This window comes from Ruegeria sp. CDSB117, assembly GCF_059611005.1.
This window is the reverse complement of sequence record NZ_JBXWOS010000014.1, coordinates 57,672-152,736: the sequence shown is the minus strand read 5'-3', so window position 1 is coordinate 152,736 and position 95,065 is coordinate 57,672. Positions and strand designations below refer to the sequence as shown.

91 protein-coding genes and 1 riboswitch (1 of these 92 running past the window's edge) are annotated in these 95,065 nt (G+C 58.2%); of the genes, 28 read left to right on the top strand and 63 right to left on the bottom strand.

The features are described from left to right. Positions 1-223 precede the first annotated feature (223 nt). The 10 genes from AC2FJC_RS15750 to ybgC all read right to left on the bottom strand — a co-directional run bounded on the left by AC2FJC_RS15750 (position 224) and on the right by ybgC (position 9,700). Complete coding sequence (locus AC2FJC_RS15750) at positions 224-799, bottom strand: MOSC domain-containing protein (RefSeq protein ID WP_496740212.1); 576 nt, start codon at positions 797-799, stop codon at positions 224-226. Between the two features lie 108 nt (positions 800-907). Beyond that, positions 908-2,824: an ATP-dependent zinc metalloprotease FtsH gene (ftsH, locus tag AC2FJC_RS15745; RefSeq protein ID WP_058279522.1), complete on the bottom strand. Its 1,917-nt coding sequence runs from the start codon at positions 2,822-2,824 to the stop codon at positions 908-910. A 76-nt stretch (positions 2,825-2,900) separates the two neighbouring features. Next, positions 2,901-4,154, bottom strand: a complete 1,254-nt coding sequence (tilS, locus tag AC2FJC_RS15740; protein ID WP_496740211.1) for a tRNA lysidine(34) synthetase TilS — start codon at positions 4,152-4,154, stop codon at positions 2,901-2,903. Beyond that, on the bottom strand, positions 4,151-4,984 hold the full coding sequence (ybgF, locus tag AC2FJC_RS15735) for a tol-pal system protein YbgF (protein WP_496740210.1): 834 nt from the start codon (positions 4,982-4,984) through the stop codon (positions 4,151-4,153). Before ybgF ends, tilS begins: the two co-directional genes overlap by 4 nt. A gap of 4 nt (positions 4,985-4,988) precedes the next feature. Then, positions 4,989-5,492: a peptidoglycan-associated lipoprotein Pal gene (gene pal / locus AC2FJC_RS15730; protein WP_496699671.1), complete on the bottom strand. Its 504-nt coding sequence runs from the start codon at positions 5,490-5,492 to the stop codon at positions 4,989-4,991. 89 nt (positions 5,493-5,581) lie between these two features. Next, positions 5,582-6,901, bottom strand: coding sequence for a Tol-Pal system beta propeller repeat protein TolB (gene tolB / locus AC2FJC_RS15725; RefSeq protein WP_282120665.1), 1,320 nt, complete (start codon positions 6,899-6,901; stop codon positions 5,582-5,584). Next, positions 6,898-7,998, bottom strand: coding sequence for a cell envelope integrity protein TolA (gene tolA / locus AC2FJC_RS15720; protein WP_496740209.1), 1,101 nt, complete (start codon positions 7,996-7,998; stop codon positions 6,898-6,900). The genes tolB and tolA overlap by 4 nt, the downstream gene beginning before the upstream one ends. Before the next feature lie 9 nt (positions 7,999-8,007). Continuing rightward, positions 8,008-8,484: a protein TolR gene (gene tolR / locus AC2FJC_RS15715; RefSeq protein WP_496740208.1), complete on the bottom strand. Its 477-nt coding sequence runs from the start codon at positions 8,482-8,484 to the stop codon at positions 8,008-8,010. 1 nt (position 8,485) lies between these two features. Beyond that, positions 8,486-9,181, bottom strand: a complete 696-nt coding sequence (gene tolQ, locus AC2FJC_RS15710; protein ID WP_058273221.1) for a protein TolQ — start codon at positions 9,179-9,181, stop codon at positions 8,486-8,488. 111 nt (positions 9,182-9,292) lie between these two features. Then, positions 9,293-9,700: a tol-pal system-associated acyl-CoA thioesterase gene (gene ybgC, locus AC2FJC_RS15705; protein ID WP_058273220.1), complete on the bottom strand. Its 408-nt coding sequence runs from the start codon at positions 9,698-9,700 to the stop codon at positions 9,293-9,295. 190 nt (positions 9,701-9,890) lie between these two features. Between ybgC and AC2FJC_RS15700 the strand changes: the two genes are divergently transcribed. Continuing rightward, positions 9,891-11,597: a SulP family inorganic anion transporter gene (locus AC2FJC_RS15700; RefSeq protein WP_496740207.1), complete on the top strand. Its 1,707-nt coding sequence runs from the start codon at positions 9,891-9,893 to the stop codon at positions 11,595-11,597. 16 nt (positions 11,598-11,613) lie between these two features. Here the strand turns inward: AC2FJC_RS15700 and AC2FJC_RS15695 are convergent, their stop codons facing one another. The 4 genes from AC2FJC_RS15695 to ruvC all read right to left on the bottom strand — a co-directional run bounded on the left by AC2FJC_RS15695 (position 11,614) and on the right by ruvC (position 14,496). Further along, positions 11,614-12,237, bottom strand: coding sequence for a hypothetical protein (locus AC2FJC_RS15695; protein ID WP_496740206.1), 624 nt, complete (start codon positions 12,235-12,237; stop codon positions 11,614-11,616). A gap of 63 nt (positions 12,238-12,300) precedes the next feature. Further along, positions 12,301-13,320: a Holliday junction branch migration DNA helicase RuvB gene (ruvB, locus tag AC2FJC_RS15690; protein WP_109312604.1), complete on the bottom strand. Its 1,020-nt coding sequence runs from the start codon at positions 13,318-13,320 to the stop codon at positions 12,301-12,303. Between the two features lie 4 nt (positions 13,321-13,324). Further along, entirely contained in the window at positions 13,325-14,002 is a 678-nt protein-coding gene (gene ruvA, locus AC2FJC_RS15685; RefSeq protein ID WP_496740205.1) for a Holliday junction branch migration protein RuvA, read from the bottom strand. Next, the gene (gene ruvC, locus AC2FJC_RS15680; protein ID WP_058273216.1) at positions 13,999-14,496 is read right to left on the bottom strand and encodes a crossover junction endodeoxyribonuclease RuvC; all 498 of its coding nucleotides are present in this window, start codon (positions 14,494-14,496) and stop codon (positions 13,999-14,001) included. The genes ruvA and ruvC overlap by 4 nt, the downstream gene beginning before the upstream one ends. A 334-nt stretch (positions 14,497-14,830) precedes the next feature. On the opposite strand from ruvC, the gene AC2FJC_RS15675 reads away from it, so the two are divergent. Further along, positions 14,831-15,043, top strand: a complete 213-nt coding sequence (locus AC2FJC_RS15675) for a DUF1127 domain-containing protein (protein WP_108861009.1) — start codon at positions 14,831-14,833, stop codon at positions 15,041-15,043. A gap of 103 nt (positions 15,044-15,146) precedes the next feature. Here AC2FJC_RS15675 and AC2FJC_RS15670 read toward each other — a convergent pair whose 3' ends face one another. From AC2FJC_RS15670 to AC2FJC_RS15655, 4 genes are all read right to left on the bottom strand, one after another. Further along, complete coding sequence (locus tag AC2FJC_RS15670) at positions 15,147-15,491, bottom strand: hypothetical protein (RefSeq protein ID WP_496740204.1); 345 nt, start codon at positions 15,489-15,491, stop codon at positions 15,147-15,149. A gap of 103 nt (positions 15,492-15,594) precedes the next feature. Continuing rightward, positions 15,595-16,467, bottom strand: coding sequence for a 50S ribosomal protein L11 methyltransferase (locus tag AC2FJC_RS15665; protein ID WP_496740203.1), 873 nt, complete (start codon positions 16,465-16,467; stop codon positions 15,595-15,597). Positions 16,468-16,533: 66 nt separating this feature from the next. Further along, positions 16,534-17,766: an MFS transporter gene (locus tag AC2FJC_RS15660; RefSeq protein ID WP_496740202.1), complete on the bottom strand. Its 1,233-nt coding sequence runs from the start codon at positions 17,764-17,766 to the stop codon at positions 16,534-16,536. Between the two features lie 79 nt (positions 17,767-17,845). After that, positions 17,846-20,041, bottom strand: coding sequence for a primosomal protein N' (locus tag AC2FJC_RS15655; RefSeq protein WP_496740201.1), 2,196 nt, complete (start codon positions 20,039-20,041; stop codon positions 17,846-17,848). Positions 20,042-20,131: 90 nt separating this feature from the next. On the opposite strand from AC2FJC_RS15655, the gene fsa reads away from it, so the two are divergent. The 4 genes from fsa to AC2FJC_RS15635 all read left to right on the top strand — a co-directional run bounded on the left by fsa (position 20,132) and on the right by AC2FJC_RS15635 (position 23,385). Next, on the top strand, positions 20,132-20,785 hold the full coding sequence (gene fsa / locus AC2FJC_RS15650) for a fructose-6-phosphate aldolase (protein WP_050603155.1): 654 nt from the start codon (positions 20,132-20,134) through the stop codon (positions 20,783-20,785). Between the two features lie 194 nt (positions 20,786-20,979). After that, positions 20,980-21,687, top strand: coding sequence for a DUF484 family protein (locus tag AC2FJC_RS15645; protein ID WP_058273210.1), 708 nt, complete (start codon positions 20,980-20,982; stop codon positions 21,685-21,687). After that, entirely contained in the window at positions 21,684-22,604 is a 921-nt protein-coding gene (locus tag AC2FJC_RS15640; protein WP_496740200.1) for a tyrosine recombinase XerC, read from the top strand. Before AC2FJC_RS15645 ends, AC2FJC_RS15640 begins: the two co-directional genes overlap by 4 nt. Positions 22,605-22,689: 85 nt before the next feature. After that, complete coding sequence (locus AC2FJC_RS15635; RefSeq protein WP_496740199.1) at positions 22,690-23,385, top strand: CDP-alcohol phosphatidyltransferase family protein; 696 nt, start codon at positions 22,690-22,692, stop codon at positions 23,383-23,385. A 3-nt stretch (positions 23,386-23,388) separates the two neighbouring features. Here the strand turns inward: AC2FJC_RS15635 and AC2FJC_RS15630 are convergent, their stop codons facing one another. The 9 genes from AC2FJC_RS15630 to AC2FJC_RS15590 all read right to left on the bottom strand — a co-directional run bounded on the left by AC2FJC_RS15630 (position 23,389) and on the right by AC2FJC_RS15590 (position 34,143). Then, positions 23,389-23,856 (bottom strand): hypothetical protein, encoded by a 468-nt coding sequence (locus AC2FJC_RS15630; protein ID WP_058273207.1) that lies wholly within the window; start codon positions 23,854-23,856, stop codon positions 23,389-23,391. A 76-nt stretch (positions 23,857-23,932) separates the two neighbouring features. Then, positions 23,933-24,388: a methylated-DNA--[protein]-cysteine S-methyltransferase gene (locus tag AC2FJC_RS15625; RefSeq protein ID WP_496740198.1), complete on the bottom strand. Its 456-nt coding sequence runs from the start codon at positions 24,386-24,388 to the stop codon at positions 23,933-23,935. 82 nt (positions 24,389-24,470) lie between these two features. Continuing rightward, positions 24,471-27,383, bottom strand: a complete 2,913-nt coding sequence (ileS, locus tag AC2FJC_RS15620) for an isoleucine--tRNA ligase (protein WP_496740197.1) — start codon at positions 27,381-27,383, stop codon at positions 24,471-24,473. A gap of 163 nt (positions 27,384-27,546) precedes the next feature. Further along, positions 27,547-30,246, bottom strand: a complete 2,700-nt coding sequence (locus AC2FJC_RS15615) for a DUF2339 domain-containing protein (protein WP_496740196.1) — start codon at positions 30,244-30,246, stop codon at positions 27,547-27,549. A 100-nt stretch (positions 30,247-30,346) separates the two neighbouring features. Next, complete coding sequence (locus tag AC2FJC_RS15610) at positions 30,347-30,472, bottom strand: hypothetical protein (protein WP_282120678.1); 126 nt, start codon at positions 30,470-30,472, stop codon at positions 30,347-30,349. A 56-nt stretch (positions 30,473-30,528) separates the two neighbouring features. Next, positions 30,529-31,239, bottom strand: a complete 711-nt coding sequence (locus tag AC2FJC_RS15605) for a VIT1/CCC1 transporter family protein (RefSeq protein ID WP_472724252.1) — start codon at positions 31,237-31,239, stop codon at positions 30,529-30,531. 54 nt (positions 31,240-31,293) lie between these two features. Then, positions 31,294-32,283 (bottom strand): YcjF family protein, encoded by a 990-nt coding sequence (locus AC2FJC_RS15600; RefSeq protein ID WP_496740195.1) that lies wholly within the window; start codon positions 32,281-32,283, stop codon positions 31,294-31,296. Beyond that, a complete protein-coding gene (locus AC2FJC_RS15595) occupies positions 32,276-32,731 on the bottom strand; it encodes a GNAT family N-acetyltransferase (RefSeq protein WP_496740194.1) in 456 nt (151 codons plus the stop codon). The genes AC2FJC_RS15600 and AC2FJC_RS15595 overlap by 8 nt, the downstream gene beginning before the upstream one ends. Continuing rightward, positions 32,728-34,143 carry a YcjX family GTP-binding protein gene (locus AC2FJC_RS15590; RefSeq protein ID WP_496740215.1) on the bottom strand — a complete coding sequence of 472 codons (1,416 nt, stop codon included), beginning with the start codon at positions 34,141-34,143 and terminating at the stop codon, positions 32,728-32,730. The genes AC2FJC_RS15595 and AC2FJC_RS15590 overlap by 4 nt, the downstream gene beginning before the upstream one ends. A 107-nt stretch (positions 34,144-34,250) precedes the next feature. On the opposite strand from AC2FJC_RS15590, the gene truA reads away from it, so the two are divergent. Beyond that, entirely contained in the window at positions 34,251-35,018 is a 768-nt protein-coding gene (gene truA, locus AC2FJC_RS15585; RefSeq protein WP_496740193.1) for a tRNA pseudouridine(38-40) synthase TruA, read from the top strand. Here truA and AC2FJC_RS15580 read toward each other — a convergent pair. Genes AC2FJC_RS15580 through AC2FJC_RS15565 form a run of 4 tightly spaced genes read right to left on the bottom strand, consistent with a single transcriptional unit; the run spans position 35,015 to position 38,725 of the window. Next, the gene (locus AC2FJC_RS15580) at positions 35,015-35,968 is read right to left on the bottom strand and encodes a nickel/cobalt transporter (protein WP_496740192.1); all 954 of its coding nucleotides are present in this window, start codon (positions 35,966-35,968) and stop codon (positions 35,015-35,017) included. The two genes, truA and AC2FJC_RS15580, sit on opposite strands and share 4 nt — an antisense overlap. Further along, positions 35,953-36,669 (bottom strand): DUF1007 family protein, encoded by a 717-nt coding sequence (locus tag AC2FJC_RS15575; RefSeq protein WP_496740191.1) that lies wholly within the window; start codon positions 36,667-36,669, stop codon positions 35,953-35,955. The genes AC2FJC_RS15580 and AC2FJC_RS15575 overlap by 16 nt, the downstream gene beginning before the upstream one ends. 5 nt (positions 36,670-36,674) lie before the next feature. Next, complete coding sequence (locus tag AC2FJC_RS15570) at positions 36,675-37,481, bottom strand: thioesterase family protein (protein WP_496740190.1); 807 nt, start codon at positions 37,479-37,481, stop codon at positions 36,675-36,677. Between the two features lie 8 nt (positions 37,482-37,489). Further along, positions 37,490-38,725, bottom strand: a complete 1,236-nt coding sequence (locus AC2FJC_RS15565; protein ID WP_496740189.1) for an acyl-CoA dehydrogenase family protein — start codon at positions 38,723-38,725, stop codon at positions 37,490-37,492. Positions 38,726-38,852: 127 nt separating this feature from the next. Here AC2FJC_RS15565 and AC2FJC_RS15560 point away from each other — a divergent pair, with 127 nt between their 5' ends. Next, the gene (locus tag AC2FJC_RS15560) at positions 38,853-39,788 is read left to right on the top strand and encodes a 2-hydroxyacid dehydrogenase (RefSeq protein ID WP_496740188.1); all 936 of its coding nucleotides are present in this window, start codon (positions 38,853-38,855) and stop codon (positions 39,786-39,788) included. 7 nt (positions 39,789-39,795) lie between these two features. Here AC2FJC_RS15560 and AC2FJC_RS15555 read toward each other — a convergent pair whose 3' ends face one another. Further along, positions 39,796-40,152, bottom strand: coding sequence for a hypothetical protein (locus AC2FJC_RS15555; RefSeq protein ID WP_496740187.1), 357 nt, complete (start codon positions 40,150-40,152; stop codon positions 39,796-39,798). A 175-nt stretch (positions 40,153-40,327) separates the two neighbouring features. Between AC2FJC_RS15555 and AC2FJC_RS15550 the strand changes: the two genes are divergently transcribed. The 3 genes from AC2FJC_RS15550 (at position 40,328) to AC2FJC_RS15540 (ending at position 42,614) form a co-directional block, all read left to right on the top strand. Further along, entirely contained in the window at positions 40,328-41,161 is an 834-nt protein-coding gene (locus AC2FJC_RS15550) for a bifunctional allantoicase/(S)-ureidoglycine aminohydrolase (RefSeq protein WP_496740186.1), read from the top strand. Between the two features lie 88 nt (positions 41,162-41,249). After that, positions 41,250-41,573, top strand: a complete 324-nt coding sequence (locus AC2FJC_RS15545; protein ID WP_058273193.1) for a hypothetical protein — start codon at positions 41,250-41,252, stop codon at positions 41,571-41,573. A gap of 54 nt (positions 41,574-41,627) precedes the next feature. Further along, complete coding sequence (locus tag AC2FJC_RS15540; protein ID WP_496740185.1) at positions 41,628-42,614, top strand: type I glyceraldehyde-3-phosphate dehydrogenase; 987 nt, start codon at positions 41,628-41,630, stop codon at positions 42,612-42,614. A 94-nt stretch (positions 42,615-42,708) separates the two neighbouring features. On the opposite strand, the gene AC2FJC_RS15535 is transcribed toward AC2FJC_RS15540, so the two are convergent. Beyond that, entirely contained in the window at positions 42,709-43,197 is a 489-nt protein-coding gene (locus tag AC2FJC_RS15535) for an ureidoglycolate lyase (protein WP_496740184.1), read from the bottom strand. Beyond that, the gene (puuE, locus tag AC2FJC_RS15530; RefSeq protein ID WP_496740183.1) at positions 43,194-44,612 is read right to left on the bottom strand and encodes an allantoinase PuuE; all 1,419 of its coding nucleotides are present in this window, start codon (positions 44,610-44,612) and stop codon (positions 43,194-43,196) included. Before puuE ends, AC2FJC_RS15535 begins: the two co-directional genes overlap by 4 nt. A 161-nt stretch (positions 44,613-44,773) precedes the next feature. Between puuE and uraH the strand changes: the two genes are divergently transcribed. Next, positions 44,774-45,130, top strand: a complete 357-nt coding sequence (gene uraH, locus AC2FJC_RS15525; RefSeq protein WP_496726840.1) for a hydroxyisourate hydrolase — start codon at positions 44,774-44,776, stop codon at positions 45,128-45,130. 33 nt (positions 45,131-45,163) lie between these two features. On the opposite strand, the gene AC2FJC_RS15520 is transcribed toward uraH, so the two are convergent. After that, on the bottom strand, positions 45,164-46,087 hold the full coding sequence (locus tag AC2FJC_RS15520) for a LysR family transcriptional regulator (RefSeq protein ID WP_496740182.1): 924 nt from the start codon (positions 46,085-46,087) through the stop codon (positions 45,164-45,166). Between the two features lie 96 nt (positions 46,088-46,183). Between AC2FJC_RS15520 and AC2FJC_RS15515 the strand changes: the two genes are divergently transcribed. The 3 genes from AC2FJC_RS15515 (at position 46,184) to AC2FJC_RS15505 (ending at position 53,447) form a co-directional block, all read left to right on the top strand. Beyond that, positions 46,184-47,407, top strand: coding sequence for a urate hydroxylase PuuD (locus AC2FJC_RS15515; RefSeq protein WP_113791601.1), 1,224 nt, complete (start codon positions 46,184-46,186; stop codon positions 47,405-47,407). A gap of 215 nt (positions 47,408-47,622) precedes the next feature. Then, the gene (locus tag AC2FJC_RS15510; protein ID WP_496740181.1) at positions 47,623-49,371 is read left to right on the top strand and encodes an autotransporter assembly complex protein TamA; all 1,749 of its coding nucleotides are present in this window, start codon (positions 47,623-47,625) and stop codon (positions 49,369-49,371) included. Between the two features lie 86 nt (positions 49,372-49,457). Continuing rightward, positions 49,458-53,447 (top strand): translocation/assembly module TamB domain-containing protein, encoded by a 3,990-nt coding sequence (locus AC2FJC_RS15505; protein ID WP_496740180.1) that lies wholly within the window; start codon positions 49,458-49,460, stop codon positions 53,445-53,447. A gap of 12 nt (positions 53,448-53,459) precedes the next feature. Here AC2FJC_RS15505 and AC2FJC_RS15500 read toward each other — a convergent pair whose 3' ends face one another. The 7 genes from AC2FJC_RS15500 to ychF form a co-directional block, all read right to left on the bottom strand. Further along, positions 53,460-53,981: a thioesterase family protein gene (locus AC2FJC_RS15500; RefSeq protein WP_496740179.1), complete on the bottom strand. Its 522-nt coding sequence runs from the start codon at positions 53,979-53,981 to the stop codon at positions 53,460-53,462. Then, on the bottom strand, positions 53,965-54,771 hold the full coding sequence (locus AC2FJC_RS15495; protein ID WP_496740178.1) for a cyclase family protein: 807 nt from the start codon (positions 54,769-54,771) through the stop codon (positions 53,965-53,967). The genes AC2FJC_RS15500 and AC2FJC_RS15495 overlap by 17 nt, the downstream gene beginning before the upstream one ends. 111 nt (positions 54,772-54,882) lie before the next feature. Then, a complete protein-coding gene (fdhF, locus tag AC2FJC_RS15490; RefSeq protein ID WP_496740177.1) occupies positions 54,883-57,666 on the bottom strand; it encodes a formate dehydrogenase subunit alpha in 2,784 nt (927 codons plus the stop codon). Between the two features lie 13 nt (positions 57,667-57,679). Continuing rightward, the gene (locus tag AC2FJC_RS15485; protein WP_496740176.1) at positions 57,680-59,383 is read right to left on the bottom strand and encodes an NAD(P)H-dependent oxidoreductase subunit E; all 1,704 of its coding nucleotides are present in this window, start codon (positions 59,381-59,383) and stop codon (positions 57,680-57,682) included. 85 nt (positions 59,384-59,468) lie between these two features. Next, positions 59,469-60,350 carry a LysR family transcriptional regulator gene (locus tag AC2FJC_RS15480; protein WP_496740175.1) on the bottom strand — a complete coding sequence of 294 codons (882 nt, stop codon included), beginning with the start codon at positions 60,348-60,350 and terminating at the stop codon, positions 59,469-59,471. A gap of 69 nt (positions 60,351-60,419) precedes the next feature. After that, positions 60,420-60,929: a GNAT family N-acetyltransferase gene (locus tag AC2FJC_RS15475; RefSeq protein WP_496740174.1), complete on the bottom strand. Its 510-nt coding sequence runs from the start codon at positions 60,927-60,929 to the stop codon at positions 60,420-60,422. A 7-nt stretch (positions 60,930-60,936) separates the two neighbouring features. Next, complete coding sequence (gene ychF, locus AC2FJC_RS15470) at positions 60,937-62,034, bottom strand: redox-regulated ATPase YchF (RefSeq protein ID WP_108860977.1); 1,098 nt, start codon at positions 62,032-62,034, stop codon at positions 60,937-60,939. A gap of 198 nt (positions 62,035-62,232) precedes the next feature. Here ychF and AC2FJC_RS15465 point away from each other — a divergent pair, with 198 nt between their 5' ends. The 9 genes from AC2FJC_RS15465 (at position 62,233) to hmuQ (ending at position 70,727) form a co-directional block, all read left to right on the top strand. Continuing rightward, a complete protein-coding gene (locus AC2FJC_RS15465; RefSeq protein ID WP_058273182.1) occupies positions 62,233-62,718 on the top strand; it encodes an acyloxyacyl hydrolase in 486 nt (161 codons plus the stop codon). Between the two features lie 79 nt (positions 62,719-62,797). Continuing rightward, positions 62,798-63,589, top strand: a complete 792-nt coding sequence (gene trpA, locus AC2FJC_RS15460) for a tryptophan synthase subunit alpha (protein WP_496740173.1) — start codon at positions 62,798-62,800, stop codon at positions 63,587-63,589. A gap of 154 nt (positions 63,590-63,743) precedes the next feature. Beyond that, the gene (locus AC2FJC_RS15455; RefSeq protein ID WP_496740172.1) at positions 63,744-64,910 is read left to right on the top strand and encodes an alpha-hydroxy acid oxidase; all 1,167 of its coding nucleotides are present in this window, start codon (positions 63,744-63,746) and stop codon (positions 64,908-64,910) included. Positions 64,911-65,176: 266 nt separating this feature from the next. After that, a complete protein-coding gene (locus tag AC2FJC_RS15450) occupies positions 65,177-65,833 on the top strand; it encodes a 50S ribosomal protein L25/general stress protein Ctc (RefSeq protein WP_496740171.1) in 657 nt (218 codons plus the stop codon). 164 nt (positions 65,834-65,997) lie between these two features. Beyond that, on the top strand, positions 65,998-67,917 hold the full coding sequence (locus AC2FJC_RS15445; protein ID WP_496740170.1) for a DUF3604 domain-containing protein: 1,920 nt from the start codon (positions 65,998-66,000) through the stop codon (positions 67,915-67,917). A gap of 90 nt (positions 67,918-68,007) precedes the next feature. Continuing rightward, positions 68,008-68,688, top strand: a complete 681-nt coding sequence (pth, locus tag AC2FJC_RS15440; RefSeq protein WP_496740169.1) for an aminoacyl-tRNA hydrolase — start codon at positions 68,008-68,010, stop codon at positions 68,686-68,688. Between the two features lie 82 nt (positions 68,689-68,770). Next, complete coding sequence (locus AC2FJC_RS15435; RefSeq protein ID WP_496740168.1) at positions 68,771-69,934, top strand: serine hydrolase domain-containing protein; 1,164 nt, start codon at positions 68,771-68,773, stop codon at positions 69,932-69,934. Between the two features lie 9 nt (positions 69,935-69,943). Then, complete coding sequence (locus AC2FJC_RS15430; protein WP_058279476.1) at positions 69,944-70,321, top strand: DUF2237 family protein; 378 nt, start codon at positions 69,944-69,946, stop codon at positions 70,319-70,321. A gap of 85 nt (positions 70,322-70,406) precedes the next feature. Continuing rightward, positions 70,407-70,727: a heme-degrading protein HmuQ gene (gene hmuQ, locus AC2FJC_RS15425; protein WP_496740167.1), complete on the top strand. Its 321-nt coding sequence runs from the start codon at positions 70,407-70,409 to the stop codon at positions 70,725-70,727. Between the two features lie 31 nt (positions 70,728-70,758). On the opposite strand, the gene AC2FJC_RS15420 is transcribed toward hmuQ, so the two are convergent. The 8 genes from AC2FJC_RS15420 to AC2FJC_RS15385 form a co-directional block, all read right to left on the bottom strand. Beyond that, positions 70,759-71,382: a class I SAM-dependent methyltransferase gene (locus AC2FJC_RS15420; protein ID WP_282170756.1), complete on the bottom strand. Its 624-nt coding sequence runs from the start codon at positions 71,380-71,382 to the stop codon at positions 70,759-70,761. A 50-nt stretch (positions 71,383-71,432) separates the two neighbouring features. Then, positions 71,433-72,680 carry a tryptophan synthase subunit beta gene (trpB, locus tag AC2FJC_RS15415; protein ID WP_058273173.1) on the bottom strand — a complete coding sequence of 416 codons (1,248 nt, stop codon included), beginning with the start codon at positions 72,678-72,680 and terminating at the stop codon, positions 71,433-71,435. 67 nt (positions 72,681-72,747) lie between these two features. Further along, complete coding sequence (locus AC2FJC_RS15410; protein ID WP_496740166.1) at positions 72,748-73,083, bottom strand: hypothetical protein; 336 nt, start codon at positions 73,081-73,083, stop codon at positions 72,748-72,750. A gap of 46 nt (positions 73,084-73,129) precedes the next feature. Further along, a complete protein-coding gene (locus AC2FJC_RS15405; RefSeq protein WP_496740165.1) occupies positions 73,130-73,771 on the bottom strand; it encodes a phosphoribosylanthranilate isomerase in 642 nt (213 codons plus the stop codon). Between the two features lie 11 nt (positions 73,772-73,782). Then, positions 73,783-74,133, bottom strand: coding sequence for a lipopolysaccharide assembly protein LapA domain-containing protein (locus tag AC2FJC_RS15400; protein ID WP_496735491.1), 351 nt, complete (start codon positions 74,131-74,133; stop codon positions 73,783-73,785). Between the two features lie 7 nt (positions 74,134-74,140). Then, the gene (ihfB, locus tag AC2FJC_RS15395) at positions 74,141-74,425 is read right to left on the bottom strand and encodes an integration host factor subunit beta (protein ID WP_037310872.1); all 285 of its coding nucleotides are present in this window, start codon (positions 74,423-74,425) and stop codon (positions 74,141-74,143) included. Between the two features lie 271 nt (positions 74,426-74,696). Further along, complete coding sequence (gene rpsA / locus AC2FJC_RS15390) at positions 74,697-76,373, bottom strand: 30S ribosomal protein S1 (RefSeq protein WP_058279471.1); 1,677 nt, start codon at positions 76,371-76,373, stop codon at positions 74,697-74,699. Between the two features lie 248 nt (positions 76,374-76,621). Next, positions 76,622-76,897: a DUF6525 family protein gene (locus AC2FJC_RS15385; RefSeq protein WP_496740164.1), complete on the bottom strand. Its 276-nt coding sequence runs from the start codon at positions 76,895-76,897 to the stop codon at positions 76,622-76,624. A 215-nt stretch (positions 76,898-77,112) separates the two neighbouring features. Here AC2FJC_RS15385 and AC2FJC_RS15380 point away from each other — a divergent pair, with 215 nt between their 5' ends. After that, entirely contained in the window at positions 77,113-78,588 is a 1,476-nt protein-coding gene (locus AC2FJC_RS15380) for a sulfatase family protein (protein WP_496740163.1), read from the top strand. A gap of 95 nt (positions 78,589-78,683) precedes the next feature. Here the strand turns inward: AC2FJC_RS15380 and AC2FJC_RS15375 are convergent, their stop codons facing one another. Further along, positions 78,684-80,372 (bottom strand): tryptophan halogenase family protein, encoded by a 1,689-nt coding sequence (locus AC2FJC_RS15375; protein WP_496740162.1) that lies wholly within the window; start codon positions 80,370-80,372, stop codon positions 78,684-78,686. A 305-nt stretch (positions 80,373-80,677) separates the two neighbouring features. Further along, positions 80,678-81,202: a hypothetical protein gene (locus AC2FJC_RS15370; protein ID WP_496740161.1), complete on the bottom strand. Its 525-nt coding sequence runs from the start codon at positions 81,200-81,202 to the stop codon at positions 80,678-80,680. A gap of 218 nt (positions 81,203-81,420) precedes the next feature. On the opposite strand from AC2FJC_RS15370, the gene AC2FJC_RS15365 reads away from it, so the two are divergent. Continuing rightward, the gene (locus tag AC2FJC_RS15365; protein ID WP_058273166.1) at positions 81,421-81,900 is read left to right on the top strand and encodes a YHS domain-containing (seleno)protein; all 480 of its coding nucleotides are present in this window, start codon (positions 81,421-81,423) and stop codon (positions 81,898-81,900) included. A 30-nt stretch (positions 81,901-81,930) separates the two neighbouring features. On the opposite strand, the gene cmk is transcribed toward AC2FJC_RS15365, so the two are convergent. The 10 genes from cmk to miaB form a co-directional block, all read right to left on the bottom strand. Beyond that, positions 81,931-82,557, bottom strand: coding sequence for a (d)CMP kinase (gene cmk, locus AC2FJC_RS15360; RefSeq protein WP_496740160.1), 627 nt, complete (start codon positions 82,555-82,557; stop codon positions 81,931-81,933). Between the two features lie 5 nt (positions 82,558-82,562). Further along, complete coding sequence (gene aroA / locus AC2FJC_RS15355; RefSeq protein WP_496740159.1) at positions 82,563-83,915, bottom strand: 3-phosphoshikimate 1-carboxyvinyltransferase; 1,353 nt, start codon at positions 83,913-83,915, stop codon at positions 82,563-82,565. A 68-nt stretch (positions 83,916-83,983) separates the two neighbouring features. After that, on the bottom strand, positions 83,984-84,694 hold the full coding sequence (gene trmB / locus AC2FJC_RS15350; RefSeq protein WP_496740158.1) for a tRNA (guanine(46)-N(7))-methyltransferase TrmB: 711 nt from the start codon (positions 84,692-84,694) through the stop codon (positions 83,984-83,986). 92 nt (positions 84,695-84,786) lie between these two features. Beyond that, on the bottom strand, positions 84,787-85,968 hold the full coding sequence (gene metK, locus AC2FJC_RS15345) for a methionine adenosyltransferase (protein ID WP_496740157.1): 1,182 nt from the start codon (positions 85,966-85,968) through the stop codon (positions 84,787-84,789). Positions 85,969-85,973: 5 nt separating this feature from the next. After that, positions 85,974-86,021, bottom strand: a riboswitch (SAM-SAH riboswitch). A 45-nt stretch (positions 86,022-86,066) separates the two neighbouring features. Further along, positions 86,067-87,560 (bottom strand): apolipoprotein N-acyltransferase, encoded by a 1,494-nt coding sequence (lnt, locus tag AC2FJC_RS15340; RefSeq protein ID WP_496740156.1) that lies wholly within the window; start codon positions 87,558-87,560, stop codon positions 86,067-86,069. Further along, the gene (locus AC2FJC_RS15335) at positions 87,557-88,444 is read right to left on the bottom strand and encodes a hemolysin family protein (RefSeq protein WP_496726806.1); all 888 of its coding nucleotides are present in this window, start codon (positions 88,442-88,444) and stop codon (positions 87,557-87,559) included. Before AC2FJC_RS15335 ends, lnt begins: the two co-directional genes overlap by 4 nt. A 36-nt stretch (positions 88,445-88,480) precedes the next feature. After that, on the bottom strand, positions 88,481-88,975 hold the full coding sequence (ybeY, locus tag AC2FJC_RS15330) for an rRNA maturation RNase YbeY (protein WP_496740155.1): 495 nt from the start codon (positions 88,973-88,975) through the stop codon (positions 88,481-88,483). Positions 88,976-89,014: 39 nt separating this feature from the next. Then, positions 89,015-90,037, bottom strand: coding sequence for a PhoH family protein (locus tag AC2FJC_RS15325; RefSeq protein ID WP_496740154.1), 1,023 nt, complete (start codon positions 90,035-90,037; stop codon positions 89,015-89,017). Positions 90,038-90,191: 154 nt separating this feature from the next. Continuing rightward, positions 90,192-90,923 (bottom strand): outer membrane protein, encoded by a 732-nt coding sequence (locus tag AC2FJC_RS15320; protein ID WP_496740153.1) that lies wholly within the window; start codon positions 90,921-90,923, stop codon positions 90,192-90,194. A gap of 217 nt (positions 90,924-91,140) precedes the next feature. Next, positions 91,141-92,460: a tRNA (N6-isopentenyl adenosine(37)-C2)-methylthiotransferase MiaB gene (gene miaB, locus AC2FJC_RS15315; RefSeq protein WP_496740152.1), complete on the bottom strand. Its 1,320-nt coding sequence runs from the start codon at positions 92,458-92,460 to the stop codon at positions 91,141-91,143. Between the two features lie 120 nt (positions 92,461-92,580). Here miaB and AC2FJC_RS15310 point away from each other — a divergent pair, with 120 nt between their 5' ends. Next, positions 92,581-93,444: a hypothetical protein gene (locus AC2FJC_RS15310; RefSeq protein WP_496740151.1), complete on the top strand. Its 864-nt coding sequence runs from the start codon at positions 92,581-92,583 to the stop codon at positions 93,442-93,444. A gap of 29 nt (positions 93,445-93,473) precedes the next feature. Here the strand turns inward: AC2FJC_RS15310 and AC2FJC_RS15305 are convergent, their stop codons facing one another. Further along, on the bottom strand, positions 93,474-94,271 hold the full coding sequence (locus tag AC2FJC_RS15305; protein ID WP_496740150.1) for a phytanoyl-CoA dioxygenase family protein: 798 nt from the start codon (positions 94,269-94,271) through the stop codon (positions 93,474-93,476). Between the two features lie 86 nt (positions 94,272-94,357). Here AC2FJC_RS15305 and AC2FJC_RS15300 point away from each other — a divergent pair, with 86 nt between their 5' ends. After that, positions 94,358-95,065, top strand: partial view of a LysR family transcriptional regulator gene (locus tag AC2FJC_RS15300; protein ID WP_496740149.1) — the 5' portion only. 183 nt of this gene lie beyond the right edge of the window; 708 of the gene's 891 nt are visible here — the first part of the coding sequence; it begins with the start codon at positions 94,358-94,360; its stop codon lies off the right edge, out of view.

Below are 95,065 nucleotides of genomic sequence, written 5' to 3'. Positions count from 1 at the left end.
CCTGAATAGGCTTCTTCTGCGCCTCGCGCGCAATTTCAATGTCCGATTTATAGCTCATTGGGCAAAACCCCCGGTTGAATTCCCTGCAAACCGGCGCAGCTGGGCCGGTGCTGGCCAATCCATACCGTTGTGTACAATCCCGATGGATAGAGATTCCGACATATTCAAGCCATGAAACGGCGTAGCGTCATTTCACCGGTTTCAAATCGAAAACGCTTGACGCTTAGGGCACCCACGCCCGCTGATCTGGCACGAACAGTCTCATCTGGTCCCCCAACCGCAGCTGCCCGGGCCGTTCCACCCAAGCAGTCACACCCCTTCGGCCTTGAGCAGCCGGTTTGAAGGACGCCCCGTACCCGGGTTGATCGGCTTCGATCTCACGCCCGGGAATAACGCAGGGGCGGTTTTCCATATCCACGGTTATCGTGACACCGTCGCGGCCCTGCAAACGCGAGGATGGCGGAAGATGTGTAAAGTCTGGAATGCCGCGCAACAAGATGCTGACGCCCAGAAACGACGGGTCCAGCCGATCCAACCCCATCTCTTTAGCTGTGGCGTCCATTTCCTCGGCGGACAGAACCGACAATTGGCGCACGTTGCGGATTTCGGTGCCTTGCTGATACAGATTCTTGACCCTGACACATGAGGCCCGGTTGAGACCCTCGTGCCGCTCGCCTTTGTCCCCTGAGAAATCCAGATTCAAAGCATCGACCGCTTTGGCCCGGATCGAGCCACCCGCAGGCACGTGACCCAGCCAAACAACTTCACCTGTGAATTCTGTTTCTCGCAATACCGGCATTTGAAATTCCCTTCGGCTGCGGGCCGTCAAAATCGTACTAAAAGTCAAACCAGCCCATTTGAAAAGCTGAAAAGAAAAGACCCGGGACTTGGCCCGGGTCTGATTTCATTATGCCGAAGGTTCCGGCTCCATCCCACCGTCGGGCGGGGTCTTTTTGACCTTGGTCTTGGGAATGGCGGTAACGCTGGGCGCGCTGCCCTCATCCGGCTTGTCACCCTCGTCATCACCATCGGTCGGCGATTCGCCATTCATGACGCGCTTGATCTCGTCCCCGGTCAGGGTTTCGTATTCCAGCAGGCCTTGCGCCAGACGTTCCCATTCCTCGTTCTTGTCGGACAGGATCTTGTGCGCGCGCTCATAACCCTGCTGGATCAGGCGTTTAACCTCTTCCTCGATCAGCTCTTTGGTATGCGCTGAAACCGAGAAGCCAGCAGTGTTGCCCGAATAGCCGTCATGCGCCTCGGCATAATCAATGTTGCCGACCTTGTCAGACATACCCCAGCGCATCACCATGGCACGCGCCAACTGGCTGGCCTGCATGATGTCACCAGCGGGACCGTTCGAGACGTGATCTTCACCGTATTTGATCACCTCGGCGGCTTTGCCTGCCATGGTCATGGCCAGCTTTTGCTCACATTCGTCGCGGTGATAGTTCAGACGGTCCATTTCCGGCAACGACACCACCATACCCAACGCGCCACCGCGCGGAATGATTGTCGCCTTGTAGACCGGATCGCAAAGCGGCAGCGACAGACCAACGACCGCGTGACCAGATTCGTGATAGGCGGTCTTTTCCTTCTGGTCTTGCGTCAGCACCATCGAACGGCGCTCGGCCCCCATCATCACTTTGTCCTTGGCGTTCTCAAAGTCCTCCATGGTGACAAAGCGACGGCCAACGCGCGCCGCCATCAGTGCGGCCTCGTTCACGAGGTTCGCCAGATCAGCACCCGAGAAGCCCGGAGTACCACGCGCGATGATGCGCAGGTCGACATCGGGACCCAGAGGTGTCTTGCGCGCGTGCACGCCCAGGATCTTCTCACGGCCTTTGATGTCGGGGTTGCCGACAGTTACGTTGCGGTCAAAACGACCGGGGCGCAGGAGCGCAGGGTCCAGAACGTCTTTACGGTTGGTGGCCGCCAGAATGATCACACCCTCATTGGCTTCGAACCCGTCCATCTCAACCAGCAACTGGTTGAGCGTCTGCTCGCGTTCATCATTCCCGCCGCCGTAACCGGCACCACGATGGCGACCGACGGCGTCGATTTCGTCGATGAAGACAATACAGGGCGCATTCTTTTTAGCCTGTTCGAACATGTCACGCACACGGGATGCACCGACACCAACAAACATCTCAACAAAGTCAGAACCTGAGATGGTGAAGAACGGCACACCTGCCTCACCCGCAATCGCACGCGCCAGCAGCGTCTTACCGGTGCCCGGAGGGCCAACCAACAGCGCGCCTTTCGGGATCTTACCGCCAAGGCGGCTGAACTTCTGCGGGTTACGCAGGAATTCCACGATCTCTTCCAGCTCTTCCTTGGCTTCATCGATGCCTGCGACATCGTCAAATGTCACGCGGCCATGCTTTTCGGTCAGCATCTTGGCCTTGGACTTGCCAAAGCCCATCGCGCCGCCTTTTCCACCGCCTTGCATCCGGTTCATGAAATAGACCCAGACACCAATAAGCAGCAGGAACGGCAGCAGCGTGATCAGGAACGACTGGAAACCGGATTGCTGCTGTTTCTCGGCGCGAACCGGAATGTTCTCGTCGATCAGCAGTTTGGTGACCTCGGCATCGCCGGGTTTGATGGTGACATAGTTGGCACCGCTTTGCGTGGTATAGCGAATCTGTTCGCCATCCAAGGTCACATTCTTGACTTCGTCGGCTTGAACGGCGGTTACGAAATCAGAATAAGTTCTTTCATTGCTCTGAAGTGTCCCGCCTGGTCCGCTGAACAAATTGAACAGTGCAAGGATCAGCAAAAACAGAACGACCCAGAAGGCGATGTTACGAGCGTTGCCCAAGGAAAGTCTCCCAAAAGATTTCGGCAGATGGGGGTCTGCCGGGTTGCTCTATAAAATAGAGATGATTCAAGGAGGTTCAATGCGATAAAAAAGAAGAATGAAACTCGGGCGTTCCGGGGGCCAATTCAGCCGTCCATCCATTCAACAATCTGGCGGTTGGAGCTGACACCAGTTCATCCCCCAGCCAAACAGCGGGTGAAGCCAACAAGACCTGACGTGGTTTACCCAAGTCCCGCCAATCTGGAACCCTAGGCAGGCCTTGCTCGCCTAATGGTCGGATTTGTACACCAGCGGTCGAAGGTCCTGACAGAATCCAGCGTTTGTCCCACGGCTCGCCGGGGCGCGCGATTTCGCCCTGAACGGCGTTTAGCTCTCTGCAAATCCACGTTTTATTGACCTTTGGGACAAACAAACAGCCATTGACCGACGTAGCGATACCCTCTTTAACAGCCTTCACAGCCTGATCCACCGACGTTTGGCGTGGTGGATACCCCGCTCCGGCAATCCATGCGATGCAGCCGATCACAAGCCGGCGCTGGATTTCCTGAGGCAAAGACTGAAAGGCGGTGCGATCCAAGCAAACATCACCGGTTTCCACCACGGCGATTTTTCGGGCGGATTCCTGCGTAAAACGCTCCAACGCCTCACGCGCCTGCGCAAGGTTTTCTGCGACTCGGGTCAAAGAACTGGCCGTGATCCCCAAATCCTTGAGGTCAGACAAGGCCTGCCGTGCCTTGATCCGGTCAAACCGGAGGTCCTGATTCGAGGGATCTTCGATCCAGCCAACTCCCTCACCAGACAGATAGCCACGCAATGCTTGCCTTGTTATACCAAGCATCGGCCGCAACATCGTCACGCCATCCAATATCCGTTCAACCGGCATGCCCGACAGACCCGTAACACCAGCTGCGCGGGCCAGTCTCATCAGGAAGGTTTCGGCCTGATCATCCGCGGTGTGGCCTAACGCAATCGCGCTGATCGCATTGCGTGTTGCCCATTCGTTCAACAGCCGATAACGCGCCTGTCTGGCCTGATCCTGAAGGTTCCCCTGACCGGCCCACCCTGTCCATTTCAACGTTTGATGCGTGATACCCAAACGCGCGGCAAGCTCGTTTACTTTCTGTGCTTCGACTGCGGACTCGGGGCGCAAACCGTGGTCAACGGTCGCTACGAACAGCTTAACCTGCTCGTTTTTGGCAATATCATTCAGCAGCAAAAGCAGAGCGACAGAATCGCCCCCGCCAGAGACAGCCACACCCAGACGCGAAGGAAGGGTCTTGGGTAAACGCGCCCGAATCTCGGCGCGCAGTTCTTCAGCGTTTTCGGTCAAGAACAGCCCAGGCTTGCCATTTCCTGTGTGGCATTGGTGGCCGAGGTCGAAGACGGGAACCGCACGCCCACCTCGCCCAGAGTGATGCAAGCCTGATCGGTCTGACCCAGACGCCCCAGCGCCGAGCCCAACTCAAACAGCGCTTCGGGTGCGAATGCACCTTCGGAATCGCCGGTAAAGCTGGCCAGAAAGGCCCGCGCGGCCTCACGCGTGTCACCGATTCCAACAAGCGCGCGCCCCCGCTTCAGGTTGGCTTCGGGGGCCAGCGGACTGCCGGGATACGAAGTTTCGAATGTGGCGAACTGATCCGCTGCGGCCTGATAGTTGCCATCCGCCAGCGCCTGTGATGCCGCATCAAAGTCCGCGCGCTCACCAACTGCAAGTTCACCTTGATCGGTCGGTGCCGGTGCCGTCGGGTTTGCGGGTGTTGCGGGTGCCGCAGCGGTGATTTCGGTTTCGCCACCCAGGGTCGAGGTCTCGCCAAGCGTGCTGAGATCGCCACCTTCCAACTCAACTAAGCGGAATTCCAGATCGCCGATCCGGTTGGTCCCGTCAGTGACGATGTTTTGCACACGCTGGTTCAACTGCTCGGTCTGGCGGGTCAGGCGCTGCAATTCAGCCTCAATGGCGTCAACACGCTCCAGAACGGAACTGCCAGCCAGATTGGGTGCCGGAGATCCGGTGGTTGAAAACTCGCGCTTGAGGCGCTGAACCTCGACGTGCAGCACCGTTAGCTCCTGACGGATATCCGCCAGGGTTTGCTGATCCTGTGCACTTGCCACGCCCACAGTCGCCACGACCGCAGCCAGAACCCATCCTGCAATTCGCATCATCTTACCCCAAAGTTGAGCCGGTCAGGACCGTCACCGCACGGCGGTTTTTGGAATAGCATTCCTCGGTGCTGCAAATCTCGATCGGGCGTTCCTTGCCGAAACTAACCGTGGTCAAACGGTTGCCGGCAACCCCACGTGAAATCAGGTATTCACGCGCCGCATTCGCGCGACGCGCGCCTAGAGCGAGGTTATACTCGCGAGTCCCCTGTTCGTCCGCGTGACCCTCGATCGTGGCGACGAAATCCGTATTGGCCAGCAGCCAGTCTGCCTGTCCCTGCAATATCGTCTGCGCCTGCCCGGTCAGGGTCGATTGATCGACCTCAAACAGCACGCGGTCGCCAACAGTTTGTTGGAAATAGGCCGGTGACTGAGGGTCGCTGGGCGAACCCGGCAGGATCGAGCCGTTACCGCCCGCACCACCGCCCAGTGCCGAAGGATCGTTGTTGGTACAGGCGGCCATTACACTTAGCACGCCCAATGCTATGACTTTGCTCAATACATTCATTTCAGGTGCCTCGTCGTTTTATTGCTTTATTGCTGTCTCTGTTATCACAGTGCAGGAAATTTGTGAACTTTTCCAACCCCCTGCCCCGATCACTTCTGCAGTGGTCCCCAGGATGGATCGCTGCCGCCATCCGGTGTACGCACCGGGCGCAGATTCCGACCCGAGATATCCACCGAATACAGTGTCGCTCGACCGCTTGCACCCTGCGATTCACGGGTGAACATGATGACACGCCCGTTCGGCGACCATGTTGGCCCCTCATCCAGGAAGGACGAGGTCAGCAAGCGTTCCTCGCTGCCGTCTGTCCGCATGACGCCGATATGGAACCGACCCTTGTTCTGTTTGGTAAAGGCGATCAGGTCACCACGCGGCGACCAGACCGGTGTACCATACCGCCCCTGCTTAAAGCTGATGCGGGTCGCCTCTCCGCCATTTGCGGGCATGATGTACAGTTGAGGTGTGCCAGAGCGGTCGCTTTCGAACACGATCTGCGACCCGTCCGGGGAATAGCTGGGCGCGGTCTCAATGGCAGGTGTGTTCGTCAGCCGCACGCTTTGGCCCGAGGCCAGATCCATTTTCCAAAGGTCCGTGTTGCCGCCCTGAATCAGCGAATAGACGATGGAGCGGCCATCCGGCGAAAAGCGCGGCGAAAAGCTCATGGTGCCGTCTTGTGTCTTCAATTCGGTCCGTTTGACGCGATCAACGTCCAAAACATAAATGCGCGGCTGACCGGTTTCATAGCTGGTGTACAACAGCCGATCGCCCGAGGGCGAAAAGCGTGGTGCCAGAACAATCGCGGCGCTGTCGGTGAGGTACTGAACGTTCGCACCGTCGTAGTCCATGATTGCCAGACGCTTCAGACGCTGGTTCTTTGGGCCGCTTTCGGACACAAACGCGACGCGGCTGTCAAAGTAACCGCTCTCGCCGGTCACTCGGGTATAAACCTGATCGGCCACTTTGTGTGCCATGCGCCGCCAGCCATCTGTGGTGCCGGAAAACTGCAGACCATTGCCCAATTCCTGACCCGAGAATACGTCCCAAACGCGGAATCGCACAGTCAGGCGCTTGCCAGAGACGTTGACTGCACCTGTCACCAAGGCCTCGGCATTGATGGCCTTCCAATCGGCAAATTGCACAGGGGCTTCGAAACTGCTGACCCGGCTGATGAATGCGTCTGAAGAAATTTCACGGAACAGCCCAGTTCCGGTCAGATCCGCCGCTACGACGCGCGATAAGTCGTTTGCGTATTGTGTGGCTGCTGGCCCGTCGGGCACGAAATTTGGCACCGCAAAAGGCAAGGGTTCAATAATCCCCTGATCCAGCTCAAGACGCAGGGGTCCGCTTTGCGCATACACTGGCGCTGCCAAAACTGTCAGGCCAAGCAAAAGGCTGGTCAGAAATCTCATCATTTGATCCGCATCCTCTCGGGATTGAATGTAATCTCAATATCCCGCCATTGATCGTATTTGTCAGTAGGCAGGGTGTATCCTTTGGCCCCGCAGCGCAAAATCGCTCGCCGGGCGGCCTCGTAGGCTTGTCTTGCAGACGCGTCAGTCCCGCCGGAACTGTCGATCATTTGCAGTGTACCGCCGAGCACCTTGCCATCCGGTGTCAGCGAGAACCCGACCACAACGACCGTTTGCAGTGCGTCCGTGGACAGAGAACCAACGTTCCAGCACTTCGACACAGCCAGTCGCATCGCATCCTTCTCACCCGCAGTCAGGGGTGGGCCAGACGGTTCGCTGCTCTGCCCCAGCGCCTCGGCCAGTGCGTCGTTGATCGCGGTTTCATCACTTGGCGCGGGCTCTGGTTCGGTCGGTTCTTCGGTCTCAGCCACTTCGGGCTGCGCCGGCGGCGTCGGCCGGTTCGGTCGCACCAGCGGGCGCGGAGAGCTGCGCGGCGCGTATTCCTTGGCCTCTTCCGCCTCGGTCACGATTTCATCCGTGGCCTCTTCGGGTGCCGTTTGATCCTGCTGTTCTTGCTGAGTTTCAGCTCCCTCGTCCAGCGATACAGCCGGGGATTCAATATCATCTGGCGCGGCTTCAGGCGGCGGCGGTGCGACAGGTTCAGGCGCTACTTTATCCGCAGGCCGCGGCTGTGCCTCGGGCCCTGGCGGGGTGGGCAAAACGACGGCCTCGGGTTCTGGGGGGGCCAATTCGGGGGGCTGTTCGATCACGACCGGTTCGGGTGGGGGGGCCAGCGGTTCCGGTTCCAGCTCTGGCTCTGGTTCATTTGGCTCAGACACTTCAGGTGTCGGAGGTTCCTGCTCCACCGGTTCAGGGGTGGGGATTTCTTCTTCGGGCGCATCGGGCTGTTGCAGGGCAGTTGGTGTAGGCAGCTCAGGCGCCTCTCTCTGAGCCGTCATTGCTGCGAACTGTTCAGCCGAGATCACCGAGATATCCTGAACGGGCATAGGCAATGGTTCGGACCGGAAGGTGCCGCCAAACAGAGCCCACGAAATCAAACTGACATGGGCAATTGCCGAGATCTTGGTGCCGGTGTCCACCGCGCGGCCTCACTCTCCACCATCGTCCAGCGCAGGGCCGCCGGTGTCGGTCACCAGCCCCACATTGGAAAACCCACCTGCATTCAGCGCACCCATAACCTGCATAACCTGCGCATAAGGGATCGCACCATCCGCGCGCAGGAACACCCGGTCACTGCTGCGTTCTGCCGCAATGGCGCGCAGCATGCCAATCAACTCTTCGCGGGCAACATCGGTGGTTTGAATCTGAACGCGCCCTTCTGCAGTCATCGTGACTGTCAGCGGTTCTTCGTTATCGCCCGGCAATGCGCTTGCCGCCGTCTTGGGTAAGTCCACCGGCACGCCAACGGTTAGCAGCGGTGCCGCAACCATAAAGATAATCAGCAACACCAACATAACGTCTACAAAAGGCGTCACGTTGATCTCGGCCATCGGCTGCGCCCGCCCGCGACGACGGCCGCGTCTGCGCCCGTTCCCGCCTCCGTTCTGCTGAACCGCCGCACCCATCTTAGCTGTCCAACTGACGCGACAGGATGGTGGCGAACTCGTCGGCAAAAGCCTCGTAGCCACCCACGATCCGATCACTGTCTGAACTGAGCTTGTTGTAGAAAATTACCGCCGGGATCGCAGCCAACAGACCCAGGCCCGTGGCCAAAAGCGCCTCGGCAATGCCGGGTGCCACAACGGCCAGGTTGGTGTTTTGCTGCTCAGCAATTTCGATAAACGCGTTCATGATGCCCCAAACGGTCCCGAACAGGCCAATGAATGGCGCAGTCGAGCCGACCGTCGCCAAAATGGGCAAACCTTTTTGCAATGTCTCGGATTCTTTGGCGATCGCGACATCCATCGAACGGTCAATCCGCGCAGTGGCCCCCGCGATCAGCCCGCCATCCGTTCGGTGCGACCTGCGCCATTCGATCATGCCAGCGGCAAAAATCTTTTCTGAACTGCCGTCTGGCTGCGATCCGATATGTTCGAACAACTCATCCAGCGGGTTGCCGGACCAGAAGGCCTCGTCAAACACCTGCGCTTCGCGACGGGCGGCGCGGTAGTTAATCAATTTCTGAATGATAATCGCCCAAGACCAGATGGATGCAGCGATCAGCATCAACATCACCAGTTTGACGACAAAGGTCGCGCGGGCATACAGCCCCCACATGGAGAAATCGATCTCCTGCGCCAGCGCCAGCGTTTCAGCTTCCATGAACCTGCTCTTTGTTTTTTGCCTGACGGCCGTTCGTTTGGCCTTGTTTTGCCAAACGCTATCGCAGTTGGTTATGAAAAGCCAACATAACCACCCCTGACCGACAAATTGTTACATTAATGCGCGAATCTCTGCCGGAAGGCGGACTGGCTTACCTTGCGCGTTCATGCAAACAGCAGTCACCGAGGCGCGGAAGATCTCGGTCTCCCCCCTCTTGACCAACTGACCCATGGTCAGCCGCACACCAGAGATTGACGACAACCAAGTTTCAACGATCAACTCATCATCGAACTTCGCGGGCGCGACGTAATCGGCCTCGATCCGGCGCACGACCCAGACGATCCCACCATCGCGCATCGCGTTCTGATCGTTGCCCAGACGGCGCACATAGTCAGATCGCGCGCGTTCGATAAACTTGAGGTAATTCGCGTGGTATACGACCCCGCCCATATCGGTGTCTTCATAGTAGACCCGGATCGGAAAGATATGCTTGTGGGGCGCATCAGCTTCATTGGCCATGATATCAGGTCCGGTCTCTCAAATATGTAACGCGCGGGGCAAATCCTGCTCTGAAACAGATGCATGGTTGTCGCGGTTCCTGCAATCCCTTGCGGGGACAAAGTTCCCACCTTCCCAAGTCCGCTCTCGAAATTCGAAGATTTGCCCTCTAGGCTTTCATACATACCAAGTGAATCCGACAGGAGTTTCAATGGCTAAGGGGCAAAAAGAAGAGAGGATGTTCTTTCTTCATGTCCTTCAGGGCATCTTGCCGTTCAACCGCGCGACCTTGCCTGCGGAAGTTTTGGCAGGCCTGACCTTTGCCTGCCTCGCGATCCCCGAGGTCATGGGCTACACAAAGATCGCAGGCACGCCGGTCGTGACTGGGTTGTACACCATCCTTATCCCAATGGCGCTGTTCGCGCTGTTCGGTTCGTCCCGTCATCTTGTGGTGGGGGCGGATTCTGCCACGGCGGCGATTACGGCTTCGGCTCTGGCTGGCATGGCAGTGTCGGGTTCGTCCGAGTATCTGGCGTTGGCGTCCCTGTTGGCGCTGATGGCAGCTGTTCTTCTGATTGCCGCACGCCTCATCGGCTTGGGATTTCTGGCTGATTTCCTATCCCGAACAGTTCTTGTCGGGTTCTTGACAGGCGTGGGCATTCAGGTCGCAACCGGTGAAATCCCCGGACTGTTAGGGATCGAAAGCGACGGTCACGGGACCATCGCCAAGCTTCAGGCAACCATTCAGAACATCGACCAGACAAGCTGGCCCACATTGGCTGTAGCGGCGGCAGTTCTGCTGATCGTCGTCGGATGCCGGCAGCTGTCACCGAAACTACCCGGCCCGTTATTCGCCATACTTGGGGTAATCCTATGCAGTTGGGCGTTCCAATTCGCCGCATCCGGCATCGCGGTACTGGGCTCGGTCCCCAGCGGCTTGCCTGCGCTCTCTGTCCCGAACGTAGATTGGAGCTGGACCCTGTTCAAACAATTGCTGCCAACCGCGCTGTCCATCTTCGTTGTGATCTTGGCCCAAAGCGCCGCAACTTCGCGGGCTTATGCGGCGCGTTACGAAGAGAAGTTCAGCGAGAACACTGACCTTGTCGGGCTGGGTCTGGCCAATCTTGGGGCCGCCTTCACGGGCACATTCGTTGTAAATGGCAGCCCGACAAAAACCGAGATGGTGGCCAGCGCCGGTGGCCGCAGTCAGGTGGCACAACTGACGACCGTCTTGATCGTATTGTTGGTCATACTGTTCCTGACCGGCCCACTGGCCTACCTGCCGAATGCGGCACTGTCTGCAGTCGTGTTCCTGATCGGCCTGAAACTGATCGACCTGAAAGGCCTGATTGCAATTTACAGGCAAGCCCGATCAGAATTCTGGATTGCAGTCGCCACGGCTGCGGTTGTCGTCATCGTTGGGGTAGAACAAGGCATCATCTTTGCGATGGTGCTGTCATTGATCAACCATACCCGCCGCGGCTACCGCCCCAAAAATTCAGTGATCGTCAAAACCAAAGACGGTGGTTGGCATTCAAAACCCATTTCCGTGCCAAACCAATTCGAACCCGGGCTTGTCATCTATCGCTTCTCGCACAGCCTTTACTACGCGAATGCACAGCGGCTTTCGGATGAGATTGCGACAATCACCCAAGCCTCGGAAAGCGACGTACAATGGTTTTGCATCGAAGCTTCGGCCATTGATGACGTGGACTTCACCGCGGGTTACACGCTGCGCAATGTCCTCAAGCTCCTGCAGGCAAAGAACATCCGGCTGGTATTCCTCCTGATCGAACCGCATGTCCGGTCAGAGTTGGACAGGTACGGCGTGACCGATTTGGTGGGCGACGACGCATTTTTTGACACGGGAAGCGATCTATTGACCGCTTTCCAACACCGCAACACATCCAAATCGTAGATGATCTCAGCTTAAATCACTGCGACTGCTGCATCCGTGCAAACAATCGCAGGCCATGCGCCGGGTCCTGCGCTGCCCTCGGCAAAACCGGATCATAGGCTGCCCGGATCAGCCCGGCGATGTCGGGGCGCAGGACTGTCACCCCCTCGGCGACCGCCAGCGGCGATTGCGTTCTGAACGCAGTGTCCGACCACAGCAAAATGGTCTGCACCACCTGGCTGAGCGCTAAAGTCTCTGCCGGAATCTTGGACAGCTCTTTGTCCATGCGCAGGAAAACAAACGCGGCTCGAATCGCACCGTCCTCTTCAAAGCGGAACACCCGATACTGGTTTGCATCCGCCGCGATCAGCCGGTCCACCAGCGGGGCAAGATCGGGAACCAACCGATCCAGATCTGGAACTTCTAGCAGCTCCTTCCAGTCGCGGAAAAAGAACACCATGCAGTTCGCACCAAGTTCCGGATCCGTTTCGGCCATCTTATGATCGGCCAGGCTAACCACGGCCTCAAACGCGCCCTTGACGGTGTTCAGGGTTTCATCCTCGACCCCAAAGACGATAGGCACGATGGGCCGACCCCAACGCGCAAACAGGAACTCTCCGCTTTCACGGGTGAACAACGACTGAATGTCTTCGGGGGTCACGCCCAATCCTTCATCTTTTCGAAAGTACTCTTGCCGAAGGCATAAAATCTAAAGGCCTCAGCTTCAACCAAACAGATCGCTCTGGCCCTTTGGTGCCGCCATTCCCAGATGCGTCCAAGCCTTCTGCGCCAACATCCGACCGCGTGGCGTGCGCTGGATCAGCCCTTGCTGCAACAAATAGGGCTCGATCACGTCCTCCAGCGAATCGCGACTTTCCGACAACGCAGCCGACAGGGTCTCAATCCCGACCGGACCACCGGCATAGTTCTCAGCGATCAGTTTTAAGTATCGCCGGTCGGCACCATCCAAGCCCAGATTATCCACACCCAACCGCGTCAGCGCGCCATCCGCCAGATCCAGGGTGATACGTCCATCGCCCTCGACGATGGCGAAATCCACGACCCGTCGCAGCAATCGCCCCGCGATCCGCGGGGTCCCGCGTGATCGACGCGCAATCTCTCTGGCACCAGCATCATCGGCAGGCGCGCCCAGTTTGCGGGCGTTGCGCGTAACGATCTCGTGCAACTCGTCCACTGTGTAGAACTGCAACCGCGTCGGAATGCCAAATCGGTCGCGCAATGGGGTGGTCAGCAAGCCCATCCGCGTCGTTGCTCCAACCAAAGTAAACGGCTGCAATTCAATCCGCACAGTCCGCGCTGCCGGGCCTTCGCCGATTACCAGATCCAGCTCGAAATCCTCCATCGCCGGATACAGAACCTCTTCGACGGCCGGGTTCAGACGGTGGATTTCGTCAATGAACAGCACATCGCGGGATTCCAGATTGGTCAGGATTGCCGCCAGATCACCCGCCTTGGCCAGAACCGGCCCCGAGGTCATGCGGAAATTCACCCCCAACTCGCGCGCCATGATCTGTGCCAGCGTCGTTTTACCCAGACCCGGAGGGCCATGAAACAGCGTGTGATCCATTGCCTCGCTCCGCATACGCGCGGATTGGATGAAAATGCGCAGATTGGCCCGCGCCTCGGCCTGGCCTATGAACTCGTCCAGCCCCTGCGGACGCAGGGCGCGATCGTTATCTTCGGGCAAGGGATCGGGGCGCAATGTGGGATCGGCGTCTACCATTCAGTCACCCTTTCGGTGCCAGCAGCTTGAGCGCCGCCCGGATCAATTCAGCCTCGCCTGCTTCCGGCAGGCTGGCGGCCGCTTCAGCCACAGCGGAGGCCGCCTCAGACGGTCCGTACCCCAAATTGCCAAGAGCTGACAGTGCCCCCGCCGAAGCTGCGGCAGACCCCGAGGCGGGTTTTGCCACCTGCTTGGGCACTGGTGCTGGTTCAGACAACTCAACGACTTCCAATCCGGGGCCGTCCATCGCTTCGGTCACGGTCCCGCCCATCGCCATCACACCCGGCGCTTTGTCTTTTAGATCCAGCACGATCCGCTGTGCCGTCTTTGGGCCCACGCCTTTCGCCGCTTTGACGGCACCCCAATCCCCAAGCGCAATGGCCCGGCTGACCCCATCCGGACCCAACGCGGACAGAATGGCGAGCGAAACCTTGGCCCCAACGCCCTGAACCGAACACAGCAGGCGATGCCATTCCTTTTCGACAAGGGACAAAAACCCAAAAAGCTGCATCAGGTCCTCGCGCACCACCATATCGGTGTAAATCGAGACAGCCTCGCCAACGCCCGGCAGCGCGGCCATGGTCCGGTCCGAGCAGTAAACGAGGTATCCAACCCCACGCACGTCGATCAACACGTGATCCACTGCGCGATAGTCCAATCGTCCGGTCAGTTTCCCGATCATGCCCGCACCTCTTTCACGCGCGCCTGCGGCGCTGCGCCGTAATATGAATGACAGATGGCAATCGCCAGCGCATCCGCGGCATCCGCCCCTTTGGGCTTACAGCCCGGCAGTTGCAATTTGACCATATGAAGAACCTGCTCTTTCTCGGCATGCCCAACGCCCACAACCGTTTTCTTAACCCGATTGGGCGCGTATTCACCCACGGGCAGCCCTGCTTGCGCCAGCGTCAACAACGCCACACCACGCGCCTGGCCCAGCTTCAGCGTACCAGCCCCATCCTTATTGACGAAGGTCTGTTCGATGGCCGCCTGATCGGGCTGATGTTCTGCAATGACTTCGACGATTTGATTGTAGAGAGACAGCAAACGCTCGCCCAAATCGTCCCCGTCAGACTTGCACAGTCCGTTGGCGACGTGGCTCAGGCGGCTGCCATGCGATTCGATGACGCCCCATCCCAGGGTCCTAAGCCCCGGATCAATGCCCAAAATCCGCATGTTTCGCCTCGGCCTGCTCGAGTTTTTGTGATCTTTTTTACGGATTAGCACGAAGCGTGAACATTTTCCAAGCGAATTGACAGAGAGTACAAAAACGACAGACCTGCTTCACACGCGACAAAACGGCCAATTTGCGACAGGCAAAAGTCTGAAATCGACACGTTTCATGAAGCAAAAATGGCCAATAAATTAAGGGGTTCTAATGAATCTTGAGCTCTGCAAAAAACGCATAGGACAGTTGCAATTTCCGCACTTGCACAGCCGATTTGGCGGCACTAGATGCCGCTCAGAACGAACGATCAAAACGTAAACTCAAACCAGAAGGAAACAGGATATGGCTGCACTGGACACAACCCGCACCACCACTGGCTCATTCGGCCTCGTTGGCCGTATCGGCGCATATTTCGCATCGGTCGTGAACGCCGTTGTCGAATGGAATGACGCCCGTGTGACACGTAACACGCTGAGCGGTCTGACAGATCGCGAACTGGAAGATATCGGACTGTGCCGTGGCGATATTGACGTCGTGGCCGAAGGTCGTCGTTAAGATTTAACGCACCGCCCACTCATACGCCCCTTCCCTCCCTCGGGGGCAAAGCAGAACGCCGCGCATGCAGAATGCGCGGCGTTTCTGATTCATTGGCCTGATGTTAGGGCAGCAGCCGTGCCAACTGTTCCGAAAGCATCAGCGATACAGGATCGATTTGCATCACCCAGGCACCGGCTTGTTCAACCGAAGTGCCCTCGTTCAATGCATCAACCCTGTATTGATAGCCCGAAGGCCCAAGACTGGTCAGCAAGAACGTCTTGAATGCGAACAACCCAAGCAGGCACATGAGAAGAAACTTCAGGGGCAAAGCTGACTTCACCCTTTGTGGTTTCATCACAACCAGCCCGTCCTTGCGCATCGTCGCGCGATAGCCACGGCTTAGTTTAGCATGTTTCTTGTTCAGGCGATTAACGCGCTGATCGAATTCAAGTTGTTTTCCCGTCATGGCAGCCTCCAAAACCGCCCCCCGATTCCAGGTTAAGACGGTAAAAACAGAATGCGACAAAATCGAGGCGAAATTCCAGAAAGCTCCAGCAAATGGCCCAGATTTAGCCCTGTTTGCTTAATATTAGCGTCGTCCACTCACCAATTTGGTCATTTTTCTCTAAATTGAACCCGTTTTGTACATAAACAGAAACCACATCATCGGCTTGTTCGTTAAGGATTCCGGACAGAATTGCGTACCCACCGACGCGCAGATTCGCTGCGATTTCGGGGGCCAGAGCAACCAGTGGCCCCTTAAGGATATTTGCGAAAATCAGATCGTAGGGTGCGAATGCGCCCAAATCGGGATGATCAAAGCCCGCCGCTTCCACGCAGCGGACCTTGCCTGCCATGCCATTGGCCTTCAGGTTGGCTTCGGCGACATCAACAGCCACTTCGTCGATATCACTGGCGATGATCTCACCTTCCCAGACCCGCGCTGCCGCCATGGCCAGCACGGCAGTGCCGCAGCCGATATCGGCCACTTTGGTCGCCGTGAACCCTTGGCTCAGAAGATGGTCCAGCGCCTTTAGGCATCCCAACGTGGTGCCGTGGTGGCCGGTGCCAAAGGCCATTGCGGCCTCGATCAGTAGTGGGATACGTCCCTCGGGCAGCTTGTCAGCGTCATGGCTGCCATAGACAAAGAACCGTCCGGCCTCGACCGGAGCCAGTTCCCGGCGCACATGGGCCACCCAATCCGTATCGGGCAGTTCTGACACAACAAAAGGCTTGGCCTCAAACGCGGCGGCCAGAACAGCCAGAGCGGTTTCGTCCGGAGTTTCGGTGAAATACCCACCAACTTCCCAAAGGCCCGAGCCATCCTCGACCTCGAAAACACCAACGCCGGTTGGTTCCGGATCCAGACGCTCCATCGCTTCGCCCAGCCCTTCGGCAGCTTTTTTACCGGTCAGTGTAGTCAGCGCAGTGAATGTGGGCATGGGGGCCTCCTGTATCAATTGACACAGCGCCTATGGCGATGGCCCGCCAAGGTCAAGCATTGGCGCTTATTCGGCCGGTGCCGGCGCGTATTTCGACAAGATCGTTTCATTTCCCGGTTCCGGGTGCCGCGGGATCAGCAAGGACAAACCCAGCGAGATCATCGCCATCGCAGCGGCCAGTGCAAAGACTGCACCGGGCGAGATGACCCACAGCAGGCCCAGAAGCGCAGGAAGGAACACAGCAGCGATATGGTTGATCGTGAACGCAACGGCCGCAGTCGGTGCAATATCCGCAGGATCGGCGATTTTCTGAAAGTAGGTCTTCAGGGCAAGCGCCAAAGCGAACAGAACATGGTCGATCACATATAGGGTCGCAGCCAGCACCACGCCCCAACCGAACCAGTAGATACCGCCATAGGCCGCAAAAACGATCGCCAAGCCGGTGTATTCGAAGATCAGCGTGCGGCGCTCACCGAACATCGACACAGCCTTACCCAGCATCGGAGCCGCCGCCATGTTGATCACCAGATTGATCAGATAGAGGCTGGTCAGCTCGTGTACTTCAAACCCAAACTTCTCGACCATCATGAAGCCCGCGAAGACAACAAAGATCTGCCGCCGCGCGCCGGCCATGAACTGTAGTGCGTAATACAGCCAGTAGCGACGACGCAGGATCAGTTTTTTAGTCTGTGGAGTTGGCGAGTCAAACTGCGGAAAGGCGAAAAGACAGAACAGCGCCAGCAGGGCGGTCACACCACCAGCGGCCATGAATACAATGTTGTAGGACAGATCAAACCGGTCCCAGGTCAGAACGATCAGGCCATAGACTACTGCCGTCGCGGCTGACCCCATGGCAACAAGCCAGCCCAATACCTGTGGCGCGCGGTCCTTGGGCAGCCATTGCAACTGCAGCGACTGATTTACTGTTTCGTAATAGTGAAACCCGATCGAACTGAAGAGGGTGACAAACAGCAACCCACCAAGGCTGGGAAACCATGCTGTCAACGCAGTTGCCACGCCCAGCATCATCAGCGAGATCATCGCCAATACCTGCTCGCGCACGAAAATGATCACCGCGATCACGCCAACGGCAAGAAATCCAGGGATCTCCCGCACAGTGTGCAGTAACCCAATGTCGGCCCCGTCAAAATTCGCCACCTCAATGACGAAATTGTTCAACAGCGCGCTCCACGCGTTGAAGGCAATCGGCATCGTCAACGCCATGACGAACAAGAGCGTCACAGGGCGGCGCCAGAACGGAAGGCTCTGCGCCTCGGACAGGGGCATCGGTTTCAACATTGGACTCCTCTACGCCCATTTTCAGATTTTGGCGAGGCCGAAGCAGCGGGCGCACAATCGATCTGCGCTGATGCAGAGGTCAGTAGAAACTCTGCGGGTCGATATCCACGGTCAAACGCAGGTCGCCCTTAAGGCGCAAGGGCGCGATCCAGCGGGCAATCGCGTCCTGAATCGGGGCGCCCTTGGGTGCCTTGACCAGCAATCGCACGCGGTGTCTGCCGCGAATCCGCGCAATAGGCGCCGGAGCCGGGCCAAAGACTTGTGCCCCGATATCGCGCAGCGGCGCATCGTTGCGGGCCATTGCATTCCCGATATCAAAAACTGGTCCAACCTCAGGTCCGGACAGGACGATCCCTGCCATACGGCCGTATGGCGGCACACCCGCCGCCTGCCGTCCGGCGGCCTCGGCCTTCCAAAATCCTTCTTCGTCACCTGAAAGAATAGCACGGATTACGGGATGCTCGGGCTGGAATGTCTGCAACAGGGCCTGCCCTGGCTTGTCCGCCCGACCTGCCCGACCCGCGACTTGCCGCATCAACTGGAATGTCCGCTCAGCGGCGCGCAGGTCCGCCCCGTGCAGACTAAGGTCGGCATCGATTACCCCGACCAAAGTCAAATTGGGAAAGTTGTGCCCTTTGGCAACCAACTGCGTACCGATGACGATATCGGCATCGCCCTCGGCAATCTCTTCGATCTTAGCCTTCAGAGCGCGGGCCGAGCCAAACAAATCGGAACTCAGCATCGCGATCTTGGCATCGGGAAACGTCGCCTCAGCCTCTTCGGCCAGCCGCTCGATCCCCGGGCCGACCGGGGCCAGCTTGCCCTCAACCCCGCATGAGGGACATTCCTCAGGCATCGGCTTGGTCTCACCGCATTGGTGGCACATCAGCCGTTTCAGAAACCGGTGCTCGACCATCCGCGCGTCGCAATGATCGCAGGCAATCTGCTCCCCGCAAGCGCGGCACAGGGTCACCGGCGCATACCCACGGCGGTTGATGAACAGCAGCGATTGCTCACCCTTCTCGATCCGCTGCATCACCGCCTGCCGCAAAGACGGAGAAATCCACGTCCCCGGTTGCATCTGTTCGGCGCGCATGTCGACGGGCTTCATCTCCGGCAACACCGCCGCCCCGAACCGCGAGGTCAGATCGACCCGGTCGTATTTTCCCGCCTCAGCGTTGGCCCAGCTTTCCAGCGAAGGTGTTGCGCTGGCCAGAATCACCCGCCCGCCACAAATGGCAGACCGCAGCACCGCCATGTCCCGCGCGCTGTAATGCACGCCGTCCTCTTGTTTGTACGAGGTGTCGTGTTCCTCATCGACCACCACCAAGCCAAGGTTGCGAAACGGCAGGAACAAAGCTGACCGCGCGCCAATCACCATTTGCGCATCCCCCTGCCCGACCATCCGCCAGACCCGGCGGCGTTCCGTCATGGTCGCGCCGGAATGCCATTCGGCTGGGCGTGCACCGAATCGCGCCTCAACTCGTGTCAGGAATTCCGCTGTCAGAGCGATCTCGGGCAGCAGAACCAAGGCTTGTCGGCCCATCCGCAGCGCCTCGGCGACCGCCTCCAGATACACCTCGGTCTTGCCCGAACCCGTCACGCCCTTAAGCAGCGTGGTTCCATATTCCCCGGACCGCTGGCCCTTCTGCAACTTCTCAACCGCCGCCGCCTGATCGTCGGTCAAAGCTTTGCCCGGCAAATCCGGATCCAGATTCGGATAGGGCAAATCGCGCGGGCTGTCTTCTTCCCGTACGGCGCCCTGCTTGACCAACCCTTTGACGACCGAAGACGTCACGCCCGCCTGTTCGGCGAGTTCTTTCAGGGTGAATGCAAGCCCGCCATAGTCGCGCAGAACCTCCAGCACACGGGTGCGTGCGTCGGTCATCCGGTCCGGCGCGCCATTGCCCAGCCGGTAAACCTTACGCATCGACGGCGGATCACCAAGCCCCGGCGCGCGCGTTGCCAGACGCAACATTGCAGGCATCGGCGTCAGAGTGTAATCGGCAACCTTCCCCAGAAACAGCCGCATTTCTTCGCGCATCGGCGCGACCTCAAGCACCCGGATCACGGATCGCGCCTTGTTCAGGTCGAACCCGCCCTGTCCCGGGCCCCAGACGACACCCAGAACTTTACGAGGCCCCAGCGGGACCTCTACGAACGCCCCCAGAAAACAGCCCCCCTCGGGCGCCTTGTAATCCAGCGTCCGGTCCAGCGGCTGTGCGGTCAGAACCGCAACCAGCTCTCCGTGGTCGAAATACTCCTGAGTGCTCAACGCATATCCTTGGGCTCGGGGGTTCCAGCATGGGTCTCTTTGAGGTAAAGCCATCCGCGACCAAGGCCAACCCATCAAAGGACTGCCCGCATGAAATTCTTCGTAGACACAGCCGAAATCGACGCCATTGCCGAACTGAACGATCTGGGCATGGTGGACGGCGTGACCACCAACCCCTCGCTGATCCTGAAATCAGGTCGTGACATTCTGGAAGTGACCAAGGAAATCTGTGATCTGGTCGACGGCCCGGTTTCAGCCGAAGTTGTCGCAACCGAAGCTGACGACATGATCGCCGAGGGCCGCAAGCTGGCCAAGATCGCGCCGAATATCGCCGTGAAAGTTCCGCTGACATGGGCCGGTCTGAAAACCTGCAAGACGCTCAGCGACGAAGGCCAGATGGTCAACGTCACACTCTGCTTCTCGACCAACCAGGCGCTTTTGGCCGCAAAGGCGGGCGCAACCTTCATCTCGCCCTTCATCGGTCGCCTGGATGACATCAACCTGGATGGCATGGATCTGATCGCCGACATCCGTCAGGTCTATGACAATTACGGTTTTGAAACCGAAATTCTGGCCGCTTCAATCCGCACCGTGAACCACGTGACCGACAGCGCCCGCATCGGTGCTGACGTGATCACCGCACCGCCCGCTGTGATCAAGAAACTGGCCGATCACCCGTTGACGGACAAAGGTCTGGAAACCTTCCTGGCCGACTGGGCCAAGACAGGTCAGAAAATCCTCTGACTCTTTGCGCGACCGCGCGGCACCGTCAGGTGCCGCGCCCGGCCCAACTGCCAAGCCTTGATCTTTGATCAAGGTTTCGCAGGCGGGAGCCGCAGGTCACAGTGGGAATGAAATGCACCGCCAATGCATTTTTTCCAAGGAAACCGCCATAACTCATGTTATAAGCCCCTCAACAAAAAAAGACCGAGCGGGACATGAGCAGCAACACCAAACTCCAGGACAACTTGCGCGCCGCGATTCTGGCCAAACCAGACGCCGTGCTGGACGACAAGGACCTGATGCAGGCCCTTGTAACGGCCAACGAACAGGCGCGCGGGGACAACGTCATCGACCTGCGCGGCATCGCCATGCAACGGCTCGAGGAACGGCTGGACAGGCTGGAAGACACCCACCGGTCCGTCATCGCCGCAGCATATGAAAACCTTGCAGGCACAAATCAGGTGCATCGTGCCGTTATCCGCATGCTGGAACCGGCCGAGTTCGAAGATTTCCTGCGCACGCTCGGCTCGGATGTGGTCGAAATCCTGCGCGTTGATCGCATCAAGCTAATTCTGGAATCCACAGCCACACAGGAAGACCCCGCCATCGACACTTTGGGCGGTGTTCTGTCCGTAGTCGAACCCGGTTTCGTGGACAATTACCTGACCTTCGACCGCGGCGGCCCCGCCCGCGACGTGGTTCTGCGCGAGATCCTCCACCCGACACACAGAATTTTTGGACCCAACGCAGATCACCTGCGGTCCGAGGCTTGCCTGCGGTTGGATCTGGGTGAGGGTCGGTTGCCGGGCATGATCGTGATGAGCGCAAGGGACCGCAACCACTTCTCGCCGCAGCTGGGCACTGATCTTCTGTCGTTCTTCGCTGGCGTCTTCGAACGTTCGATGCGCCACTGGTTGTCGTGAGCCTGATCTCACCCGCCTGCCGCGACGCGTTACAGTACTGGCTGGACAGCCTGAGCGCGCTGGCGGGGCGATCGGAAAACACCCAAGCCGCCTATCGCGGTGACGTCACCGACTTCCTGTCTTTCATGACACTACACCACAGTGAACGGCAGGGATTGGCAGCGCTGGCCCGGATCAACGTGTCCGACATGCGCGCCTGGATGGCCGATCAGCGTAGCGCAGGTGTTGGCGCGCGATCCCTGGCGCGCAAGCTGTCGGCGGTCAAAAGCTTCTACCGATGGCTGGCTGAACGCGAAGGGTTCGAACCCACTGCCGTCCTGTCTACACGCGCGCCAAAGTTTACCCAAAAGCTCCCCCGCCCGCTGGCCGAAGACGCGGCCCGCGCGATGATCGACACGGTCGAACTTCAGTCGTCAAACGACTGGATCTCGGCGCGGGACGTTGCTGTCGTTACATTGCTCTATGGCTGCGGTTTGCGCATATCTGAGGCGCTGTCCCTGACAGGAAGCGACGCACCTTTGCCGGGTAGCTTGCGTATTGTGGGAAAGGGCGGAAAAGAACGCATCGTTCCGGTGATTCCGGCCGCCCGCACCGCCGTTGACCGCTACCTGCAGCTTTGCCCGCATCCACAATCCCAAGAAAAGGCTTTGTTCCGCGGGGTGCGTGGTGGTGCGCTCAATCCGCGCGCAATTCAGGGCGTGATGGCCAAGGCGCGCATGCAGCTTGGCCTGCCAGCAACCGCCACACCGCACGCTTTAAGGCACAGTTTTGCCACCCATCTGTTGTCCGCTGGGGGTGATCTGCGCGCCATTCAGGAATTGTTGGGCCATGCCTCGCTTTCCACCACGCAGGCCTATACGGCCGTAGATACGGCCCGACTGATGGAAGTCTACAACCGCGCCCACCCCAAGGCCTGATCCCGAGTCCCTCGATGTCGTCTGGACTGTATCCTTACCCGGCTTTTAGTTTGCATCTGCAGCGCGCATCGTCCAAGAGACACAAATGACAATAAAACTCAAAGCCCTTTCCGTACATCTGTTCACCGCGACCGGTGCCGTCTTTGCAATGCTGGCCATGCTGGCCGCGGTCGAGGAAAAGTGGAGCCTTATGTATCTGTGGCTAGTGATCTCGTTCATCGTGGACGGAATCGACGGCCCGCTTGCGCGCCACTACCATGTCAAAAAGAACGCACCGGAATTTGACGGCGTTCTTCTGGACCTGATCATCGACTATCTGACCTACGTGTTCATCCCGGCCTTTGCGCTGTTCAAATCAGGGCTGATGGACGGTTGGACCGGCTGGTTTGCGATCATCGTGATCACCTTTGCCAGCGCCATGTATTTCGCGGACACGCGGATGAAGACCAAGGACAACTCGTTCTCGGGGTTTCCGGGTTGCTGGAACATGTTCGTCATCGTGATCTTCGCGCTAGAGCCCAACTTCTGGGTGATCCTGCTGCTGGTTTCACTGTTGTCGCTGGCGATGTTCCTGCCGTTGAAGTTCATTCACCCTGTGCGGACGGAACGCTGGCGCAACGTGTCACTGCCCATCGCGTTCGCCTGGACGTTCTTCGCCGGTTGGGCTGCCTGGGTCGATTTCCATCCCGAAAGCTGGGCGCATTGGGGGTTGGTGATTACAAGCCTCTACCTGGTTTCAGCTGGTATTGCGCAGCAAATTATCCCGCTGCGCAACAACTGAACGTTACAGGATTTCCTCAACCTCGAACTCGGTGCCGTTATGGGTGAACACATCACCCTCTTGCAGACCGGTCATGGTCAGGTAGATCGGGCTCTGGGTTGAGATACCCATATAGGTCTTGCCGTCCACCTCGAACCGCGTGGTCGAAACACAGACGACGAACCGACGGTTGTTGAACTTGACAACAGCGCCTGGCTGAACCCGGTCCGTCAGGCTGAAATCCGTGTTCTCGATCACATCAATCTTGGCGTGATGCGCGTGAACGGGCGCATCGAACGCTGCCGCCAGATCCGCATTCTCGCGGGAGGCGGCGATGTCATCCTTGTCATGCCCTTCGCGGTCGTCCAGCTGCGAGTCCTTCAGAAAAGCGTCATAATGCGCTTGCGCAGTTGCCAGTTCCTGCTCTTCCAGCGACATCAGGCGGTCTATGATGGCCTTTTTGCGAGCGGCCGGGTCTGTATGGGCGGTCATGCAATACGGTCCTTCAAATTCAGTAACTGATATAGGTTGGGCCGCGAAGTCTGGGATTGCAACTGATTTTCGCGCCTCAGATCAGCAGGCCCGCCGCGCGTTCATGACGCAGCAAGGCCACTTTGGTTTCGACCCCACCATCGCCCGAGAACCCGCCCAGACCGTTGACAGACAGCACCCGATGGCAAGGTATGATCACCGGAATGGGGTTCGCACCGCAGGCTTGACCCACCGGTTGCGGAGGTTGCCCAAGCTCTTTGGCGATGTCCCCGTACGTTCGGGTCTCGCCCAGCGGAATGGCATACATCAGATCGCAGACCTTACGCTGAAAGTCTGACCCGACAACACGATACGGCAGATCGAACCGTTCAAGACGCCCCTCGTTATACGCGGTCAACTGCGCAGCGGCTTCCTGCAACAGGGGTGTGTCCGGCCCGTCGTCCTGCCCATCCCACACAAGGCGTGTGATGGCGCCATCTGTTTCTTCAATGCCAAGGCGGCCAAACTGCGTATCAACGGAAATCATCGGCATGAATACAGCGTTTCAGATCGCCGGGGCCAGCGCAAGCGGGGAAAGAAAAACCCCCGGCGGGTGACGCCGGGGGTTCGAATGTTTAGCCCAGCGCTTCGTCGCAGCGCCCACACACACCCGCGTGGGAATGCCGACCGACATCCGGCAGGATCTTCCAACAACGCTGACATTTCTCGCCATCTGCTTTTTCGAACACGACGCCAACGCCTTCGATTTCCGGCACACGGAACGCCTCGGCCGGGGCCGGATCGCCCGAAACGGTCAGGCCAGACGTGATGCACATGTCGTCCACGTCAAAGGTGGCCAGCAGATCGCGGGTGTCACTGTCTTCGACATGCACGATCGGTGCAGCCTCAAGGCTGGATCCGATGACCTTATCCTGACGCTGGATTTCCAGCGCTGCAGTCACCGCGCGGCGAACACGGCGAATCTTGGCCATAGCAGCCTCAAGTTCTGGGTTACGCCAGTCGGCAGGGGTTTCCGGGAAATCCACCAGATGGACCGAGCTGTCATCGCCCGGGAACCGCTCTAGCCAGACCTCTTCCATGGTGAAGACCAGAACCGGGGCCAGCCATGTGGTCAGTCGGTGGAACAGGATATCCAGCACGGTGCGCGCAGAACGGCGGCGTAGGTTGTCGCCATCGCAGTACAGTGCATCCTTGCGAACGTCGAAGTAGAACGACGACAGATCGACCGTGGCAAAGGTGAACACGGCACTGAATACGCCCTGAAAATCGAAGGAGGCATAGCCCTTGCGCACCTGCTCATCCAGATCGGCCAGACGGCTGAGCACCCAACGTTCCAGGCGCGGCATATCCTCAGGCGCGACGCGATCCGCTTCGGTGAAGTCGGCCAGCGAGCCCAGCATAAACCGCATGGTGTTGCGCAGGCGGCGATAGCTGTCGGCAGTGCCTTTCAGAATCTCCGGCCCGATCCGTTGGTCGGCGGTGTAGTCGGTCTGAGCCACCCACAAGCGCAGGATATCGGCACCGTATTGCTCGATCACCTTTTCCGGCACGATGGTATTGCCCAGAGATTTGGACATCTTGTTGCCCTTGGCATCCAGCGTGAAGCCATGAGTTACCACGTTGCGATACGGCGCACACCCCTTGGTGCCGCAAGCCTGCAGCATGGACGAATGGAACCATCCGCGGTGCTGGTCGGTGCCTTCCATGTAGACGTCCGCGATGCCGTCTTCAGTGCCATCCTCACGGTCGCGCAGAACGAAGGCATGGGTCGAACCAGAGTCGAACCACACGTCCAGAACGTCAAACACCTGATCGTAGTCATCCGGGTTGGCGATGCCGTCGAGGATCTGTTCTTTGAAGCCGTCAGTGTACCAGATATCCGCGCCGTCTTTCTCGAACGCCGCCTTGATGCGGGCGTTGAGTTCTTCATTACGCAGCAGGTAATCCGCGTCGGTGGGCAAAGCACCCTTCTTGGTAAAGCACGTCAGCGGTACGCCCCAAGCGCGCTGGCGGGACAGAACCCAGTCCGGGCGCGCTTCGATCATCGAGTACAGGCGGTTGCGACCGGTCTGCGGCGTCCATTTCACCAGCTCGTCGATCGAACGCAAAGCGCGTTCGCGGATGGTGTCGCCCATCTCACCCATGCCGTCATCCAGCTTACGGTCAACGGACGCGAACCACTGCGGCGTGTTGCGATAGATGATCGGAGCCTTTGAGCGCCACGAATGCGGATAGCTGTGCTTGATCTTGCCACGGGCCAGCAGCCCGCCGACCTCGACCAGCTTGTCGATGACCGCCTTGTTCGCGTCACCCTCGCCACCCTTGCGGGACAGGATGTACTTGCCGCCAAAGAACGGCAAATCAGCACGGAACGAGCCATCGTCCATCACGTTATAGGTGATGACTTGCTCGAGCATGCCCAGATCGCGGTACAACTCGAATTCTTCCATTCCGTGAGACGGCGCACAGTGGACGAAACCGGTGCCTTCGGTGTCGGTTACAAACTCAGCGGCGCGGAAGTCGCGGATGTCGTCCCATTCGCCATTGCCACCTTCGGCTCCGGCCAGCGGATGGGCCAGCTGGACGCCTGCCAATTCATCGGTGGTTACGTCACGCACGCGAGTCCACTGATCGTCGTTCAAGCGCGCGCGGCCCAGCACGTCAGCAGCCAGATTGTCTGCCAGCAGGAACTTATCTCCGACACTGGCCCAGCATTCCTCGGGTGCGCCGGTGACTTCGTAGAGGCCGTAAGAGATGTCCTTGCCGTACACTACCGCTTTGTTCGACGGCATGGTCCACGGAGTCGTCGTCCAGATCACGACAAAAGCGTCATCAAGATCGCCCGCATTTACGACTTTGAATTTCACCCAGATGGTGAAGCTTTCCTTGTCGTGATACTCGACCTCGGCCTCGGCCAGCGCTGTTTTCTCAATGGGCGACCACATCACGGGTTTTGAGCCCTGATAGAGCGTGCCGTTCATCAGGAACTTCATGAACTCATCTGCGATTACAGCCTCGGCGTGATAGTCCATCGTGATGTAGGGATCGGGCCAGTTGCCGGTGATACCAAGGCGCTTGAATTCTTCGCGCTGGACGTCGATCCAGCCTTCGGCGAATTTGCGGCATTCCTGACGGAAGTCGACGATGTTCACCTCGTCCTTGTTCTTGCCCTTCTTGCGGTACTGTTCCTCGATCTTCCATTCGATCGGCAGGCCGTGGCAGTCCCATCCCGGCACATAACGCGCGTCATGACCCATCATCTGATGGCTGCGTACAATCATGTCCTTGATGGTCTTGTTCAGCGCGTGGCCGATATGCAGGTGACCGTTGGCATAGGGCGGACCGTCATGCACGGTAAAGGGCGCTCGGCCCTCTTTCTCGCGCAGGCGGTCATACACGCCGATCTCTTCCCAGCGCTCCAGCCATACGGGTTCGCGCTTGGGCAGGCCTGCGCGCATGGGGAAATCGGTTTTGGGCAGGTTCAGCGTGTCTTTGTAGTCAGGTGTTTGGGTCGTGTCGGCGCACATTTGGGGCGTCCTCAGGATGATCTTGACGTGTGTGGATCGAAGCGGTCAGTGCGAATTCTCAAGCACCTTTGCCCGGCGTCTCGCGAAATCAGAGCGCCGGGGATATAATTCGAATAATGATGGCCATCCGGTCATACATGCCGGGCTTATAGGACGCCCGCGCCTAATGGTCCAGAGGTTCCGCCCCATGCGGCGAATGGCGCAGCGTGGCCCATCGGTTCAGCCACGCCAAGCCGGCCAGCGCAAGGCCAAGCGCCAGCAGTGAGAACACCCGGATCAGCCCCCCCAAACCAGCGATATCGACCAGGAACACCTTGGCCACGGCAAGCCCAATGACGACCAACCCCGCCTTGCGCATCATGTCCGATCGACGGGCGAGTGACTGATAGAACAGGCCCGCACCGACCAGCAGTAGGGCCATGGTGTAGGTGTATAGCTCGGGCTGCGAAACACCGTTGCCTTCGTACATACCGCTGGCCCCCTGCCAGACATGGCGAATGGTCAAGCCCAGCCAGACGGCACCCAAGGCTGTTGCCAGACCGAAGCACCCTTGTTTCCATCGCGGGTGCAGTGCAGGCAGCCAAGCAGCCGACAGGGCCAAAACAATGGCGGGCAACAGGTAAGCCACGGCGAGGGTATTCAGTATTGGCACCCCAAGAACCGGATCAGCTTGGGCATTCAGCAATGGGTTCGCCTCGGTCAGCGCCTGCGCCAAGCGAACAACACCATGTGCCGCAAAGAACAACGCCAGCCCGTAGCGCGCATAATTCAGTTTTCCGCCCAGTTCGAACCGCCGCACCTGCGCGCAGGCCAGCAGCAGCCAAATCAAGGACAAAAGCCCCAGCCCCCAGTGGCTGTCATGGGCACCGCCGTTGCCAAACCCTTCGAGCCAGCGCAGCAATAGCAAGGACAACAAGATGCCCGCCGTCGCCCAGGCCGCACTTTCCAGAAGCAGCGCAATGACCGGACGGTTCAATGGGCGCAGGATGGCCCAGGCCGCCAGAAATCCAACAGCAGCTGTGGCATAGACAAGCGCCATTTCCGCGATAGGTGCCGAATTTGCCCAATCCAGACCGGGGTTCAGTACAAGTCTGAGCGTGACAGTGAACACGCCAGCCCAGATGAACCAACCCATAGGTGGAAGATCAAAGCGCCGATCCAGCACCGCTGCGGCCACGATCAGGGCCACAAAAGCAATAGTCAGGGCAGCCGAGCTTAGGACAATCACGCAGGCAAAGGTCAGGCAGGACAAAGCCGACAAGGTCACCAAAGCCGCCCGCAGCCGGTTTTCGCCGTCGACGCGCGCGAAACGCCCGGCCAGAACGACCATCATCACCGCCAATGCAACCGCATGCAGCGCCCACGGATAGGCTCCGATGACCTCAGCGGGATGCCATCCAAGCTCCAGCGCGATTGCCAACACCGGTGCAAATACTGCAGCGCCGCCCGCCCAAACGGCCCGGTACTCGGTTGCGCGGAAGGACCGCCAGGCCGCGAGGCCTGAGATCAATGCACCCAAGGCCACCAACAGGGTAACCGCCCATGGGAAATCCGCCTCGGCGGTTTCGGCATAGGTTTCAGCGAACCGGCGCGCGACAGACCCGTTGTCCCACCCTTGGATCAGTACGAACCAAGTTAGACCAGCGGCTGGCAGTATGGTCAGGTCTTGCAGGGCCCGCGCCTGGCTTGCCCAGGTCAGCAAACCCAACGTCAGGCCCGCCAACAGCATGACACCCAGCCAGAATTCTGCCATCGAGTCCGGCCAATGTATCGCCAGGGTTACTGCGCTGACGCTCACCGCGCCAAAGGCAAGGCGTGTGGGAAACTCTGGCCACTGGAGGCCTTTCTGAATGGCAATGATCTCACTGATCATGCGCCCCTCGTGATCTGGCCAAATCCGCCGCACGGGGATCGCGATCGCGATAACCGCCAATGCGGTTACGCCGACGAGATACCCCGGCTCGGTCGCCGGTGCCGAAAGCACCAAAAGCAGGCACGCGGTATAAGCCCCGACTAGCGTCAGAACGGATATCCACCCCCAGCGCCGCACAGTGTCGATCCCCAACCCAAGGACGGCGATCACAAAGAAATAGCCGTACAACCAGCCGGGGTCGGTCGAGGTCCCGCCCACCACGAAGGGTGACGCAAACGCACCAATCAAACCGACGGCCGCCAGCAAGGGGCCGTGGAACCAGCCCAAAACAAGCCCCACAAGCGCAACAGCGATCATGGCAATCAAGGCCGCTTCGGGACCAATCAGATCGTACAACTGCCTTGCAGCCAGCAAGCCACCGAACAGCGTCACCAGCCCGGCGCCGGAAAAGACCGATGGCAGGTAAGCTGTGGCTGAAGACTCGTCATCGCCATACTTCCGTCGGATCACCTCACCCGCGCCGATCAGCGTCGCGCCGAACATCAGGGCCGCAATGACGCGCATCGTTGGCGACAACAGCCCGCTTTCGACCCCGTATTGGACCAGAAAAACACCCGCCAGCGCCAAAGACAGGGCCGATACCGCATAGAACCAGTTCTCGCGCAGCCAAGCGCTCAGTGCGGCGATTCGATCGTCCTTCGCCGTTTCGGGGAGGGGTATCTTTTGTGGCTCAGGTGCTGAGGTGCCCTCTTTCGTTTCGAGCTCTGGTGGGTCTGTTTTGATTGCCGGCCACGGAGAGCTCTTTTTGTCCCTCGCTTGCGTCGATTCAGGTACTGTTTCTGGCGCTGGCAGGTCGCCACCAAGTGTACGAATCTGCTGTTCAAGTTGCTCCACCCGGCGACGCAGTCGAACTTGGGATACCAACAGAACAAGGATGGCCACCGGGACGGCCAGAACGATCAATCCAACGAGTACGAGCAGCGATTCCAACAGAGGCCTCCGGGCAAATGTGCCGTCAACCTAGCCGGGTGTCGATTTGCGCAACAGTCCGAAAAACCGTGTTTTTGCGGGCTACGCAGTTCAGAACGCCTTATCCCCAGCCAAGGGACAGTCCGGCAACCATCAACCAGATGATGACCAACACAGCGGCAATCGAACCAGATGAGAAACAGGCGTCGACAGTATGTAGCCATCGCAGGATCAGATCCGGGTCCATCAACGACTTTGAAATACTGACAATCTACACCGCGCGCCCAGCGGTACTTCTTATCACTAGGGATGGAACAACGAGCCAACAAAATACGCCATCAGTGCGGCCGCGCCGCCGATCGCAAAAGTCTCTAGACCTGACCGCCACCACGGAGCCAGTGACCATCTGCTTTTTAAAGCTCCGATGACAAAAAAGACCGCCATGGTCATGATAATCGAGAGATGAAAGGCCCGATCGAACGACAGCAGAAACGGCAGCAGCGGGACCATGCCGGCCACAAGAAACGCCAAAAACGTTGCCATCGCGGCTTTGAACGGGTTCGGATCGACGCTGCCCAATCCGTATTCACCCTCGATCATCAGATTGATCCAATTGTCGCGGTTGGCTGTGATGGCGTCCGTGGCCTCATCCAGCACGCGCCCCGACAGGCCCTTTTGCGACAAGATCGCATGTACTTCATCTCGCTCGCCTTCCGGGTACAGCCTGATGTGACGTTCTTCGATGGACCGGATGCGGAGGATATTGTCCAGCTCAGCCTTGGTGCCCGAGTAATTACCCGCCGCCATGGAAAACCCGTCTGCCAGTACATTGGCCAGTCCCAATGCAACGATAATAAACGGTGACAGGCCCGCCCCAGCTACACCCGCCACAATGGCAAAGGTAGTTACGGACCCATCGATCCCACCATAGACCACATCCCGCAAAACACCGCGACCTGGTGGCGCGTTGATGCGTTCTGCAATCTCTTGCTGGCTGTGTCCGTGATCGGTCATGGCTGGCTCTGACACTGTTATGCACGATAGCCAGCTACTGTACCTTGCGTTAGGTCAAGTTTTGGAAAACAGGCCCGCCAGTGCGCGTTTGATGATGCTGCGGGTTGATGGCTTGTGCCGATCCGAGAAGGGCAGCGGACGGCAGACCTCCATCGCGGCGACCCCGACCCGCGCACTTAGCGCGCCGTTGACCAACCCCTCGCCAAACCGGCGCGACAGTTTGCTAAGGATAGATCCCCCAAGCACAGGTTCCAGCAGGTCGTCCCCAACGGCCACAGCGCCGGTGGCCACAAGGTGCACGAACACGGCCCGAGTCAGACGCCAACTGCCCAGAAACCCTGCGCGCCCGCCGTAGATTTCGGCAATGCGCCGGATCATCCGCAACGAAGCGGCCAGCGCAGTTGCAACATCCGCAAGTGCCAAGGGCACCAATGCAGTCACCGTTGCAACCTGCCGCGCGGCAGCCTCGACTTCGCGACTGGCAGCGACATCCAGCGGGGCCAGCAACTCACCCTCGGCCAAGGTCAGCAGACCAGTCGCGTCAAATTGTTCGTCGATCCGCTCCGACAGCCGATCGCGCCCCCAACGAGTTTCCTCGCGGCCTTTGTAAAACGAGATCAATCGGTTCGTGACTGCGCGCGCCTGCGCCAGATCGTCTTCGGCCAAGGCGGTATCTGCGGCGCGCCGCATCCCATCCACACGGGACAACCGCCCAATTGCGGCCAACTCGCGCACAGCGATGATCAAGGCGACCAACACCAGTGCTGCAAACAAACCCGTAATCACCCATCCTATGATCGGAGCACGCAAAAGCAGTGAATTCACAAAGTCCCAAGCCGCGACCGACACCACGGCCCCAAGCGCGGCAAGCGCCAAACCCCAGAACCAACGCGACAGAGTCGAAGGTTTGCGCGCCGCCAAACGCGCCGCGCCCTGCATCGCCTGACCCTGAGGCTGCGCGATATCCGGTACCGGAGGCGCTTGCGACACGTCGGCCGCGGGTTCATCAGCGTCTAGATCAATCAGAACCGGCCCCTTAGCCATTGGCTGCTCCTTCACTGTTCCAGACATACTTGATGTCCGGGAGGTTCTCGTCGTTGTCAGCGCCATCGCTGCGTGCGACCTCGACAAAGCCGTTGCGCTCATAAAACCGGCGTGCGGAATGGTTGGCCTGAAAGGCGAACAGAGACAATTCGGACTGGCGGGACTTGGCATATTCAATCAATTGCCGACCAGTCCCCCGCCCACGCGCGTCGGGTGACAGATAAAGTGAGTGAATCTCGGTGCCATTGAGCGCCAGGAACCCAATCACCCCGTTTTCGGTTTCGGCCACAGTCATCCATTCCAGATCAATCATTCGGCCGCAAAATGCGATGGTTTCCGCCCGCGAATGCAGTTTCGGCATCCACTCGTTTTCAATAGCGAAACCGTGCAAAATCTCTCCGGCTACACCGGCATCTGTGCTGCGGGCAGGACGCAGGATGACGGTCACAGCCGGTCTCCGATCAGAAACTGGGCGGCCCGGTCCAACCGGATATGAGGTGGGCCATCACCGGGCCGCAAGGTCAGGTGCGCTGGCGCAAAGGCCATGAACTCGTAATCCTCACCCAGCCAGCCGTCGGACCCGTTACGCGCCGGACCGAGCAGATGCGACGGGTCTTCGGGCAGGTCTCCGGGATAGAAAGCCGCCTGTTTGCCGCTGTCCAGCAACGTTCCCCGCACGCATGGCAGCTCGGCCCCATTATGAGTGCGAATTTCTTCGGTCGTTGCCCTTAAAGAGGCGAGGGATAGTGCCGCTGTCTCTGCGCCGGCGAAACTGGCGCGGTCGCGCGCCTCGCGGGTCAGGGCCTCCATGATGTTTGTCAGGCGGTGATGTTGCAAGTGATGCAAATGATCGGCCTTGGTGGCTGCAAACAAGATACGCTCGACCCGCTTACCCAGCAGCAACTGGCTGAGCCACGCATTTCGCCCCGGTCGGAATGCCGACAGGATATCGGCCATCGCGCGGCGCATATCTTCAACCGCCTGCGGACCGTTGTGGATTGCGCCCAGCGCATCTACCAGAACCACCTGCCGGTCGATCCGGGCGAAATGGTAACGGAAGAAAGGCTTTACGACCTTGGACTTGTACGCTTCGTACCGGCGGGCCATCTCACGATGCAGGCTGCGCCGTGGACTGTGACCTTCGACCGGCAAGGGCGCAAATGTCAGCACCGGGGACCCGGCCAAATCGCCCGGCAGCAGGAACCGCCCGGGCGTGCAGTCATAGAACCCGGCGTCGCGCGCAGCGTCCAGGTATAAAGCGAATTCTTGGGCCAGTGATTGTGCTTTGGGTTCATCATGACTTTCGGATGGATCAATGGCCTTTGCCAGCGACAAAAAGGTCGTAGCCTCTGCTCGATTGGCGATGCGCTCCAGCGTTTCCTGCGACCAGTCCTCGTAGGTTTTGTCCAGCAATGCCAAATCCAGCAGCCATTCGCCCGGATAGTCCACGATATCCAGATGGATGGTTCGCGGGCCCTGCAGCCCCGACAACAGACCGGCGGGGCGTGCCTTGAACGACAGGCGCAGTTCGGACACGGCGCGCGTACTGTCCGGCCAGTGCGGCTGAGGTCCGGTCAAGGCTGTCAGATGATTTTCATAGTCGAAACGCGGCACAGTGTCGTCCGGCTGGGGCTGCAGGTAAGCCGCGTTGATCCGCCCTTCCTGCTGCGCCACTAGGCCGGGCATCCGCCCGCGATCGAGCAGGTTCGCGACCAGCGATGTTATGAAAACCGTTTTCCCCGAACGGGCCAACCCGGTGACGCCCAGTCGGACCACCGGCTCAAACAATGCCTCAGACACGCGGTCGCCCACGGACTCGACGCCGCGCGCCAAACTGTCTGCCAAAGATGAGATGACCAATCTGTCGCCCCGCTTTTTTCGTTTCCCCCAAGATAGGTAGCGGCTGTCGGACATACCAGCGCTTTCCCGCTCTTGCCCGTTGCGACGCAGCGCGTTACCAGCAGCGCATGCCTAGATACGCACTGAAAGTCGAATACCAGGGGGAACCGTTTGCCGGGTGGCAGCGGCAAAAAGATCAGCCGTCTGTTCAGGGGGCAATCGAACAGGCTCTGTCGCGCATCGAGCCCGGCGATCACACCATTGCCGCCGCTGGTCGCACGGATGCAGGCGTACACGCGCTGGGACAGGTTGCGCATTGTGATCTGACCAAGGAATGGGACCCTTTTCGACTGTCCGAGGCGCTGAACTATCACCTTAAACCGCAACCCGTGGCCATCGTTAAAGCCGCACGTGTGGATGACGACTGGCACGCGCGTTTTTCAGCGCTCGAACGGCAATACCTGTTTCGCATCCTGATGCGCCGTGCCCCGGCAACCCACGACGCCGGGCAGGTCTGGCAGATCAACCATCAGTTGGACGTCGACGCGATGCAGGCGGGCGCGGATATGCTGATCGGGCGGCATGATTTCACCACGTTCCGGTCTTCAATTTGTCAGGCTGCAAGCCCTGTCAAAACCCTGGATGAGCTGAGCGTCGAGAAGATTGACGGTTTTTCAGGGCCAGAGATACATTTTCACGTTCGCGCCCGGTCTTTCCTTCATAACCAAGTGCGCAGCTTCGTCGGGACGCTTGAACGTGTCGGTGCCGGCACATGGACGCCCAAGGATGTGCGGGATGCGTTGGAAGCCACCGACCGTGCGGCCTGCGGGCCTGTGTGCCCGCCGCAAGGTTTGTATCTGGCGCGGGTCGGATATCCTGAACCGGTCTTCGATTAAATCGCGCGCAACAGCAGACCGCATGCAATCACAGCGATTAGCAGGCCTGCCACAAGCTCAATAGTCGGAGCCAGAACCGAGGCAAATCGCGTGGCCGAAGCCGAGGCCAGAAGCCCTCCGCGCAGTCCGAACGACGTCCAACCGACCAGAGTTGTGACGGTCGCCGTGCCCAGCGCCATTGCGAAAGCGCCAGCAATGCCGACCATCGCGATACCCATCTGCCACGTCAGGATTAGAACAAAGAGAGCTCCGGTACAGGGGCGCGCGGCAATTCCTGCGATCAACACCACCGCTTCGCGCAGGCTACCGACTTGGGCCACTTCGTCGGCAGTAGGACCATGGCGATGCCCACAATCAGAACAGACACCATGGTCATGGTCGTGATGTTCGTGACCATCCTCGTGCGAGTGTTCGTGCGAGTGGTCGTGGCCATGATGATGCACGTTTTGGCTGCGATGGCGTCGCGCAAAACTGCGAATGGACCGAAAAATCAACCACAAACCGATCGCTGCAATGGCACCATAGCTGATCGGGGCCATAACCTTTTCAGTCGTGTCGACAAGGCTTGCCCGAGACATTTGGAACACCAGTACCCCGGCATAGACCAGAACCACTGCCGTCACCGCCTGCCCCAAGCTGGACAACAAGCTGATCGCGGACAGGCGCAGAAAGGCCACGTTGCGACCCAATCCATAACCGCCGATCAGTACTTTGCCGTGGCCAGGACCGATGGCGTGAAAAAAGCCGTAAGCAAAACAGACTGTCAGCAGCGTTGCCACGGCCTCGGGTTGTTCCGCACGCGCGGCGCGCAAAGCGCGGGCGATCTGGTTCTGAAACTCCCGCTGCTCACCAGCGGCCCAAGCGGCCAAATGGTCAAAACCACCGCTGCCCCAAAACCACAGCAATAGACCAACGGCGATGGCTACAGGAACAATCAAGTACTTGGACATGAAAGACGGACCTCGGTCGCAAAGCTTTCCCCAACCAGGGGGATATCGTTTTCTTCAAGGTCATAGTCGGCGTCCAAGGTCTGTAGGAACGCCTGCATCTGCGCCAGTTGCCCGTCGATATCCGCGTCAATCCGGCTTATCTGACAAGCAGCGGGCCCGGACACCTTCACTGGGAGGGTCACTTCATAAGCCGTGTAATAGGATTCATCATATGCTTTGGCGACGACGGCGGTTGCCGGCACTCCGCCGCCTTCCACCGCACGCAGGTGGGTTGTCACGATACGTCCATCCTCGGTGGTCGCTTTGGCCTCCATCGGTCCCGACAAGACGACAGGCGCGCCATCGGCGAACACCACGAGATCGCCATTATATCCTTCGACCCACTGGGCATCAAAGCCGGACAGAAACTTTTCTTCGCTCTCGGTCAGAATGCCATCGGAATCCTGATCCAGCTTCATATCCTCAAGCTGAAACAGCGAGAAAAGCTCATCATACGCCCAAGTTACCCTGACATGGGTCAACTGGCCGCTATCATCCACAATAAATTCCAGCCCGGTGTCGATAAAGACATGCGGGTGGGCCAATGCCGGAACCGGCAGGCAACAGGAGACAAGGGTTATGAGCCATCGCATAGGCGAAAGATAGGGGCTTGGCCCGTGCCCGGCAACGTGTTTCGGCAGACCCGTGCGGGAACTGGCCAAACCAGTCACTTCGGCGGGAACAAAACCAGTGTCTGCAACGCTGTACCGACCGGGCCTTCGGTGTCGAACAGAACCGATTGCGACATCCCTATTCCTGAAGGTTGCCAATGAGATACGGACTGCGAGGCCAACCAGTCCGATTTGGGTTCACGATGAATCTGGACCGTCAGATCGGTGTTCATGAACCCCATCTCCGACGTCGGTGCATTCCACGAGATCCCGTTGCCACAATCCGCCAGCGGGCATAGCGCTTGAATCGGCGATTGCGCCTCGCCCTCCAACAGCTTCGGGGTGCGCATCCAGATTGTCTTTGGACCGGCTTTCTGGTTGCCACCCTTGGGGTAGAGAATGTCCGAATGGTTTGCGAACCCCGGCAGGTCATGACGCGTTTCGCCAATCGGAAACGGGCCGGTCACCGCATCGTCGAGTTCGGGCGCCGGCAACGTGATGTTCGGAACCGACCCCAAATCGCGGCGCACCATGTGCATCGTGGTGGCCGTAGCGCACAGCGTATCGTCCAGATCGTGCACCGTGACCCGGGTTGTGGCCAGCGTCTTTGTATGGCGCGTCGTCTCTGCGGCCACCCGCAATCCTGTCAGCGGCAGCGGGCGGAGCAAGTCCACAGTCAGCCGTGTCAGCATCTTTTCCGGCCCAACCTCTGTTTCGGCGGCACGAACGATCAGCCCTGCGACCGGGCCCGCATGACAATGATCCGCAGACCACGGCCCGCGTGCGGGATCATTGCCGGCAAAAGCGCCGTCAGCCCGAACGTGGAAATAGGCTTGTTCCTTCAGATCCGGTTTCAACACCACCTAAAACCTCAGACTTTTTCCTGCGTGTGCTTTTTCAACTCGGCCCGCGCCACCTGACGGCGGTGTACCGCATCAGGCCCATCGGCCAACCGTAATGTACGCACATGGGTCCAGGCCGTCGCCAGCGGCGTATCCTGACTGACCCCCTCCCCGCCGAACATCTGAACGGCCTCATCGATGACTTTGAGTGCGACACGCGGGGCCACGACCTTGATCTGGCTGATCCAGGGTGCTGCCGCACGGGCATCGCCCTGATCCATGTACCAAGCAGCCTTCAGGCACAGCAAGCGCGCCATTTCAATCTCCATCCGGCATTCGGCAATGATATCGAAATTGGCCCCGAGTTGCGCCAGTTTCTTGCCGAAGGCTTCGCGCTGCAGCGACCGTTTGCACATCTGTTCCAGCGCCGATTCAGCCTGCCCAATTGCGCGCATACAATGGTGGATACGACCGGGCCCGAGACGGCCTTGCGCGATCTCGAACCCGCGGCCTTCGCCCAACAGGATGCTCTCAGCTGGCACACGGACGTTGGTAAAGCGGATATGCATGTGGCCATGCGGGGCATCATCGTGGCCGTAAACCTGCATCGGGCGTAGAATTTCTATCCCTGGCGCGTCGGCAGGCACAACAATCATCGACTGCCGCTTGTGTTTGGGTTGCTCGTCGCCTGCCGTCTTGACCATGACGATATAGACCTTGCACCGTGGATCACCCGCCCCCGATGACCACCATTTTTCTCCGTTCAGAACAAAATCATCCCCATCCCGCACACAGGACATCGACACGTTCGTGGCATCCGATGACGCCACATCCGGCTCCGTCATCAAATACGCTGACCGGATATCGCCGTTCAGCAGGGGTTTCAGCCACTGCTCTTTCATCTGGTCCGTGCCGTAGCGCTCGAACACTTCCATATTACCGGTATCGGGGGCCGAACAGTTGAACACCTCGGCCCCAAGGGGCGTTTTGCCCATCTCCTCGGCGAAGTAAGCATACTCGACCGTGGTCAAACCAAAGCCCTTGTCGCTGTCGGTCAGCCAGAAGTTCCATAATCCGGCAGCCTTGGCCTTGGTTTTCAGCCCTTCCAGGATTTCAGCCTGACGTTCGGTGTATTGCCAGCGGTCGCCCTTATCGATTTCGGCCTGATATTCTTCTTCCAGCGGCATGATCTCATCCCGGATCATATCTGCCACACGTTGCAGCAGCGCGCGGTTTTCTTCGCGCAGACCGAATGACATGTTCATGAGCTTTCCTCCTCAGGCCCAAAGAGCGGGCTTTACCTTTGAACAGAGAATGACTTAGCTGCCGATAGAATGTCTAGCTGTGTGACGGAACGTCAACTCAATCAAAATGAAATTGCGAGGATGATTCATGGCGCTACTGATCGAAACCGGTCTGACCGACTGGATAAGCGATGATGACATCGCCAGAACGATCCGAAACATACACCCCGGTGCGGATGTGCGCACCCGGGAAACGATTGGAGATGCAAGCGAAATCACCATGGTCGCTGTTGTCGGCCTGAACAACGACCACCCCAAACGGCTGCCGAACCTGCAACTGGTTCAGAAACTGGGCGCAGGCGTCGAAACGATTGTTGGCAACCCGAACCTGCCCGATCACGTCCGTGTCGCACGGCTCAAGCCCGATGCACCGGCGCAAGGTATTGCCGAGTGGTTCGTCGCCTATGTCCTTCACCACCAACGGAACGTGGCCTTTCACGAAGCTGCCCAGCGCAAGGCAGAATGGGTGCCCAAAGCGCCGGTATTCACGCCGGACACCGTAGTGGGCGTTCTGGGCCTGGGCCATATCGGCGCCCGCAGCGCCAAGATGCTGCGCGCCATCGGATTTCAGGTCATGGGATGGAGCCGATCCCCGAAAGAGATCGAGGGTGTCACCTGCCTACATGGCGAGGATGCGCTGCCGACGTTGCTAGGCCAATGCGACCATGTTTGCGCAATTCTGCCGTCCACGCCGCAAACTGTCGGCTTGTTCGATGTGCAGATGCTGGCCGCCATGAAGCCCGGCAGTCAGCTGTTGAACGCAGGGCGTGGTGATCTGATTGACGAAAATGCGCTGATCGAAGCCTTGGACCGTGGAACGCCCGGCCACGCCGTTCTGGACGTAACCAGTACAGAACCCTTACCCTCAGACAGTCCGCTCTGGGCACACCCTGGCGTCACAATCACTCCGCATGTTTCTGGCTGGCACTTAGGTGAAGCATTGGCGGACGTTGCAGAGAATTTCCAACGGTTGTCGGCAGGAAAGCCCTTGCTGCACGAAGTCGACCGCACACGCGGCTACTGAGTCGAAATCAGGGTGTCAGAACCCAGTTCCCGCCGGCATCCCGGCAATTGCGGGTTCTGACTTCGCGTGATTGCTCGGCCCCGGCGGGCACAATGAAATGCTGAAGATGCACGCAATTGTCTCGGACCTCGCGCACCCGAACGGTGCCTTTTGATCCGGTATCATCGTTCGACCAAGTGCGTTCGGTTCCGACCTGAGGCATTTCATCTGTCAACATCGCGTTGGTCGTGGCGTTGACGACACTATAGTCCTCGGGGCTCAACCCCATTTCTGCGATGATTCTCGAAAGTGGCTTGGCCTGTGCCAGTGAAACCGCGCCGATCATAACGGCTGCTGCAAAAAAGGGTGAAATCCAGGCTTTCATGATCTTCTCGCCTTGCTGAAATAAGTTTGGTCACAAGACTATACCGCCGGGGAACGGGGGCCAAGCCCCGCTGGCCGACCTTCAAATAATACCGAACAAACCTATCGCGACTCGGGTGCTAGGACCTCCGGGCCAATCCCCGCATAGTACCCCAAACACGAACCAGAGGCATGAAATGGCACAGCCCACCTATTATGCGCCCACAGGCGGACACCCCGGACAAGACCAACTGTTGACCGACCGCGCCATGTTTACCGACGCCTATGCGGTAATCCCCAAAGGCACCATGCGCGACATTGTCACCAGCAACCTGCCGTTCTGGGAAGGCACCCGGCTTTGGGTCCTGTCCCGCCCCCTCAGCGGGTTTGCCGAGACGTTTTCGCAATACATCATGGAGGTCCAGCCCGGTGGCGGCAGCGACCACCCAGAAACAGACGCCAAGGCGCAGGGTGTTCTCTTTGTGGTCGAAGGCGAGGTGACCCTGACGTTAGGCGGCACTGAGCATGTCCTCGATACCGGCGGTTATGCCTATATCCCGTCCGGATCGGATTGGACCCTGCACAACCGCGCCGAAAAAACCGCTCGATTCCACTGGGTTCGCAAAGCCTATGAAGCCGTTCCGGGCCTGCCTGCACCAGATCCGATCATCACCAACGAACGTGATGTATCCCCCGTCGAGATGCCCGGCACCGAGGGGCGCTGGTCCACAACCCGCTTCACAGATCCGCAGGATCTGCGTCATGACATGCATGTCAATATCGTCAATTTCGAACCCGGCGGCGTGATTCCCTTTGCCGAAACCCATGTCATGGAACACGGTTTGTACGTGCTGGAAGGCAAGGCGGTCTATCGGCTCAATCAGGATTGGGTCGAGGTAGAGGCCGGCGATTACATGTGGTTGCGCGCCTTCTGCCCGCAGGCCTGCTATGCGGGCGGACCTGGTCGCTTTCGCTATCTGCTGTACAAGGATGTGAACCGGCACATGCCGTTGATGTTGTCCAAACGCTAGGCTTTTAAACGCTTTTTTCGGTCAGGGGTTCACAGAAGCGCGTGAATCTGGTGAAATGACAGCGGATTTTAGCACTGGAGATTGTTCAATGGTACTGCGTGTAACGATGCTGGCACTGGCTGCTGCGATTGGTTTGACGGCATTTGATGCAACGCCTGTCGCCGCAAAGGAAGAAACCAAGCAGGTTTCTGTCATGAGCCGTACCTGGGCGGTGACACAGGTTTCGGACGCTCCGGTCGTGTACCGTGCGACGCGCGACAACAACAACCTGAACCCCTTTGGCCCACCGCCGCGCTTGCGCACCATTCAGGCCATAGCCGCCTTTCAGCAAGCGACCGGGTGCAGACCGATCGTGGCCAGCATGTACCAGAACATTTCGGGTCAGTTCTTTTCGCAGGTCAGCTGCAACTGACCATAGGTCACAACGGGCATTGAGCTATTGGCAGCGCGCTGCCATAGCTTGCGCATGAAACTTGCAATCAACGGATTCGGCCGTATTGGCCGCACAATCCTGCGGCAGCTGCTGGCTTTGCCGCAGGATACAGATATTGAGCTGGTTCTGATCAACGACATCGCCCCGCTTGAGACCTGCGCCTACCTGTTCAAATATGACAGCACATTTGGCCCCTACGCCGGAGTAGTAGAACAGGGCGACGCGGCGATCGTCGTCGATGGGCACACAATCCCAATGACACACAGTCCCAATCTGGCACATGTCGATCTGTCCGGCGTCGACGTTCTGATGGATTGCACCGGCGTTGCCCGCACCTCGGATGTGGCCAGTCAGGGCCTGACCGCCGGGGCTCGCAAGGTGCTGATCTCTGGCCCCTCGCCCGCGACCGAAATCACAATCGTTCTGGGGGCCAACGAAGATCAGTTGGGCAACGCTCGCATCGTGTCCAACGCGTCTTGCACAACCAACGGGCTTGCGCCCTTGGTCAAAGTGTTGGACCAGATTGGCGGGATTGCGTCAGCCCATATGACAACAATTCACTGCTATACGAACAGCCAGCCTATGGTGGACGCGCCACGCGGCGATTTGGCCCGTTCGCGCGCGGGCGCGCTGTCTATGGTGCCGACCACGTCAAGCGCCACCCACCTGATCGACGACGTCATGCCGCATCTGGCCGGGCGCATCTCGGGCGCTGCTGTTCGGGTTCCGACGGCCAGTGTATCCGCCATTGATCTGGTGGTGACGCTGGATCGCGGAATGTCACCCGACTTGTTCGAAGCCGAACTGCGCGCAGCCGTCCAGACATCGCCAGTGCTGGGTTGGACAGATCACCCTCTGGTCTCGTCAGACCTGCGTACACGCCCAGAGTCGCTGGTTATAGCGGGACCCGAAACACGCATGGTCGGCGAACATCAGGTCCGTGTTTTCGGCTGGTATGACAATGAATGGGGATTTTCGGCACGCATGCTGAATGTTGCCCGTCTTATGACAGATAGCTGAATTTGCGCGGGCGCAGCGGGCGGGCTTACCCGCGCGCTGCTTGGCCAAACGGGTCACAAGCATCTTTGATGCGCATTGACCGGGCGGGAGCTCCCTATCCGCCTATGATCTCGAACGGAGTGTCAAACCAGAACTCCTCCAGATTAGTCCCCTCACCAATCCGATCAATCACAGCGAATAAGCCGGGCCCGTGCAATGGGGTCAGCACCCCATGCCATGTGCCGCGAAAATAGTTCACACCCTGTCCGGGCTTGGTCACAAATGCCCGCGGATGTCCGGGCCGCCCACCCTCATCCGGGGCCACGACAACCAGAAAGGGCTGGTGTGTCATCGGTATGAATGCCTGACTGCCCTCGGGGTGACGCTCAACCATATCCAGTTGATAGGGCAAGGATCGCGGATTGGCGTTGAACAGGCTGATACCGGCGCGCCCGTCTGTGAAATCCAGTCGCGCCAGATCATGGTAGCGACCACATTGCCCCTGATTGATGATCTTGTCCGGATCACCGGTCACTTCGATGACATCACCGAATGGGGCAAATGCCCTGGCCGTCAAAGGCGCAGTCCCGACTTGCGCGCTCATGAGGGTAAAATGTCCTGCAACCGGAATTCGGCGATCCGCTCGACCTGACGGCAAGCCTCTGCGAATTCGGTGTCTTTATCCTGATCGATCCGCCGTTGAAACGCCTGGAGGATGGACGCTTTGTCGTGATCACGCACGGCGATGATAAACGGAAAACCGAATTTCTCGGTGTATTTCTGGTTCAAGCCCGTGAACATCGCACGCTCATCATCTGTCAGAGCATCCAACCCGGCCGAAGCCTGCTCGGACGTGCTTTCCTGCGTCAGCCGCTTTGCCTGCGCCAGCTTTCCGGCCAGATCCGGGTGCGCGGTCAGGACACCCATCCTTTCGTCCGCAGAGGCGGATCGGAACATGCGGGTCAATGCACTGTGCAGCCCTCCGGCCTTGTCATGCGCCGGCCCCAATTCCAACTCATACGCCCGTTCGGCAATCCAGGCGGAATGCTCGAAGATGCCACCATACGCCGCCACGAACGCATCGCGATTCATCTGGGCAGGTTTCGGATGCGGCACCGCCGGATGGTGTTCGGCCCAGTGCTCGGCGATCTGCAACCGTGTTGCAAACCAGACATCGGAAAAGCCGCGCGCGTATTCCAGAAACCGTTTCAACGCCATCACCCGGCCCGGTCGTCCGATCAGGCGGCAGTGCAAGCCAATCGACAGCATCTTGGGCGCTCCGCCCTCGCCCTCGGCGTAAAGTGCGTCAAAGCTGTCCTTGAGGTAAGAATAGAACTGGTCACCCGCGTTGAAGCCTTGCGGCGTGGCAAAGCGCATGTCGTTGCAATCCAGTGTATAGGGCACGATCAACTGATCCCGCCCACCGGTCTGCATCCAGTACGGCAAGTCGTCCGCATATGTGTCGGCCACATAGGCAAAACCACCCTCTTCTGCCACCAGACGAGCGGTGTTTTCCGAACAGCGCCCCGTGTACCAACCGCGCGGACGTTCCCCGACAACTTCGGTATGTAGGCGGATCGCCTCGGCAATCTGTGCGCGCTCTTCGTCTTCGGGCATGTCTTTGTGTTCGACCCATTTCAGGCCGTGGCTGGCAATCTCCCAGCCCGCAGCCTTCATCGCGGCCACCTGATCCGGCGAGCGGGCCAGAGCAGTCGCGACACCGTAGACCGTGATCGGCAGATCCTGCATCAACCGGTGCAACCTCCAGAATCCGGCGCGCGCGCCGTACTCATAGATCGACTCCATGTTCCAATGGCGCTGGCCTGGCCATTGCGCGGCCCCCACGATTTCGGACAGAAACGCCTCGGACGCTGCATCGCCGTGCAGAACACAGTTCTCGCCGCCCTCTTCGTAGTTCAGCACGATCTGAACGGCCAGCTTTGCACCGCCTGGCCATTGGGCGTCTGGCGGGTTGGCACCGTAGCCAATCATGTCACGAGGATAGCGAGGGGGCTGCATGGCATCTTCCATTCTTGAACTTTTGAATAGCTTTACCTCAGAAACGCGCCGATGATTATCAAATCAATCCGAACGCTGTTTCCGGTTCTTTCGGCATTTCCACTGTTTCGGACTTTGCGCCACACTGTGACAAAGCAAAAGACAAATCAAAGGAGAGACCTGTGGCTGGCTATCTGACGACCCATGTTCTGGACACTGCACGCGGCTGCCCGGCTGAAGGGTTGAAAATCGCACTCTATCGGGTGTCGGGGAACTCCCATCGCAAAATCGCCGAGATGGAGACCAATTCGGATGGGCGCACAGACAGCCCGATCTTGCCACAAGACTCGTTCAAAACTGGCACTTACGAGCTGGTTTTCTTCGCAGGAGACTATCTGCGCGCCTCAGGTCAAGCTGCTGAGGACCCGCTGTTTCTTGATCAGGTGCCGCTCCGGTTTGGCATGTCTGATGCCGACGCACATTATCACGTGCCTCTGCTGCTTTCCCCTTACGGCTATTCGACCTACCGGGGCAGTTGAACCGCGGGATGGGGTTGCCGCTAAGCGGCAGCTTTATGTGTCAGCAGTTTCCGACCCACGCACGACCTTGCCGATCCGCGCAATCATGAAATCCATGAACAAACGCGCCTTGGGGTCCTGATGGCGGCGATGTGTGTATAGGCAGGCCATTTGAACAGACACCGGCGGCGTTTCGATCGCAACGGGGACCAGACGCCCCGAACTGAGGTGTTCGGCCACTTCAAAAACCGGTTTCATAGCGATCCCCTGCCCCGACAGCGCCCAGTCAGTCAGCACGTCACCGTCGTCACATTCGAACCGGCCAGAGACTGCGAACCGCTTGGGACCGTCGGGCGTTTCCAATTGCCACTGAAACTCGGTCGCGCCGGGAAACCTCAGGTTCAGGCATTCATGGCGCTGGGAAACGAGGTCCGCGCCCGTTGCAGGCATGCCCCTGCGTTCAACATAGGCCGGAGCGGCACAAAGCACGCGCTGGCAGTCGGCGATCTTTCGAATACGCAGAGTACTATCTTCAGGCTGGCCGATGAAAAATGCCAGGTCCAAACCTTCGGTCGTCAGGTCAACGGATCTGTCCGTCAACCGCAAGCGTACGTCGATCTCGGGATATTCCGCAAGGAAATCAGGTACGTGTGGCGCCAAAACCCTGCGCCCGACCCCTAGTGGAGCAGCCACAAACAACGATCCACGCGGCGCTTCGGTCAGGTGGACGACCTGCGCTTCGGCATCGTCAACCGCATCCAGAACAGCCACGGCACCGGGATAGAATGCCCGCCCCTGCTCTGTCGGGCTGAGGTTGCGCGTCGTTCTTTGAAACAGGCGCACGCCCAGATGATCTTCCAGCTGAGATATCCGCGCCGACGTCACCGCTGGCGAGATTCGCAAGTCTCGCCCTGCAGCGGACATGCTGCCAAGGTCGTAAACCCTGACAAAGGTGCGGATGTTGTCTAGATAGGACATCTTTTCGTTTTTTTTGATACAGTTTGACAATATCAGGGAATACCGAAGAAAGTGCCCTTTGCCTAGTGTGACGGCAACCAATCGGAGAGCTTTCTCATGTACGACTTCGCCGTGTTCTGGGACTGGATGGCTTTTGCCGTGCGCTGGCTGCACGTTATTACCGCCATTGCCTGGATCGGATCCTCATTTTATTTCATCGCACTGGACCTTGGTCTGAACCGCGACATCCCCGGCCCGGCGGATGGCGAGGAATGGCAAGTACATGGCGGCGGCTTTTACCACATTCAGAAATACCTAGTTGCGCCCGAACGGATGCCGGAACACCTGGTTTGGTTCAAATGGGAAAGCTACGCGACCTGGCTCAGCGGGGCCGGATTGCTGATGATCGTGTACTGGGTCGGTGGAGAATTGTATCTGATCGACGCGCAGAAAGCCGATCTTGCGTTGTGGCAAGGCATCCTGATCTCGGCCGCCTCGCTAACAGTTGGTTGGCTGATCTATGATTTCCTGTGCAAATCAGGTCTGGGTGAACGTCCGACCCTTCTGATGGTGCTTCTGTTCGTGCTGCTGGTTGTTATGGGCTGGGGTTACAATCAGGTTTTCACCGGTCGCGCCATGATGCTGCATCTGGGGGCATTCACTGCTACGATCATGACAGCCAATGTGTTCTTCATCATCATGCCGAACCAACGCATCGTGGTCGACGATCTGAAGAACGGCCGCACACCTGATCCAAAATACGGCAAAATCGCCAAGCTACGGTCGACGCATAACAACTATCTGACTTTGCCGGTCGTGTTCCTGATGCTGTCGAACCATTACCCGCTGGCCTTTGCGACGGAATACAACTGGATCATCGCGGCGCTGGTCTTCCTGATGGGCGTGACCATCCGGCACTATTTCAACACACGCCACGCACGGGCAGGCGATCCGACCTGGACGTGGCTGGTCACAGCACTGTTGTTCATCGCTATCATGTGGTTGTCTACCGCCCCTATGTACAAACCTCTGGAGGAGGCCGAAGCACAGCCGCTGACACCATTTGAACAGAAATATGCCGCCGCCGATGGATTTGAAGAGGCCCATGACGTCGTTCTTGGACGCTGTTCGATGTGCCACGCACGCGAACCGGTGTGGGAGGGCATTTTGTGGGCGCCAAAGGGCGTATTGCTGGAAACTGAAGGCGACATTGCCCGCAACGCCCAGCAAATCTATCTGCAGGCGGGGGTCAGCCATGCGATGCCCCCCGCAAACGTCACCTACATGGAGCCCGAGGACCGAGAAGCAATCATCCGCTGGTTTCGCAACGCAGGTTCCTGATCCCGAGACCGATCAATCACACAGGTCGCAAAATTCAGGCGACGCTGGATTTAGTCTTTTCCTGCAAGGACTCTGATGCTCTAACATGAATGTAATCAGCCGTTGCTTTGCAAAAAACGGCAAATGTGATTTCGAGTTGGGGCAGTTGGAGCTATCAGATGCCGGGGAGCAGGCCGCGCGCCTTTTTGAAGAGATGCCTTCTCGGCGCGATTGCAATGACCCTGCCGACCGCATTGGCCGCGCTGGAAACCACCTTAACAGCTCCGGGTGCTTCAAAAGAGCTTGTCGAGCGGATGGAGGAAACCTCCTCAGTTACGACGGCCGAATCTCGCGGGCTGGACACGCCGCTTGAGATCTTGTCGGCGGCGCTTTCGGATTATCGCACTCTCGTCCAAATTCTTTATGACGAAGGGTATTTCAGCCCAGTCGTAAGCATCAAACTGGACGGAAAAGAAGCAGCTGAGATCAGCTCGCTCAGCGTACCGACGCAGATCAATCGCGCGGTAATCACGGTCAACACCGGCCCCAAGTTCACCTTTGGCGAAGCCATCGTACAACCGATAACGCCCGAAACAGTTCTGCCCGAGGAGTTTGCGGTCGGCAAACTCGCGACCACCGGCGCGATCCAACAAGCCGCGTCCGCGGGTGTGCAGGGTTGGCGCAACGCGGGTCATGCCAAGGCCGAAGTCGAAGGCCAGAAAGTCATTGCCCGCCATGCCGAGGCCAAGCTGGATGCCGAGATCGACCTTACCCCCGGCCCGCGCCTGAGATTTGGCAAAATGATCATCAAGGGCGACACCGATGTGCGCCACCGGTCAATAGAAAAGATCGCCGGGTTTCCGGCAGGCGAAGTATATTCGCCCGAGAAAATCCAGAAGGTCGGCACTCGGTTGCGGCGGACCGGGACCTTCAACGTTGTTTCGATTGAAGAGAGGGACACTCCGAACCCGGACGGCACATTGGATTTCGACGCGACGTTTGAAGATTTACCCAAGCGCCGACTGACCTTTGGCGCCGAGATCGCGTCGCGCGACGGGGTAGACGTGACCGCGACCTGGACGCATCGCAACGTATTCCGGCGTGCCGAACGCCTGCGGTTCGAGGCGGCAGTCCGTAATATCGGCGGTGCCGAGGATATCGACGGCCGGATCGGCTTGCGTCTGGATCAGCCCGACCGACTTGGTCCCGATGACAACACTTTCTGGAACGCGCTTCTGGAACGGCGCAACACAGAAAACTACAATGTCACCGTTGCGTCGCTGGCCTACGGTGCCCGGCGCACGTTCTCTGATCGTCTATATGCCGAAGCCTCAGCCGGGTTTCAGTGGTCCAGCGCGGACGACGCCTATGGCGATGACCGCAGGTTCCGATATTTCATCCTTCCGTTGCGTTCGGAATGGGACGAGCGCGACAGTAAGGTCAGCGCAACGCGCGGCTTTTATCTGGACGCGCAGATCACGCCCTTTGCTGGTCTGTCCGAAACCGAAAGCGGCATACGCATGTTTTTTGACGGGCGCGGCTATACCAGCCTCGGAACCGGTGGACGGCTGGTTTTGGCCGGTCGCGTACAGCTTGGATCAGTGCTTGGGCCGTCGCCGGACGGTGTAACACCAGACTTCCTGTTTTTCTCGGGCGGTGCCGGAACGGTTCGGGGCCAACCCTACGAGAGTCTTGGCATCCCAGTCGGCACCGGGATCGCAGGCGGCAAATCTTTCCTTGGTCTTTCCGCAGAGGTGCGCGGCAAAGTCACCGAAGCCATATCTCTGGTCGGGTTTTATGACTACGGTACGGTGGACACATCCTCATTCATCGGCAGCGGTGCAGAATATCACGCAGGTGCCGGGCTTGGGGTTCGGTATGATCTGGGCGGATTTGGTCCGTTGCGGCTGGATCTGGCCGTTCCAGTGCAGGGTGACACCGGCGACGGCTTGCAGTTTTATATCGGGATCGGACAGGCATTTTGATTGGACGTCGCGCATATCCGTTATTGTTTTCGGGGCTGATGCTGTCTGCCCCTCTGCCACTTGCCGCGCAGGAGGGAGGCGGCAGCATGCTGGAGAACTTCCTGCAGGATACGCTCTCTGGCGACGACCAAAACGTGACCGTAAAGGGCCTGCAAGGCGCGTTGAGCGCGCGCGCGACGATTGAAGAGATCACAGTTGCCGATGATGAAGGTGTTTGGCTGACCATAAAGGACGCCGAACTTGACTGGAACCGTCTGGCACTGATCCGCGGCCGGTTTTCGGTCAACTCTCTGACCGCGCAGGAAATCGATATTGCCCGCGCACCGGGAACAACGACCAAGGAAGAACCGCCCGCTTCGGCGGAAACGCAACCGTTTCAACTGCCCGAACTGCCAGTTTCCGTCGAAATCGGTGAAATCCGGGTGGATGAGCTGTCTCTTGGTGAGCCGCTGATCGGTGTCGCTGCTGATCTGAGCGTGACAGGCAACCTGTCGCTGGCAGATGGGGCGCTGGACACCAATCTGGACGTGATCCGACTGGACCGCGCAGGGGATGAGATCAAGCTGGCGGCCGGGTTCCAGAACTCAACAAGTGAGATCAATCTGGATTTACAGGTGAACGAAGCCTCTGGTGGTCTGATTTCAACCGCGTTGAAAATCCCCGACAGCCCGCCGATCGGCCTGACAGCCAAGGGCGCGGGTCCTCTGACGGACTTTACCGCTGATATCGGGCTGAGCAGCGACAATCAGATGCGCGTCACCGGACAGGTTCAACTCCAGGCGGCCGAGGGCGGAGCAGCCGACGGCATCGCGTTCACCGCGGATCTGAATGGCGATCTGACCCCTTTCCTGGGACCGGATGTCGATCCCTTCTTTGGCCCAAAATCGCGGCTTTTTGTGAATGGCCAGACCAAGCCCGAAGGCGCTTTGGATATCTCGGATCTGGAGCTCACCACGCAGGCGCTGGACCTGAAGGGTGAGTTGCAGCTGGGCGAAGGCAGCACTTTGCAACTGGCCGCGCTGCAAGGGCGCATCACCCCGCCAGATGGGGAGGCCGTCGTACTGCCGGTGGCAGGAGGCGACACATCGCTCAAGGCGGCACAGATTTCGGCGCTGTTTGACCGCCAGAACGGCAACCTTTGGGATCTGAGCCTGACGGCTAACGAATTCGCGTCTCCGCAGGCAAAGCTGGGTGATGCCCGGATCACTGCGCAGGGCACTCTGGATCAGGGCGAGGTTCTGACTGTCGATGGTGACGTACAAATCGCGGTCGGCGGGATAGATATGGCCGATGACGCGCTGACCACGGCCTTGGGCGATCGCATCACACTTGATGGCCAGTTCGACTATAGCAGCGACCAGTCACTGAACCTGTCGGGGTTCGAGCTTGTGGGCTCTGACTACACTCTGGCACTGGACGCGCTGATTGCCGGTTTGACCAGCGGCTTGACGGTCGACGGAACGGCCAAGCTGGACGCGACCGACCTGTCGCGCTTTTCGGAACTCGCCAAGCTGGATCTTGGTGGGCAGGTCTCGGCCAGCGTGACCGGAAAAGGTTCACCGCTGGAACGCAGCTTTGACGGCAAAGTCATGGTTCAGGGCCGCGACTTGTCTACTGGCCGTGATGATATCGACCCCGTGATTGCCGGCGAGACCACAATCACGCTGGACGCCAGCCGCGGCACGGACGGCATAACTATCCGTGAATTCGATCTGGACAGTGAGGCCGCCAAAGCCGTGGCCAGCGGTGTTGTGACCACCCCGGATGGCAACCTGACAATTGAAGGGCAAGCGCGCGTCAACGCATCGGATTTGTCGGTCTTCTCTGGCTTGGCAAAACGCGACCTTGGCGGTTCCCTACAGGCGACCGTGAACGGTACAGGCACGGTACAAACGCTGGAATTTGACGGCACGGCCAGCGTGACAGGTCAGAACATCAAGACTGGTATGGCCGATATCGACCCTCTGCTGACCGGCAGAACCGAGATCGAATGGGACGGTGCCAGAACCGCAGACAGTATCGACATCCGCAGCGCCTCGGTGAATGGCCGCGCTCTTAGCGCACAGGTTCAGGCGACCGTAAACGACCCCGCCGGAGATCTGTCGGTAGATGGCCAAGCGCAGTTGAATGTGCCGAACCTGTCCCTGTTTTCCGGGTTGGTCGGGCGTGATCTCGCCGGTTCGATCGCGGCGAACGTGCAGGGCAATGGCACAGTATCCACCCGGGCATTCGATGTTCAGGGCAACCTTGATGCCAACGACATCCAAACCGGCATCGAGGCCGTGGACAAGCTGATCCAGGGCCAGACGACCTTGTCCATAGATGCCCAGAATGGGGAAGATGGCCTTAGCATTCAAACGTTCCGCCTGAACGGAACGGCCATAACCGCGACAGCTTCGGGTAAGCTGGACCGTCAAGCGGGCGGGCTGGATTTCTCGGTCAAATTGGACGATCTGGCGCGGGTGTTGAACACGATGTCCGGTCCTCTGACGTTGGATGGAAACGTTGCCCCGACATCCAAGGGCGTGGAAGGCACGGTCAACCTGAATGGCCCCGACAGCTCATACGCCAAGCTTGCCGGGACGGTGGACAGCGATGGGTCGGCGGATCTGGATTTTGACGCCAAGTTCAACCGGATCGAGCGTTTTTTGCCTGAATTTCCCGGTACCGTAGCCGCCAATGGCAGCGCCAAGCGCAACAAGGGTGTTTGGACTATCGACGCAACGGCCGACGGACCCGCAGATATCAAAAGCAACGTCTCGGGAACGTTTGACGAAAGCACCGGTGAAGCCGACATGAAGGCAGTCGGCGGCGTCAATCTTGGCATCGCCAACATCTTTATCACGCCCAACAAGATCGAAGGCAGCGCCCGTTATGACCTGACATTGTCGGGTAAACCCGCGCTGGAATCTCTGTCCGGTTCGATCACCACTTCCGGTACGTCGCTGGCAATTCCCGGCGCGGGACAAACGATCACAGGCATCAGCGGATCGGTCCAACTTGCAAACAGCCGCGCCACTATTTCCCTGAGTGGCGGACCACGAGCAGGCGGCAATTTTACCGTCAGTGGGCCAGTAGACCTTACGCCACCATTCAATGCCAATATCACGACTGCCCTTAACAGCCTCGTACTGACCGATCAGTTGCTGTATGAAACCACGCTGAACGGACAAATTGCTATGACCGGGGCGCTGGCGGGTAACAGCTCGATCGCTGGACAGATCACGTTTGGCGAAACCAATATCAACCTCGCGGCTGCATCAGGTGCCGTGGGGGCGGCACCCATTCCGGACATCGTGCACGTAAACGAAAGTCAGGCGGGCTATGTCACCCGTGAGCGCGCTGGTCTGGTCGAAAAAGAAGGCGCAGGCAAAAGCGCTTCACGTATCGCGCTGGACGTCAGTCTTTTGGCGCCCAAGGCCGTGTTTGTCCGCGGGCGTGGTGTCAACGCAGAGCTGGGAGGAAAAATCCACATCGGCGGCACCACTACCTCGGTCATTCCATCCGGTCAGATCGAGCTGATCCGTGGTAATTTTGACATTCTTGGCCGCAGACTGGCACTGACCAAAGGCATTGTTACGCTGCAGGGGGACCTGACGCCCTATATCGAGTTCGAATCCTCGACCAGCACCTCTGATGGTACGGCAACGATCGAGATCGCCGGACCACTGGACTCGCCCGAGGTCAACGTCTTTTCCGACCCGGAGCGCCCGGCCGAGGAAGCTTTGGCCATGCTGCTGTTCGGTAATCGCTTCTCAGAGTTGTCACCGTTCGTAATCGCTCAGATGGCGGCCTCGCTGGCGCAACTCAGCGGCGCTGGCGGAGACACGACCAAAGGCCTGCGCGAGTCTACGGGCGTCGACACCGTGGACATCGGCGTGTCCGACGGTGGCGCGGGCCGGCTCGGCGCCGGAGCGTATCTGAGCGACAACCTCTACACCGATTTCACCGTCAACACAGAAGGCGACACCGAGGTGAACCTGAACCTGGACGTTACCGACAGTTTCACTGTGAAAGGCACTGTAGATGGACGGGGTGAGACTGGTGTTGGGGTCTTTTTTTCGCGCGACTACTAAGCAGGCCTCAGTTCACTTTCTGCGGATGCCGATCGGGTGTCCGACCTCTGGGGCCGGGTCGATCGCCGCATGATCCCTCACCATGCTCTGAAGACGCGCGACGGCCCAGTCCGGATAGGGAACCGACCGGCCGGTCGTATGGCTGACATTCATGAACAACGCTTCCTGAGTGGCGCAGATAGTACCGTCTTTTTCAGACACCATCTGTGCGAAATAGTGGCCGCGTTTGTGATCTGCGTCCAGCATCCGAAACCGGATGCTAAAGGCCTCACCCTCAAGTATTTCGCGCAGGAAATTCATGTGGGATTGCAAAATGTAAGGTCCCTGCCCCATCGCATTTACCTGCGCCTCACCCAGCCCAAGATGATCCACCATCAACAGCTCCAGCGCATTGTCGAAGGCGACGCCGTAATAGCCCACGTTCATGTGACCGTTATAATCAATCCACTCGGGGCGCGCCTTGAACCCGCGGAAAACAAGCGGGGCGTCATAGGGTCCGTCATGACCGGCCAGCGTTTCAGGCGACGGTTGCATCAGGTGCTCCTTCTTGCGTTTCAAAAATAGCGACAGCGCGGATGAATCCAGCTGAAGCCCCTTTGATCTTGAACGGGAAACAGGAAATCTCGAACCCAGTCGGCGGCAAGGTTTCAAGGTTCGTCAGTTTTTCCATGTGACAATAGCCAACCTCCATCGAGGCCCGGTGCCCTTCCCAAATAATCGATGCATCTTGCGTTTCAGCATATTCCTGCGCGGTCATTGGAAACGGTGCGTCCCAACTCCAGGCGTCGGTTCCTGTCACGCGCACCCCGCGTTTGGTCAGATACAGCGTTGCCTCGCGCCCTATGCCGCATCCTTTGGCCAGATAGTCCGGATGCCCATAACGCGTGCCAGCCGAGGTATTCACGACCACGATATCCAACGGCTGCAATTCGTGACCAATCCGTTTCAACTCGGCTTCGACATCGGCAGCGGTCGCCACATAACCATCGTCGAAATGGCGAAAATCCAGTTTCACGCCGGGGTTCATGCACCATTCCAGCGGCACCTCGTCGATGGTGATCGCCCTCTCACCTTTGTTCATGGTCGAATGGTGATGGTAAGGCGCGTCCAGATGGGTGCCATTGTGCGTGGCGATCTGAAGGCGTTCGATGGCCCAGCCCTCACCGCCGGGCAGGTCATCTTTCTGCAGGCCCGGAAAAAAGGACATGACTTGTTCGGCGGTCTGGTCATGGGCCAGATATTCGATTTCGGGTAACATGATCGGCGGATCCGACACGATGCCGGTTTCCAACGGAACTGACAGATCGACGAAGCGGCGCGCCATGTAAAACTCCTCCACCAAGAACGGTGACAGGGTTGGCCGCAGGTAAGCTGCTGTCAAGGAAAGAAAAAGGCGACCCAATGGGCCGCCTTTCCAAGACTGTATGTGACGGATTCACTCGGCCGCGATGGCGTCTTCGATCTTTTCGACGCGAATGGCCGAGAACTTGAACTCGGGGATCTTGCCGTAAGGGTCGATGGCCGAGTTGGTCAGAATGTTCGCCGCCGCCTCGACATAGGCGAACGGGATGAACACCATATCTTCGGCGATCGCCCGGTCGGCTCGAACCATGATCTCGATCGAGCCACGACGGGTGGTGAGACGGATCATTTCGCCCGGCTCGATCCCCATCAGCTTCAGCTGGCGCGGGTTCATCGAACAGTTTGCTTCCGGTTCCACAGCATCCAGAACGTTGGACCGGCGAGTCATCGACCCGGTGTGCCAGTGTTCCAGCTGACGGCCGGTTGTTGCAATCATCGGGTATTCCTCATCCGGCGCTTCATCCGGCGGGATGACACTGGCCGGGGTGAACTTGGCCCGTCCGTCTGTCCGCGGGAAGCCATCACCGAACACGATCGCCTGTCCCGGATCGGTTTCACTGAGCGACGGATAGGTGATCGTCTCGGTCTCAAGCCGCTCCCAGGTGATGTTGTCGAGTGACGCCATAGTCAGCTTCATCTCATCAAACACCTGGCTTACATCGGTGTAATCCCAGTTCAGCCCGATGCGCTGCGCAAGCTCAACGGTGATTTTCCAGTCCTCACGCGCCTCACCCGGAGGTGCCACAGCCGGACGCACACGCTGAACCTGACGGTTGGTGTTCGACACGGTGCCGTTCTTTTCATACAACGCCGAGGCAGGCAGGATGATGTCGGCATAGTTGGCCGTTTCGGTCAGGAAGATATCCTGCACGATCATCAGCTCCAACTTTGCCAAAGCTTCCCGTGCGTGACCAACATCAGGGTCGGACATAGCCGGGTTTTCACCCTGAATATACATGCCCTTGATGTTACCCGCGTAGGCCTGATCAATGATCTCGGTGACGGTCAAGCCCTTCTCGTTAGAGAAGTCATCCGAGTTCCAGACGTTGTTGAATTTGGCCCGAATGCCGTCATCCATAACCGACTGATAATCTGGCAGGAACATCGGGATCAGACCCGCGTCAGACGCGCCCTGCACGTTGTTCTGGCCACGCAGCGGGTGCAGACCCGCGCCGGGTTTACCAACATTGCCGGTCATCAATGCCAGCGAGATCAGGCATCGCGAGTTATCGGTGCCGTGAATGTGCTGACTGACGCCCATACCCCAGAAGATCAGACCAGCCTTAGCCTGCGCGAAGGTACGCGCGACACGGCGCAGCTGTTCTGGCTCAATGCCACAAATGGGCGCCATTGCCTCGGGCGTGAAGGCGCGCAGATGCTCTTTTTCGGCTTCCCAGTTCTCGGTCCAGCGGTGGATGTACTGGCTGTCGTACAGTTCCTCTTCGACGATCACGTTCATGATCGCGTTGAGCATCGAAACATCGGCACCGGGGCGGAACTGCAGCATTTCGTCTGCGAACTTGCGCATACCGACGCCGCGCGGGTCCATCACGATCAGCTTGCCACCGCGCTTGGTGAACTGCTTGAAGTAGGTTGCCGCCACGGGGTGGTTTTCGATTGGGTTGGCCCCGATGATGATAACCACATCCGAGTTCTCGACCTCGTTAAAGGTGGCCGTCACCGCGCCTGAGCCCACGTTCTCGATCAGCGCCGCCACGGACGAGGCATGGCACAGACGGGTGCAGTGGTCGACGTTGTTGTGCTTGAAGCCCTGACGAATGAACTTCTGGAAAAGATAAGCTTCTTCGTTGGTGCATTTGGCCGAACCAAAGCCAGCAACGTTGCGCGGATCTTCATCACGCAGCGCCTTCAGCTTGGTGGCCGCCAGATCCATTGCCTCTTCCCAAGTCGTCTCGCGGAAATGAGTGCCCAGATTGCCCGGATCGACATTCAACCCTTTTGCAGGCGCATCCTCACGCCGGATCAGCGGTTTGGTCAGGCGGTGTGGGTGGTGGATATAGTCGAAACCAAAGCGGCCTTTGACGCATAAGCGGCCTTCGTTGGCCGGGCCGTTGATGCCCTCGACATACTTGACCTTGCCGTCCTTGACCTTCAGCGAGACTTTGCAGCCGACGCCGCAGAACGGGCAGACGCTTTCGGTCTCGGAATCGTAGTCTTTGCTGTCGCCCTGCTGCTTTTCGTCCAACACAGTGGCTGGCATCAACGCACCGGTCGGGCAGGCTTGAACACATTCACCACAGGCGACACAGGTCGAATCCCCCATCGGGTCGTTCTGGTCAAACACCACCTGCGCGGTGTGTCCGCGACCGGCCATGCCGATCACGTCATTGACCTGCACGTCGCGACAAGCACGGACACAAAGGTTGCAGTTGATGCAGGCGTCCAGATTGACGCGCATTGCAACGTGGCTGTCATCCAGCAGAGGGATCTTCTCGGCCTCTTTCGCCGGGAAACGGCTGTCGCTGACATCGTTCAGCTTGGCCATATCCCAGAAGTGGCTGGATTTATCGTGCGCCTCTTCGGGTTGGTCGGCGACCAGCAATTCCATGACCATTGCGCGCGATTTCTCGGCCCTGTCGCTATCGGTTATTACCACCATTCCGTCCGCAGCCGGACGGATGCACGAGGCGACCAGAGTGCGCTCGCCTTCCACCTCGACCATACAGGCGCGGCAATTGCCGTCCGGTTTGTAACCCGGCTGCGGCTTGTGGCAGAGGTGCGGAATGGTAAATCCCTGCCCCTTGGCGGCTTCCCAGATGGTCCACCCTTCGGGCACGGTGACGTCATCGCCGTTCAGGTTGAAGGTGACGGTCTTGGTTGGGCTTGCATCAAGCATGGCTATGTCTCCCTCAGATTTCGTCGGCGAAGTGTTTCATGACTAGGCGGATCGGGTTCGGGGCCGCCTGCCCCAGACCGCAGATCGAGGCATCGCCCATGACCTGGCACAGATCTTCCAGAAGATCCTGATCCCACTTGTCAGCCTGCATCAGCTTCACAGCCTTTTCGCAGCCCGCCCGGCAAGGCGTGCACTGGCCACAGCTCTCATCTTCGAAGAAGCGCAGCATGTTCAGCGCGGCATCGCGTGCGGTGTCCTGATCGGACAGAACCACCACAGCGGCTGATCCAATAAAGGTGCCATGTGGCTGCAGCGTGTCAAAGTCCAATGGGATATCGTCCATCGACGCAGGCAGCAGACCCGAGGACGGACCGCCGGGCTGATACGCCTTGAAGGTCTGACCTTCGATCATGCCGCCAGCGGCCTCAATCACGTCCAAAATGGTCGAACCCGCCGGCAGCAGGTAAACACCCGGCTTGGCCACCCGCCCCGAGATTGAATAGCTGCGCAGGCCCTTGCGACCATTTTTTTCGACAGAGTTCAGAATCTGCGGCCCTTCGCGGCAGATCTTCGAGACCCAATACAGCGTCTCGACATTGTGCACCAAGGTCGGACGATTAAAGACCCCAACCTGCGCCACAAACGGAGGACGGTGGCGCGGCAGGCCCTTCTTACCCTCGATCGACTCGATCATCGCGGATTCTTCACCGCAAATATATGCACCGGCACCCCGGCGTAAGTCGATGTAACCTTTTTCGACGATTCCGGCCTCTTCCAGCGCGGCGATCTCGCGGGCCAGGATTTCCAAAACCGCCGGGTATTCGTCGCGCATATAGATGAAGCAGGTCTCGGCCTCGACCGCCCAGGCGGCGATCAGCATACCTTCAAGGAAGACATGCGGCGTGCGCTCCAGATAATAGCGATCCTTGAACGTGCCGGGTTCGCCTTCGTCCCCGTTCACGGCCAGATAACGCGTGCCTTCGTTCATGCGAACAAAGCCCCACTTCTTGCCGGACGGGAAGCCAGCACCACCCAGACCGCGCAGGCCTGAGGACAGAACGTCTTCTTGTACTTTCTCCCAATCGCCGCCCTCGCGCAGTTCTTTCAGCTTGGCGTAACCGCCGTTTGCCTCATAGGCGGCAAAGGTTTCGTAATCGGGCAGATGGGCGTGAGTATCACCGGCGGCAATTGCGGCCTGCACCTTTTCCGGGGTCGCATGGTCGATGTGGTTGTGACCAATCTCAAGCACCGGGGCCGTATCGCAACGCCCCATGCAGGGCGCGCGCACCACACGCACTTCGGATGCGTCCAAGCCATCTTCCAGCGCCTTCTGCAACTGCTGGGCACCGGCCATTTCGCAGGACAGAGAATCACAGACACGGATCGTCAGCGCGGGCGGAGGCGTCTCGTCTTCTTTCACCACGTCGAAATGGGCGTAAAACGTCGCGGTCTCATAGATCTCTGCCTGACCGATCCGCATCTCAATCGCCAGCGCGGCGATGTGATCAGCGCTGATATGGCCGTGCTCATCCTGAATCAAATGCAGAAACTCGATCAGCAGGTCGCGGCGGCGCGGGCGGTCGCCCAACAGGCGCGCAATCTCGGTCTGCGCCTCATCCGTGAACTGACGGCCTTTGGGCGTGTGCCGCCCTTTGCCTTTACCTGACTTCCAGACGCCCTTGGGTGCGCCTGATGGCTTGGTATCTAATGGTGCCATGATGCCCTCCGATTAAGGCTCCGTGTCTCATCAGAATAGCATATCGTCAAATCTCTTATCGCTATCGCACGATAACGACACCTTATCACCGCAAAGACGTCACCACAGCACGCAAAGCCCCGACCGTTGGCAATTCCGGGTCTCGGCTTAAGGTGGCCAGACAAATCGGTTTACTTACAACAGGATCGACCAGAGGCAGCACACGCGTCCCCTTAAGATCGCCCAGCGCCCGAACAAGAACGCGAGGGACTACGGTAGCCGCCAGACCCTCGCGCGCCATGACCATTGAGGCGGTGAAGCCACTGGTTTCGGCCACCACTTGGGGATGGAGTCCCTGCTCAGCGAAGATGCGGTCCAGAATGCGACGGTTCTGCATCTGCGGCTCAAGCAGGCTGAGTGGAAACTCGGCGACCTGTGTCCACGGGATCGGCCCGGTTTCTTCGGTCATATGCGACGGGATCAACAGCACGTAAGTCTCTTCGTACAATGGCTGAACCTGCCGCAGGTCGGTGCCAATGCTGTCGCCATAGGTGATACCCGCATCCAGACTACCCTCATCCAACCGGTGTTGAATGGACGAGGCCGACATGGTTTCGATCCGTGTGACAACGCGCGGATGCGCCCGATGCAGCCGCTTGATCAGCCGTCCGGTGAAGGCAATCGCGGTTGGGATTACGCCCAGTTTGAGTGTCCCGGTAATCTCACCCTTTGAGGCCAGAACCTGCTGTTCCAGCGCCTTTGTCTCATCCAGAATGCGCCGCGCGCGCTGGACGATCATCTCACCTTCTTCAGTCAGACCCTGAAACCTGTTGGCGCGGCGCACGATTGAGACACCCAGCCGGTCCTCGAGATTCCGAATACGCATGGAAAACGCTGGCTGAGAAATTCCGCATTCCTCGGCTGCTTTGGCAAAATGGCGATGCCGGGCCAAGGCGCTAAGCAATTGCAGGTCGCGGATTTCGATCATGTTTCGGTATCCCAAGGTGAGGCCAGAAACCCAGATTAGCGGCTTTTACGTTGGGGGAAAGCGATGCGTTCAGGTCAAAGACAAGGCATAGACATTGTTGAGATAGCCCTGGTCTGCAATCCGGAACTGGGTCTCGCCAATCTGTACAAACCCATTGGCCAGATAGAAGGCGATGGCCGGATCGTTTTCTGCATTGGTAGTCAACCAGACGGAATCGGTCCGTTGCTCTCGGCAATGCGACAGCGCTGCCGCAAGCAGGCGCGTGCCGATCCCTTTGCCGTGATGACGCGGCTGAACATAGAACGTCGAAATTTCCATACCCGACCACCCCGCGATAGGGGCATCACAGACCGGAGAGACGCGAATGAACCCGTCGATCCCCTGTGAATTATTCGACACCAGAATGAACTCTTCCGGATCGCTGATCAGGGCACCGATACGCGCTGGCGTGAACTCGGTCAGCGCGTAATCCGCGAAAAAACCGCTAACCCCACGTTTGAGATAGGTGCCAATCCAGACTTCAATCGAGATCGCAGCGATGCTTGACGCATCTGAATGGTCCGCTACACGCAGGGTCAATCGGCACTCAGGTATTGAACAAAAAGTGCATCACATCGCCATCCTTGACGATGTAACCTTTACCCTCGGCCCGCATCTTGCCCGCCTCTTTCGCGCCCTGTTCGCCATTTGCGGCGATGTAGTCGTCATAGGCGATCGTCTCAGCGCGAATGAAACCTTTTTCAAAATCGCCATGGATCACACCAGCGGCCTGTGGCGCAGCGGTGCCGGTGCGGATGGTCCAGGCGCGGGCCTCTTTCGGGCCGACGGTGAAATACGTTTCCAGCTTGAGCAGGTCGTAACCCGCGCGGATCAGTCGGTCGAGACCGGGCTCTTCCAGACCCATTTCCTCCAGGAACATCTGCGCCTCGTCTTCTTCCAGCAGGCTAATCTCTTCTTCGATCTTGGCGCTGATGATGACGTGGGAATTGCCCTGAGCCGCGGCCATTTCAGCCACGCGGGCGGAATATTCGTTACCCTCGGCGGCTTCTTCCTCGGACACGTTGCAGACATAGAGAACCGGTTTTGTGGTCAGCAGCTGCAGCATCGTCCATGCCTTGGCGTCTTCGTCAGAGACTTCGACCAGACGCGCGGGTTTGCCGTCTTCCAGCATCGCCTGCGCTTCAGCCAGTAAACGTTCCTGCTGCTGCGCCTCTTTGTCATTGCCTTTCAGCTTTCGCACCAGATTGGCGCGGCGCTTTTCGATGCTTTCCAGATCGGCCAGCATCAGTTCGGTCTCGATGGTATCAGCATCGGCCACAGGATCGACGCGGCCGTCCACGTGGGTCACATCGCCATCTTCGAAACAGCGCAGCACATGTGCAATCGCATCAGTCTCGCGGATGTTGGCCAGAAACTGGTTGCCCAGCCCCTCGCCCTTCGAGGCGCCCTTCACCAGACCAGCGATATCAACAAAGGTCATCCGCGTGGGAATGATCTGTTTCGAGCTTGCGATCGCCGCCAACTTGTCGAGCCGATCATCGGGCACGGCAACATCACCCACATTGGGTTCGATTGTGCAGAACGGGAAATTCGCCGCCTGCGCAGCTGCGGTTTTGGTCAGCGCATTGAAGAGGGTCGACTTACCCACGTTCGGCAGACCCACGATTCCCATTTTAAAGCCCATGACGGCCTCCTGCATAGCATTCGAGCGCAGCTTCTATGCAGGTCGGGCACAATGCGCAAGCCAGCGGGCGCATTAGGTACGCAAGGGCGTTTTGACAACACAATTGATTGTCACGGCTTTGTGCGCTTGCTCACATTGAAATGAGAGCACTAGAATCACCAATTAGCAATTTAGAAAAATTGAATAGTGAATGCTGACATGAGATCTTTCGTTCTTGCCCTTGGGGTTCTTTTCGCCGCGACCTCCGCACACGCGCAATCAGTTGTCTTCGGTGCCGGATATGCAGATTTTTCCGAAAGTGACGCTAAAGACCAGGCCGCCTTTTCGGTCGAATACCATCACCGCCCTTTCTACGAGGCTACACGCCTGTCCGCGACATGGGGCGGTGCGCTGACCGTGGACGAAGCCGGTGACGTCCATGTGGGTGCTGGCCTGATCGGTACATATACTTTCGCTGAACGCTGGTTCGTAGAGGGCAGCGTCATGCCCGGCTATTTCTCTGAATCAGAGGAACTGAACGACCTGGGCGGCAGTTTCCAGATCCGCAGCCTGTTGGGCGTCGGTTATACGCTGAACAGCGGCAACAAAGTCTCGGTGGCGATTACGCATAAATCCAATGCAAGCACGCAACAAGAAAACCCGGGCGTCAATTCTGTGCTGCTGCGATACCACCTTGCGTTCTAGGGGCTGCGCTGCGAACCGGGATTGATTTCTTTTCAAAGTTTCTGCACATCAGGTCTGAACCTGATTGCAAGGACAGCTTATGACCCGTATCGACGCCAAGTTCGCCTCTCTGAAAGAACAGGGAAAGAAGGCGTTCGTCGCCTACATCATGGCCGGTGACCCGGAATTCGAAACCTCGCTTGAAATCGTAAAGGGCCTGCCCGGCGCAGGTGTCGACGTCATCGAACTGGGCCTGCCCTTTACCGATCCAATGGCAGACGGCCCGACGATCCAAGCCGCCGGTCAACGCGCACTGGACGGTGGAATGACCTTGCAGCGAACCTTGGATCTGGCCCGCGCCTTCCGCGAGACCGACGATACCACTCCGATTGTGCTGATGGGCTACTACAACCCGATCTATAACCGCGGCGTCGATAAGTTCCTTGCAGATGCCAAAGAGGTCGGCATTGACGGTCTGATCGTCGTCGACCTGCCACCAGAAGAAGATGAAGAGCTATGCCTGCCCGCACAAGCTGCAGGTCTGAACTTTATCCGTCTGGCCACGCCAACAACCGATGACAAACGCCTGCCGCGCGTTCTGCAGAACACATCGGGTTTTGTGTATTACGTGTCAATCACCGGCATTACCGGTGCGGCCGAAGCCCAAGCTACAAATGTTGGCCCCGAGGTCGCCCGCATCAAATCCGCAACCGATTTACCAGTGATCGTCGGGTTCGGAATCAATACACCTGAAAAATCACAGGCAATCGCAACTGTTGCTGATGGTGCAGTGGTCGGCTCTGCTATCGTCAGCCAGATCGCTGCGGGCAAGCCCACCGGCGAAGTATTGGATTTCGTGAAATCTCTGGCTGACGGCGCACACTCAGCCTGATCGAGACCTGATCAATTTTCAACGCGGTCGGCCCTGTCCGGCCGCGTTTTTTTCTTGCCCGGAATACATGGCGTCGCATCGCAAAGTCTCGGCGTTGCGAGGGCCTCAAATGGTTGGTAAACAAAAAGAACCAATCCTGCGAAGGCCGAAACAAATGCCCGTTATTACCAATATCGACGACCTGAAACGCATCTACGAACGCCGCGTGCCGCGCATGTTTTTCGACTATGCCGAAAGCGGCAGTTGGACCGAACAAACCTTCCGCGAGAACAGCTCGGATTTCGAAGATATCAGGCTGCGCCAGCGGGTCGCCGTGGACATGGACGGGCGCTCGACTGCAACGCAGATGATCGGGCAGGATGTTGCGATGCCGGTGGCTCTGGCCCCAGTTGGCCTGACAGGCATGCAGCACGCGGACGGTGAGATGAAGGCAGCAAAGGCTGCCGAGGAGTTCGGTGTGCCCTTCACCCTGTCGACCATGTCGATCAATTCGATCGAGGATGTCGCAGGGCATACAAGCAAACCCTTTTGGTTCCAGCTTTATGCTATGAAGGATCAGGATTACGTCGGTCGCCTGATCCAGCGCGCCAAGGATGCCAAATGTTCGGCATTGGTGATCACCCTGGACCTGCAAATTCTGGGGCAGCGCCACAAAGATCTGAAAAATGGCTTGTCCGCGCCTCCGAAACTGACAGCCAAGACAATCGCAAACCTCATGACCAAATGGGCTTGGGGGATAGAAATGCTGGGCGCACATCGGCGCGAATTTGGCAATATCGTTGGTCATGCCGAGGGCGTTTCTGACGCCTCATCGCTGGGCGCGTGGACGGCCGAGCAATTCGACCCCAGCCTCGATTGGAAAAAGGTTGAAAAGCTGATGGAGCAATGGGGCGGCAAGGTGATCCTGAAGGGCATTCTGGATGCCGAGGACGCCAGGATGGCAGCTAAACTGGGCGCAGATGCCATCGTTGTTTCAAACCACGGCGGGCGGCAGTTGGACGGGGCGCTCAGTTCGATCCGTGTCTTGCCTGAAATCATGGACGCCGTAGGTGATGACGTCGAAGTCCATCTGGACAGTGGCATACGGTCCGGGCAGGACGTTCTCAAAGCGCTGGCACTTGGGGCCAAGGGTACTTACATCGGTCGCGCTTTTGTCTATGGGCTGGGTGCGATGGGCCAACAAGGTGTCACGACTGCGCTGGATATCATCCACAAAGAGCTGGATACCACGATGGCCCTGTGCGGCGAGCGGAATGTGAGCAGTCTGGGTCGTCACAACCTGCTGATCCCCGAGGGTTTCGGCGGCCGATGGCAAGCCTGATCTCGCAAAACCTTCCAGCAAAACATGTTAAAGGGGGCTCTGCCCCACCGCAGCAAGCTGCGAATCCCCCGGGATATTTTCTGCCAGATGAAGCACGGGATCCCATCTTCATCTGGCCCCAGATATCCCGGAGCGCAAGGCAGAGCCTCGCAAAGTATGAAGACCGCGAAAAACCCCTTTTCAAACCTGACAATTCAAGCTAAGGACGCGGCTTCACGCGGGCATACAGCCTTGGAGGATGCCCGCCCTAACATTGGAGAATTATCATGGCTGGAGAGATTCCTGATCTCGTAGCTCTGGAACGGACGGGGACAGGCAAGGGCGCCGCTCGTCAGGCACGCCGCGACGGCATGGTTCCGGGCATTGTATTTGGTGGCGACAAAGAACCGCTGCCGATTCAGATCCCGTTCAACGAACTGTTCAAGCGCCTGAAAGCTGGCCGGTTCAAGTCGACCCTGTGGAACCTGAAAGTTGAAGGCCAGGAAGACGTCCGCGTCATCTGCCGCGACGTTCAGCGTGACGTCGTCAAAGACCTGCCGACCCACCTGGATCTGATGCGTCTGCGTCGGACCACCAAAATCGCGCTGTTCATCCCGGTTGAGTTCATCAACGAAGAAGAAGCACCCGGCATCAAGAAGGGCGGCGTTCTGACCGTTGTCCGTCCGGAAGTCGAATTGATGTGCACCGCAGGTGATATTCCTGAGAAAATCGTTGTTGACGTGACCGGAATGAACATCAACGACGTTGTCACCATTTCGTCGGTCGATCTGCCCGCGGGCACCAAGCCGACCATCGATCGTGACTTCGTGATCGCGAACGTCTCGGCACCGACCGGTCTGGCGACCAGCGACGATGAAGAAGGTGAAGAAGCAGAAGTGGCCGCAGACGAAGTTGAAGTCGTCGGCCAGGAAGCTGAAGAATAAGTTCAGGCTTAACTGTACTGAATTTGAAACGGGGTTCCATCGGAGCCCCGTTTTTGTTTCAAATGCACATTTTCGCATTTGATCGCAGACTGTGCTAAGTTCGCTGCCAGTGGCCCAATTGGAATGCCACAAGCCCATCGAATAGTTCAGTGGAGCCCGCGATCATGAGACCCCAATCAAATTTTCTACCAGCCCTAATTTCAATGGCCGTCAGCGTCGGTTTCGGATCTTCGGTCACTGCGCAAGTGCAGGACACTCTGCCCAGTAAGGATGACGTTGCTGAACGTTTCACGTCAGATCATTTCTCACCATATGCCGGTAGAAACTTTCCGACCCGACCGCTTTGGGGTGACACACATCTTCATACCCAGGTGTCCGTTGATGCCGGAACCATGACCCGTCTCAGTCAAGAGGACGCGTTTCGGTTTGCACGCGGCCACGAAATCACTACGACGCATGGATTGCAGGCAAAGCTTTCGCGGCCACTGGATTGGCTTGTAATTTCGGACCATGCCGAAATGTACGGGCTAATGCCCCAGTTACTTGGCGGGGATCAGAATGTTCTGTCGACCCCGCAAGGCAAAGCCTGGTACGACGCGCTTACCAGCAACGACAACGATGTTGTCTTTGCCACCGCTATGGAAATCGTGGCGTCGTTGTCCGGGAATGAACCCCCGATCGACAATCCCAAAGCCATCAAAGACGCTTGGCAGAACTATACGGCCCTAGCGGATCAGTACAACGAGCCCGGCGTCTTTACTGCTCTGATCGGTTACGAGTGGACGTCTGAGGGCGGAGACAACATCCACCGCAACGTGATCTTCCGGGATGCTGCGGCCAACGCCAATCAGGTACTTCCGTTCTCGCAATTCGACAGTAAGAACCCTGAAGACCTATGGGCACACCTGGCCGACTATGAGGATCGGACAGGCGGTGACGTGCTTGCAATTCCCCATAATGGCAACCTGTCCAATGGTCGCTTGTTTTCAGTTTCGAACTTTGACGGGACGCCCTTATCGGAAGAAAACGCGCGCCTGCGTGCGCGGTTCGAACCGGTCATCGAAACTACGCAGATCAAAGGTGACAGTGAAGCGCATCCGTTTCTCAGCCCCGATGACGAATTCGCGGATTTTGACACGTGGGACGCGTCAAACCTGAACGGGACCGAAGCCAAAACTCAGGACATGTTGCAATACGAGTATTCCCGCGAGGCCTACAAAACCGGTCTGATGCTGGAAGAACAACTGGGCATCAACCCTTACAAGGTCGGTCAGATTGGTTCGACTGACGCGCATACTGGCATGGCAGCCGTGGAAGAGGAGAACTTCTTTGGCAAGCATTCCGGCGTGGAACCGGAGCCAAACCGCTGGGAACATTTGGTTATCGAAGCCCCCGACCCTGAGTTCTCAATCTATGGCTGGAAACAGGCCTCGGGTGGATATGCTGCTGTTTGGGCCATGGAGAACACCCGCGAGGCGATCTTTGACGCGCTCGAGCGGCGCGAGGTCTACGGCACCACCGGTTCACGTATGCTGGTGCGGTTCTTCGGCGGCTGGGATTTTGCAGAAGAAGATGCTCTGTCTCGCCTGCCTGCCGATCTTGGCTACGCTAAGGGCGTACCGATGGGTTCGGATCTACCCGCCAGAACCGGCGACGGTGCACCGAATTTCCTGATCGCAGCGCTGAAAGACCCCTATAGCGGCAATCTCGACCGTGTACAGGTCATCAAAGGGTGGCTGAACGCAGACGGGACGCGCGGAGAAAAGGTCTATGACGTGGCATGGGGCGGAGATCGTGTGCCCGACGCAGACGGCAAATTGCCTTTGGTCGGGAACACGGTCGATGTGGGAAACGCGACTTGGACCAACACAATTGGTGCACCGGAATTGATCACCTATTGGCAGGACCCGGATTTCGACCCGTCGCAGCGGGCCTTCTACTATGTCCGCGTCATCGAAATCCCGACGCCGCGCTGGACGGCCTATGAGGCCAAAAGGTTCAACGTCCAGATGGATGCCGACGTGCCGATGACCACAACCGAACGCGCCTATACCTCTCCGATCTGGTACACGCCCAAAGGCTGAAGCTCGTCTTTTGCACCTTGCCATCACTGGATTTTCGATCCATTTCGGGGCATGAGGGGCAAGTCCTACTAGGAGGCGCAGAGCAGAGTCATGAAACTTTTTGTCGGACTGGGAAATCCGGGGCAGAAATACGCCCGGAACCGGCACAATATCGGGTTCATGGCACTGGACAGAATTGCCGACGATCACGGATTCGGTCCGTGGAAATCCAAGTTTCAGGCGGAAATTGCTGAAGGGCGGCTGGGTTCAGAAAAAGTGCTTTTGGTTAAACCGCAAACCTTCATGAACCGTTCCGGACAATCCGTGGGCGAGGCCATGCGGTTTTATAAACTGGACTCGACCGATGTAACCGTTTTTCACGATGAGCTGGATCTTTCCCCGGGCAAGGTCCGCGTCAAAGCGGGTGGAGGTCACGCCGGGCACAACGGGTTGCGGTCGATCCACGAACATATCAGCCCTGCCTATGATCGGGTTCGTCTGGGCATCGGGCACCCGGGACGCAAGGAAATGGTCTCGCCCTACGTCCTGAGCGATTTTGCCAAGGTGGATGCGGATTGGCTGGAGGACGTGCTGCGAGGCGTATCCGACGGTGCCGGCCATCTGGCCAATGGCGATGGAGGCAAATTCATGAACGCGGTCGCATTGCGGACCGCACCACCGCGTTCATCGAAAACCACTGCAAGCGAAGTAAGAACCACCCCCAAACCCGCACCGAAACCCGAGACCGACAACAGGTCAGCCATGCAAAAACTGATGGATAAGTTCAAATAGGACCAGCGACGTTGCCGCTACGTCTCAATTGCGAACTGCGCCCGTCCGCGCTCCAAAGCGGTACGAAAGAGGGAGGAGACATATGCGAACCCTGATCAAATGGGTGCTGCGCATCGTTTTGATGTTGGTGCTGGCTGCGGTGGTCGTTGGCTTTTGGAAGCGCGAAGAAATTAAGCGCCTGATGGCTGTGAACTCTTTGTTTTCCGAAGAAAAGATCGTTCACAACTTCTCTCATATGAATGACGCTTTTCTGACCGTCGACCTGCCAAGGGGGGAAGGCGCGACATTCGAACTGCCCTACGGCCCCGGTTTTGACCTGCCCGAGGGCACGGACAAATGGGTCGAAGACCGGGCTGTAACCTCTTTGCTGGTGATGCAGGACGGGCAGATCAGGTTCGAAGAATACTATTTGGGGACCGCCCCCGAGGATCGCCGGATATCCTGGTCGGTCGCCAAAAGCTATCTGTCCGCCCTGTTCGGCATCCTGATGGCCGAAGGCGCCATCGACTCGCTGGACGATCCGGTGGTCAAATACGCCCCGAAACTGCAGGGCACCGCTTATGACGGCGCAACGATCCGCAATGTTCTGAACATGGCCAGCGGTGTGACCTTCGACGAGGACTATCTGGACTACAACTCCGACATCAACCGAATGGGTCGCGTCGTCGCCCTGGGTGGAGAGCTGGATGACTTTGCCGCCTCGCTGAACGAAACCTTCGTCGAGCCCGGCGAGACATGGCAATATGTCTCGATCGACACACACGTTATCGGCATGGTTGTTCGCGGTGCGACGGATCGGTCTGTGGCTGACTTGCTGACCGAAAAGATCATTGAACCTCTGGGCCTTGAACGCGACGGCTACTATGTCACCGACGGTGCTGGCGTGGCTTTCGTCTTGGGCGGGTTGAACTTCACTACTCGCGACTTTGCCCGGTTTGGACAGATGATCCTGCAAAACGGCGAGCATAATGGCCAGCAGATCGTGCCCGCCGAATGGATTGCGGAATCCGTTTTTCCGAGCGCCCCGACCGAAGCCGGAGAGATCGGGTATGGCTACCAGTGGTGGATCCCCGTCGGCGCGCATGAAGGCGAGTTTCTGGCCCGTGGCGTTTATGGTCAGTACATCTATTTCGACCAACCGCGCGGTGTGGTTATCGTTTCAACCGGGGCTGATCGCAGTTTCCGTGACGATGGCGTCAACGAAACAAACATAGAAATGTTCCGCACAATCGCCCAAAGCCTGTAAGGTGTGCCCATGCAAAAACTGGACAGCATAAACGTTCTGGGGGGCGTCCTTGCCCCCTGCTCCCGCGATCCACAGACCGGTTTTTTTCGGGACGGGGCCTGTAACACCTGCGCCGAAGATCAGGGCAGTCACACGGTCTGCGCGGTCATGACGGCCGAGTTTCTGGCCTATTCCAAGTATGTTGGCAATGACCTCAGCACACCGCGCCCCGAGTTCGATTTTCCCGGTCTCAAGCCCGGTGACAACTGGTGCCTGTGTGCCGGGCGTTTCCTGCAGGCCCATGACGAAGGCTGCGCGCCCAAGGTTGATCTGGAGGCCACGCATCAGCAGGCGCTGGACATCGTCCCTATTGGAATCTTACGCGAAAATGCCGTCGAACCTGATTGACCTCAGGGGTAAAAAGACATCAAAGAAACCCGCCAGCCGACACTTTGTTTAGCAAGCGCGAAACCGTCAAAAAACGAGGTAGGCTATGAGCTTTATCGCCATGAACCGCTTCAAAGTCCGTTTGGGCAGCGAAGCCGATTTCGAATCCGTTTGGAAAGGCCGCGAAAGCCGGTTGAAAGAACTGCAAGGATTTCAGGAGTTCCGCCTTCTGAAAGGCCCCGAGGGCGACGGGTATCGGCTGTATTCCAGCCACGTGATTTGGGACAATCGCAGCGATTTCGCGGCCTGGACCAAATCCCAACAATTCCGGGACGCGCACAAAAACGCTGGCAACGGCAAGACGCAGTCGGCTCTGATCGGACCACCTCAGTTCGAGGGATTCGAAACGGTTTTGCATCAGAGCTGATCAATCCATGTCGCCAACACCGGATTGATGTTTACGCGGCGCGGGCCAGATAGCCGCGCGATGTGCGCGAGGGCGGGCCAGTTGGAAAACTGTGCTCCGCCTCCAACACCCACCCCGCATCCTTAAGCATCTTGGCCACCTGTTGCGGTCTGTACGAACGGTGACGCCATTGAAACCAGATAATCGCGTTGCACCAGTGTGGTTTGCTGACGACCAGCCACAGCTTTGCCGCTGGCGCGGCCTGCCTGCGCATGTGGCGCAGGGCATCGGTAGGGTTTTCGCAATGTTCAAGGACATGGGCTGCCAGAACGCAATCAAAAGGCTGGGCTGGTGGAAAATCCTCCAACCGGGATCGGGCAGTCTGGGTCGTAACGCCCCTTTGGGCCAGCGCACCCTCGGCCTGTTTCAGCATTTTCCCAGACGGCTCGAGCAGTGTGACCTTACCTTCGGGCTGAATGACCGCCCGTGCCTCGGCAAAAGCACCTGTCCCGCACCCCACATCCAGCCCGTTCCGGCCTAGATCATCCGCTGAACCGATCGACAGAAACCCCAGATAGGCATCAAAATAGCCCAGCAGACGCATCTTATCCGCCCAGCCGGGGGCCGCGGCATCGTACTTTTGAGCGAGTTTATCTGAACTGGACGCGTCCTGCATACCACGCAGCGTGGCATGAAAGACCCGGGGCGCAAAGCCCCGGGCGCGCGTTATCCGGCCGAACGGCCTTCGGTGTCGGACATATCAAAGTTCAGGTATTTGGCGACCGTCTGAACGTCCTTGTCGCCGCGACCGCACATGTTCATGCAGATCAGGTGATCCTTGGGCAGTTCAGGCGCGATCTTCATGACATGTGCCAAAGCGTGGCTGGGCTCCAACGCAGGGATGATACCTTCGGTTGCACAGCACAGCTGGAACGCTTCCAGCGCCTCTTTGTCGGTGATCGAGACATAGTTCGCGCGACCGATATCATTCAGCCAAGAATGCTCGGGGCCAATACCAGGGTAATCCAGACCGGCCGAGATCGAATAGCCTTCGAGGATCTGGCCGTCATCATCCTGCAGCAGGTAGGTACGGTTTCCGTGCAGCACACCCGGACGACCGCCGGTCAGCGAGGCACAATGTTCCATCTTTTCATTCACGCCTTTACCGCCCGCCTCAACACCGATGATGTTGACGCTCTTGTCGTCAAGGAACGGATAAAACAGGCCCATCGCATTCGACCCACCGCCGATGGCGGCGATAAGCGTGTCGGGCAAACGGCCTTCGGCCTTTTGCATCTGTTCCTTGGCTTCCTTGCCGATGATCGACTGGAAATCACGCACCATCGCCGGATACGGGTGCGGGCCCGCCACGGTACCGATGCAATAGAACGTATCACGTACATTGGTCACCCAGTCACGCAGCGCGTCGTTCATCGCGTCTTTAAGAGTTCCACGACCTGAGGTGACCGGAATAACTTCGGCCCCCAACAGGCGCATACGGAATACGTTCGGTGCCTGACGCTGAACATCGTGTGCACCCATATAGACCACACATTTCAAGCCGAACTTGGCGCAGACGGTGGCTGTTGCCACACCGTGCTGCCCTGCCCCGGTTTCCGCGATGATCCGGGTTTTGCCCATGCGCCGCGCCAGAATGATCTGGCCCAGAACATTGTTAATCTTGTGCGCGCCGGTGTGGTTCAATTCGTCGCGTTTCAGATAGATTTTCGCGCCACCCAGATGCTCGGTCAGGCGTTCCGCGTAATACAGCGGCGAGGGGCGACCCACATAGTTCGCCCACAGATCGTCCATCTCGGCCCAAAAGGTCGGATCATCCTTGGCCTTTTCATACTCCTCTTCCAGCGACAGGATCAGCGGCATCAGCGTTTCGCTGACAAACCGTCCGCCGAAGATGCCAAACCGGCCCTGTTCGTCGGGACCGGACATGAAGGAATTGAAAAGATCGTTGGCCATGGGTGTCTCCCTCGTCGTACCCGTTGTTCATAGGAGGTAGCGGATGGTTTTGCCATGGCAAAACGTATCATTTCGTGGGTCGATAGCGATGCTTCCATATCCGCAGGGCCTGTTCTTCGGTCGGCACCGCGATGCATGAGAAATGGTGGAACTCATGCGTGATTGACAACCGGTCCGACGCCGCAAGAACGCGCCTGTGTGGTCCCGAATGGGCAAATGTCAGCATGGCCTCGGCGTCTTGCCAAACACTGAGTGAAAAGTAGAGCCCACCGTGAGGAAACATCTGCGCATGCTCGCATAATGCATCCCCTCGCGCCTGCTTCAACGCTTGCCCGGCCCGCCAAAAGAACTCTGGCGCATTGTACCAATGTTGCAGGGAAACCCCACCAATCGCTGCAATCATCTTTGTTCCTCCCCAGCGTCATATACGGGGGAGGTCAGCGATCAGATCAATGAGCGGCGGATACGAATTCAGAAATCTTAATGGTATCTTTAACTCCGGGCGAACTTTCGACGCCGGAAGACACATCAACCTGTTTTGCGCCGGTCATACGGATCGCCTCGGCGACGTTGTCCGGAGTAAGTCCCCCGGCCAGCATCCACGGCTTTCGCCAGTATTTCCGGCCTGCCAGCAATCTCCAGTCAAAGGCAAGCCCGTTGCCACCCGGCAGTTCGGAGGTGCGCGGCGGCTTCGCGTCGATCAGCAATTGATCAGCCACTTCAGAATACAGATCAATCGCGCTCAGATCCTCAGCCTCGGCGATGCCGATTGCCTTCATCACCGGCAGGCCAAACCTGTCGCGTACTTCTGAAACCCGCTGGGGTGTTTCCTTGCCATGCAATTGCAACATGTCCAAGGGCACGCGTGCGATGATACGGTCCAGTTCTTCGTCCGTCGCATTCACGGTCAGCGCGACCTTGGCCACGCCTGCAGGAACAAGCTGCGACAGCCCTGCCGCGGCATCAAGGTCCAGATGCCGTGGCGATTTTGAGAAAAAGACAAAGCCGACGTAGCGTGCACCGGCATCAGCCGCAGCGCGCACGTGATCGGGTGCGGTTAGCCCGCAGATTTTTACAGCTACATCGGTCATATAAAGGTGCCTTAGCTGGCTTCGTCCAGCAGAGCCAGAACGTCGTCTTTGCCCTCATTCTGCTTTTTCTTGAGCTTTTTGACCTCACGCTCAAGCTTGCGCACTTCTCCGGTCTTGGTCGAGACATCGCGGCGGTGTTTATGCTCGCGCAGCCATTCCCACAGGAAGCCGATGATCAGACCGGCCACGACGCCGCCCAGCACCACGATGAACAGTGGCAAAGACGTTGAGAAATTGAGCCCCAGCAACTCGGCCAGGGCATCCGGCATCAGCTTCAACTCGACGATCTGGCGATTGGCCAGCGAGATTGACACAAGAACGATCCCGAGGATCGCCAGGAAAGCATATCGAAGGTAACGCATCATGGTGTCAGGCTTTACCGTTCAATCGGTCCCTTAGCAACTTGCCAGTTTTGAAGAATGGAACACATTTTTCTTCGACCTGCACGGTCTCACCCGTACGAGGATTGCGGCCAACACGCGCGTCACGTTGTTTGACCGAGAAGGCACCGAAGCCGCGCAGTTCAACACGGTCGCCACGCGCCATAGCATCTGTCACTTCTTCGAACACGGTATTCACAATCCGCTCGACATCACGCTGATAGAGATGTGGGTTTTCGTCGGCGATTTTCTGAATCAGTTCTGAACGGATCATGAGTGTTACCCTCCCAGGCGACCGGTTAACCATGTCTATACTTCTGGACAGTATAGGAAAAAACCGTGATCGGGGGAACGTAAACTCTGTGTGCAAAGCATTCATTTTACAGCAAAGTCGCGCGATTTTTTGCTTGTTCAGGCAAAATCCGCTCTTAAAGCGTGAACGACGGCCGCAATAAGCCCAAATTTTGGAACATATTGATTCGCAACAAAAACGGCCCCGCGCGTCTGCACGGGGCCGTAAACTCGGCTGAAAATCCAACCTGAGCTTAGTCGCCGGATTTCAGCGCTGCACCCAGGATATCGCCCAGCGATGCGCCCGAGTCGGAAGAACCGTACTGTTCCACGGCCTCTTTCTCTTCGGCGATCTCACGTGCCTTGATCGACAGACCCAGACGGCGAGTCTTGCTGTCGACATTAGTGACGCGGACGTCGATCTTGTCGTTAACCGAGAAACGCTCGGGGCGCTGCTCTGCACGATCACGCGACAGGTCGGAACGACGGATGAAGGACTTCATGCCTTCGTATTCCACCTCGATGCCGCCATCTTCGATCGCAGTGACTTCGACAGTGATGATCGAACCGCGCTTCACGCCGCCAACGGCTTCTGCGAACTTGTCACCACCCAGGGCTTTGATCGACAGCGAGATACGCTCTTTTTCCACGTCAACTTCCGAGACAACGGCCGAAACCATGTCGCCTTTGCGGTAGTTCTGGATCGCATCTTCGCCACGTTCGTCCCACGACAGGTCGGACAGGTGAACCATGCCGTCGATGTCGCCTTCGAGGCCAATGAACAGACCAAATTCGGTGATGTTTTTGACTTCGCCTTCGACTTCGGTGCCCTCGGGGTGTGTTTCTGCAAACACTTCCCACGGGTTGCGCATGGTCTGCTTCAGGCCCAGAGACACGCGACGCTTGGCGCCGTCGATTTCCAGAACCATGACGTCGACTTCCTGGCTGGTCGAAACGATCTTGCCGGGGTGGACGTTTTTCTTGGTCCAGGACATCTCGGACACGTGCACCAGACCTTCGACACCGGCTTCCAGCTCGACGAACGCGCCGTAGTCGGTGATGTTGGTGACGCGACCCTGATGGACCGAGCTCAGCGGATACTTGGCAGCAACCAGATCCCATGGATCTTCCTGCAGCTGCTTCATGCCCAGGCTGATGCGGTGGGTCTCTTTGTTGATCTTGATGACCTGAACCTTGATGGTTTCGCCGATCGTCAGGATCTCGGACGGGTGATTCACACGACGCCATGCCATGTCAGTGACGTGCAGCAGGCCGTCAACGCCGCCCAGGTCAACAAACGCACCGTATTCGGTGATGTTCTTGACCACGCCTTCGACGGTCTGACCTTCGGTCAGGTTGCCAATGACTTCGGCACGCTGTTCGGCACGCGATTCTTCCAGGATAGCGCGGCGCGACACAACGATGTTGCCACGGCGGCGGTCCATTTTCAGAATCTGGAACGGCTGCTTCAGACCCATCAGCGGGCCAGCGTCGCGCACGGGGCGAACGTCAACCTGCGAGCCGGGCAGGAACGCAACTGCGCCACCCAGATCGACGGTGAAGCCACCTTTGACGCGGCCAAAGATTGCACCTTCGACGCGCTGGTCGTCGGCATATGCTTTTTCCAGACGGTCCCATGCCTCTTCACGGCGGGCCATCTCGCGCGAGATAACGGCTTCGCCACGGGCGTTTTCTGCGGCGCGCAGGTAGACTTCTACCTCGTCACCAACAGCGATTTCAGGAGCTTCGCCGGGATTCGCGAATTCTTTCAGATCAACGCGGCCTTCCATTTTGTAGCCAACGTCGATGATGGCTTGGCCGGCTTCGATCGCCAGTACCTTGCCTTTGACAACAGAACCCTCTTCGGGCGTGTCCATTTCGAAGCTTTCGTTCAGGAGGGCTTCGAATTCCTCCATGGTTGTATCAGCCATCTGGCAGTGTTTTCCTTTACATACGTTTTTACTGGCCGAGCGGTTGTCTCCGCCGGTCTTGTTTCATGGTGTCATCGGACGTGACCCGGTGCGCCGCTGAGCAAACAAACACAAAGGGCCGAGGTGACCCGGCCCTGCTCAGTAACGTCATCCGGACGTTGACCGCCCTTGTGTTGACAGCGCGCGTATATGCGGAATTCCCGACATGTGCAAGAGGAAAGCCTTGATATACAGGGCATCGGCCGCCGTCACACTCGGCGCGCCATGTCCCAAACGCGCCCGTCCCGTTGCAACATAGATTGCTCAATCGCATTCAATCGCGAACAGGCATCATCTGGATTATGCGCGCCGCCTACTTTATGCCAAATGCGCAGCGCCGAGGCCGGGCTCCACGGCAGACAAGCCGAGGCAAGCCACCATCGCAATTCGGCAGGCAACGCATCATAGGCCTGCATTGGCGCTCCCGTCCGCCGGCGGCGTTTGATCCGGCTGCGCAAGTTTCGGTTCTTTCTGCGGTCAGTCATTGTGCGCTCCGTTCATCGGCACGCACGAACCCAGACTGTCGGGTGTCAACGGATATCGTCATGCTCACTCGATAGTTTTGCTATGTTATTACATTTGAAAAAACCATGTGCAACCACTCTCGTTAGGCGCAACTCCCGATTCCTGCGAAGAATGTCGTGTTTCGAACAGCAAAGTCTGCGCCACTTGCGAAGCTTTGAAAAAGTCGGAGGATTTCATGCGTCAAGACCTGAACTTTCTCGTCATCATTTCAGACGAACACCGCAAAGACGCAATGGGATGCGCTGGCCATCCGATTGTCAAAACGCCCAATCTGGATGCACTGGCCGCGCGCGGAACGATGTTTGAGTCCGCCTACACACCCTCTCCCATGTGCGTACCCACACGGGCGGCGCTTGCGACCGGAGACTGGGTTCACACGACAGGAAACTGGGACAGCGCAACCCCCTATGACGGGCGCCCGCGCAGCTGGATGAGGCAGGTGCGCGACGCCGGGCGCGAGGTCGTCTCTATTGGAAAACTGCATTTCAGGTCCAACGAAGACGACAATGGCTTTTCGGAGGAAATCCTGCCGATGCACGTGGTTGGAGGTGTCGGCTGGGCCGTTGGGCTTTTGCGCGAAAACCCACCAGACTATGATTCAGCCTCCGAGCTGGCGGGCGATGTGGGCGTCGGGTCCAGCACCTATACCGATTACGATCTGGACATTACCGCAGCAGCCGAGGCCTGGCTGGCCGATCCCGCGCGCCAAGCCAAACCCTGGGCTGCATTTGTGTCGCTGGTCAGCCCACACTATCCCCTGACCTGTCCCAAGGAATGGCACGATCTTTACGATCCAGCCCAGATGGATCTGCCCGTCGGGTATGGCAAAGGGCTGCCCGATCATGAAGAGCTTCGCAACATCGCCGCGTTCTTCAACTACGGTGACTATTTCGACGAACAGAAAATGCGCGAGGCGAAAGCGGCTTATTATGGCCTGACCTCATTGATGGATGATTGCGTGGGGCGCGTCCTGAAAGCCCTGTCCGACAGTGATCAGGCCGAAAATACGGTGGTGATCTATGTATCCGACCACGGTGACATGATGGGGGATCAGGGGTTTTGGACCAAACAGGTGATGTATGAGGCCAGTGCAGGAATTCCGATGATCGCGGCCGGCCCGGGTATCCCGTCGGGGCGACGTGTTACCACATGTACCAACCTGACCGATATCGCTGCAACCGCCCGGGACGTCTGCGGCGTCGAAGACGACGACGGCAACGCTGGTCAGCCCGGCTTGTCTCTGATCGGGTTGGCCAATGCGCCGGACGACCTTGAACGGACCGGTTTCAGCGAATACCACGATGGTGGGTCAAAAACCGGCAGTTTCATGGTGCGATGGGGCAAGTGGAAGTATGTTTACTATGTCGGCCAGCCCCCGCAATTGTTCGACCTGTCAACCGATCCTCAAGAACAGACCAACCGCGCGCTGGATCGGGTAAATGACCCGCAGGTTCAGACTGCGCTGGTCGAAGGGGAACGCCGCCTGCGCGAAATCTGTGACCCCGAAGAGGTAAACGCCCGCGCCTTTGCCGACCAGCGAAAGAAAATCGAAGACCTGGGCGGAGAAGAAGCCTGCCGCACGGCCTTTGTCTTCAATCACACGCCCACCCCGTCCGAGCAGGAAAAGCTGCGTGAAGGACCCGCGCTTTAGCGCAGGCATTTTACATTTCTCTAGTAGGCCCTTGGTTCGCGCAGCGCAGTTCAATGCTGCCACCACCGCAAAGCTGCGCGGAGCGCTAGGACCTTCTAGAACAGTTGCAGGTCCTTCTTGCCGCTTTGGATTTCGGCAAGGTTCGGCATGTTCTGGATTGCCACGGGTGCAAGTTGTTCGCCCGGCATCGCGACGGTCGGTTGCATCGCAGCCGCCATACCGAAGGCTGGCGGTTGCTCCAGCTCTCCTCGGATATCGCGCAGCAGTGTTTTGTGATCCGGCATCGCCTTGAGGATCTGCGCAAGATCCACCTTCGCGCCCTTCCACCACTGGAACCAAATCGGTTTCTTCAACGGCCGCAGACGATCACGGATGCCGGTCCCATAGCCGGTGTCATAGACCTGCTTGCCCAAAAGAACCGTCTGATAAACGCGGAAATTAAACAGTGTGGCGAATTCGATATCGTGTTCCATGGGCAGGCGGTGCTGCCACAATTCCAGGTTTTCGGCCAAACGATCCGGTATCTTCATCGCTGTGCGCGCATCGATCCAATATTGATCATCCGTGCGGTTGCCCAGGCGATAGTGCAGACAGATGAAATCCAGGACCTCGTCATACATCTTGTTCATTTGCCGGTTATATCTTGCCCGCAGCGATGGTTCGATGTCGCGTGTAGGCAGGTGTTCTGCGAACCAGCGCACCGCATGATCAACCATATGGATTGCGGTACTTTCCAACGGTTCAATGAACCCGCCAGACAAACCGATTGCCAGACAGTTCTTGACCCAGGCATTGCGCACGCGCCCGATGCGCATCGGGATCACGCGCGGTGTCAAACCTTTGCCGCTGTCGCCTAGCCATTCGAGATATTCATCTGCCGCCTGATCATCCGTGCGATGCGCCGATGAATACACATATCCTGTGCCCACACGGTTGTAGAGCGGCACCCGCCATGTCCAACCGGCGCCCAGCGCGGTAGACCGGGTGACGCTTTCGATTTTCTCTGGGTCGGGATGTTCAATCTGCAAAGCCATGGCGCGGTCGTTGGGCAGGTAATCCGAGTAATCCATAAACGGCTCACCCAGTGCTTTGTTGATGATCAAACCGCGGAACCCGGTGCAATCTATGACCATCTCGATGTCGTGGCGGCCCTTACGCTCTAACATCAGATGGCTGACATTGCCCTGTTCATCCAGTTCAACCGCCTGCACCTCATCCTGAATGTGCTCCACCCCGCGCTTGGTGCAGACCTTGGTCAGCATGCCCGCAAATTTCACAGCGTCCAGATGATAAGCATAGCCAAACCGTTGTTCGAACTCGGGCTGACCCAGCGGTCGCCCGCCCTTGCACAGGCGGGCCAGATCGTCATGCGGCGAGATGGATTGCGTAAAGTCCCGATCGCCATTGCCAAAGCGCAAGAAATACTCGGCGGCTTCCAACCCTTCCAACAACTGACCGTGGGCAAAGGGGTTCACATAATCGATGCGATTGCCCTTTGCGTCCTTGTTCCAATTGCAGAACTTCACGCCCAGCTTGAACGATGCATTTGTCTCGCGAAAAAAATCCCGCTCGGAAATGCCCGCCTGACGCAGAGTGGCCGGCATGCGCGGCACCGTGGCCTCACCAACGCCAACGGTGGCGATATTGGGGCTTTCGATCAGGCAGATGCGCGGGCGATCCTTGGGGGCCGAGGTGCGTGAAAACACCATGTCCAGTATCAGCGCGGTCATCCAACCCGCCGTGCCACCACCCACGATAGTGATCTTACGCAAACGATTATTCATATTGTTCTGTCCCTGTTGGCTTGAGGGATTTCTTGGCTGCTTCCCCTTTTTGTTTTTGAGGATTGTATGGCAGCCTTCCCTTCTGGCATGGGCAAAGCATAGCAGGTTTCCTGCGTCCAGCTAGGGTCTAGCGCGCCCTGACCTCAATGTACTTTCCTTCTTTCGGCAAGCGACGCTCGGTCACGGCACCCTGCCCTGGGCAGTACACTTAACCGCGATGCGTTAAAGGCAAACCGGGCCGCCGATGCAACACAGCTTCTGCGAGGCAACTTGAGATCAGAGCAAACGCAATTCCCGGGCGCGTGTCAGATTTCCTCGCCTTTTTTCAGAAGTTCTTCGATCAGATCGCGCTGCAGATCCTGGCTGTCGCCCCCTCCAAACTCCGCCGCGCCGCCGGTGTACAAGGTGCCATAGGTCTTGGCGATGTTCACTGTCTGGGCCAGCCCCGAGATCAGCTGGTTCTTGTCCAGCCGGGATAGCGGATGGATGTACGCAGCCCACAAAATATCATTCGCAATCGCGTAACGCGCGTCCAGCGTACTGTCAAAATTCGCCTGCATCACGCGTTCAAGGTCAGCGGGCGACAAATCTTCGGCGCTGCCAATCGCGACCATGGCCCGCATCCGGTCTGCATTGATATCCGTAACGACCAGCACCGTTACGTCCCCAACCTTCAGCTCAAACCCCGGTCCAAACGGTTTCGCGTCAGGATCGAGCGCAAAGATGATCTTTCCCAACCGCTCATACGTCATCGGGGGTTCCGGCTCAGCCGTCTCTTGAGCGAAGGCACTTCCGGAGAGGAAAATCATCAATAAGGCTAGTCGGATCATGGCATCGCTCCTGCAGGCTATAGGCCGACAATAGGGTCGGGGCACAGAACTGACCAAACAAAGCTTGGTGAACAGTATTTCGAAGGTACCGACAGCTTTGAACGATCTGCAAGATACTCAGGGCTTTCTGCGATAGCTCGTTCAGAACCTAGTTCCTAGCTTTGGTTCAGCGGCTGGCAGACCTGCTGGCCGGACTCTGAACCGGAAAGGAAATACAAATGAAATCTCTCGTTCTTACCACCCTGATCGCCACATTGCCCCTGATCGCAGCCCCGGCCTTTGCTGCGGATGAGATCAACGTATCAAACGGTATTTCTGCCGCCGGTGCGCCGCTTGCGGCGCATGGGGTCGATCTGGTAACTCTCGTTAACGACGGCAACCCGGTCGATGGCTTTGCCACCCACTCGGCCACTTATGACGGCGCATCTTATTACTTCACCAGCGCCGCCAACCGTGAAGCGTTCGAGGCCAACCCGGCGGCCTACCTGCCACAACATGGCGGGTTCTGTTCGTTCGGCGTTTCTGTCGGCAAAAAATTCGACGGCGATCCGGATCAATACTTGGTGGCTGACGGAAAGCTGTATCTGTTCCTGAACGCAGATACTCGCGCGGCGTTCCTTGAAGATGTCTCTGCCACATCCGAAACCGCTGACAATCAGTGGTCCAAGATCAAAAGCATCGCGGTCGGAGAACTGTAATCTGGCCACAAAAGACCAAGGCCTGCACGGTTACGACCGTGCAGGCTTTTTTGCTTCAATGACCTTGATAGCTTTTTCCAACGCGGCTTCGACGCTCAAATCTGACGTGTCCAGCAGGACTGCATCCTCTGCCGGCTTCATCGGCGCAGTGCTACGTTCCGTATCCCGCGCGTCGCGCTCTTTTACGTCCGACAGCACCTGTTCACGCGAGATATCATTGCCCTTCGCGATGAGCTCAAGGAACCGACGCTCGGCCCGAACTTCGGGGCTGGCGGTGACGAACAGTTTCACCTCGGCCTCGGGACAAATCACAGTACCGATGTCGCGACCATCCAGCACCGCGCCCCCGCTGCGGCGCGCAAACGCCCGCTGAAAGTCAACCAACGCGGCTCGAACCTCGGGGATCACGGCTACTTTTGAGGCTGCTTGCGCAATCTCGGCCGTACGCAAATCGCCCTGCTCCAACTCTTCGGGGGTCAGGGCGTGCGCTGCCGCAATCGGCTCGAGTCCCTGCAAAGTCCGCCTGCCGACCGCGCGGTACAAAAGCCCGGTGTCCAGATGCGCGAAGCCAAACCGGGCCGCGATCGCTTTTGAGATCGTGCCCTTGCCCGCCGCCGCAGGCCCGTCAATGGCGATTGTGAACTGCGAATCTGACATCAAACCTACCGATTATTACGCTGCAGTTTCGCACCCAACGTGGCCATCAAAGGTTCAAAAATCGGGAACGAGGTGGCGATCGGGCCCGCATCGTCGACGGTTACACCCTTTTTGGCCCCCATCCCCAAAATCATGAACGACATGGCGATCCGGTGGTCCAGAAAGCTTTCGCAGGTGCCGCCACCGGGGACGTTGCCGATGCCCAGCCCTTCAACCGACCACCATTCATCACCTTCTTCGACAGTTACACCATTGGCGCGCAGGCCCCGCGCCATTGCGTCGATCCGGTCGCTTTCCTTCACGCGCAGTTCTTTTACGCCGCCCATCATCGTGACGCCGGTGGCATTTGCCGCAATCACGGACAAAACCGGGTATTCATCAATCATCGAGGCCGCGCGTTCGGGTGGAACATCGATCCCCTTCATATTCGGCGAGTACTTTGCGCGCAGATCGGCGACAGGTTCGCCGCCCTCTTCGCGCTCATTCTCATAGGCCAGGTCTGCACCCATCTCGCGCAGCGTGGTGAACAACCCCGCACGGGTGGGGTTCAGGCCGATGCCCGGCACCAAAACGTCCGACCCGGGCGTGAGCAACGCAGCGCAGACCGGAAAGGCCGCGCTGGACGGATCGCGCGGAACGGCGATGACCTGCGGTTTCAACTCGGGGCGACCGGTCAGAGTGATCACCCGGCCCTCATCAGTGTCCTCAACGGTGATTTCCGCGCCAAAGCCTGCCAGCATACGCTCGGAATGGTCACGTGTGGCTTCTTTCTCGATCACAACGGTTTTGCCGGGAGCATTGAGGCCAGCCAGAAGCACTGCAGATTTCACCTGGGCCGAAGGCACGGGCACCTCGTAGCGCACCGGAGTGGAGTCAGCCGCGCCAACGATCGTCATGGGCAAGCGCCCCCCTGAACGGCCCACCGATTGCGTTCCGAACAAAGCCAGCGGATCTGTGACCCGCGCCATGGGGCGTTTGTTCAGGCTCGCGTCGCCCGTAAAAGTCGCCGAAATCGGACAGGTCGCCATCGCGCCCATAATCAAGCGAACACCGGTGCCCGAGTTGCCGCAATCGATCACCTGATCGGGTTCGGCAAAGCCACCGACGCCCACACCATGCACAGTCCATTCACCGCCGCCATGGTCAGTAACCTCGGCCCCGAAGGCGCGCATGGCCTTGGCGGTGTCCAGAACATCTTCGCCTTCCAACAGGCCAGAGATCCGGGTCTCGCCCACCGCCATCGCGCCCAGGATCAACGACCGATGCGAGATTGACTTGTCACCGGGCACCTCTGCCGTTCCGGTCAGCGGGCCGCAAGGATGCGAGGTCATCGGGATGGGCGTGCCGTGTCCGGACATGGGGGCTCCTGTTTTCGCTATCAGTTCAAGGCGGATTAGCGAATTGGAGCCGGTTGGTCCAGCCGCAATCAGTCTTTACGGCGGAAGGTCAGGTAGTGAGGTGTGCGGCCTTCACGCAGGGCCTTCTGTTCGTAGCGGGTGGAAATCCAGTCATCCCACGGCTCGCGCCAGTCAGCAGGACGCTCGGCCAGCCATTCGAACCCGGCGCGTGGCACCTCTTCCAGTGTTTGGCGCACATAGTCGGGAATGTCTGTCGCGACGCGAAGGATTGAGCCGGGTTTCAGAGCGCGGGCCAGAGGCTCCAGATGCTCCTGAGTCACGAAACGGCGGCGGTGATGCCGCGTCTTGGGCCACGGGTCGGGATACAGAAGAAAGGCTCGAGAGATACTGGCCTCGGGCAGCACGTCGAACAGGTCACGCGCATCGCCCGGATGCACGGCCAGGTTCTCGACCCCGGCTTTACGAATTTTTCCCAACAGCATGGCGACGCCGTTGATGTAGGGCTCAGCCCCAACAATGCCGATATCAGGGTTGCTCGCAGCCTGATGCACCAGATGTTCACCGCCGCCGAAGCCGACCTCGAGCCAGACATTCTTGCCGCCGAACAGCGCCTGCAGGTCCAGCGGATGCCGCTCGGGGTTGGTTTCCCAGTCGACAGCACCCGGCGACAAGGCGTCTAGGTCTTCGTTCAGATACGTCTTTTGACTCTGCTTCAAGGTCTTTCCCTTAAAGCGGCCATAAAAGTTTCTGCGCGGGCGTTGTGGGGTCTGAGTGCTCATGGCGGTGCCCATAATGCGCTGGTCGAAGTGTTGCAACCCCGGTGCCTGAACGAAAAAGCGCGCCGGTTACGGCGCGCTTCGATTAGTTTGGATCAAACTGCTGCTTTCAGAGCGTCGACCAGATCGGTGCGTTCCCAGCTAAAACCGCCATCAGCATCGGGATCACGGCCGAAATGGCCATAGGCTGCGGTACGCTGGTAGATAGGCTTGTTCATCTGCAGGTGCTGCCGGATACCGCGCGGGGTTAGATCCATGACCTGGCCAACAGCCTTTTCGATTTCTGCGTCCGGGATTTCACCAGTGCCGTGAGTGTCGGCATAGATAGACAGCGGCTTGGACACACCAATCGCATAGCTCAGCTGGATCGTGCAGCGTTCTGCCATTCCGGCGGCCACAACGTTCTTGGCCAGATAGCGCGCGGCATACGCGGCCGAGCGGTCCACCTTGGTCGGATCCTTGCCCGAGAACGCGCCACCGCCGTGCGGCGCTGCGCCACCATAGGTGTCTACGATGATCTTGCGCCCGGTCAGACCTGCGTCACCATCCGGGCCACCGATCACGAATTTGCCCGTGGGATTCACGTGCCACTCGGTTTCGTTGCTCAACCACCCTTCGGGCAGAGATTCACGAATGTAAGGCTCGACAATCGCGCGGATGTCGGCCGAGCTCAGCGCTTCGTCCAAGTGTTGTGTCGACAACACGATCGAGCTGACACCGACTGGCTTTCCGTCACGGTAAACGACCGACAATTGCGACTTGGCATCAGGCCCCAGCGCGGGCTCGCTGCCATTCTTGCGCACTTCGGCAAGACGGCGCAGGATCGCGTGTGAATACTGGATTGGGGCCGGCATCAGCGCAGGTGTTTCCGTGGTCGCGTAACCGAACATGATGCCCTGGTCACCAGCACCTTCGTCCTTGTCTGCGGCGGCATCCACACCTTGGGCGATATGTGCGGACTGTTCGTGCAGCAGGTTCGTTACCTCGACGGTTTCGTGGTGGAACTTGTCCTGCTCGTATCCGATGTCTTTGATACAGGCGCGCGCAATTTCGTCGATGCGGCCCATGTAATCGTGCAGCTTTTCCTGATCAGACAAACCTACTTCGCCACCGATGACGACCCGGTCGGTCGTAGCAAAGGTTTCACACGCTACGCGCGCTTCGGGTTCTTCATTCAGAAATGCGTCAAGCACTGCATCGGAGATTCGGTCGCAAACCTTATCCGGGTGCCCTTCGGAAACAGATTCCGAAGTAAATGTGTAGTTCTGTCGGGACATGAAAGTGCTCCATTGAATTATTCCATCACGCCAGGAAGCCGTTGTGATGAGCATGCAACCCGATACGCATCAAGAAACACAGCGTCAATCCGAAAATACTATTGCTGTTCTCTGGCGTTGCGCCAAAACAGCGCGAAAAACGCCAACAGCGCGACAAATACCGGTGCATCACCCAACCGGGCGTACACAGTCGGGGCCAGCGCCTTGGGCAATGTCGCATCGACAAAACCGGCCTGGCCCAGGGGCAATGCCTCGGTAACCCGACCCAGCGGGTCAATCATCGCTGACACTCCGGTATTGGCCGACCGCATCATCGGCAACCCCTGCTCGATGGCGCGCATTTGCGCCTGGGCCAGATGCTGATACGGCCCCGAGCGCGTTCCGAACCACGCGTCGTTGGTGATCTGCAAAAGAAAATCGGCACGACCCGGTGCTGACAAGACGTCCTGAGTAAAAACCGCCTCATAGCAAATAAGCGGCAAGGCTTTTCCCAGCTTGCCAGCGTCCATCAGCGAAGCCCCCGGTCCGGCGCTAAAGCCATTACCGGTGGTGGCAGCCATTCCGTAAATTCCGAACTGGGCCAGGATCTCACCAAACGGGACATATTCGCCAAAGGGCGCCAAGTGATGCTTGTCATAAAGCCCCTGCTGCCGGCCATCTTCATCCAGATAGATCATCGAATTGAAAATGCGCGGGCCGTCCCCTCTCTGAATACCCAGAAATACGGGCGTCCCCTGCGCGGCATCGGCGATTGCGGTCAGATAAGGCTGCGCACTGCCCAGCCATGCAGGAACCGAGGTTTCCGGCCAGACAATCAAATCTGGTCGCGGTGACGCCGCCGTGAACTCTAATTGACGGGCAAAAAACAGCGGGGCGTAATCCGGATCCCATTTCTGATGCTGGGGTGCATTTGGTTGAATGAGGCGAACAACATTCTCAGTGTCCGTAATGGCCGGGCGCGATGCGGCATAAATCAATGCGAAACACGCGGTTCCAACAGTTAGGACTAACGGAACCACATAGCCATCGCGCTGCGACAGCGCGGCCCCAAGCGGCAAAGTCGCCAGCAAAGTCACCGCGCCCAGCCCATATGGACCGAACAGAGACAATAGCTGTGCGCCCTGTGTGTCCACCCAGACCTGCGCCAGCCCCGCCCAGGGAAACCCCGTCAGAACATAGCCTCGCGCAAATTCCAGCAGTGAGATTGAAATCGCCAGAAACACGGCCTGTGATACGCCATCGCTGTCGGGACGCCGCACCAGCCAAAAAGCTAGCGCCCAAAACAGCGCGAGGCCGCCTGCCATGAATGTTAGGGCAAAAGGCGCCATCCATCCGTGACGTTGGACATCAACAAGGAACGGCTCGACAATCCAACTGAGCGCATGCGCGAAATATCCGGTCGCAAAGGCCCAGCCCAACCAGGCCGCCTTCACCCGCGTCTCAGTCGTTAGAAACAGAGGCGACAGCAGGACCAATGCGATCACTGTTGCCGGCCAAATGCCGAACGGAGCAAGCCCAAACGCCGCGACCGCGCCCAGCAGAGCTGCGGATATTAACCGAAGCCAAAACGGCCAGCCCTGTGCAGGGTTCATTCAACGCGATCCGGCAACATGACACGCAGACGTTTGATCCGGCGCGGGTCGGCGTCGATCACCTCGAACTCGGGACCTTCGGGATGCAACACGACCTCGCCTCGTGCGGGGACGCGACCAGACAACATGAAGACCAATCCGCCCAACGTGTCGATTTCTTCCTCGTCCACGTCTTCGTGACTTGTCAGAGAACGCCCGATCTCGGCTTCGAAATCTTCTAGCGGAACGCGCGCCTGCACGACATAGCAACCGGGCTTGTCCTGAATCCAAAGCTGACCTTCGTCGGCATCGTGCTCATCGGCGATCTCACCGACCACCTGTTCGATCAGATCCTCGATCGACACAAGACCATCAACACCGCCGTATTCGTCAATCACCAGCGCCATGTGGCGGCGTTCGGTCTGCATCTTCGTCAACAACACGCCAATCGGCATCGACGGCGGCACAAACAGCAACGTCCGCAGCATCGAGACCAGATCAAATTCAGACCCGGTGCCATTAAATCCATGAGTCAGCGCAAAGTCTTTGAGGTGCACAAACCCCAAAGGCGTATCAAGTGTTCCTTCGTAGACCGGGATACGGGACAGGCCGCTGTCGCGGAAAACCTGGGCCAGTTCATCTTTGCTGATCGTTGATGGCACGGACACAATTTCCGCCGTGGGAATAGCCACATCTTCGACCCGCATTCGCCGCAGGTTGATCATGCCGCGAGGCTGAACCATGTCGACCTCATGTCCATTGGTCGCGTTGACCTCTTCGTCGCTCTGCGGCGAGAACGCGTCCACTATTCGAGAAAAGAAGCCAGTTTTTTCGCTGGCATTTTCACCGCTGTCCTTCGGTTGCGCGCTCTGCGCCGCCATAGAACTGCCGTCTGTATCGCCCATAATCCTGTTCCAAATGATCGGCCAATGCGGCCACTATTACATACTATATGGGTCATCTATACCCATTTTGCCAAGTATCTCGACCTCGACCCCTTCCATCAAAGTGGCGTCGGGGTCACGAATGTGATCATAGCCCAGCAAGTGCAACACTCCGTGAACGATCAGATGCGTGACGTGATCGTCCATGGTTTTGTTGGCGTCGGCCGCTTCGCGTGCGCAAGTGTCAAAGGAAATCGCAATGTCGCCCAGCGCGATTTCGCCCGTAAAGTCTTGCGTGGGTCGGGCAGGTCTCTGCCCTGCTTCATCAGGGGCCAGATCTTCGGCTGGCCAACTCAGCACATTGGTCGGAGTGGGCTTTTCCCTAAATTCCGCATTCAGGTCAGCAATTCGCACATCATCACAGGCCAGCAGGCTGACTTCGCACAGCTCGGCGTCCAGATCGCAAAAGTCCAATACAGCCTTTGTCGCGCGCGCGGCCAACGGTTCAAGCTGTTGCCAACGCGCATCTTCGATCGTCACTTCCAGGTTCATCTCACCGTGTCCAAAGCCCTGTGGCCGCAACCGGGACGACTATGCTTTTTCGCGGCCCGAGTCGGCCTCATACGCTTCGATTATGGCGGCGACAAGCGGATGGCGCACAACATCCTTGGACGTGAAATAGTTGAAGCTGATATTTGGGATCGTGCTCAACAAACGCTCGGCATCAGCCAGACCCGATTGAACACCCCGCGGCAGGTCGACCTGTGACCGGTCGCCGGTGATCACCATTCGGCTTCCTTCACCCAGACGGGTCAGGAACATCTTCATCTGCATCGTCGTTGCGTTTTGCGCCTCATCCAGCACAACAAACGCATTCGCCAAGGTGCGTCCCCGCATAAAGGCCAGCGGCGCGATTTCGATTCGCTTTTCTTCAATCAGTTTGGCCAGTTGCTTGCCCGGCAGAAAATCATTCAAGGCATCGTACAACGGCTGCATGTACGGATCGACCTTGTCTTTCATGTCACCGGGCAGATAGCCCAGCTTTTCACCCGCTTCGACCGCAGGGCGGCTGAGAATGATCCGATCTACGTGGCCACCGATAAACATCGATACGCCAGCGGCTACGGCCAGATAGGTCTTGCCTGTACCAGCAGGGCCAATCCCAAAGGCAAGCTCGTTCTGGAACAGGGACTGGACATATGCCTTTTGCGCATCCGTGCGCGGCTCGACCAGTTTCTTGCGCGTTTTGATTTCGACCGTGCCGCCTCTGAACATCTCAAGCTGATCACCGTCGCGGCTGCCGGTTCCCGTCTCGGAGCCACCCATCCGCAGCTCGCGGTCCACATCGGCCGCTTCGACGTCACGTCCGCCTTCCAAGCGCGTGTATAGCGCCTGCAAAACCTCAATGGCCTGATTCTGGGCGTCTTCGTCACCCATCACGGCCAGCTGATTCCCGCGACGTACAATTTGAACAGATAACTTTTGCTCAATATCTGTCAGATTGCGGTCATATTCCCCGCACAGGTCAATTAATAATCGGTTGTCTGGAAACTCAACAAACGCTTCGCGCTGAGGCATTTCATCTTGCGGTGGGTTTAGGGCACCGATGGCCAATCCGCTCTCCTGTCTTGGCGTTTCACCTTGAGCGTAGACAGGAAGTCTTGGTGGGCGCAAGCCACAGTTTCATTTTTTCCGCCCAAATGGCAAAACCGCCAATGCGCCCGGCCCGTGCGCGGCTCCTGTTGGTGCCGCTGTTTCAGTCGGCGTGTCAGAACCGATAATTCAAACCCAACTTCAGACCGCGATACTTCGGCGTCGATCTGGTCGACGTTCCATTGCCGAAATCCACGTTTTCCGCGCTGAATTGAACGTATTCGAACTCACCCGTGATCGACCATTGGTCGGTCAGGTTATGTTCGGCCCCGATGCTGGCGGTAAAGCCGCTGCGTCGGCCGCCACTTTCGAAGAATTGAGACCCCCCCTGGACGGCCTGTCTGCTTGTTGTGTTGATGTCGCCATTCACATATCCAGCCGACACAAAATACAACACTGTACCGCTTTTGTTGGTCAGACCATTGCGCAGCCGAATCGAGAACACGTCAGATATTTCAGACCCGCCCGTGACTGTCTGGCCGTTGATCTGGTTGGAGGCGTCATCGCTAAGCGAGCCGAACTCGTATCCAAGCTCAAACCCATACACATAGTCGCGCCCACCGCGCGCTGGCAAAACGCCGCGCCACCCGGCCCGTACGCCACCCAACGAACCGCTCAGGTCCAGGTCACCTACTGCCGAGGTTCCGCCGGGTCCAGTCAGTCCAAATCGATCGTCGCCTCCGAAAGCGTACGCGCCCGTAGCACCCAGGTAAAAGGCGCTGACGTCACTGCCGAACCGTTTGGGGTTGACGACAGGAGGGTCAGAGAGACCTTGATCCAGATTGCCTGCAGCGGTCACACCGGGAAGCGCCGTAATAGCGATCGCGGTGGTAAGAGCGGATTTCAACAGCCGCCCTGATAAACGTTTCAAAGTCTTCACTCGTACCCTTTCCATTCACCGACCTGCTCATCCCGCCGGCAAGAGATGAGGTTTCCCAAAGGCGCAAAACACTCGCCCCCCAAGCGACCTGATTTTTCTCGGAACATAATTCCGAGTAATAAATCAAGGGTAAATTTGGAATTAACAAAACCGTATGGTTTCCAAAATCCAAATAACGGACGCGTTACCGCAACGCACCCGCCAATGAATTTGCGCCCGATGACATGATCCGGACATCGCGCAATTCGCCCACCGCAACATCAGCGTCAGACACGTGAACCGAATGAAGATACTCGGATTTTCCGACCATCTGACCTGGCAAACGACCCGGTTTTTCAAACAGCACTTTCACGTCCCGGCCAACCATCGCGTCCTGAATCTCGCGCTGGTGACGGGTAATCAACCCCTGAAGCCGCTGCAGACGGTCGTCCGCAACCTTGGGATCAACCTGAGACCGCTCAGCCGCCGGTGTTCCGGGGCGGGTCGAGTACTTGAACGAATACGCATATCCGTATTTGACCTCTTCCACCAAATCCATGGTGGCCTGAAAATCCTCTTCGGTCTCTTCTGGGAAGCCGACGATGAAGTCGCCGGACATCACGATATCCGGGCGCGCGGCGCGAATACGTTCGATCAGGCGCAGATAGCTCTCGGCGGTGTGGCTGCGGTTCATTCGCTTGAGGATGCGATCCGAACCCGACTGAACCGGCAGATGCAGATAAGGCATCAGCTTGTCGCACGTCCCGTGCGCCTCGATCAGGTCATCGGCCATGTCGTTGGGGTGTGAGGTGGTGAACCGGATCCGCTCCAGCCCGTCGACCTTGTTCAGCTCCCAGATCAGACCGGCCAGCGTCATGTCACCATTCGGACCAGCGCCGTGATAGGCGTTGACGTTCTGCCCCAGCAGAGTGATTTCGCGCACCCCGCGTTCGACCAGATCGTTCGCCTCACGCAGGATACGATCAGCGGGACGGCTGACTTCGGCCCCGCGCGTATAAGGCACCACGCAGAAGGCGCAGAACTTGTCGCAGCCCTCTTGCACCGTCAGAAACGCAGTCGGACCACGTTTGGCCTTTGGTCGGCCTTTGAGTTTCTCAAACTTGTCCTCTTCGGGGAAATCCGTGTCCAGCGCCTTGGCACCGGTGCGGGTCTTCGCCTCCATCTCAGGCAGGCGGTGATAGCTTTGCGGGCCAACAACAAGGTCGACCATCGGCTGGCGACGCATGATCTCTTCGCCTTCCGCCTGCGCAACACATCCCGCAACACCAATCTTGAGGTCGGGCTTTTCAGTCTTCAAACCTTTGAACCGGCCAAGCTCGGAATAGATTTTTTCCGCGGCTTTTTCCCGAATATGGCAGGTGTTCAGCAGGATCATATCCGCATCATCGGGAGTTTTCGTTTCCACGTATCCCTGGCCGCCCAGCGTCTCCGCCATACGCTCGCTGTCGTATACGTTCATCTGGCAACCATAGGTCTTGATGTACAGCTTTTTGGGTTCTGACATGAAAACGGCCTTTGCATTCGCGGGATCGGCGTCGTCTATACCCAACGAACGCCGCTTGCAATGGCGACGCGATTACCTGATTTTGACCCGAAACTCCAGCAAGGCGGCAGCGGACAGGCAATGCAATACGAATCTCTCGACTCTTTTTTGCAAACGGGCAAGGCCGCTTTGGCAAAGGGACCCCTCGCGTTGGTTTTCGTCGAAGATGACGTCGAAATTGATAGCACCATCCGTCACCATCTGAACCTGGGCTTTAAGTCCCTGATCGTATTCATGCCGCAGGAATTTGTGCTGGACCCCGAACTTGAGGATCAAGTTCACCGCGTCACTCTCAGCTGCGTTCCCCGCACCATCGTGTTTGAGACGATCAACAAGATCATTCAGGCGGCACCAGGTTTGTGGATGTATTACTGCTTTAACGCCGAGTACCTCTTCTTTCCCTTTTGCGAGACGCGTTCAATCGGAGAGATGCTGGCGTTTCACACTGAAGAGCGCCGCGACTCGATGCTGAGCCATGTTGTCGATCTGTATGCCGAGGATCTGAACGAATTCCCGAATGGCGTCGCACCTCAACGCGCGATGATGGATCGCACAGGGTATTTTGCCCAGGCGCGTCTGGATTCAATGAAGCACCCGAAGGAGCGCCAGCTGGATATGTCTGGTGGTTTACGATGGCGGTTCGAAGAACACGTTCCCGCACAAAACCGCCGAATTGACCGGATCGCCCTGTTCAAATCCAAAAGTGGATTGTTATTGCGGCCGGGTCACACGTTTAACGACGAAGAATACAATACGTATTCTTGCCCGTGGCACCACAATTTGACTGCCGCGGTGTGCTCGTTCCGGGCAGCCAAAGCCTTGAAAACCAACGCAGGATCGACTTTCGACATTCCGACATTCCGCTGGCGCAATTCGATTCCGTTCGAATGGTCGTCAAATCAGTTGCTTGAGATGGGGTTGATCGAAACGGGCCAGTGGTTCTGACCCGCCTCAATGACCTATCCGGCGTCTGATCACCGCCGCAGCAACATCGGAAACCAATCCTCGCGCAACCGCTGGCCTGGAACCATATCATGCCCCGGAAACGGCGGTGAGGTCCGGCCCGGCCGCTCGACATATCGCGCATCGTCACCAACCAACCTCAATGAAAACGCGCGACGGCGGCTGTCCGATTGATTTCCCCGCGCGCCGTGAAGCGTGCGGTAGTTAAAGGCAACCGCATCGCCGGGTTCCATCTCGAACTCGACAACCCGCATCCCTTCTGCGTCCGGATCCGGGGCCGGGATGTACTGGCCCTCGTCGGGAAAGAACCCATCTTCCGAAACCCAGCGGGTCGGCAAGACCTCTTTCTCCCACCGGTGCGAGCCTGCCACACAGCGAAGTGTGGCTTGCGTGACCGGATCAAGCGGCGACCAAAAGCTGATCGTTTGCTGCCCTTCAACAAAGTAATAGGGCCCATCCTGATGCCACGGCGTCGCCATTGAGGTTCCGGGCTCTTTGACCAAAACGTGGTCGTGGAACATCTGCACTGTATCCGACTGCATCAAATCTGCCGCGACTTCTGCCGCCGGGGATTCGTGAATGACCGTCTGAAATTGTTCAATGCGCGACCAGTTGCAATAATCGTCGAAAAACCGACCCGTCTGGCCTTCTTTCTTGTTCTCGGAAGCATACGGCCCGGGATCCGCCATATTCGCTGCCACCCCTTCGCGCAGGGCCTCAACGTGATCGGCAAATAGCCCTTTGATCAGGACAACGCCGTCCCGTTGATAGGTGTCGATCATTTCGTGAGTAACCAAGGGGTGCGTCATGTCTGTCTCCGTGCCGGTGGTAGGACGATCTGCGCATGGATGACCCCTCTGTTCAAATAATATCTTTCTAAGATAGGTTTAATTTCATGTTATATATTTCACTTCGCCAATACGAATATGTCTGTGCTATCGGCCGCTTCGGCAGCTTGTCTGCCGCGGCGCAACAGCTGAATGTCTCACAACCTGCGCTGTCCACCGCTCTGACGCGCGTCGAATCGCATCTTGGCCATCCGTTATTTTCGCGAAAACGCGGGGCCGCGCTGGCGCTGACCCCGCAAGGACGCAGATTTATCGAAGACGCGGAAAACTTGCTGACCAATGCGGCCCGGCTTGAGAAAGCGGATCAAGTCAGTGCAACCAGGGCACAGTTGCGATTGGGGTGTTTCGTGGATTTGGCCCCGTTTTTGCTGGCCAAGGCGCTACACCCGCTTCGCGTGGCACTGCCGGACTTGACCGTTTCGTACAAGGTGGACGGGTTCGAAGGGCTGATATCTGGCCTGATTGACGGGCGTATAGATTTGGCGCTGACATACGGCATGAGCATGGATGCCGGATTTCAACAGCAGACCCTTTTCCCCAGCAGGCCAAATGCCATCATGGCCCCGGATCACCCATTGGCGCACGTGCCGTCTGTTTCGCTGAGCGAGCTGGCCGCCCATCCGCTGATCCTGTCAAACGAAGGCCTCTCATCACAGCACGTGCTTGGACTGTTTCGGCAGATCGGATTGCGACCTTCAGTGGCACACCGGGCGGCAACGCTGGAAATCCAGCGCAGTCTTGCCGCTCATCACGAG

What these genes read in the sequence shown, in the direction of transcription:
- AC2FJC_RS15750 (WP_496740212.1), bottom strand. Translation starts at nt 799, where the DNA reads ATGCCGGTATTGCGAGAAACAGAATTCACAGGTGAAGTTGTTTGGCTG.
- ybgF (WP_496740210.1), bottom strand. Translation starts at nt 4,984, where the DNA reads ATGCGAATTGCAGGATGGGTTCTGGCTGCGGTCGTGGCGACTGTGGGC.
- pal (WP_496699671.1), bottom strand. Translation starts at nt 5,492, where the DNA reads ATGAATGTATTGAGCAAAGTCATAGCATTGGGCGTGCTAAGTGTAATG.
- tolB (WP_282120665.1), bottom strand. Translation starts at nt 6,901, where the DNA reads ATGATGAGATTTCTGACCAGCCTTTTGCTTGGCCTGACAGTTTTGGCA.
- tolR (WP_496740208.1), bottom strand. Translation starts at nt 8,484, where the DNA reads ATGGGTGCGGCGGTTCAGCAGAACGGAGGCGGGAACGGGCGCAGACGC.
- tolQ (WP_058273221.1), bottom strand. Translation starts at nt 9,181, where the DNA reads ATGGAAGCTGAAACGCTGGCGCTGGCGCAGGAGATCGATTTCTCCATG.
- ybgC (WP_058273220.1), bottom strand. Translation starts at nt 9,700, where the DNA reads ATGGCCAATGAAGCTGATGCGCCCCACAAGCATATCTTTCCGATCCGG.
- AC2FJC_RS15700 (WP_496740207.1), top strand. Translation starts at nt 9,891, where the DNA reads ATGGCTAAGGGGCAAAAAGAAGAGAGGATGTTCTTTCTTCATGTCCTT.
- ruvB (WP_109312604.1), bottom strand. Translation starts at nt 13,320, where the DNA reads ATGGTAGACGCCGATCCCACATTGCGCCCCGATCCCTTGCCCGAAGAT.
- ruvA (WP_496740205.1), bottom strand. Translation starts at nt 14,002, where the DNA reads ATGATCGGGAAACTGACCGGACGATTGGACTATCGCGCAGTGGATCAC.
- ruvC (WP_058273216.1), bottom strand. Translation starts at nt 14,496, where the DNA reads ATGCGGATTTTGGGCATTGATCCGGGGCTTAGGACCCTGGGATGGGGC.
- AC2FJC_RS15675 (WP_108861009.1), top strand. Translation starts at nt 14,831, where the DNA reads ATGGCTGCACTGGACACAACCCGCACCACCACTGGCTCATTCGGCCTC.
- AC2FJC_RS15670 (WP_496740204.1), bottom strand. Translation starts at nt 15,491, where the DNA reads ATGACGGGAAAACAACTTGAATTCGATCAGCGCGTTAATCGCCTGAAC.
- AC2FJC_RS15665 (WP_496740203.1), bottom strand. Translation starts at nt 16,467, where the DNA reads ATGCCCACATTCACTGCGCTGACTACACTGACCGGTAAAAAAGCTGCC.
- AC2FJC_RS15660 (WP_496740202.1), bottom strand. Translation starts at nt 17,766, where the DNA reads ATGTTGAAACCGATGCCCCTGTCCGAGGCGCAGAGCCTTCCGTTCTGG.
- fsa (WP_050603155.1), top strand. Translation starts at nt 20,132, where the DNA reads ATGAAATTCTTCGTAGACACAGCCGAAATCGACGCCATTGCCGAACTG.
- AC2FJC_RS15645 (WP_058273210.1), top strand. Translation starts at nt 20,980, where the DNA reads ATGAGCAGCAACACCAAACTCCAGGACAACTTGCGCGCCGCGATTCTG.
- AC2FJC_RS15635 (WP_496740199.1), top strand. Translation starts at nt 22,690, where the DNA reads ATGACAATAAAACTCAAAGCCCTTTCCGTACATCTGTTCACCGCGACC.
- AC2FJC_RS15630 (WP_058273207.1), bottom strand. Translation starts at nt 23,856, where the DNA reads ATGACCGCCCATACAGACCCGGCCGCTCGCAAAAAGGCCATCATAGAC.
- AC2FJC_RS15625 (WP_496740198.1), bottom strand. Translation starts at nt 24,388, where the DNA reads ATGCCGATGATTTCCGTTGATACGCAGTTTGGCCGCCTTGGCATTGAA.
- ileS (WP_496740197.1), bottom strand. Translation starts at nt 27,383, where the DNA reads ATGTGCGCCGACACGACCCAAACACCTGACTACAAAGACACGCTGAAC.
- AC2FJC_RS15610 (WP_282120678.1), bottom strand. Translation starts at nt 30,472, where the DNA reads ATGGACCCGGATCTGATCCTGCGATGGCTACATACTGTCGACGCCTGT.
- AC2FJC_RS15605 (WP_472724252.1), bottom strand. Translation starts at nt 31,239, where the DNA reads ATGACCGATCACGGACACAGCCAGCAAGAGATTGCAGAACGCATCAAC.
- AC2FJC_RS15600 (WP_496740195.1), bottom strand. Translation starts at nt 32,283, where the DNA reads ATGGCTAAGGGGCCGGTTCTGATTGATCTAGACGCTGATGAACCCGCG.
- truA (WP_496740193.1), top strand. Translation starts at nt 34,251, where the DNA reads ATGCCTAGATACGCACTGAAAGTCGAATACCAGGGGGAACCGTTTGCC.
- AC2FJC_RS15580 (WP_496740192.1), bottom strand. Translation starts at nt 35,968, where the DNA reads ATGTCCAAGTACTTGATTGTTCCTGTAGCCATCGCCGTTGGTCTATTG.
- AC2FJC_RS15565 (WP_496740189.1), bottom strand. Translation starts at nt 38,725, where the DNA reads ATGAACATGTCATTCGGTCTGCGCGAAGAAAACCGCGCGCTGCTGCAA.
- AC2FJC_RS15560 (WP_496740188.1), top strand. Translation starts at nt 38,853, where the DNA reads ATGGCGCTACTGATCGAAACCGGTCTGACCGACTGGATAAGCGATGAT.
- AC2FJC_RS15555 (WP_496740187.1), bottom strand. Translation starts at nt 40,152, where the DNA reads ATGAAAGCCTGGATTTCACCCTTTTTTGCAGCAGCCGTTATGATCGGC.
- AC2FJC_RS15550 (WP_496740186.1), top strand. Translation starts at nt 40,328, where the DNA reads ATGGCACAGCCCACCTATTATGCGCCCACAGGCGGACACCCCGGACAA.
- AC2FJC_RS15545 (WP_058273193.1), top strand. Translation starts at nt 41,250, where the DNA reads ATGGTACTGCGTGTAACGATGCTGGCACTGGCTGCTGCGATTGGTTTG.
- AC2FJC_RS15540 (WP_496740185.1), top strand. Translation starts at nt 41,628, where the DNA reads ATGAAACTTGCAATCAACGGATTCGGCCGTATTGGCCGCACAATCCTG.
- AC2FJC_RS15535 (WP_496740184.1), bottom strand. Translation starts at nt 43,197, where the DNA reads ATGAGCGCGCAAGTCGGGACTGCGCCTTTGACGGCCAGGGCATTTGCC.
- puuE (WP_496740183.1), bottom strand. Translation starts at nt 44,612, where the DNA reads ATGCAGCCCCCTCGCTATCCTCGTGACATGATTGGCTACGGTGCCAAC.
- AC2FJC_RS15520 (WP_496740182.1), bottom strand. Translation starts at nt 46,087, where the DNA reads ATGTCCTATCTAGACAACATCCGCACCTTTGTCAGGGTTTACGACCTT.
- AC2FJC_RS15515 (WP_113791601.1), top strand. Translation starts at nt 46,184, where the DNA reads ATGTACGACTTCGCCGTGTTCTGGGACTGGATGGCTTTTGCCGTGCGC.
- AC2FJC_RS15510 (WP_496740181.1), top strand. Translation starts at nt 47,623, where the DNA reads ATGACCCTGCCGACCGCATTGGCCGCGCTGGAAACCACCTTAACAGCT.
- AC2FJC_RS15505 (WP_496740180.1), top strand. Translation starts at nt 49,458, where the DNA reads ATGCTGGAGAACTTCCTGCAGGATACGCTCTCTGGCGACGACCAAAAC.
- AC2FJC_RS15500 (WP_496740179.1), bottom strand. Translation starts at nt 53,981, where the DNA reads ATGCAACCGTCGCCTGAAACGCTGGCCGGTCATGACGGACCCTATGAC.
- AC2FJC_RS15495 (WP_496740178.1), bottom strand. Translation starts at nt 54,771, where the DNA reads ATGGCGCGCCGCTTCGTCGATCTGTCAGTTCCGTTGGAAACCGGCATC.
- fdhF (WP_496740177.1), bottom strand. Translation starts at nt 57,666, where the DNA reads ATGCTTGATGCAAGCCCAACCAAGACCGTCACCTTCAACCTGAACGGC.
- AC2FJC_RS15485 (WP_496740176.1), bottom strand. Translation starts at nt 59,383, where the DNA reads ATGGCACCATTAGATACCAAGCCATCAGGCGCACCCAAGGGCGTCTGG.
- AC2FJC_RS15480 (WP_496740175.1), bottom strand. Translation starts at nt 60,350, where the DNA reads ATGATCGAAATCCGCGACCTGCAATTGCTTAGCGCCTTGGCCCGGCAT.
- ychF (WP_108860977.1), bottom strand. Translation starts at nt 62,034, where the DNA reads ATGGGCTTTAAAATGGGAATCGTGGGTCTGCCGAACGTGGGTAAGTCG.
- AC2FJC_RS15465 (WP_058273182.1), top strand. Translation starts at nt 62,233, where the DNA reads ATGAGATCTTTCGTTCTTGCCCTTGGGGTTCTTTTCGCCGCGACCTCC.
- trpA (WP_496740173.1), top strand. Translation starts at nt 62,798, where the DNA reads ATGACCCGTATCGACGCCAAGTTCGCCTCTCTGAAAGAACAGGGAAAG.
- AC2FJC_RS15455 (WP_496740172.1), top strand. Translation starts at nt 63,744, where the DNA reads ATGCCCGTTATTACCAATATCGACGACCTGAAACGCATCTACGAACGC.
- AC2FJC_RS15450 (WP_496740171.1), top strand. Translation starts at nt 65,177, where the DNA reads ATGGCTGGAGAGATTCCTGATCTCGTAGCTCTGGAACGGACGGGGACA.
- AC2FJC_RS15445 (WP_496740170.1), top strand. Translation starts at nt 65,998, where the DNA reads ATGAGACCCCAATCAAATTTTCTACCAGCCCTAATTTCAATGGCCGTC.
- pth (WP_496740169.1), top strand. Translation starts at nt 68,008, where the DNA reads ATGAAACTTTTTGTCGGACTGGGAAATCCGGGGCAGAAATACGCCCGG.
- AC2FJC_RS15435 (WP_496740168.1), top strand. Translation starts at nt 68,771, where the DNA reads ATGCGAACCCTGATCAAATGGGTGCTGCGCATCGTTTTGATGTTGGTG.
- AC2FJC_RS15430 (WP_058279476.1), top strand. Translation starts at nt 69,944, where the DNA reads ATGCAAAAACTGGACAGCATAAACGTTCTGGGGGGCGTCCTTGCCCCC.
- hmuQ (WP_496740167.1), top strand. Translation starts at nt 70,407, where the DNA reads ATGAGCTTTATCGCCATGAACCGCTTCAAAGTCCGTTTGGGCAGCGAA.
- AC2FJC_RS15420 (WP_282170756.1), bottom strand. Translation starts at nt 71,382, where the DNA reads ATGCAGGACGCGTCCAGTTCAGATAAACTCGCTCAAAAGTACGATGCC.
- trpB (WP_058273173.1), bottom strand. Translation starts at nt 72,680, where the DNA reads ATGGCCAACGATCTTTTCAATTCCTTCATGTCCGGTCCCGACGAACAG.
- AC2FJC_RS15410 (WP_496740166.1), bottom strand. Translation starts at nt 73,083, where the DNA reads ATGATTGCAGCGATTGGTGGGGTTTCCCTGCAACATTGGTACAATGCG.
- AC2FJC_RS15405 (WP_496740165.1), bottom strand. Translation starts at nt 73,771, where the DNA reads ATGACCGATGTAGCTGTAAAAATCTGCGGGCTAACCGCACCCGATCAC.
- AC2FJC_RS15400 (WP_496735491.1), bottom strand. Translation starts at nt 74,133, where the DNA reads ATGCGTTACCTTCGATATGCTTTCCTGGCGATCCTCGGGATCGTTCTT.
- ihfB (WP_037310872.1), bottom strand. Translation starts at nt 74,425, where the DNA reads ATGATCCGTTCAGAACTGATTCAGAAAATCGCCGACGAAAACCCACAT.
- rpsA (WP_058279471.1), bottom strand. Translation starts at nt 76,373, where the DNA reads ATGGCTGATACAACCATGGAGGAATTCGAAGCCCTCCTGAACGAAAGC.
- AC2FJC_RS15385 (WP_496740164.1), bottom strand. Translation starts at nt 76,897, where the DNA reads ATGACTGACCGCAGAAAGAACCGAAACTTGCGCAGCCGGATCAAACGC.
- AC2FJC_RS15380 (WP_496740163.1), top strand. Translation starts at nt 77,113, where the DNA reads ATGCGTCAAGACCTGAACTTTCTCGTCATCATTTCAGACGAACACCGC.
- AC2FJC_RS15375 (WP_496740162.1), bottom strand. Translation starts at nt 80,372, where the DNA reads ATGAATAATCGTTTGCGTAAGATCACTATCGTGGGTGGTGGCACGGCG.
- AC2FJC_RS15370 (WP_496740161.1), bottom strand. Translation starts at nt 81,202, where the DNA reads ATGATCCGACTAGCCTTATTGATGATTTTCCTCTCCGGAAGTGCCTTC.
- AC2FJC_RS15365 (WP_058273166.1), top strand. Translation starts at nt 81,421, where the DNA reads ATGAAATCTCTCGTTCTTACCACCCTGATCGCCACATTGCCCCTGATC.
- cmk (WP_496740160.1), bottom strand. Translation starts at nt 82,557, where the DNA reads ATGTCAGATTCGCAGTTCACAATCGCCATTGACGGGCCTGCGGCGGCG.
- aroA (WP_496740159.1), bottom strand. Translation starts at nt 83,915, where the DNA reads ATGTCCGGACACGGCACGCCCATCCCGATGACCTCGCATCCTTGCGGC.
- trmB (WP_496740158.1), bottom strand. Translation starts at nt 84,694, where the DNA reads ATGAGCACTCAGACCCCACAACGCCCGCGCAGAAACTTTTATGGCCGC.
- metK (WP_496740157.1), bottom strand. Translation starts at nt 85,968, where the DNA reads ATGTCCCGACAGAACTACACATTTACTTCGGAATCTGTTTCCGAAGGG.
- lnt (WP_496740156.1), bottom strand. Translation starts at nt 87,560, where the DNA reads ATGAACCCTGCACAGGGCTGGCCGTTTTGGCTTCGGTTAATATCCGCA.
- AC2FJC_RS15335 (WP_496726806.1), bottom strand. Translation starts at nt 88,444, where the DNA reads ATGGGCGATACAGACGGCAGTTCTATGGCGGCGCAGAGCGCGCAACCG.
- ybeY (WP_496740155.1), bottom strand. Translation starts at nt 88,975, where the DNA reads ATGAACCTGGAAGTGACGATCGAAGATGCGCGTTGGCAACAGCTTGAA.
- miaB (WP_496740152.1), bottom strand. Translation starts at nt 92,460, where the DNA reads ATGTCAGAACCCAAAAAGCTGTACATCAAGACCTATGGTTGCCAGATG.
- AC2FJC_RS15310 (WP_496740151.1), top strand. Translation starts at nt 92,581, where the DNA reads ATGCAATACGAATCTCTCGACTCTTTTTTGCAAACGGGCAAGGCCGCT.
- AC2FJC_RS15305 (WP_496740150.1), bottom strand. Translation starts at nt 94,271, where the DNA reads ATGACGCACCCCTTGGTTACTCACGAAATGATCGACACCTATCAACGG.